This is a genomic window from Paraburkholderia sp. GAS41 (genome assembly GCF_050436545.1).
GTDB lineage: Bacteria > Pseudomonadota > Gammaproteobacteria > Burkholderiales > Burkholderiaceae > Paraburkholderia.
Window position 1 is genome coordinate 632,341 of record NZ_JBNDMK010000001.1, and the last position, 108,293, is coordinate 740,633.

The 108,293-nt window shown below is 62.3% G+C and carries 83 protein-coding genes and 2 pseudogenes (1 of these 85 running past the window's edge); 37 read left to right on the forward strand and 48 right to left on the reverse strand.

Features of this window, described 5'->3' with window-relative positions; genetic code table 11:
• From P3T43_RS02790 to tssA, 14 genes are all read right to left on the reverse strand, one after another.
• A protein-coding gene (locus tag P3T43_RS02790) for a DotU family type VI secretion system protein (protein ID WP_429279490.1) crosses the window boundary here: on the reverse strand, positions 1-607 show its start. It extends 683 nt beyond the left edge of the window; the window shows 607 of its 1,290 coding nt (coding positions 1-607); the start codon lies at positions 605-607; its stop codon lies beyond the left edge, outside the window.
• Positions 608-639: 32 nt separating this feature from the next.
• Entirely contained in the window at positions 640-1,974 is a 1,335-nt protein-coding gene (gene tssK, locus P3T43_RS02795) for a type VI secretion system baseplate subunit TssK (protein ID WP_429279491.1), read from the reverse strand.
• A gap of 22 nt (positions 1,975-1,996) precedes the next feature.
• A complete protein-coding gene (tagH, locus tag P3T43_RS02800; RefSeq protein WP_429279492.1) occupies positions 1,997-3,940 on the reverse strand; it encodes a type VI secretion system-associated FHA domain protein TagH in 1,944 nt (647 codons plus the stop codon).
• Between the two features lie 27 nt (positions 3,941-3,967).
• Positions 3,968-5,959: a type VI secretion system Vgr family protein gene (locus tag P3T43_RS02805; protein WP_429279493.1), complete on the reverse strand. Its 1,992-nt coding sequence runs from the start codon at positions 5,957-5,959 to the stop codon at positions 3,968-3,970.
• Between the two features lies 1 nt (position 5,960).
• Positions 5,961-6,350 (reverse strand): DUF4280 domain-containing protein, encoded by a 390-nt coding sequence (locus P3T43_RS02810; RefSeq protein WP_429279494.1) that lies wholly within the window; start codon positions 6,348-6,350, stop codon positions 5,961-5,963.
• A gap of 67 nt (positions 6,351-6,417) precedes the next feature.
• On the reverse strand, positions 6,418-9,138 hold the full coding sequence (gene tssH / locus P3T43_RS02815; RefSeq protein WP_429279495.1) for a type VI secretion system ATPase TssH: 2,721 nt from the start codon (positions 9,136-9,138) through the stop codon (positions 6,418-6,420).
• A gap of 4 nt (positions 9,139-9,142) precedes the next feature.
• Positions 9,143-10,222 carry a type VI secretion system baseplate subunit TssG gene (gene tssG / locus P3T43_RS02820; RefSeq protein WP_429279496.1) on the reverse strand — a complete coding sequence of 360 codons (1,080 nt, stop codon included), beginning with the start codon at positions 10,220-10,222 and terminating at the stop codon, positions 9,143-9,145.
• The gene (gene tssF, locus P3T43_RS02825; protein WP_429279497.1) at positions 10,207-12,084 is read right to left on the reverse strand and encodes a type VI secretion system baseplate subunit TssF; all 1,878 of its coding nucleotides are present in this window, start codon (positions 12,082-12,084) and stop codon (positions 10,207-10,209) included. The genes tssG and tssF overlap by 16 nt, the downstream gene beginning before the upstream one ends.
• A 4-nt stretch (positions 12,085-12,088) precedes the next feature.
• A complete protein-coding gene (gene tssE, locus P3T43_RS02830) occupies positions 12,089-12,601 on the reverse strand; it encodes a type VI secretion system baseplate subunit TssE (RefSeq protein ID WP_429279498.1) in 513 nt (170 codons plus the stop codon).
• Positions 12,594-13,433 (reverse strand): type VI secretion system accessory protein TagJ, encoded by an 840-nt coding sequence (locus tag P3T43_RS02835; RefSeq protein ID WP_429279499.1) that lies wholly within the window; start codon positions 13,431-13,433, stop codon positions 12,594-12,596. Before P3T43_RS02835 ends, tssE begins: the two co-directional genes overlap by 8 nt.
• Positions 13,434-13,543: 110 nt before the next feature.
• Positions 13,544-14,038: an Hcp family type VI secretion system effector gene (locus tag P3T43_RS02840; RefSeq protein ID WP_429279500.1), complete on the reverse strand. Its 495-nt coding sequence runs from the start codon at positions 14,036-14,038 to the stop codon at positions 13,544-13,546.
• A gap of 45 nt (positions 14,039-14,083) precedes the next feature.
• On the reverse strand, positions 14,084-15,580 hold the full coding sequence (gene tssC / locus P3T43_RS02845) for a type VI secretion system contractile sheath large subunit (protein WP_429279501.1): 1,497 nt from the start codon (positions 15,578-15,580) through the stop codon (positions 14,084-14,086).
• A 24-nt stretch (positions 15,581-15,604) separates the two neighbouring features.
• On the reverse strand, positions 15,605-16,105 hold the full coding sequence (gene tssB, locus P3T43_RS02850; RefSeq protein ID WP_429279502.1) for a type VI secretion system contractile sheath small subunit: 501 nt from the start codon (positions 16,103-16,105) through the stop codon (positions 15,605-15,607).
• 81 nt (positions 16,106-16,186) lie between these two features.
• On the reverse strand, positions 16,187-17,233 hold the full coding sequence (tssA, locus tag P3T43_RS02855; protein ID WP_429279503.1) for a type VI secretion system protein TssA: 1,047 nt from the start codon (positions 17,231-17,233) through the stop codon (positions 16,187-16,189).
• Between the two features lie 737 nt (positions 17,234-17,970).
• Between tssA and P3T43_RS02860 the strand changes: the two genes are divergently transcribed.
• The 5 genes from P3T43_RS02860 (at position 17,971) to P3T43_RS02880 (ending at position 24,406) form a co-directional block, all read left to right on the forward strand.
• Entirely contained in the window at positions 17,971-18,768 is a 798-nt protein-coding gene (locus P3T43_RS02860) for a hypothetical protein (RefSeq protein WP_429279504.1), read from the forward strand.
• The gene (locus P3T43_RS02865) at positions 18,744-19,556 is read left to right on the forward strand and encodes a PP2C family protein-serine/threonine phosphatase (RefSeq protein WP_429279505.1); all 813 of its coding nucleotides are present in this window, start codon (positions 18,744-18,746) and stop codon (positions 19,554-19,556) included. Before P3T43_RS02860 ends, P3T43_RS02865 begins: the two co-directional genes overlap by 25 nt.
• Entirely contained in the window at positions 19,556-21,688 is a 2,133-nt protein-coding gene (locus tag P3T43_RS02870; protein WP_429279506.1) for a protein kinase domain-containing protein, read from the forward strand. The genes P3T43_RS02865 and P3T43_RS02870 overlap by 1 nt, the downstream gene beginning before the upstream one ends.
• 40 nt (positions 21,689-21,728) lie before the next feature.
• Positions 21,729-23,564, forward strand: coding sequence for a murein transglycosylase A (gene mltA, locus P3T43_RS02875; RefSeq protein ID WP_429279507.1), 1,836 nt, complete (start codon positions 21,729-21,731; stop codon positions 23,562-23,564).
• Positions 23,565-23,626: 62 nt separating this feature from the next.
• Entirely contained in the window at positions 23,627-24,406 is a 780-nt protein-coding gene (locus P3T43_RS02880) for a glycosyltransferase family 2 protein (protein ID WP_429279595.1), read from the forward strand.
• Here the strand turns inward: P3T43_RS02880 and P3T43_RS02885 are convergent.
• The 3 genes from P3T43_RS02885 to P3T43_RS02895 form a co-directional block, all read right to left on the reverse strand.
• Positions 24,403-28,797: a beta strand repeat-containing protein gene (locus P3T43_RS02885; protein ID WP_429279508.1), complete on the reverse strand. Its 4,395-nt coding sequence runs from the start codon at positions 28,795-28,797 to the stop codon at positions 24,403-24,405. The genes P3T43_RS02880 and P3T43_RS02885 overlap by 4 nt on opposite strands.
• A 189-nt stretch (positions 28,798-28,986) precedes the next feature.
• Positions 28,987-30,690: a ShlB/FhaC/HecB family hemolysin secretion/activation protein gene (locus P3T43_RS02890; RefSeq protein WP_429279509.1), complete on the reverse strand. Its 1,704-nt coding sequence runs from the start codon at positions 30,688-30,690 to the stop codon at positions 28,987-28,989.
• A gap of 16 nt (positions 30,691-30,706) precedes the next feature.
• Positions 30,707-32,926, reverse strand: coding sequence for a CHAT domain-containing protein (locus P3T43_RS02895; protein WP_429279510.1), 2,220 nt, complete (start codon positions 32,924-32,926; stop codon positions 30,707-30,709).
• A gap of 389 nt (positions 32,927-33,315) precedes the next feature.
• Between P3T43_RS02895 and P3T43_RS02900 the strand changes: the two genes are divergently transcribed.
• Entirely contained in the window at positions 33,316-33,777 is a 462-nt protein-coding gene (locus tag P3T43_RS02900; RefSeq protein ID WP_429279511.1) for a CHRD domain-containing protein, read from the forward strand.
• Positions 33,778-33,808: 31 nt separating this feature from the next.
• On the opposite strand, the gene P3T43_RS02905 is transcribed toward P3T43_RS02900, so the two are convergent.
• The 13 genes from P3T43_RS02905 to P3T43_RS02965 all read right to left on the reverse strand — a co-directional run bounded on the left by P3T43_RS02905 (position 33,809) and on the right by P3T43_RS02965 (position 47,582).
• Positions 33,809-34,501, reverse strand: coding sequence for a cytochrome b/b6 domain-containing protein (locus P3T43_RS02905; protein WP_429279512.1), 693 nt, complete (start codon positions 34,499-34,501; stop codon positions 33,809-33,811).
• A 48-nt stretch (positions 34,502-34,549) separates the two neighbouring features.
• Positions 34,550-35,872 (reverse strand): TIGR00366 family protein, encoded by a 1,323-nt coding sequence (locus P3T43_RS02910; RefSeq protein WP_429279513.1) that lies wholly within the window; start codon positions 35,870-35,872, stop codon positions 34,550-34,552.
• A gap of 308 nt (positions 35,873-36,180) precedes the next feature.
• The gene (locus P3T43_RS02915; protein WP_429279514.1) at positions 36,181-37,368 is read right to left on the reverse strand and encodes a porin; all 1,188 of its coding nucleotides are present in this window, start codon (positions 37,366-37,368) and stop codon (positions 36,181-36,183) included.
• 349 nt (positions 37,369-37,717) lie between these two features.
• Positions 37,718-38,743 (reverse strand): substrate-binding domain-containing protein, encoded by a 1,026-nt coding sequence (locus P3T43_RS02920; RefSeq protein ID WP_429279515.1) that lies wholly within the window; start codon positions 38,741-38,743, stop codon positions 37,718-37,720.
• A gap of 208 nt (positions 38,744-38,951) precedes the next feature.
• Positions 38,952-39,896, reverse strand: coding sequence for a ribose ABC transporter substrate-binding protein RbsB (gene rbsB / locus P3T43_RS02925; protein WP_429279516.1), 945 nt, complete (start codon positions 39,894-39,896; stop codon positions 38,952-38,954).
• A gap of 85 nt (positions 39,897-39,981) precedes the next feature.
• Positions 39,982-40,920: an ABC transporter permease gene (locus P3T43_RS02930; protein WP_429279517.1), complete on the reverse strand. Its 939-nt coding sequence runs from the start codon at positions 40,918-40,920 to the stop codon at positions 39,982-39,984.
• 71 nt (positions 40,921-40,991) lie between these two features.
• The gene (locus P3T43_RS02935) at positions 40,992-42,482 is read right to left on the reverse strand and encodes a sugar ABC transporter ATP-binding protein (RefSeq protein WP_429279518.1); all 1,491 of its coding nucleotides are present in this window, start codon (positions 42,480-42,482) and stop codon (positions 40,992-40,994) included.
• Positions 42,483-42,573: 91 nt separating this feature from the next.
• Positions 42,574-42,972 (reverse strand): D-ribose pyranase, encoded by a 399-nt coding sequence (rbsD, locus tag P3T43_RS02940; protein WP_429279519.1) that lies wholly within the window; start codon positions 42,970-42,972, stop codon positions 42,574-42,576.
• Positions 42,969-43,859, reverse strand: coding sequence for a ribokinase (gene rbsK, locus P3T43_RS02945; RefSeq protein WP_429279520.1), 891 nt, complete (start codon positions 43,857-43,859; stop codon positions 42,969-42,971). The genes rbsD and rbsK overlap by 4 nt, the downstream gene beginning before the upstream one ends.
• 249 nt (positions 43,860-44,108) lie before the next feature.
• Positions 44,109-44,894, reverse strand: coding sequence for a glycosyltransferase family 2 protein (locus P3T43_RS02950; RefSeq protein ID WP_429279521.1), 786 nt, complete (start codon positions 44,892-44,894; stop codon positions 44,109-44,111).
• Positions 44,895-44,969: 75 nt separating this feature from the next.
• Complete coding sequence (locus P3T43_RS02955; RefSeq protein ID WP_429279596.1) at positions 44,970-46,313, reverse strand: NAD(P)/FAD-dependent oxidoreductase; 1,344 nt, start codon at positions 46,311-46,313, stop codon at positions 44,970-44,972.
• 174 nt (positions 46,314-46,487) lie between these two features.
• Positions 46,488-47,204, reverse strand: a complete 717-nt coding sequence (fabG, locus tag P3T43_RS02960; protein ID WP_429279522.1) for a 3-oxoacyl-ACP reductase FabG — start codon at positions 47,202-47,204, stop codon at positions 46,488-46,490.
• Between the two features lie 117 nt (positions 47,205-47,321).
• Positions 47,322-47,582 (reverse strand): phosphopantetheine-binding protein, encoded by a 261-nt coding sequence (locus tag P3T43_RS02965; RefSeq protein WP_429279523.1) that lies wholly within the window; start codon positions 47,580-47,582, stop codon positions 47,322-47,324.
• Positions 47,583-48,255: 673 nt separating this feature from the next.
• Here P3T43_RS02965 and P3T43_RS02970 point away from each other — a divergent pair.
• From P3T43_RS02970 to P3T43_RS03015, 10 genes are all read left to right on the forward strand, one after another.
• Positions 48,256-48,912 (forward strand): hypothetical protein, encoded by a 657-nt coding sequence (locus tag P3T43_RS02970; protein ID WP_429279524.1) that lies wholly within the window; start codon positions 48,256-48,258, stop codon positions 48,910-48,912.
• 66 nt (positions 48,913-48,978) lie between these two features.
• Positions 48,979-50,808, forward strand: a complete 1,830-nt coding sequence (locus P3T43_RS02975) for an AMP-binding protein (RefSeq protein WP_429279525.1) — start codon at positions 48,979-48,981, stop codon at positions 50,806-50,808.
• Complete coding sequence (locus P3T43_RS02980; RefSeq protein WP_429279526.1) at positions 50,805-51,803, forward strand: acyl-CoA synthetase; 999 nt, start codon at positions 50,805-50,807, stop codon at positions 51,801-51,803. Before P3T43_RS02975 ends, P3T43_RS02980 begins: the two co-directional genes overlap by 4 nt.
• A gap of 3 nt (positions 51,804-51,806) precedes the next feature.
• Positions 51,807-52,454: an outer membrane lipoprotein carrier protein LolA gene (locus tag P3T43_RS02985; RefSeq protein WP_429279527.1), complete on the forward strand. Its 648-nt coding sequence runs from the start codon at positions 51,807-51,809 to the stop codon at positions 52,452-52,454.
• Complete coding sequence (locus P3T43_RS02990; protein WP_429279528.1) at positions 52,454-55,000, forward strand: MMPL family transporter; 2,547 nt, start codon at positions 52,454-52,456, stop codon at positions 54,998-55,000. The genes P3T43_RS02985 and P3T43_RS02990 overlap by 1 nt, the downstream gene beginning before the upstream one ends.
• On the forward strand, positions 54,997-55,899 hold the full coding sequence (locus tag P3T43_RS02995) for a polysaccharide deacetylase family protein (RefSeq protein ID WP_429279529.1): 903 nt from the start codon (positions 54,997-54,999) through the stop codon (positions 55,897-55,899). Before P3T43_RS02990 ends, P3T43_RS02995 begins: the two co-directional genes overlap by 4 nt.
• 76 nt (positions 55,900-55,975) lie before the next feature.
• On the forward strand, positions 55,976-57,211 hold the full coding sequence (locus P3T43_RS03000; protein ID WP_429279530.1) for a beta-ketoacyl-[acyl-carrier-protein] synthase family protein: 1,236 nt from the start codon (positions 55,976-55,978) through the stop codon (positions 57,209-57,211).
• Entirely contained in the window at positions 57,208-58,089 is an 882-nt protein-coding gene (locus tag P3T43_RS03005; RefSeq protein WP_429279531.1) for a beta-ketoacyl synthase chain length factor, read from the forward strand. Before P3T43_RS03000 ends, P3T43_RS03005 begins: the two co-directional genes overlap by 4 nt.
• Complete coding sequence (locus P3T43_RS03010; RefSeq protein ID WP_429279532.1) at positions 58,086-58,583, forward strand: hotdog family protein; 498 nt, start codon at positions 58,086-58,088, stop codon at positions 58,581-58,583. Before P3T43_RS03005 ends, P3T43_RS03010 begins: the two co-directional genes overlap by 4 nt.
• Before the next feature lie 15 nt (positions 58,584-58,598).
• The gene (locus tag P3T43_RS03015; protein ID WP_429279533.1) at positions 58,599-58,886 is read left to right on the forward strand and encodes a hypothetical protein; all 288 of its coding nucleotides are present in this window, start codon (positions 58,599-58,601) and stop codon (positions 58,884-58,886) included.
• Between the two features lie 13 nt (positions 58,887-58,899).
• Here P3T43_RS03015 and P3T43_RS03020 read toward each other — a convergent pair whose 3' ends face one another.
• The 7 genes and pseudogenes from P3T43_RS03020 to P3T43_RS03050 form a co-directional block, all read right to left on the reverse strand.
• Positions 58,900-60,015 (reverse strand): YncE family protein, encoded by a 1,116-nt coding sequence (locus P3T43_RS03020; RefSeq protein WP_429279597.1) that lies wholly within the window; start codon positions 60,013-60,015, stop codon positions 58,900-58,902.
• 116 nt (positions 60,016-60,131) lie between these two features.
• Entirely contained in the window at positions 60,132-60,959 is an 828-nt protein-coding gene (locus P3T43_RS03025; protein WP_429279534.1) for a creatininase family protein, read from the reverse strand.
• Between the two features lie 484 nt (positions 60,960-61,443).
• A pseudogene (locus tag P3T43_RS03030) lies at positions 61,444-61,722 on the reverse strand (aldo/keto reductase); the annotation flags it as partial.
• Positions 61,723-61,813: 91 nt separating this feature from the next.
• Positions 61,814-63,297: pseudogene (locus tag P3T43_RS03035) on the reverse strand (phage integrase family protein).
• A gap of 394 nt (positions 63,298-63,691) precedes the next feature.
• Entirely contained in the window at positions 63,692-64,810 is a 1,119-nt protein-coding gene (locus tag P3T43_RS03040; protein WP_429279535.1) for a porin, read from the reverse strand.
• A 111-nt stretch (positions 64,811-64,921) separates the two neighbouring features.
• Complete coding sequence (locus P3T43_RS03045) at positions 64,922-66,211, reverse strand: MFS transporter (RefSeq protein WP_429279536.1); 1,290 nt, start codon at positions 66,209-66,211, stop codon at positions 64,922-64,924.
• A gap of 66 nt (positions 66,212-66,277) precedes the next feature.
• Positions 66,278-68,212, reverse strand: coding sequence for an alkyl/aryl-sulfatase (locus P3T43_RS03050; RefSeq protein ID WP_429279537.1), 1,935 nt, complete (start codon positions 68,210-68,212; stop codon positions 66,278-66,280).
• Between the two features lie 145 nt (positions 68,213-68,357).
• Between P3T43_RS03050 and P3T43_RS03055 the strand changes: the two genes are divergently transcribed.
• The gene (locus P3T43_RS03055; protein WP_429279538.1) at positions 68,358-69,269 is read left to right on the forward strand and encodes a LysR family transcriptional regulator; all 912 of its coding nucleotides are present in this window, start codon (positions 68,358-68,360) and stop codon (positions 69,267-69,269) included.
• A gap of 435 nt (positions 69,270-69,704) precedes the next feature.
• On the opposite strand, the gene P3T43_RS03060 is transcribed toward P3T43_RS03055, so the two are convergent.
• Positions 69,705-70,109: a helix-turn-helix domain-containing protein gene (locus P3T43_RS03060; RefSeq protein WP_429279539.1), complete on the reverse strand. Its 405-nt coding sequence runs from the start codon at positions 70,107-70,109 to the stop codon at positions 69,705-69,707.
• Positions 70,110-70,839: 730 nt separating this feature from the next.
• On the opposite strand from P3T43_RS03060, the gene P3T43_RS03065 reads away from it, so the two are divergent.
• From P3T43_RS03065 to P3T43_RS03075, 3 genes are all read left to right on the forward strand, one after another.
• On the forward strand, positions 70,840-71,598 hold the full coding sequence (locus tag P3T43_RS03065; protein ID WP_429279540.1) for a hypothetical protein: 759 nt from the start codon (positions 70,840-70,842) through the stop codon (positions 71,596-71,598).
• Between the two features lie 345 nt (positions 71,599-71,943).
• The gene (locus P3T43_RS03070) at positions 71,944-72,849 is read left to right on the forward strand and encodes a SphA family protein (protein WP_429279541.1); all 906 of its coding nucleotides are present in this window, start codon (positions 71,944-71,946) and stop codon (positions 72,847-72,849) included.
• A gap of 14 nt (positions 72,850-72,863) precedes the next feature.
• On the forward strand, positions 72,864-73,715 hold the full coding sequence (locus tag P3T43_RS03075) for a DUF2092 domain-containing protein (protein ID WP_429279542.1): 852 nt from the start codon (positions 72,864-72,866) through the stop codon (positions 73,713-73,715).
• Here the strand turns inward: P3T43_RS03075 and P3T43_RS03080 are convergent.
• Entirely contained in the window at positions 73,694-73,921 is a 228-nt protein-coding gene (locus tag P3T43_RS03080; RefSeq protein ID WP_429279543.1) for a hypothetical protein, read from the reverse strand. The two genes, P3T43_RS03075 and P3T43_RS03080, sit on opposite strands and share 22 nt — an antisense overlap.
• Here P3T43_RS03080 and P3T43_RS03085 point away from each other — a divergent pair.
• The 10 genes from P3T43_RS03085 to P3T43_RS03130 all read left to right on the forward strand — a co-directional run bounded on the left by P3T43_RS03085 (position 73,920) and on the right by P3T43_RS03130 (position 87,399).
• Complete coding sequence (locus P3T43_RS03085) at positions 73,920-74,216, forward strand: hypothetical protein (RefSeq protein ID WP_429279544.1); 297 nt, start codon at positions 73,920-73,922, stop codon at positions 74,214-74,216. The two genes, P3T43_RS03080 and P3T43_RS03085, sit on opposite strands and share 2 nt — an antisense overlap.
• Positions 74,217-74,236: 20 nt before the next feature.
• Positions 74,237-74,401 (forward strand): hypothetical protein, encoded by a 165-nt coding sequence (locus tag P3T43_RS03090; RefSeq protein ID WP_429279545.1) that lies wholly within the window; start codon positions 74,237-74,239, stop codon positions 74,399-74,401.
• Between the two features lie 184 nt (positions 74,402-74,585).
• The gene (locus P3T43_RS03095) at positions 74,586-76,640 is read left to right on the forward strand and encodes an alkyl/aryl-sulfatase (protein ID WP_429279546.1); all 2,055 of its coding nucleotides are present in this window, start codon (positions 74,586-74,588) and stop codon (positions 76,638-76,640) included.
• 33 nt (positions 76,641-76,673) lie between these two features.
• Entirely contained in the window at positions 76,674-77,246 is a 573-nt protein-coding gene (locus P3T43_RS03100; RefSeq protein ID WP_429279547.1) for a hypothetical protein, read from the forward strand.
• Between the two features lie 776 nt (positions 77,247-78,022).
• Entirely contained in the window at positions 78,023-79,738 is a 1,716-nt protein-coding gene (locus P3T43_RS03105) for a hypothetical protein (protein WP_429279548.1), read from the forward strand.
• 843 nt (positions 79,739-80,581) lie between these two features.
• Positions 80,582-81,910, forward strand: coding sequence for a metallophosphoesterase family protein (locus P3T43_RS03110; RefSeq protein ID WP_429279549.1), 1,329 nt, complete (start codon positions 80,582-80,584; stop codon positions 81,908-81,910).
• Positions 81,911-81,922: 12 nt separating this feature from the next.
• Positions 81,923-82,936 carry a GTPase-associated system all-helical protein GASH gene (locus tag P3T43_RS03115; protein WP_429279550.1) on the forward strand — a complete coding sequence of 338 codons (1,014 nt, stop codon included), beginning with the start codon at positions 81,923-81,925 and terminating at the stop codon, positions 82,934-82,936.
• A gap of 184 nt (positions 82,937-83,120) precedes the next feature.
• Complete coding sequence (locus tag P3T43_RS03120; protein ID WP_429279598.1) at positions 83,121-83,921, forward strand: TRAFAC clade GTPase domain-containing protein; 801 nt, start codon at positions 83,121-83,123, stop codon at positions 83,919-83,921.
• A 2-nt stretch (positions 83,922-83,923) separates the two neighbouring features.
• Complete coding sequence (locus P3T43_RS03125; protein WP_429279551.1) at positions 83,924-84,775, forward strand: hypothetical protein; 852 nt, start codon at positions 83,924-83,926, stop codon at positions 84,773-84,775.
• A complete protein-coding gene (locus P3T43_RS03130) occupies positions 84,772-87,399 on the forward strand; it encodes a hypothetical protein (RefSeq protein WP_429279552.1) in 2,628 nt (875 codons plus the stop codon). Before P3T43_RS03125 ends, P3T43_RS03130 begins: the two co-directional genes overlap by 4 nt.
• A gap of 188 nt (positions 87,400-87,587) precedes the next feature.
• On the opposite strand, the gene P3T43_RS03135 is transcribed toward P3T43_RS03130, so the two are convergent.
• Both P3T43_RS03135 and P3T43_RS03140 read right to left on the reverse strand, forming a co-directional pair.
• Positions 87,588-88,214, reverse strand: coding sequence for a tyrosine-type recombinase/integrase (locus tag P3T43_RS03135; protein WP_429279553.1), 627 nt, complete (start codon positions 88,212-88,214; stop codon positions 87,588-87,590).
• Positions 88,215-88,366: 152 nt separating this feature from the next.
• Complete coding sequence (locus P3T43_RS03140; protein WP_429279554.1) at positions 88,367-89,062, reverse strand: hypothetical protein; 696 nt, start codon at positions 89,060-89,062, stop codon at positions 88,367-88,369.
• A gap of 343 nt (positions 89,063-89,405) precedes the next feature.
• Here P3T43_RS03140 and P3T43_RS03145 point away from each other — a divergent pair, with 343 nt between their 5' ends.
• A complete protein-coding gene (locus P3T43_RS03145; RefSeq protein ID WP_429279555.1) occupies positions 89,406-89,972 on the forward strand; it encodes a hypothetical protein in 567 nt (188 codons plus the stop codon).
• Positions 89,973-90,072: 100 nt separating this feature from the next.
• On the opposite strand, the gene P3T43_RS03150 is transcribed toward P3T43_RS03145, so the two are convergent.
• Complete coding sequence (locus P3T43_RS03150) at positions 90,073-91,449, reverse strand: RES family NAD+ phosphorylase (protein WP_429279556.1); 1,377 nt, start codon at positions 91,447-91,449, stop codon at positions 90,073-90,075.
• A 123-nt stretch (positions 91,450-91,572) separates the two neighbouring features.
• A complete protein-coding gene (locus P3T43_RS03155; RefSeq protein ID WP_429279557.1) occupies positions 91,573-92,424 on the reverse strand; it encodes a hypothetical protein in 852 nt (283 codons plus the stop codon).
• Positions 92,425-93,614: 1,190 nt separating this feature from the next.
• Between P3T43_RS03155 and P3T43_RS03160 the strand changes: the two genes are divergently transcribed.
• The 3 genes from P3T43_RS03160 (at position 93,615) to P3T43_RS03170 (ending at position 99,452) form a co-directional block, all read left to right on the forward strand.
• Positions 93,615-96,527: a CHAT domain-containing protein gene (locus P3T43_RS03160; RefSeq protein ID WP_429279558.1), complete on the forward strand. Its 2,913-nt coding sequence runs from the start codon at positions 93,615-93,617 to the stop codon at positions 96,525-96,527.
• A gap of 752 nt (positions 96,528-97,279) precedes the next feature.
• Positions 97,280-98,752: an MDR family MFS transporter gene (locus tag P3T43_RS03165; protein ID WP_429279599.1), complete on the forward strand. Its 1,473-nt coding sequence runs from the start codon at positions 97,280-97,282 to the stop codon at positions 98,750-98,752.
• A gap of 157 nt (positions 98,753-98,909) precedes the next feature.
• Entirely contained in the window at positions 98,910-99,452 is a 543-nt protein-coding gene (locus P3T43_RS03170) for a carboxymuconolactone decarboxylase family protein (protein ID WP_429279559.1), read from the forward strand.
• Between the two features lie 682 nt (positions 99,453-100,134).
• On the opposite strand, the gene P3T43_RS03175 is transcribed toward P3T43_RS03170, so the two are convergent.
• Together P3T43_RS03175 and P3T43_RS03180 are read right to left on the reverse strand one after the other, a co-directional pair.
• Entirely contained in the window at positions 100,135-101,403 is a 1,269-nt protein-coding gene (locus tag P3T43_RS03175; protein ID WP_429279560.1) for an RNA polymerase sigma factor, read from the reverse strand.
• A complete protein-coding gene (locus tag P3T43_RS03180) occupies positions 101,400-101,771 on the reverse strand; it encodes a YciI family protein (RefSeq protein ID WP_429279561.1) in 372 nt (123 codons plus the stop codon). Before P3T43_RS03180 ends, P3T43_RS03175 begins: the two co-directional genes overlap by 4 nt.
• Before the next feature lie 452 nt (positions 101,772-102,223).
• Between P3T43_RS03180 and P3T43_RS03185 the strand changes: the two genes are divergently transcribed.
• From P3T43_RS03185 to P3T43_RS03195, 3 genes are all read left to right on the forward strand, one after another.
• Positions 102,224-102,352 carry a hypothetical protein gene (locus P3T43_RS03185; RefSeq protein ID WP_429279562.1) on the forward strand — a complete coding sequence of 43 codons (129 nt, stop codon included), beginning with the start codon at positions 102,224-102,226 and terminating at the stop codon, positions 102,350-102,352.
• Between the two features lie 207 nt (positions 102,353-102,559).
• On the forward strand, positions 102,560-105,484 hold the full coding sequence (locus P3T43_RS03190; protein WP_429279563.1) for an autotransporter outer membrane beta-barrel domain-containing protein: 2,925 nt from the start codon (positions 102,560-102,562) through the stop codon (positions 105,482-105,484).
• Positions 105,485-105,561: 77 nt separating this feature from the next.
• On the forward strand, positions 105,562-105,789 hold the full coding sequence (locus P3T43_RS03195) for a hypothetical protein (RefSeq protein WP_429279564.1): 228 nt from the start codon (positions 105,562-105,564) through the stop codon (positions 105,787-105,789).
• A gap of 226 nt (positions 105,790-106,015) precedes the next feature.
• Here P3T43_RS03195 and P3T43_RS03200 read toward each other — a convergent pair whose 3' ends face one another.
• The 3 genes from P3T43_RS03200 to P3T43_RS03210 all read right to left on the reverse strand — a co-directional run bounded on the left by P3T43_RS03200 (position 106,016) and on the right by P3T43_RS03210 (position 108,175).
• Positions 106,016-106,522 (reverse strand): N-acetyltransferase family protein, encoded by a 507-nt coding sequence (locus P3T43_RS03200; protein WP_429279565.1) that lies wholly within the window; start codon positions 106,520-106,522, stop codon positions 106,016-106,018.
• Positions 106,523-106,644: 122 nt separating this feature from the next.
• Positions 106,645-107,178 carry a GNAT family N-acetyltransferase gene (locus tag P3T43_RS03205; protein ID WP_429279566.1) on the reverse strand — a complete coding sequence of 178 codons (534 nt, stop codon included), beginning with the start codon at positions 107,176-107,178 and terminating at the stop codon, positions 106,645-106,647.
• 121 nt (positions 107,179-107,299) lie between these two features.
• Positions 107,300-108,175 carry a LysR family transcriptional regulator gene (locus P3T43_RS03210; RefSeq protein WP_429279567.1) on the reverse strand — a complete coding sequence of 292 codons (876 nt, stop codon included), beginning with the start codon at positions 108,173-108,175 and terminating at the stop codon, positions 107,300-107,302.
• Positions 108,176-108,293 lie beyond the last annotated feature (118 nt).

The following is a 108,293-nucleotide window of genomic DNA, read 5'->3' on the forward strand; positions in this document are numbered from 1 at the left end:
CGCGCTGCGTGCGGATCATCTGTTCGAGGCGTTCGCGGACCGTATCGAGCTGGCTACGCCCGCCATCGACGAGCCGGTAGCGTCCCTCGAAGCCCAGCCCCAGGATCACGTAGATCAGTTCGAGAATGTCGACGTTCGCGGTCGGGTTCTGCGCGAGACGTTGCAGGATCAGGAAGAAGCGCTCGCCCCCGGACGCCTCGTTGTGGAACGTCACCAGCAGGCTTTGACGCCCCCACAGGCCCGCTCCCCATGGCGTGCTGGAGATGGCTTCGTCGAGGAACGTACACAGGCAGTAACGCGACGCGCCGAGTTTCTCGTTGTCGATGCCGTTGGCGCGGCCCTGCGTTTCGAAGGCGCGCATCATTTGCATGAGTTGCGTGCGCAGTTCCTCGATGTTGGGGTGCGTCGGCAATTGACGCAGCGGCTGCGCCAGTTCGAGCAACGGGTTCGCCGCCCGCAGCAGCGGATTCAGTCCGCCCGCCGTCGACGGTATCGGCGCGGCGGTCGTCGCCGCCGCGACGAAGGCCGCACGCGCCCCGCCCGGGTTTGGAATCAGGATGGTGGCGCCGGGATCATCGGCGGGGCCACGTGGTAGGTCTGGAGTCACGATGAGTGTCCTCAGTGTGCTCAATCAATCCATCAACGGCGGATGGCCCAGAATTCCATCGTCAGCCCCGGGAATTCGCCCGCGACGTGCAGCGCCATACCGGCCGACGTCGCGAACTGCTTCCATAGTTCGTTGCCACGATCGAGTTCGAAGTAGGTAAATCCAGCATGAAAAGGCAGTTGCCGCGGCGCCACCGGCAACGCGCGCAGGCCGATCCCCGGCAACTGCAGATTGACCAGATCGCGGATGCGCTCGACCGGGCCGATCTTCACCTGCGGCGCAAAGCCGGTCAGGATCTGCTCGGCCGGCATCTGGGCGCGCACCGCCAGCACGAACATGGCCCCGGCAAAGAGATTCTTGTCCGGCACGAGCGCCACCCGCAGGCCGAACTTGCGCTCTTCGAGCGGGATCGGCACGGCATGCGGATCCATCACCATGCTGAGCGACGCGCGCAGATCCGCGATCACCGGCGCAAAAGTTTCGCGCAGCCCCTCGTGCCGGTACACCGGATACGCAGGCGGGCGCTTTGCTGCCTGGCTGAAGGTTGCCAGCTCCCCGGCCAGTTGCACGGCCACGCGGTACAGGTCTTCGGGATGCAATCCTGTCATCGTCGCCAGATGCGAGGCCAGCGGTTCGTGGCGATTGATCAGCTGTAACAGCAGGAAGTCCGACACTTCCGCGACGCCGGTCACGCCCGGCTGCGCGAGGCGCGCGGCCAGCGCCTCGCCGCGCTGATGCAGCAAGCCAACCAGATCGGCGACGAACGCGGCCAGCCGGCGCGCCACGGCAATGTCGAGACACGGCGGGTGGTAGTCGCCTTCGAGCACCACCCGGTTGTCCGGCAGGCGCTCGACCACCCGCGCCACGCCCAGCACGGTGTAGGCGTTCGCGACGTCGGACTCGAGCGCGAGGCGCACGCGGAGTTTGCCGACCTGCATCAGCGCCGTGCCCGCGTTCGGGTCGTTGCTGTCGTTCACTTCGAGTTCGTCGATTCGATGCCGCGCAAAATTCTCACCGGTTTCGGCATTGCCCGTCTCGGCCACTCCCGGACGCCGCACCGGCAGCGCGAGCGTCACCAGCGCATTGCGCGTGCCCTCGGGAATATCGAGCGGCTCGGGCAGATCGTCGTCAGCCGGCAGGTTGAACGGGGTGCCGTCCGGCAACACACCCGAGCACGCCAGAAGCGCGAGCTTGCCCAGCTTGAGCAGCGGCTCGTCGATTTCGAGCGTCGTGAAACCCCAGCTATACGGACGCAGCCCCGCGGCTCGCGTCTCCAGTTGCCTCTGCAGATAGCGGTCGTGCTGCTGCAAATGCTGGGGTTGCAGGAACATCCCCTCCGACCAGATTACTTTGCTGTTCCAGGACATTTGTTCTCGTTGTTGAAGTAAGTCAGCCTCGATCCGGCGGCTTCCCCGCGCCGGTCCTGCGCAGCTCGCCCAAAGCTTCGATCTGCGCTTCGTATGCGTCGTTGAATGCCTTGCCGAAGAGCCGCTGGAAGTCGTCTTCCGCTTCGCGTGCCACCGCGCCCTGCAATTCGACGAAGCGGTCCCACAGCTTGGCCTTGCGATTCGACAGTACCTTCTCCAACACCCCCTGCTCGCTCAACTGAGCCTCGATGGTGGCCGGGTCGAAACGGCCGAGCACATGCGCGAGTGCCGCGCGCATGCCCGCCATCACCGCCAGCTCATGCGATTCGATGTCGTTGAAGGCGCGTTCCAGCGCTGCGGCGGGCGGCAGGTAACCCGCGCCTCGACCCGTCAGCATCTGCGACAGTGCGCTGTCGACATCCGGAAAGAATTTGAGCGGGTTGTTGTCGCGCGCGATGATCACGGTCACTTCGAGGCGGTTTTCCCGCTTGGTCAGCGAGCGAGCCCGCAACACGGCCATCGTGCCGCGCAGCGATTCGCGCAGCATCGCGCCAGCCAGCCGCGCCAGTTCCAGTTCCGGGAGATTCGGCGCGCGCGACGGATCGAGACCGAGGCCGTCCAGCAGCGCTGCAAGTGTGGGGCTCAGGTTTGCGGCCGTTGCTGGGGCAGAGGCACGCGTGGCGGGTTGTGGCGCGGTGGCGACTGCAGCAACCTGGGCGACCGGAGCGGCTGAGTCGCCTTGGGCGACCGGAGTGAACGGAGCGGCTGGGGCGGCGGCCGGCGTGTAAGGCGTGGCTGCGTAGCCAGACTCATCCATGGCGGCAGGCTCCGGCCGGCTCGCGGGCGCGGGCATGGACGGCGTCGCCGCGAGCGGCGCGAAGGCCGCCGCAGCGGGCGACGCCGGCGCAGCCACAGGCGCTGCCGGAATCGGAATCGGAGTCGAAGCCGGAATTGGCGCGAGGAAATCAAGCGGCCCCGGCTCGGCATGCGCCGGGGGCGACGGGCTGCCCGAGGAGAACAGATCGTCGAACGGAGTCGTTTCTCCGCCAGACAACGGTCCGTCGAGCAGGCTCGCAGGCAAGCCGGTGGGGCCGGCCTGTACCGAAGGAAGCGGGGTCCCCAGCGGCGGCGCTGCGAGCGGCGCCAGCCGCTCCGGCGGCGCGTAGTGCGACGGCGACGGCGACGCCAACGGCGGCGCTCCGGACGGATGGGCCGGCGGTGTTTCCCACTGCGCGAGCGCGTCCGCCAGTGGGTCGTAATCGGCCGGGATACCTCCGTGAGCGGAGGACGAAAGCGGGGACGAAACCGCAGGCGAAGGAGCAAATGAGGCCGCAGGCGACGACGACGCAGGCGCAAATGAACCCACAGGCGCCTCTCCCCTCTCCCGCGACACCGGCACCGCCACCGGCGCCGAAAACGCCTCCATCTCGGGCGAGATGTGGTCGCTTTCCGAACCCGCATAGCCCGGCCGCGACGAAATCCGGGACGCTTCACCAAAGCCCGGCTGCCCGAGCGGATCGAGCATCCCCAGACCAAATGCATCGCCTGTCAGATCGCCGAGCGGCGGCCCGCTCAGCACCTGCGCGGCGGCGAGCGGATCCACGCCGCCCGTCAATCCCCGCGTACCGCCGCTGCGCTCGGCAAGCGTCACTTCGAGCAGGTACGGGCCGATCAGCAGACGGTCGCCGTCCGCCAGCCGCGCCTCCCGCGTGCCACCTAGGGCGCGCTGGTTCAGCACACTGGGATTGCTGCCGAGATCGCACAGCAGATACTCGCCGTCGCGATACTCGACCCGGGCGTGCACCCGCGAGATCGCACGTTGCTGATCGGGCAGCACCAGGGTGCAGTCGCTTGCGCGCCCGATCGTGCCGCCGGCCGGTCCGAACTCGGTCGTGATCGGTTCGGCCACCGGCTCGTCGTTGAACTTCGCCACCCGCAGCGCAAGAATCGGATTGTTCAGTTGCATCCCAAGCCCCGTCAGATAAACGTCCCGTCACGAGCTGATCTTTTTGGTGCCGTCGTCGGCGTCCTTCGGCGCGCTCGGCGCCGTCGGCGACGAACCGTCACCCGAACCGGCCGAGCCACCCGAGTTCAGCAGGATCGGCGTGCCCGATACCGCGACACTCGCCGGCCCCACCACCAGAAATGCACCGCCAGCCTTGAGTGTAATGCTCACGCCAGCCTCGATCACGACGTTCATACCCGCCTTGATGTGAATGTTCATGCCCGCGTCGATGGCATAATCCATGCCGACTTTTTCCTGCAGTTTCTGCCCGACCTTGAGCGACGCATTGCCGTCGACGGCCGCGTTCTGGTCGCCGGTCACCGCGTCGTGGCGGGTGCCGGTCACCGCGACGAATTCGTTGCCCGTGACCTTCAGATGGCGATCATTGCCGACGTTCGTCAGCGTATCGTTCTTGATCCAGGTCTCGTGATCCTTCTCCGCGTGAAAGAACAATTGTTCGGAGCCCTTGGTATCGTAGAAGCGCATTTCGTTGAAACCGCCGCCGCCCTTCGTCGAATTGCTCTTCAGGGTCGAGAACGCGGCATTGGCCGGCAGCTCGTAAGGCGGCATCGTGTTGGCGTTGTACACACAGCCGGTCACGAGCGGACGGTCCGGATCGCCTTCGACGAAATCGACCACCACCTCCTGGCCGATGCGCGGCAGGAAGAACGCGCCCCAGCGCTTGCCGGCCCAGCTCTGCGAGACGCGCACCCAGCAGCGTTTCATGCGCGCGCTGGCGTCCGCCGGCGGGGCGAACTGCTCCCAGTGAAACTGCACCTTGATCCGGCCGTATTTGTCCGTGAGTATTTCGTCGCCGTCGGGCCCGACCACCATCGCCGTTTGCGGACCCGCCACCACCGGCCGCGGCGTGACTCGTTCCGAACGGAAGTGATTCTCCTTGCGCACGGCAGTGAAGCTGCAGTCGAACAGCGGCAGCGCACTGTCGCCTTTCAAGCTCGACACATACGTATCCGAATTGATTTCATATGCGGCGCTGACCACCAGGTAGTCGTGATTCTGCTTGTCGGACGCATGACCCTGCAGCTTGAAGAGGCCGCCGGGCCAGATGCCGCGGACGCTGGCCCGCCCCGAAATGCTGTCGTTACGGGTCTCGCGAATCTCCATGCCGACCTTCGCATAGCGGTCACCGTCGGCTGCCGCGACGTGCCCGCTCAGATGCTCCTGCATCGTGTACACCGGCGGGTCATACACCTTCGGCCGCGTCGCGCGCGACAGCAAGCCTTGCTGGTTGCTCGACGACGGCTTCTCGAAATCGTAATCGTTGACTTCGTATTTGCCGGTCTGCAACTCCGCGCCCGACGACCACTGATAGATGCACTCCTTTTCGTGCGTCAGTTCATGCCAGGCATCGTATGAGATGGTCGGATAGTGATCGATCGCGGTATGCACGTCGCCGGAATCGGTCAGGATGAGGGTGTGCTTGCCGTTCTGGTGTTCGACGTAGTAGTAGATGCCCTCGTGCTCCATCAGCCGGCTGATGAAGTCGAAATCCGTCTCGCGGTATTGCGCGCAATGTTCGAGCGAGGGGTAGGTCGCCACGCATTTGTTGCTGACGTCGACGTCATAGTCCTGCAGCACGCTGGTGATGATGGACAGCACCGTCATCTGATAAAAAAAGCGGCTGTGCGAGGCCCGCGTAAGCAGCCACAGCCGCGGGCGCACGAGCGCCTCGTAGCGCGCCATCCGCTGGCGGACGCGGTCGCCGGGCGCGATGATGCGAAACGCGGTGACGATCCCGTTGATCTGCCGCTCGCCCCCAGCGGGCAGCGCCAGCGCAACCGACATGTCCTGGCCGAGCAGGTCGCCGGCTTGCAGGTCGTTGCTCGGGCTCAGCAGGTCAACGTGAAATTCGTACAGTCGCCCCAGTTCCTCGGTGCCGCGCAGGCGCAGAAACCGCAGATCCGACCCGCCAGGGGCGCAGCTCACGGTGACGTTGCGGTTCGGGTCTTGAGAGGTCATATCACGGGATCATGGTCTTGACGGTCGCCGGATCGACGATGCTGACCAGGCCGCCCCAGTTGCACATGCATTTGGACACGTTGTCGAGCGAAGGCTGGTTACCTAGCAGCACGGTTGGCGCACCCAGGGTCCATGGCGTCAGGGTCGCCGGCACGCAGGGCATCGGCGTGAGCACGCCTAGCGCGGCGGCTGTTGCGGCCGCGACGGTCGGATTGGCCGGCGAACTGCACACGCCGAACGGCATGATGTTGACGAGCGGGATGTGGTCCATGATATTGGCCGCCGGCGGCCCCTCGCCCATCACCAGGTTGACCGGCAATACGACGAGCGTGGACGGCGCGGCCCCGAACGAGCATTGCAGTGATGCGCCCATGCTGACCTGTTGCGGCATTCAAGGCTCCCCTGACCCGGACTGCCGGGGCGTCGTACGGACGCGCACCGGCATGCCATTGCGGCCATCAGTCAAACGTATAGACGAACTCGCCGTCCCGTGCGCCGAGCTGTACTTTCGTGACGGCGCTGCCGTTCATCATGCGCGTGAGAAATTCGGTGCTCACGCGCGGCAGCAACGTATTGGTCAGGATGGCATCGATCATCCGGCCGCCGCTTTCGAGTTCGGTGCAGCGGCTCGCGATCAGCTTCACGACATCGTCGTCGTAGGTGAACGGAATCTTGTGCGAGACGCGCATGCGCTTCTCGATGCGCCCCAGTTGCAGGCGAATGATCGCGCCGAGCATTGCATCGGACAGCGGGTAATACGGAATCACCACCACCCGGCCGAGCAGCGCGGGCGGAAACACCTTCAGCAGCGGTTCACGCAGCGCCTTCGCGATGCCTTCCGGCTCCGGCATCAGTTCGGGGTCCTTGCAAAGTCCGGTGATCAGGTCGGTCCCCGCGTTGGTGGTGAGCAGGATCAGCGTGTTCTTGAAGTCGATCACGCGGCCTTCGCCGTCTTCCATCCAGCCCTTGTCGAATACCTGGAAGAAAATCTCGTGCACATCCGGGTGGGCCTTCTCGACCTCATCGAGCAGCACCACACTGTACGGCCGCCGCCGCACCGCTTCGGTCAGCACCCCGCCTTCGCCGTAGCCCACATAGCCCGGCGGCGCACCCTTCAGCGAAGACACCGTATGCGCTTCCTGGTACTCGCTCATGTTGATCGTGATGACGTTCTGCTCGCCGCCATAGAGGACTTCGGCCAGCGCCAGCGCGGTCTCGGTCTTGCCGACGCCCGACGTGCCCGCCAGCATGAACACGCCGATCGGCTTGTTCGGATTGTCGAGTCCGGCGCGCGAGGTCTGGATGCGCCGCGCGATCATTTCCGTCGCGTGGGCTTGGCCGATAATGCGCCGGTTCAGGTTTTCCGCGAGCTTGAGGACATTTTCGATTTCATTCCTGACCATCCGGCCAACCGGAATACCTGTCCAGTCCTGCACCACCGAGGCCACCGCCTGCTGGTCGACGGTCGGCAGGATCAGCGGATCCTCGCCCTGGCGGGTCGCGAGACGCGCCTGCAGCTCGCGCAACTCCGCAAGCTGGGCCTCACGCGCGGCAGCGCCGCTGCCGCCGCCCACGTCTTCCGCGCGTGACCGTGTCTCGGCCGAGGCGTCGGCGGCCCCTTCGACCTTGCCGGTCTCGGCACGCAACAGCGCACGCAGTTCGAGAATCCGCGTCACCAGTTCCTTCTCCGACTGCCAGCGCGCTTCGAGCGCGTCAAGACGCGTCTGCTCGGCGGCGAGTTTCTCCTCGGCCGCCGCCTGTCGCTCCTGCGTATCAATCCCGACAGCGGCTTCCCGGCCGATGATCTCCAGTTCGGTCGTGAGCGCGGCAATCCGCTTTCTCGAATCGTCGACGGACGGCGGTGTCGCATGCTGGCTGACGGCGACCCGCGCACAGGCCGTGTCGAGCAGGCTGACGGACTTGTCCGGCAACTGGCGCGCCGGAATATAACGGTGCGACAACCGCACCGCCGCCTCCAGCGCCTCGTCGAGCACCTGGACCTTGTGATGCTTCTCCATCGTGGAGGTGATGCCGCGCATCATCAGGATGGCCCGGGCTTCATCCGGCTCGGGCACCTGCACCACCTGGAAACGCCGCGTCAAGGCCGGGTCCTTCTCGATGTGCTTCTTGTATTCGGCCCAGGTGGTCGCCGCCACCGTGCGCAGCGTGCCGCGCGCGAGCGCCGGCTTGAGCAGGTTGGCCGCATCGCCCGTGCCGGCGGCACCGCCCGCCCCCACCAGCGTATGCGCTTCGTCGATGAACAGGATGATCGGCTTCTCGGAGGCCTGTACTTCCTCGATGACCTGGCGCAGGCGGTTCTCGAACTCACCCTTCATGCTCGCGCCGGCCTGCAGCAGACCGACGTCGAGCGTGCGCAACTGGACGTCGCGTAACGTCGGCGGCACGTCGCCCGCGACGATGCGCTGCGCGAAACCCTCGACCACCGCCGTCTTGCCGACCCCGGCCTCGCCGGTCAGGATCGGATTGTTCTGGCGGCGGCGCATGAGGATGTCGACCACCTGGCGAATCTCTTCGTCACGCCCCACGATCGGATCGAGTTTGCCTTCGCGGGCCTGCTCGGTCAGATCCACCGTGAAGCGCCTGAGCGCTTCCTGCTTGCCCATTGCCGCGGCGGGCATCGCGCCGCTGTCGTCGGGCGCCGCGGAGCCCGCCTGGAAGCCGTCGCTCGCGGTCATCGCAGCTTCAGGCGAGTCACGCAGCAGGCGGTCGAATTCCTCCACCAGCGGATCGAGCTTGACGCGTTCGAACTGCCGCGAAATGCCGTAAAGCGCGTTGCGCAGCGACGACGTCTTCAGCATGCCCACCACCAGATGGCCGGTGCGCACCTGCGACTCGCCGAATAGCAGCGAACCGAACACCCAGCCGCGTTCGACCGCCTCTTCGACCTGCGACGAAATGTCGGTCACCGAAGTCGAGCCGCGTGGCAGGCGGTCGAGCGCTTCGGTCAGGTCGCACGCGAGCGCCGACGGTTCGACGCCAAAGTGCTTGATGATGCGGTGCAGGTCTGAGTCCTGCAGCTGCAGGATCTGGTGAAACCAGTGCACCAGTTCGATATAGGGATTGCCGCGCAACTTGCAAAACACGTTGGCGCTTTCGATTGCGCGGAATCCGAGCTTGTTCAGCTTTCCGAATAGCGCCGCCCGCTTGATCTCGGCCATGTTTCTAGTCCTTTGGGGAAGGTTGAAGTTGCGCCGCCGGATCCGCCGCGTGTTTCTGGACCGAGGTCCGCGGATGCCCCGAGGCGTCTACAGGGTTCAGCAGCAACTGACGCTGGTCGCCGGCAGCCGGGCCGCCGAGCATCCAGGTGGTATAGCCGAGCCGCACGTGGCGGCCGAGCTTCAGAGGCGGCACGTCCTGCTGCTTCAACTGGACGTTGACGTCCCAGTCGAGGCCGTCGCGGGCGTAGTTGCGCACCCAGTCGACCAGACGGCGCAGGCTGTCGCCTCCCGGCAGGAAGCGTTCATAATCGGCCATCTTCAACGGCCCGATGACGACCCGGAACTTGTGCTGGCAATCCCATACGCGCGAGCCGAGCAGCGTCGAGACGCCCAGCGCCGCCGAACCGTCCCGCGCGCCAAGCCGCGTCACACTGGCTGGCGGCAGCGCCATCCAGTGGCCGACCCATTGCTCGATCTCGACCGGCAGGCCGAAAAAGCGCGCCAGCACGAGCTTGAGACCGGCAGCCGGCCGGGTCGGCGCCGCCAGCAGGCCGGCAAAATGCAGCTTGGCGAAATCGGGCACCGCATCGCGGTCGCGCAAGGTCGTCTCGCCGAGACCGAACAGGCTGCCGACATAAAACGAAAAGCGGTCGCGGCCGGGCCGGTCGAGACTCACGGCCGGCTGGGCGTTGGCCCATGCGCGATAAAAGAGCGACACCATCCGGTGCTGGAATACGTCCAGAAAACGCACCAGCGTGGGGTCGTTCGCGTTGCGCTCGCGATCGCGCGCATATTCGGTGATATGGGTCGGCAGCGGACCGTTGGGGCCGAGCAGCCCGAAGAAATTGACCACGAGGCGCGCCGGGCGCCCGCTCACCGGCGGCGCATAGGCGCCCAGCGAGGTCGGAAAGAAAATCAGTTCGGGTTCCTGCGTAAAGCGCACGGCATCGTCACGCGGCTGCAGCGATTCGCCGATGCGCGGTTTCTCCGGATGCGCGTTTTCGACGAGGCGCACGGCCTGAAAGAAATCGAAGCGGCGCGCGTCGCCCTCGAGCCCAGCCAGCATGGTCAGAGCGTTCTGCATTGTCCGACCCTTGCTGGCCAGCGCATGATTTCGCCTCGCGTCAGCGTGCTCACGACTGTCTCGGTGAACGAATTGATCGACACGTATTGCGCGAAGTAATGGGCCAGCACTGCGCCGAGCAGAAACGCGCCGGAGCCTTCGAAGGCGGTTTCATCGAGCGTCAGCGTGACCTCCAATCCGCGTCCGAAGACGATCGGACCGGCGCACGGCAGCCGGCGCGTCACGGAACGCGAATCGATGGAACGCACGCCTTCGATCATGCGCTGGCTGGCGGCATCGTCGACGGGACAATAAAGGCCCAGCAGATCGCGCATGGCGCGCGCCCCCTCCTTGGCATCCGTATCGAGCAGCGAGGCGTAGTTCAGCGACAGATGGCTCAATAGCCGCCAGGCCACCGGGCCGTGTGCAAACGAAGGCAACGGCCGGCTGGGTCCGCTCACGCAGCGCACGCTTTCGACAGGCGCTTCGACGTCGAGCGTGAAATCCGCCGGACCGACGCCGACCGGCATGGTCAGCGGCAAGTCCCGGTTGGTGCACAGCACGCGCAGCCCGAGTTGACGCAGGTCGCCGCGAAACGGCGCGTTCCCCGCGTCGACGAGCGAGACGAACGTTTCGCTGCCGTTGTAACTCGTACGCGGTCCACGCTCCTGCTGGCGCGAAGACTGCAGCCGTTTCTCGCGCCGTACCTGGTAGTACGCGCCGGCTTGCGAGGCAGCGCCGAGATCGTGCGCATGATAGAACGGCTCGAAACGCTGCTCAGCGGCCGCTCCCGCGCTGTAGCCCGTCGCTTCTTCGATCTGATAGATCTCGAAATCCATCGGCCGGGTGCGGTCGGCGACCACGTGATATTCGAACTGCTCGTCCGACAAGGCAATGCGGTCCGTGCGCCGCGAGAACAGATTGATCGCCGGTGTGCAATGCAGCGCGAAATTGGACGCGTCGAGCGACTGCTCCAGCACCGGATCGCCGCGCCGCAGCAGCACGATGACTTCGATCTCGTTGTCCGCGCAACGGCGCAGCGCCGGCTGCAAACCGTCGATCGCGACGAACATGAAGCGCTGCGGAAATGCGAAGTACTCCTGCAATAGCCGATAGCCCTGAAAGGACTGCCGGCTGACCGGCAACAGCGCCTCGTCTTCGGCAAAGCCAACCGGTTTGAGCGCCGTGGCGGGCAGCGACGTGTGCCACGTCGCAGGCCGTTTTGCCGGCATCACGACGACCCCGGCGGTCGAGGCGAGCAGCCGCTCATGCGCGCGCGTGGGCAGCGAATCCGTGCCTTTCAGGTATAGCGACAGCCGGTCCAGCTTGAGCTGGTTGATTTTCAGGCCGCCGGTGGCGCGCAGCCGCAGGCGCAGGCCGGCCTTGACGCCTGGCGGCACTGCAATGTCGGTGCCGGCGAGCGAGCCGGACCACGTGAAGAACTTCGCTTCGGCGATCTCGAGCGGCCAGAGCGTCAGATCATGCGCGCTACGATATTCGCAACGCGTCGAGCCATTCCTGTCGAGCACGCTGCGCAAGGCGCTGTCGCGCGGGACCTTCACGCCATCGGCGAGTCCCGAGTTCGTCAGATCCGGCTGGATATGCACGATCGCCATCGACGGTACCGGCGCCAGATAGTGCGGATAAACCAGTTCCGCGAGATGCTGCGTGAAGCGCGGAAACTCGGCGTCGATTTTCAGTTGCACGCGTGCGGCGAGAAAGCTGAACCCTTCCAGCAAGCGCTCCACGTAAGGGTCCGCGCATTCGAGGTTTTCGAGGCCGAGACGCCCCGCCACCTTGGGAAATTCTTTCGCGAACTCGCCGCCCATCTCGCGCAGATGCTGCAGCTCCTGGCTGTAGTATTTGATGAGGTCTGGATTCATGGGTCTAGCGCGCGCCGCTCTGTTCGATCACCTTGACGTCGCCGGCCTCCAGATCGAGCTCGGTCCTGAAGTAAAGCCGTTCCGGATACGGCTGCGCCCACAGATCTCCTTCTATCAGGAACGACACCGTGTTGTGCCGCCCGGTGGTCTCTTCGACCTGAATCGCACTCACCTGCACCGAGTCGCGCAGGATACGCGGCTCGAAGGTCCGGATCACATCGCGGATCAGACGTTCGAGCTGCGCGGGATCGACGCCCGAGGCAGTCTTGCCGGTGATATCTGGAATGCCGTAATTGAGCACGGACGTCGCCACGTACGGATAGCCCGAGAGCGCCTGTACCGACGCGAGTCCGTTCGCATTCAGCAGCCACGCGAGATCGCGCTGCACGCTCTGGCGCAGCGCCCGCATCGACAACACGCGACGCTCGCGCGATTCCTGCTGCGCCTCCGGCTCGAAATCGGTCAGCCGGTCGAGTAGCGAAGGTTGCAGGCGGTCACGGGAGGTCAGCTCAGCCATGGTCCGGCGCGGCAGGATCGCCGCCCTGATCCGTTGGCGGCGCCTCGACGTTCAGCTCGATCACGCGGATGTCGAAGAGCGCGTAATCGTTCGCATCGGAGGCAAACATGCGCTGCCCCACCGGACGCGCGCTCTCCTCATCACCGCCGACCCACTCGGTCAGGTTCGCGAGCCACAACGCGCTATTTTTTTCCGCCAACGTGCCGACGTAGCGCGCCGGGATCAGCCCGACCGCCTGGCCGTCGTTGGCCCACGTGAAAATGGCCGGCATCCAGACCCGGTCGCGCAGATCGGAGGGCGGTTCGATCTCGATGCGTTTGATGCGAAAGAACGGAATCCAGTAATAGCGGCCGTTCAGCACGACCTCGATCGTGGGCCCGAGCCGGCTGTCGGCATCCGCCAACCATTCGCAGGGCTCGCCGTTCACGGTGCCGGAGGTGGCGGGTGCATCGTTCAGGGCCTTTTCGCGGGCCGCCGCCGCGGCGGCAGCGTCGCCCGCGGCGTCGAGCCGCAACGCTTCGATCAGCAAGGCGAGCCAGCCCGTCGGTTCGCCAAAAATCAGGGGCGCGCGTTTTCCGCCGAATACCTCGACCCGCAACGCCTCGCACTGCAGGGCCTCACGATAGGTCTGGACCATCGCCAGGGCGGCAGGGTCGAGTTCGCCCGCCACGTTGAGCTGGGTCAGCGCGCGGTCCCATACCCCCATTACCGAGAGAAGCTGGAACAGAAACACGCGGTGCGAAGCCTTCGACGGATCGTTGCGAACCTGGTTTTGCAACTGCTGCAGGCTTGCTTCAAGATTCCCGTCGCGCAAACTCTCCTCTGCCGTCATGCTGGTTCGCTCCGTCAGGCCAGGTCAATACCGTACCGCGTGCTGACGCGCAGCACGCGGGCCTCATTGCACGGAACCGCAGCGTGACACGGCCCCGTGGTCCCCGACGTCTAGCCGTTGGTGGCGTCGTTCTTGACGATGTTCCATTTCATTTCAACCACCCCGCCCTCCTTCGCACCCTTGGCGTTCTGCGGCTGATATTCGACATGGAACTGCTCGAAGTTCAGCGTCACGTTTTCCGTGAAGCGGTCCTCGCCGCCCGAACCGCCCGTGGAATACGAGCTGATCAGGCAAGCGGTGAGCGTGACCTTGTAATACTCGAGGGGAGTGTCACCGCCCGCCTTGCGGACGGTGAGGACCACCGTATCGATATGGCTCCCCTTGGCGCAGGACAGCATGATCGTCGGCGTCGACTTGTCGATATATTTGGTGAACGATATATCCTGCACGTTCACTTTGCCGGCGCCGCCCCCCGTGCCCAGGTGCATCGTGCCGCTCTGGCTCATGCCCCAGCTCCACGCCAGTACATCGATTTCATCCTTATGGGACTTGTCCTGGGACTCACCCTTGATGTCACCAAGCTTAATGAACAAATCGACGGCCATGTTCTTCTCCACTCAAGACGGTACGTAACTGAACAGGGACTTCCGTCAAGCCGCCTTGGCGGACGGAAGCTTCGAAACCAACCGCAACGACACGGTCAGGCCTTCCAGCTGATAGTGCGGACGCAGGAAGAACTTCGACGTGTAGTAGCCCGGATTACCTTCAACTTCCTCGACAACGACTTCAGCTGCCGCCAGCGGACGGCGCGCCTTGGACTCTTCCGTCGAATGCGCGGGATCGCCGTCGACGTACTGGAGAATCCAGTTCTGCAGCCAGCGCTGCATATCGTCCTTTTCCTTGAAGCTGCCGATCTTGTCGCGCACGATGCACTTCAGGTAGTGCGCAAAGCGGCTGCAGGCGAACAGATACGGCAGACGAGCGGCAAGATTGGCATTGGCAGTGGCATCCGCGTCTTCGTATTCGGCCGGCTTGTGCAGCGATTGCGCACCGATGAACGCGGCGAAATCAGAGTTCTTCTTGTGCACGAGCGGCATGAAGCCGTTCTTCGCCAGTTCCGCTTCGCGGCGATCGCTGATGGCGATTTCGGTTGGACATTTCATGTCCACGCCGCCGTCGTCGGTGGGGAACGAATGCACCGGCAGACCTTCGACCGCGCCGCCCGACTCGATGCCGCGAATCCGCGAACACCAGCCGTACATCTTGAACGAGCGGTTGATGTTGGTGGCCATGGCGTAGGCCGCATTCGCCCACGCATATTTGCTGCTGTCCGCGCCCGACGTATCTTCCTCGAAGTCGAACTCATCGACCGGATTGGTCTTCGCGCCATAAGGCGCGCGGGCGAGAAAGCGCGGCATGGCGAGGCCGATATAGCGCGAATCTTCCGACTCGCGCAGCGAGCGCCATGCGGCATGCTCCGGGGTCTGGAAAATCTTCGTCAGATCGCGCGGATTCGCCAGTTCCTGCCACGAATCCATCAGCATCACCGCCGGGTCGGCCGCGGCAATGAACGGTGCGTGCGAGGCCGCGGAAATCTTGGCCATCTGCGTCAGCAGATCGACGTCGGGCCCGCTGTTGTCGAAGTAATAGTCCGCTACCAGCGCGCCGTACGGCTCTCCGCCGAACTGGCCGTATTCCTCTTCATAGAGCTTCTTGAAGAACGGGCTCTGGTCCCAGGCGGTGCCTTTGTATTTCTTCAGCGTCTTGTAGAGATCGCCCTTCGACACGTTCATCACGCGGATCTTCAGCGTCTCGTCGGTTTCGGTGTTGTTCACCAGATAGTGCAGGCCGCGCCAGGCGCTTTCCACCTTCTGGAACTCCTCCGAGTGAATGATCAGATTGATCTGGTCGCTGAGTTTCTGGTCGATCTGCGCGATCAGCGATTCGATGGTCGCGAGGACGTCGCCGGAAATGACGTTGGTGTCACGCAGCGCCTGTTCGGCGAGCGTGCGCACCGCCGTCTCGACGGCTTCCTTCGCCTTGTCGCTTTTCGGCTTGAATTCCTTTTGCAGCAGGTTGGCGAAGTCGCTGACTTCGAGCGCACCTTCGCCTGGCTGCGCTTGCCCTTCAATGCTAGGTTCGGCCATGGTCAATTCCCCTGTAGGTCAGGCTCATTCCTGCGGCTTCGGCGCGGACGCCAGCGACTGCAGCAGGGCTGGATCGTTCAGCAGTTTCGCGATCAATTCCTCCGCGCCGGTCTTGCCGTCCATATAGGTCAGGAGGTTCTGCAACTGCCCGCGCGCATCGAGCAGTTTCGACAATGCGTCCACCTTGCGGGCGACCGCGGCGGGCGAAAAGTCATCCATGCTCTCGAAGGTCATGTCCACGGCGAGATTGCCATCGCCCGTCAACATGTTCGGTACCTGAACGGCGACACGCGGCTTCATCGACTTGAGACGCTCATCGAAATTGTCGACGTCGATCTCGAGAAACTTGCGATCCGCTACCGGCGCAAGCGGATCGGCAGGCTGACCGGAAAGGTCGGCCAACACGCCCATGACGAATGGTAGGTTGACCTTCTTTTCCGAACCGTAGACTTCGACGTCATACTCGATCTGCACACGAGGCGCGCGGTTGCGCGCGATAAACTTCTGGCTGCTTTCCTTGGCCACGACAGTTCCCCTGGTTGACGCCGACGCGCCGCAAACGGGGCGGCGTGTGACCGGCGTTGGTAAGTTCACTCCGTCGACGCACTACTCGTTGTCGATACCACCAACCTGCCGGGCCTGACCCAGACCTTCGGGTGCGAGATCCTGCAGAATTTCCATAAAGCTCATGTCCACCAGACGGCGTGCACGCAGCAGCAGCAGCGGCACGGGGCTGGACGGTTCATGCCGCTCGTAATACGTACAGATGCGGTCAATCGCTTTTACAACGTCCTGCCGGCTCGTCACTTCACCGGTAATCGCTACCACCGCCGGCGCGGCACCCGGCCCGCCGCCCGTTGCGGCGCCATTCATGGACGCTTCGTTGGCTGCCTCGTCGCCCGCCTCCGGCTCGTCACTGCCAACGTGCTCGCCGATGAAGCTGGCAGCTCGCCGCAACAGCTTCGCCAGCGCAGACAGGTCGATCGCCTGCGCCGCGCCCACGTGTTCAGTCAGAACTGTTTCGATACGCCCCGTGCTACGCAGCGCTTCGAGCAACGCCGCGCGCGTGGCCGCCGCGTCGTCGCGCACGTCGACGACGATGGCTTCGAGCGACGACAGCGTGCGCGGCTCGGTACCCGCGGGCACGGGAAGCTCGCCGTTCGCGTATTCGACCTCGCGCAACGTCACCGCCTCGTGCGCGCGCGAAACCGCCAGCGGCGTATCGCGCACGTCGGCGAGCATGGCGGTGGATTCGGTAAAGACAGCTAGCGCATTGACGCGCGCAGTCGGATCGTTGTCGTCGTCCGGATCGAGTTGCGGATACACGTGATCCCAGCGTTGTTCCAGCATGCCTTCGATCAACTGGAGACTCTCGGCAAAGCCGCCAAAACCTCGCCGGTGCAGCAGCGCGCGCGCAAGGTGCCCGGCTACCCGCAGATCGTGACTTCTCGACAGCAGGCTGCGCGCCAGCGCTTCGGCCGCCTTCCAGTCGGGCGGCGTCGCGGCCACGACCGTCTCGCCATATTGCACATCGGGTTTACCGTTGACCACGAGTTCCAGTTCGAGGAATTCCGGGTCGTATTCGACGTCGCTTCCACAAGGATTGTCAGGGGAAATTTCGGCGAGCATTACGCCCGCGTCGAGAGTCGCCATTTTTATTGATTCAGTCCCGGATGAGTGATCTTGCGTATCGGGAGAATGATACGCATCGTTGTAACTGTATAAATCCAGCGCCGCCGATGTGCGATCAGCGCTGATTCAAACCCTTGAACACCCACCGCAACCAATACCGCCCCTCGATATCCCGGATAGGAGCATAGCACGCAATTTTCAAAAGAAAAGCTTCGTATGGAAGTACTTCGTCAATCGAAACAACCGCTTTAAAAGATGAGCGTAAACCCGATATTAAATAAATGTCTTGTTTACTTATAAAAAAGATTTTCGTGCAGTTTGCACAGCCACAGGGATGGCGAGAAAACATCTGTTTTATACATGTCTCCGGCCATGTCTGCTCAAACCTGACCTCGCAAAATGCGAATGTCGTTTCGGCGAAAATCATGCCAATATTAGCGAGTCTGACACGTATGTAAACGATGATTGTGGATGTGCACTTTATCCTTGTCTGTTCACAATCTCCCTAATAAACTTATGCTGCCCTTTGGCGATATTTCCTCTTAAATGTACTAGCTGACTGTGCAGTTATTCTGTCGATTACTATCGCCAGCATTTAATTGCACCCGTACACCGCTTCTGGCTTTTTTTCGCCAATACAGCATTTCGGCTTTACAAAACCAGCAAAAGTCGGCAGTAAAACCAGTTCAGCCTTGCCACAACAGAACCAGGCGGGGCCCACCAGGCCGGGGTGACAGGTGGCACATATCGAAACTGCAATGGGAGTCGAAGGTGTGGGGGACGTTGCGCTGCCGGAGTTGTGGCAACGCCGCGCGCGCCTGAGCCATGACGAGATGGCCTCGATGTATGCGATCGTGCGACGCGCGCTGACGACCTATCATCCGCTCGAACTGCAGGCGCTGACCGACGACAAGGAAGAGCTGATCTCGCAGTTCATCTACCTCAAGGTCTTTCGGCTGGAGGCAACCCCTACCCGTACCGCGACGTTTCCGCTGCACAGCGCGCCGTCGACGAGTCACGCGGTCTGCGCGTATTTCCGCCACTATCTGATCGACTGTCTGCGCAGTTCGCGTCATCAACTCAACGTGTCGCTCGACGACAGCGACACCCTGCCCGAAGTCGAGCAGCAGGCCACGCTGCATCCGGACCCGGTCGCTTCCGTGCTGATGCAGCACGGGCTCGACGAAACCGGCGTGCGTCAATCGGCCTGCCGGTTCATCGCCGGACTCGACGAGCCCGACCGCCTGCTGCTGGACGGCAGTCTCGGCTCGCTGTCGAACGAAAAAGGCGGCCTTGCGCGCATTGCGGCGCGCTATGGCATTGCCTCGTACCACTATCGCGCGCGCAAGCTCGGCGTGACGCTGCGCAAGGGCGCGATCCCCAGCGACTTCGCCTGTACCGGCATCGGGCAATGGATCGAACAGACGCTCGGCATCGACATCGCGCCGGCCAACCGCGTGGCGATCCTCGTGGTTCTGGGTATCCTGTCCGCGCAATCGCAAGGGCAGAACCAAGGCAACGTGGGGGCACGGTGCGACTCGTCATTGCAAGCCTGACCGACCAGGGTGGCCGGGAACGTAACGAGGACTCGCTTGGCGACTGGTCGAGCGAGCGCCTCTACTACTGCGTGGTGGCCGACGGCGCGGGCGGACATGGCGGCGGCGACACGGCGTCGCGCATCGTGGTCGATACCGCGCTCGCGGATCTGCGCTACCTCACGGTCGCCGAGCTTCCGCCCACGGGCGAGCGTCTCGCGAGCGCGCTCGGACACGCCAACGAAAACATCCTCGAAGAGCAGACGCACGGCAGCGGCGCCGTCAAGGACATGCGCTCGACCGCTGTGCTGCTCGCGATCGATCGCGAGCGTTGCACCGCCGCGTGGGCACACTGCGGCGACACGCGACTGTACTGCTTTCGCGCCGGCAAAATCGAAGCGCAGACCCGCGATCACAGCATGGTCCAGGAGATGGTCGACGCGCGTCTGCTCGCGCCGGAAGACATGCGTCGCCATCCGCGCCGCAACGTGCTGTATTCCGCGCTTGGCACTCGCGATTCGCTGAACATCGCAGGGCTCGACGGCACCTTCGCCCTGCTCGATCGCGATGCGTTCCTGATCTGCAGCGACGGCCTCTGGGAATATGTGGACGAGCCCTTCATGCTGGCGACGCTGGCGCATGCCGCCACGCCCACAGCGTGGCTCGACGCCATGGTGGAGCGGGTTCGCACGACTGCGAAAGCGAATCATGACAACTTCAGCGCGCACGCGGTGTGGATCAGCGCAAGCGACGATCCTGAAGCAACGGTGTTGCGCCTGCCTGACACGCCTGCGCGGAGCGCGATCTGATGAGCAGCCCCGACGACAAGACGGTGATCGGCACGCGATCCTCCACCCGCTTGCCCGACCAGCCGGGCGCGGCGGAAGGGATGGACCCGGAGCGCACGATCGTCGTACAGAAGCCGGCGCCTGACGAAAACCGCCACCACGCGTTGCCCGCTGGCACACGGATCGCGGAGTTCGAGATCGTGGGCCTGATCGGCGAAGGCGGCTTCGGCATCGTCTATCTGGCGTGGGATACCCAGTTGCGCCGCAACGTGGCGCTCAAGGAATACATGCCCACCGCGCTGGCTTCGCGCGTCGGCATCGCGGAAGTGGCGGTCAAGTCGCAGCGGCACGAGGAAACCTTCCGGGCCGGCATGAAGAGCTTTATCAACGAGGCGCAACTGCTCGCGCAGTTCGATCACCATTCGCTCGTCAAGGTCTACCGGTTCTGGGAAGCGAACGGCACCGCCTACATGGTGATGCCCTACTACGACGGCATCACGCTGCGTGAAGAATTGCGCAAGCGCGATGCCCCGCCTGACGAAGCCTGGTTGCGCGCGCTGCTCAAGCCGCTGCTCGAAGCGCTCGCCGTGCTGCATCGCGCGCAGTGCTTTCACCGCGACATCGCGCCGGACAACATCATGCTGCTGAAACAGGGTGGCCGTCCGCTGCTGCTCGACTTCGGCGCGGCGCGACGCGTGATCGGCGATATGACCCAGGCGTTGACGGTCATCCTGAAACCCGGCTACGCACCGGTCGAGCAATACGCCGAAGTGCCGTCCATGAAACAGGGACCATGGACCGATCTCTATGCGCTCGCCGCCGTGGTCTACTTCGCGATCGTCGGCAAGACCCCGCCGCCATCGGTCGGCCGTCTGATGGGCGATGCCTGCGTGCCGCTCGCCACGGCCGCGGCCGGGCGTTACCCGGATACATTTCTGCAGGCGATCGACCATGCGCTCGCCGTGCGGCCTGAAGACCGGCCGCAGAACGTCAGCGCGTTGGCCGCGGAACTCGGTATTCCGATCCAGATCGACGACGCGGAGCAGGACGACGACGCGACGGTGGTGCCTGACAACGGCGATGCGGGTCGCAGCAGGACAGCGGCGCTGAATCCGTCGTCGCAGGCGGCGTCGGGTGGCGCGGCGAGCCGGGGTGGTAGTGGTGACGCGCGGGCTCCGATGGGCACGGCGGCCACAGCGGGCACGGTGGGCGTACAGGGTGCACCGGGTACACAGGGCGGCGCGGCGCGCAGCGGTGGTGCGACGGGCACCGTGGGCGGCTCATCGAGCGTCGGGCCGATGGACGGCCAAGGCTCTGGCAAACGCCCCACGTTCATCGTGGCCGCCGTGGTGTGCGTCGTCGCGCTCGGTGCGCTGGGTGGGTGGTTTGCGCTGCGCCCGTCCGCGCCGTCGACGGCGCCGGGCGGCTCGCACGCGGTGTCGAGCCCACCGGCCGCAGCGCTTGCCGCATCCGGCGCGACACCGCCGGCCGCTGCCCCGAGCGCTGCCGCAAGCGCGCCGCCGGAGCAAACGGCAACCCCTGCAAGCGCGCCGCTCGCTTCGACCGGCGCACCGGCGAGTGCTGACACAGGCGAGCCCGGCGCCCCGCCGGCGGCTGTCATCCCGCCCTGGTCCGCGGCCAGCGAATTCGACCGGATCGCCACGCTCGCCGATCCGTCGATCCATGTGTTCGCAGCGCTGCGCAGCCGCACCGCGCGTATCGACAAGGACTATCTGCAGTTCCGCATCACCAGCAGTCTTGCCGGTTACGCGTATGTGTTCATGGTCGATTCCGGCGGGCAATACCTGCAGTTGTTTCCGAACGACTACGACAAAAACAACGCGGTGTCCGCCGGACAAACGCTCTCGCTGCCACGCGCAAAATGGCAAATGGTGGCCGCCGCGCCGACCGGCCCGAATCACTTCCTCGTGATCGTTTCGCCCGTTCCGCGCGACTTTTCCGCGGGCGGGATTCAGAGTGGCCAGGTTTTCGCGACCTTCCCCGCCGATGCGCAACGCGAGGCGGCGGCACGGCGCACACCGACCTACTCGCCGTTCGCTGGCAAGCCGAATTGCGCGGCAGGGGCCAGCACGTGCCCCGACAAGTTCGGCGCGGCGACCTTCACGATCGATATCGTCAAGTCGTCCGGATAGCCCCGGCGCAGGCCATCGGGATGCCGGGCAAGGAGGGCCTATGCAACGAGTTCCGCTATTGCTCGCGCTGGCGACGGCGCTCGCCGGCTGCTCGAGCGCTCCACCGGCCGTGACGCCGCAGGCAACGACACCGTCGGCGGCAGCCGGGGCGACAGCGGCAGCGAGCCGCGCCGGCACGGCGACGTCGGACGCGGGCGCTACGTCCGTCCCTGCAACACCGGCCGCAGGAACATCGGCGGCAGCGACATCGAGCGCGGGTACGGCGACGACGGCCACCGCGACATCGAGCACCGCCATGTCAACGCCCGGTACCGCCGCCCCGCAAGCCACAAGCACCGTGAACAGTGGCTTCGCCACACGCCACGCGTATTACGAACCGGCGCGGTTCACCGACCTCCCCGGCTGGAATTCCGACGATCTCGGCGCCTCGTGGGATGCTTTCCTGCGCAGTTGCACGGTGCTGGGCAAGCGGAGCGGCTGGTCCGAGCCCTGCGCGGCGTCGCGCAGTGTGGATGCACGCAATGCAGCGGCAATCCGCCAGTTCTTCGAAACCTGGTTCTACGCCTGGCAGATCCGCAACACTGACAAATCCACCGACGGCACGATCACCGGCTACTACGAGCCCCTGCTCAACGGCAGCCGCCAGCCGGGCGGTGCGTTTATCTATCCCGTCTACGGCACGCCCAGCGACATGCTCTACCTCGATTCACGCCTCGTGCCGGATCGCTCGACCGGTGTGGCGCTGGCGGCGCGCGTCGAGGGACGCACCGTGACTCCGCTTGCCGATGTCGCCGCGACCGGCCTCAAGGGTGTCTATGCGCTGGATCTGCGCGACAGCGTCCCCGATATTCGCGACAAGAAGATCCGGCTGCGGCTCGACCATGACCGCATCGTGCCTTACTACACGCGCGCCGACATCGAACGCGGCGCGCTCAGGGCACCGGTTCTCGCCTGGGTCGACGACCCCGTCATGCTGTACTCGATGCAGGTGCAAGGCTCGGGCAAGGTGCGCCTGCGCGACGGCACGATCCTGCGCTTCGCCTATGCGGAACAGAACGGGCGGCCGTTCCTGCCGCCCATCGCGCATAACACGCAGGCTGGCGGTCACAAGATCGTCGTCCGCGGCATGGACATGGACGTCGAGGTCAGCGAAGACGCGGCGCCTGTCGGCTCAGCGGGTTCGGCCGATCCTGGCCCACCGGACAGCACCGTGCATGCCAGCGGCGATAGCACCGAAGGTGCCGATGACGAACCGGTGTCGCCGTTGCTGCGCGGCTTCAAGCTGGCGTCGGAGACACCGTCTTCACCCTCAACACCCGCGACAGCAAAACCGGCGGCAACGAAACCAGCCCCGGCTAGCCTCGCCAACGCGAGCAGCAGCAGCGACACATCACCCGCAACCGGCGCGGCCACCACCCGCCATGCCTTCGCCATCTCCGACCCGAGCTATGTGTTTTTCCGGCTCATCCCCGATTCACCGAACGGTCCCGTGGGCGCGCTCGGCGTACCGCTGTCGGCGGGCCGCTCGGTTGCGGTCGATCCGCGCACCACGCCGCTCGGCGCGCCCGTATTCGTGGCCACGCCCGACGACACGTCGGGGGCGGTCGCCATCAACCGTTTGATGTTCGCGCAGGATTCGGGCGGCGCCATTCAGGGCGCCGTGCGCGCCGACTATTTCTTCGGCTTCGGACAGAACGCCCAGTCGCAGGCCAGCCACACCAAGCAACGTCTGCGCATGTGGGTGCTGCTGCCGAAGGGACTGCACATCTCCGCGCAGGACCCGACGCTCAAGACGCGCGGCGTCGGTGGTCCGGCGACGTCGAATGCCGATTGTCTCGTGAGCGATCCGGATCTGTGCGTGGAGGATTCGCAGTGAACCGTCGTGCCGTCGCCTTCGAACCGCGCTGGTCGACCGACTGCACCTGAACAGGTTTTCCTATCGTGCCGATCTCGATCATCATTCCCTGCTACCAGATGGAGGCGACGCTCGCACGCACGCTAGAGAGCTGCCTGATCCAGCCCGACGCGGCCCAGATCATCGTCGTCGACGACGGTTCGACCGATCGCTCAGCCGACATTACCCGCCACTACCGGCAACGCGACGCGCGCGTGCAGCTCTTGCAGATGACCGAGAACGGCGGCATCGCCCGCGCGCGCAACTGGGCGGCCATCCATGCCTCGGAGGATCTGCTCGCCTTCATCGACGCCGACGACGAGTACCGTCCTGGCGCGTTGGCCGCGGCATGTCAGTATCTGCAGCGCTACCCGCACGAAGCGTCGGTGCGGCTCGATGTCGAATTTGCGGGTTTTCCGCGCGATATCGTCGAGCACCCCGAGTTCGCCCGATGTTCAGCGATCCTGAGCAATACCATTCCCAGCAGCCTCGTCATACGACGCGCCGTGTATCGTGCGCTCGGTGGTTTTCCGATGGGAGACTTCTTCCGCCGTGCCGGCTGCGAAGACGGCGCGTTCTCATGGGCGCTGAGCAAGCTGTTCGGCAACCGCCGCCTGATCGACGCGCGGCGCGTGATCATGCACTACCACCCAGGCATCCACGCGGAACGCTACTTTAGGGTTCACATGGGCATGCTGGCTCCCGTCCATCAGGAGGTCGAACAGGCCTTGCACCTGTCCCGGCAATTCGTGGCCGACGCCGAAATGGCGATCGCCCAGCTACGCGGACTGAGCGGGCCGCCCGGGCCGCCCGGCCCGGTTTAAAAATCGCTGCAACCGTGCTGGCCGTTGGTCAGCAGACAGCTGTTCAGATTCGGTTGTGAACGCACCCGCTTCCATTCGACGGCAAGCAGATCCTGATTGTCACCGGGCGCCGCGTTCGTGAAGAGCGGCTGGTTCGATCCAATGCATATATTGGTGCCCTGCAGGTTGTTTTCGTAGACGAAGGTCTGCTCTTCGCTGCCGAAGAACGATTGCAAGCCACTCTGCGCGATCGGCTGGAAAAGCGGCGTGACGGTCAGAACGCCTGGCACGTCGACCACGATATAGCCCACACCGGAGAAGAAGCTGGCGTTGATCGCATACTGTCCGGGCGGCGAGTTCTGATTGGCCGCCGTCGACAGGGAACCGTTCAGCGCGCCCGCCGCGGTATCGCCGTTGATCAGGCCGCTAGCGGTAAAGGTGAAATTCGGGTTCGGTGCGCCGGCAAAGCGGACCGTGCCGTTAGCCGTGACCGTCACCGTCGGCCTCGCGGTATAGATGTAATGGTTGCCCGTGGTCGGTACCGTGCCACCCCAACTGCAACCCGCACCGAACACGCAGCCGTAGAAATTGGGCTGCGCGGTATCGGGCTGCACGTTGCCGCGCGTTTCGCCGTTCCAGGTGCTCGCCCAGATTCGCCATGCATTGCCCGCATTGAGCGTGCCCGTTCCTCCATTGACGAAGACCCCGTTCTCCATCACCAGATCGATCGATCCGCCCGCGCTCAGGTTCGTATTGGCGCCGTTGCCACCGAGCCCGATATTGCCGGTCGTGGCCGTCGCGACGAGGTTGCCGGTGAGCGTCGAGTTGGTCGCGTCGATCGTGCTCAACTGGCCCGTGTTGAAGTCGTAGGTCTGGCTCGTCAGCGGACCGATGACGAAGCCGTGCGAATCGCTGAAGGTCACATTGCCCGCGCCGGCCAGCGCCAGCACGTTGACGTCGTTTTGCGGATCGGTGAGCGTGAAGTTGCCCGGGCCGGACAGCAGCAGCCCTGCCGCCTGAATGCCGCCGGGGTCGGTGACGGGGCCCGCCGAAATCAGTGTCAGCGTCTCGCCGGGCATCGAGATGCCATAGGGCAGCGAGATCCCCTGACTGCCCGCGCCGGCATTGGACAGCGTGAGATTGTTGGTGAAACTCGGGCGCGACAGCACGCAACTGCCGCCGCTCGACGCACACTGCCCGTTGACCGTGATGAGACCGGTTTGCGTGCTGGAACCGAGTACAAGGTTCGGAATCGAGGCGAAGGTCGAGAAGCTTCCCGCGTCGATGTTCAGGCCGCCGCCCGTGCCGAACAGCGTAATCGGCGTGGCGTTCTGCGCGGTGATGGCGAAGTTCGACGGATTGACCGAGGCCGGCGCGATGGTCAGCACGCCGCCAGGCGACGTCAGCGTCGCTTGCGTGATGACGAGGCTGCTCGCCGTGCCGTCATTCGAGGCAAGCAGCGCGATCGAGCCGGCGTTGCCTGTCGAGATCGTCACGTTGACGGGATCGGCAAGCGGGGCGAAAGAGATCGGGCCTTCCTCCTCGCCGGAATTCACAACGACGCCGATCGCCAGGCCGGCATCGGACGTGTTGGTCGATCCGGCAATGCCGATCGTGCCGCTCGCCCCCAGCGTCGTAATGGCGCCACTGGGAATCGCCACGCCATAGTCGTTCACCAGGTTCGGCGTGCTTCCGGCAGGACCGGTCATCACCCCGCGAATGTCGATTGCGCCGCCGTTGGTCGAGGTGATCTGCGTGCCGTCCGTGATCAGCACGCCGTCGGTAAACGTGCCGGTGCCGCTGCCGTAGATATGCACTGCCCCGCTACCCGTGGTGATGGAGGTCGGCCCCAGCGACGAGCATTCGCAGGAACTGTTTTCGAGTTCCAGCCCGGTCACCGATGCCTCCGTCGAAACCGCCCCGCTACTCTGCCCGCTCAGCGTGATCGTGCCGCTCGTCGACTGCACCGTTGAACCGTACAGGTCGAGGCCGACGCTGCCATCCAGGACCGACGGCACGGTTCCCGCCAGCGTGATGTTGCCGCCCGTGGTCGTGAACGACGATCCGGTGGAATAAATGCCGTCCACGAACGACCCCTCCGTGCCGGTGACCGTGCCCGTCACGCCGATTGCGCCCGTGGTGTTCGAGATCGCGGTGCTGGAAAACAGCACGGCCTCGAATGCGTCGCCTGCCACGCTGCCGTTGATCGAGATCGCTCCGCCCGCACTGCTCACCCCCGGCTGCGCGTTGGCAGCACCCATCGGGACGAAGCCACCATTGATGTTCACGCCGATTCCCGTATCGCCCTGGGCGGCGCCGCTGATGCTGATGGGACCGCTGCCGCTTTGCACCGAGCTGCCTGTCAGCGCGACGCCCGTGCCCGCGTCTTCGGTCGAATTGCCCGTACCGTTGAGCGAGATTGCACCGGCACCGCTGTGAATCAGGCTGTTGCCGCCGATCGCAATGCCGGTGTCGCCGATTACACCCGTGGAGGCGGTGCCGGTGATGGCGAGTTGCCCGCTCGTGGTCGAGATATCGCTTCCCGAGATGTTCACGCCGGTCACGTTCTGCCCAAGCGCCGTGCCGTTCAGACCGAGCGAGCCGGCCCCTGCCGCGATGGTCGTGCCGGTGATATCGATACCCGACACCGTAGCCTGATAGCCGATCGTGACGCCGCCTGCCGGCAAGGCGCCGGTAATCGACAGGTTGCCGTTCGACGTGTTGATCGTGGAATTCTGGATCACGACGGGAGCCGATCCGTTGCTGCCTATCGTCAGGTTGCCGCCGTTGGTTTGCAGCGTCACGGTGTTGAGCGATACGCCATGGGTCGCGCTCGCCCCGCCGCCGACATTCGCATCCATCACGATGTTGAGCGGCCCGGCGGCGGGTGCCGCCGTGATCCCGAAGCCCGCGTCGTTGATCGAACCGGCCGCGCTCAGCGTCAGGGTGGGAGTCGGCAAGCCCGCTGTGGCGACGGTCTTGGCAATCGCCGCGTCGATATTGATGTCGCCCGCTTCACCGCTCGCCGGCGAACCGACCGTCGTGATGCTCACGGAGACGCCGCTATTCAGCAGCCCTTCGATCACCGTATTGACCAGTGTGCTGTCCGCACCGGACGGGGTGAAAACCGTTGGAGAACCTGGCGTCTGCGTGGCCGGTGTGCCCGAACTGGTCGAGACGATATCCAGGTCTTCTGGATCGAGGATCCACTTGCCGCCCTGACCTTTCGGCGCGGTCGCGAGAATCGTCGCCCCAGTGGTGTCGAGATAGTGCCCGGAGGTCTCGATCACGCCGCCGTTGCCGCCCTGCGCGCCGCCCGTCGCCGACAACGTGCCGTAGATGCGGCTCGCCGTGTCGCTGAACGCGACCACATGGCCGCCGTTGCCGTTGACGAGCGCGTCGGCGTGGAGGCTCGCGGTCGGCGACATCCAGACGGCGTTTGCGTTGCGCAGCGTCGGGTCGGCACCAGCCGGGCCGCCGCCGAAATAGACCGTGCCGCCACCCGCCGCGCCGCTGGCATTGACATAGGCGCCGTCCAGCAGCGCCACGTCATAGCCCGTCACATCGATCCGGCCGCCCGTGAGACCCGCGCCGCCGCTCGCATCGAGCGTGCCGCTCACCAGCGTCACGCCATTCGTGCCGCCGTCGAGCACGATGTGCCCGTCGCGTTCAGCCAGACTCTGCGCCCGCACGATGCCTTGCTGGTTGATCACCGTGGCGGCCAGCGCGTCCGCCGTCTGGGCGCTCATGATCACGTTGCCGCCGTCGGCGGCCAGCGTACCGGTATTGCCGATCAGCGCATTGGCCGCGCCCTGGTTGATCTTCAGGGTCGTGAGGCCGTCGCCGGCAAAGTCGACGGTGATGTCGTTGCCGGCGCCGAGCGCGACTGTGCCGAGACGTGCGCTCACCGTGCCGCTATTGCTGACCGTGCCGCCCAGCAAAGCAATCGTGCCGCCGTCCTGGGCGCTCAGCGAGCCGGCATTGCTGACCTGAGCCGCGGACGTGCCGACGAAGCGATAGTTGCCGGCGAGAAAATCCGCGTTCGCGATGTTGAGCGTCGTGGCGATCAGCGACCCGACATTCACCGACGAACCCGGCGCGAAGATCACGCCGGCGGGATTGACGAGAAACACCTTGCCGTTTGCCGTCAGCCGCCCCGCAATGACGCTCGGATCATTGCCCATGACGCGGTTGAGCAGCGCCGCCGAGGCAGACGGCTGGACCACCGTGACGGACTCGCTCGCGCCAATCGAAAAGGTGTTCCAGTTGACGATCGCGTTCGACGAACCCTGCTTGATGTTCAGCTGCCCCGCGCCCGGCGAATTGATGCTCACCGTGCCGGACACCACCTGGCCGCCCGTCGGATTCGCGAGGCACGCCGGCACCCAGTACATGGCGAATAGCGTCGCCACCGCGCCCGCGATGGTTCCGCCCCGCCCGGGTCGCATCCTGCACGGTTGCACACTGCATCGCTTGTTCATCGCACACCTCGGCGCCGGACCCATGCCGGCTCTTGCCACCATTCAACATCCGTCTCCAGCGCGCCTCGCAGTACGGCCCCGACCGCGCACGAACGCGTCGCGCCGGTTGTCCGGCTTGCGCTAGAACGTCTTCGTCAGTTGCACATACACGCGCGGTACCCTGTCGTCGCCCGTCGTGTCGGAGCTGGTCGTGCGCCACGCGAGCGTGCCCTGCAACGAAAAGCCGCCCGGCCCGGTCCAGTACGCGCCCACGCCGACACCGCTGCGCGTGATCGTGTTCGTCCCCTCGTTCGGTCGCGAATTGGCGTTGTACCAGCCCATCCCCAGGTCGAAAAAGCTGAACACCGTCGCCTTCGAATTGATCGCGAAGCGGCCTTCCACCGTGGCCACGAAGCCCTCGTCGACGAGCGCCTCGGACGGCGAATAGGCCCGCACCGCATGGGGGCCGCCCAGCAGGAATTGCGACGAGCTGTCGAGGGTCGTGCCGGCCCACTGCCCGGATACCCCGGCGAACAGGCTCAGCTGGTCGGTCACGGAATTCAGGCGGTTGGCGAAGAACGTGGCCCGCATTTCGGTGCCTTGCGTGTTGCGCCCGAACGGCGAGGTATCGAGTTGCTCGGCCTGCGCATTCCTGAAATGGAGCGAGCCGACCAGCAGTTCCACATCCGCGCTGTTGTAGCCGCCGCCGAGCAGGCCATCGCGGCTTTCGTAGCTGACCCCGGCGCTGCCCTCGACGAGCGAACGCGGATTGTGCTCATCCGCCTCGCCGATGTTGTCGATGAGGTCGCGGTATTCCAGGTTGACACGGCCGAGCAGGCTCTGATTGCGGGTGCGCAGGAGCGGATGCGTGACCGTCAGGTCGACCACGGTCGCCTCGCCGGTCGCGTCGAGCGAGGAAAACTGCTGGCCGAGCGTGTAGTTGAGCCGCGACAGCGCCACGCCGACGCGCGTCCCATACGCGTCGACCGGCGCTTCGTAGCCGATCCGGCCGTACACGGTGTCGCCGCGTTCGGCGCCGAGCAGCCGCACATCGAGGTTGTCGCCGATCATGAACGGCGAGTTGAAGCGCGCGAGCATACCGAGCCGCCACATGCCGCTCGGGTCCGCGCCGTAGTTGTCGAGGTCCACGGCGAAGGTCCAGCGTTTGGCAGGCGTCACGTTGATGCTCAGATCGACCGTGCCCGGCTCGTCACCCGCCTCGATCGCCGACGACACCGCGATGCCCGGCAAGTCCGACAGCAGCAGCATGGTGCGTTCCAGTTCATGCTGCTGCAGCGGCTTGCCGAGCGGAATCTGCGCGATCCGCGCGCGCAGCAGGTCTTCGCGAATCGGCGTGCCCGCCGCGATGTCGAGCCGCACGTGGCCCACCCGTCCTTCCAGCACGCTCAGTTCGACGATGCCCGAACTGGCGTCCTGTGGCGGAATCACCACCTGCGCGAGCATATAGCCGCGGTCGCGATAGACCTTTGTGATGCTCGCGGCAATCGTCTCCAGATCCGCGAAGCCGATCTGCGTGCCGATCCGGTCGTGAACCGGCGCCAGCAGCACGTCGGTCGGAATCGTGTCGTTGCCCTTGAGCGTGATGCCTTTGAGCACGAAGGTCGGCCCTGGCGCCGTCACGGGAGGCTGCGCCGACGGCACCGCCGGCAAGGCCTGGGTTCCACCCGGCAGGACCGGACGCGTGTCGCGCGGCGCCGTCTGATTGAGGATGCTGCCCGCGTTCGGCACCTGACCCACACCGCCACCCGCAACGGGCGGCGTCTGTGCCCACGCGATCGCGCTCGTACAGGACACCGTCGCGGCAATCAACCGGAGTCTGTTCATGGGTGTCGGCATGGGTTCATGGTTGTCCCTGGGGCGCGATAGTCAGGCGCCAGCCGCCCATCAGGTCGAACGGCGCCCAGAAAAACGGATGCGCGAAGCGCGGATTGTGCAGAACCGCCAGTTGCGCCGTGCGCATCGCGTCGATGGCCTCGTCGCCATTCGCGAGTTGCGAGTAGAACGTGCGCATGGTGAGCGCACTCGATTCGTCGGCCACCGGCCACATGGAGACGATCAGACTGCTGGCGCCCGCGTAGAAAAACGCCCGCGTGAAGCCGAGGATCTCATCGCCGCGCGCGATCCGCCCAAGCCCGGTCTCGCAAGCCGACAGCGTGACGAGCGACACATTGTTCAGCTTGAGGTTGTAGATGTCCTTCGCGAGCAGCGAGTCGGGACCGTCGGCCGGCTGGGTCGCGGGCGCGAGCAGGATGCGCGAGTGCAGCGGATCGATCGTGTCGGCCTGGGCGTGCGTCGCCACATGCAGGATGCGGCCGGTAGGCGCGTTGTCGCGAAAGCTCATGCGTGTCGCGTCGCCTTGCAGGAACACTTCCTTGCTCGCGAAGAGCGGCGCGATGCCGCGCACCTCGGCCTCGGCGCCCGGCAGCGCGTAGGCCGGGGCAATGGTCGGATTGCCGAACGCCACGAGCTTGCTTGCCACGTTGCGCTCACGCTGGACGAGCTGAACCGCGATGCTGGCCGAAGGCTCCAGGGCGACCGGATGACGCTCGATCAGAAAGCCGTCCGGATTGTGCAGCGCCTGAAACGGCAGATAGTGCAGCGCGCCGTGCGGCACGATGATGAGCCGTTCGTTGTCGCGCAGGCCGAGCGGAGCGATCAGGAGTGCGTACAGCTTGTCGCCGTAAGTGAGCGCGCTCTGGCGCCGGCGCACGATGGCGTTACGAAAATCGGTGACGGCGCTGTCCATGTCGGCGCGCGCGATCGGCAGCGTATGTCCGGTCAGGCCTTCGCGGCGAATCACCCAGACCACCATCGACTTTTCGAGGCTGTGATATTCGACGATGGCTTCGTTTGGCTTCAGGGCGTTGCGCACCACGTCGAGGCCCGGCACGTCGCCGTTCAGTTGCCGGTCATCCACGCCCGCGTCGACCCGGTTGCGCACGACATCGAGCAGCGCGCGCGCCCGGCTGCGCTCGGACAGGTTCCACGCCGATGCGTAATCGCCGACCTCGACCGTCAGGGCGATCGCCATCTCGAAAACCGACTGCGTGTCGCCGAACAGGCCCGTCTTGAACTCGTCGCTGCGAAAGCGCGCGCGGATCTTTTCCGAATCGTCGACGGCCTGCAGGAACGCCTCGCGTGCGTGTTGCCGTTCGCCCAGCGCGAGGTCGGCGCGGCCGATGCCTTCGTGCGCCCACAGGCGGTCGTAGTTCGCGTCGCCCGAAGCGCTTTCGGAGAGCAGCGCGGTGAATGCGCGCCTCGCATCCTCGGGCTTGCCCTCGGCCAGCAGCAGATTGCCTTCGATGCGTCGCCAGGCCGGCTCGAGATCCGCCGTTGGGGGCGGACTCGCGGCATCGAAGGTCTTGCGCGCGCCCGCGGTATCGCCCGCGGCGATCTGCGCATTCGTCACGGAAATCAGCACCAATGGCCGGTAGCGTGGCGACGCCGTTTCGAGCGCATGGTTATAGTCGGTAATGGCTTCCTGCGGCTGATTGCGACGCAGCGCAACATCGCCGAGCACCTTGTAGGCGGGCGCGAACACCTGCTCGGGGGCTTTGGGGGTCGACGCCAGCGCCTCTTTGGCATAGCGTTCGGCGTCTTCGAGATCGCCCGCGTAGCTGTAGGCGATCGCCAGATCGCGCTTGGAGAGCGCGGCCAGGTCGGCGTTGTCGGTGCGTTGCGCCATCACCAGCGCGCGCGATGCGGCCTCGACACTGTCGCGGAAGTCACCCCGCTCGGCGGCCGAGACGGACATGCTGCAGTAGTCGTACGCTGGCAGCGTGACGTGATCGCGCGAAAGCAGGAGACGCCCTTCCGCCGTCAGCGTCTGCAGGGTTTCGGCGTCGCGCTCGCGCTCGGCGGCCTGACGAAAGCCGTTCGATTCGGGGGCGAGACCGGGTGCCGCGCCGGATGCCGTGTCACTCGCCGGTGCCGGCGCCCCCGCGCCGAACGCATTGCCGCCGGCAGCGCACGCGAGGCATGCGGCGAGGACGATCCGAGACCACCACGCGCCCCGCGGCCGGGCCTCGCTTGCGCGCGCAGGCACAGTGCGACACCGCATGGCAAGCCATCCGATGCGCGCTCGACCGACCAAAGCTCTTCGTTTGAGTTGGTTCACATCGCGTTCCCACTGGGCGGTACAGGGGGCGCAACTGGAAGTCCGGTGTGACGGCAGCCACCAGGCTTCAGGTGCGGGCGAGCGCCACGCAAATATGGCAATGCCAATCTGGTAAACGAATGAGCACCCGCTTTTTTGAAACGAAGTCGGGCCGGCGCACGTTGGGCGGCGGCCACCGGGAACAGGACCGTGGACACCACGCACCGGACAGCGCGGCGTTTTCCGGCCTGGAGTTAGCGTCGGCTTGGGCCTATCCTTGATGCACTGCCGGGCATTCACAGCGCGTATTCACGGCCGGGCAGCACGCTGTAACCCAGAACGGAGAAAATTCAATGACAGTTTCGATCTCGCGGCGCGCTTTCATGCTGTTCGCCGGCCTCGCCCTCGCGGGCGGCGTCACGCTCAGCCAGGCAGCACCCGTCTCCTTTACCGTGCCGCTCTCGGGCGACCAGCAGGTGCCTCCGGTCCAGACCCCGGGCAGCGGCACTGCTAACCTCACCTACGATTCCGGCACGCACGTCGTCACGTGGAACATCACCTACAGCGGCTTGACGGGGCCCGCCACCATGGCGCATTTCCACGGTCCTGCACCCGCCGGTAAAAATGCCGGCGTGAAAGTCTGGATCTCGCAAAAAGGAAACATGGAGGTGACGAGTCCGATCAGCGGTCAAGCCACGTTGTCCCCGGACGACGCCAAGATGTTCGAAGCGGGCGAGATGTACATCAACGTCCACACCAAGGCCAATCCGGGTGGCGAGATTCGCGGCCAGGTGATGCCGCCGAAGGGTAACTGACGCAAGCGCTCTTCCAGGGCGCTCGCCAGCCTCAGAGATAAACCGCAAGCAGGATCACGATCGCTGCGCTGATCAATAGCAGAAGCGCCGCCAGCAGCACCGGCTTTTGCCGCGGCGCAGCGATCGTGGCAGGCAACGGCTTGTAGCCGCTCAGCATCGGCCGCAGCAGATTGTGTCCCTTCACCAGCGCGTAAAGCGCGATCACCAGCACGTGCAGCGTGAGCGCGGCCAACAGCACGTCCCACACCACCGCATGTAGCGTGGAAATGGCATTGGCGAACCAGGCCGGCACGCTTTCGCTCAACGGGCCTTCGTCGGCGATTTCGTTGTAGACGTACAGCCCGCTCGAGGTCTCCAGCAGCAGCAAGCCGAGCAGCAATAACACCATCCAGCCGCCCGCCGCGTTGTGACCCACCTGCAGATCCGGCTCGCGGCGCAACAGACGACGCAGATGCCGCAACGCGCAAGCAGGCGTTGCGATGAAGCTGCGAAACCGTGCGGTCTCGCTGCCGAAGCAGCCCCATAGCAGGCGGAATAGAACGAGCGCCAGCAGCGCTTCGCCGATCCGCACATGCCAGTCGATCCAGTTCAGCTTCAAGGTCGCATACGCCCCGGCGACCAGCAGCACTGTCAGCCAGTGAAACAGCCGCACCGGTGCATCCCACACGAGTACGGGGCGACGAACCGGCGGCACCGGTGGCGTAACAGGTTCGTCAGCGTTCATGCGTCGCGCCTCCCGAGGCAAGCGTCCACAGCGATCCAGCACAGCCGGTTAGAACAGATACAAACCCGCAACGAACACGATGCCCGAGAACAGCAGCGCAGTCACGCAATAGCCCATGATGTCACGCACGCCAAGGCCGGCGATCGCCAGCGCGGGCAGTGCCCAGAACGGCTGAGCCATGTTGGTCCAGGCCTCGCCGTAGGCGATCGCCATGGCCGATTTACCAAGGTCCGCATGCAATGCCTGCGCCGCCGGCATCACGAAAGGCCCCTGTACCACCCAGTGGCCGCCGCCGCTCGGCACGGCAAAATTGATGACCGCCGAACTCAGGAACGCCAGCAGCGGGAAGGTGTGCACATTGGCGATATCCACGAACCAGCGGGTAATCACCCCGGCCAGTCCCGAATGATCCATCAGCGCCTGAATCCCGGCGTAGAACGGAAACTGGATCATGATGCCCGCCGTGCCCTTCGCGGCTGCACCGACGGCCCGAGCATAGGCCATGGGTGTCTTGTGCAACACCATGCCGGCGGCCAGAAATACCAGGTTGACCGTATCGATGTCGAGCGTAAAGCCTTTCTGCACAGTACGCACGACCAGATAGACCGCACACAGCAGCGCGACCAGCAACGCCAGCACGCGGCTCTCTTCGAGTCGCTCGGCGAGTGTCGCATTGGCAGGCAGCGTGCGTTCCACCGAAGGCGGGTCTTCGAGGAGTGCCGGGTCTACCGCCACCACGTCTTCGGGCTTCGGCATCATCTGCCGCGCGAGGAGAGGCAGCAGCACGATCAGTCCAATCGTGATGAAGGCGTTGTAGCCGGTGAAGATCGTATGCGAGACCGGAATCAGGCCGACGGTCTTTTCCAGCGGATTGCCCTTGGTGGCCGCCACCAGCGGCACGGAGCCGGAGAGTCCGCCGTGCCACGTCAGGAAGCCCATGTAGGCGCTTGCCACCAGCAGGCGGTAGTCGGTACCCGGCACGCGCCGTGCGACTTCGCGCGCCAGCATCGCGCCCAGCACGAGCCCGAAGCCCCAGTTGACGGCGCACGCCACCGCGCCGCAAAACGCCACCAGCATGACGCCCTGAGCGGGGCTGCGCGCCGAGCTGGCCAGCGCTACCAGCAGCCGCTTGACCGGTCCCGAACTGGCGAGCGCATGGCCGGTCACCAGAATCATGGCCATCTGCATCGAGAAGGCCAGCAGGTTCCAGAAGCCGCCACCCCACATGGTCACCAGTTCGGCGGGCGTCTTGGGTGTCAGGCCGAAGGCCAGCACGAACGTCGCGATGGTCAGAAAAATCGCGAAAATCAAGGGATCAGGCAGGACCCGATGGACCACCTGGGTAAAAAAACGCGAGATACGCTGGATCAACTGTCTGCTCCTCATCACCGATGATATTTGTAGTGGGCGGGGTCACGCTTGCGTCGCATGGCGTGTCATTGTTTCGTTTGCCCACGTCCTCGGCCGCGATTCTTGCATGAAACGCTGGCATTTGCCGTGACGCGGGCAAGCGGTCGGGCGGTCAGGCGCCGCCGGTGTATTGCTGCTGGGGGCGCGCTTGAGGGGCACGCAGGCCATCGCGCTGTCGCACGAAAAAAACCGGCCATCGGCTCGCGCTGATGACCGGCTTTTTCCCGTCACGCCCTGCTTTCGCTACGGGCGCGGCACTGGCAACGCAATCAGAACTTATGGCGCAGACCGACGCTCACCAGTTCCTGCGTGTTGGTGCCGCCATAACCATACGAGCCCACTGAAGCCTGCGCGGACACCACGGCGGTGCCGTCGGCGCTCAGCGTTTCGCCGCTGGCGTGTTGATAGGCGCCTACCAGATAGACGTCAGTACGCTTGGACAAGCTGTAGTCCGCGCCCACGGAGACCTGGTGGTAAGTCGCGCCCGTGTCGCCGGTCGACTTCGTATAGCTGTAGCCCACGCCCACCAGCATGGCCGGCGTAGCCTGGTAATCGAGGAAGCCCTGGCCCGTGTTGAACTTCTCGGTCGAAGCGAACGCGGATTGTCCATCCGACTTGTACTGCGCGTTGCTGTAGCCTGCGCCGAACGTGAACGGACCCGCCACATACTGCGCCGCGAAGCGCGCAATGTTGATGGACTTGGCGCTCTGCAGGCCGAGGTTGATCAGCGAGCCGTCGAAGGTGCCGTCGGAGGTGCCGCCCCAGCCGCTGCCGGAGGTCGTCGAAGCCCGTGCGAGTCCGTTGACCGAGGGGTTGTCCGCCACGAAGTAACCGGCCGCCAGCGAGATCGGGCCGTTGTTATACGCCGCAGCCGCCGACCAGGTCTGGCCCGAACCGGTCTGCCCCGCGACGCCGCCGAACGCATACATGCCTTCGACCTGCAGCCCGGAGAATACCGGCGAGACGTACTTGATCGCGTTGTTGGTGCGCGAGCTGTTGTCGTAGTTGTCGACGTCGCCTGCGGTGGCAAACGTGCTGCCGAAATAGTTGTCGGCCGTGATGCCCTGCACGAGATCGACGAGCGGATCATATTGGCGTCCGAGTGTGAACGTGCCGTATTGCTCGGCCGACAACCCCACGAATGCCTGGCGGCCAAACTCGCGGCCGCCCTGCGCCAGTCCGCCCGTGCTCGGGTTGAAACCGTTTTCCAACTGGAAGATGGCCTTCAGACCGCCGCCGAGGTCTTCCTGACCTTTCAGGCCCCAACGACTGCCGGACAGATCGCCGTTACTCGCGTTGCCGACCGACCACTGGTTCTGGCCTGCCGCATTGGCGTTATGAACAAAGGTAATGGCGGTATCGATGGTGCCGTAAAGCGTGACGCTGCTTTGTGCATGCGCAGCGCTAGCCGCGCCCAGCAATGTCAGCGAGAGAGTGGACAGCGCTATTCTTTTCATCATTTCTCCGTGCCAATGAATGATTCAGTTATTGCGGATTCGACAATAACGCGGCGCACTCTTACGGGACACTGAAAAATATTGCCTGTCGTGAAAAGTCAACAGAGAAAATGCCTTATTAAACAATGACATGAGCGACTATTGCGAACCAAGAAATACTCATTTGTCGCAACGGCCAGTATTTCCACGCCATTTTAAAAAGCAGGAAAATCCGACCCAATTTCGGCTATTTATTATGATTTTCGCAAGAAAGCTGATTGAAATACAGATGCCGCAGCCAATTCAATGGACGAATGAGCACTTAAGCAATATCCATACGCGGCATAAGCGCGTTTCTGTATAAACGCGCTTATGCCGGTGCGCTGGCCGCGCCGCGGTAATGGATATGGGCAGGCACCTGTAATGAACCCGGATGCGCATCGCCCTCTAGCATCGCAAACACACAGCGCAAGCTGTGTTCCGCCAGTTGCCGGCTGTCCTGGACGATGGCGTCGATGGAAAGCGGCAGACAGTCGAGCAGTTGATGATCGTCGAACGACATCAGGCGGCCCGGCGCCTGGGTGAGCTTGTGGGCCTCGCTCATGAACGACAGCGCGCCTTCCAGCAAGGTGATCGAGCCCGCGAACAGCGCCTCGGGATAACGTCCGTGGGCCGCGAACCAGGCTTGCATCAGCGCGTGGCCGGACTCGCGCTGGAAGTCGCGTTCGTGGACCCAGTCGGCCGCCTCGCTCAAGCCGTGCGAAGCGAGTGCCTGACGATACCCCGCCAGACGGTCTCGGCTCGCCGAGAGTTCAGCCTGACCGCCGAAGTACACCACCTCGCGGATGCCCTGACGGAGCGCATCGCCCACCAGCGTCGCGACGATTCCGGTCGCATCCGTCACCACGTATGGAATCTCGCTATGCTCGACGCGACGGTCGGCGAACACCAGCGGCAGGCGCTTGACCCACTTCTGGTAGCGCTCGGCATCCGCCGTGCAAGGTACCACCACGAGGCCGTCCACCTGATGCGAGACGAGGTGGGCAATCCCCTCGGTTTCGCGCACCGGATCTTCGTCGCTGGTGACCACGACCAGCTGACAGTTGTACTGTCCGCGGCATTGCCATTCCATTGCCTGCGCCAGCGCGGAGTGGACCGAGTTCGTGAGATCGGGGATGACGAGGCCAATCGTATTGCTGCGCCGCGAGCGCAGTGCGCGCGCCGAGCGCGACGGCGTGAAATGGTGATCTTTCGCGACCTGCAGCACACGCTCGACGGTGGCCGCCGAGATGCGATAGCGCTCGGCATAGCCATTCAGCACCATGCTGGCCGTGGTGCGGGACACGTTCGCCAGACGGGCGATGTCGTCAATGGTCAGACGCTCGAACTGGGTCACGCAGATTTCCTCGCGGCAGGTGGTCGACGCCCTCGCTCACGAGGCCCTGGCATCGGCCGCTGCGGCGCGATGGCAAAAGCCGACGCGTCAGGCGCCAATCAGGGAGTGGGGAAACGCCGCCATGCCGGTTGACACCGGCCGGCGGCGAGCACTGCATCGAGGTTGATTTCAGTGCCAGATGGTACTACGCGGACGTGCGGCTGAAAACTTACTGCTTGTACAGGTTCAGCGGGACCGGGATGAACTTGTCCACGGCCTGGCCGTCGATCAGCTTCTTCGCGGTCTGCACGCCGTACTGGCCGATCAGTTCCGGCTGTTGCTGCACGGTCGCAGCCATCGTGCCGGCCTTGACGGCGGCAATCGCGTCGTCGGTGGCGTCGAAGCCCACCACGGCCACGTTCTTCAGTCCGGCGGCCTGCAGGGCCTTGACCGCGCCGAGTGCCATCTCGTCGTTCTGCGCGAACACGCCCTGAATGTCCTTGTTGCTCTGGATGATGTTTTCCATCACCGACAGGCCCTTGGCGCGATCGAAATCAGCTGGCTGCTTCGTGACCACCTTCACGCCGCCCTTCGCAGCCACTTCCGTATCGAAACCGGCGCCGCGCTCGTTGGCCGCGGACGAACCCGGAATGCCCTGCAGTTCGACCACGTTGCCCTTGCCGCCCAGCTTGTCGACGAGGAAGTCGGCTGCCATCTTGCCGCCGGCCTTGTTGTCGGAGGCGATGTGCGAGCTGACTTCGGCGCCGTTCACGCTGCGGTCGAGCGAGATCACCTTGATGCCCTTGTCGGTGGCTTCCTTGACGACCGTGGCAACCGCCGACGAATCGGTCGGGTTGATCAGGATCACGCTGACCTTCTTCTGGATCAGGTCTTCGACGCTCGCCTGCTGCTTGGCGGGGTCGTTCTGCGCATCCACGGTGATGAGGGTCACGCCGTCTTTCTTCGCTTCGTCTTCAGCGCCCTTGCGCAGCGAGACGAAGAACGGGTTGTTCAGCGTCGAGATCGACAGGCCCACCGTGACGGCGCCATTGGCGACCGGCGCGGAGGCGTCGCTCGCGGCCGCGGCCGCGCCCGTATCCGGGCCCTGCTTCGAACAGGCGGCGATGCCGACCACCAACAGTGCTGCGCAAAGCGGGGAGATCATTTTCTTCATTGTCGTCCTCCTGAGTCCTATGAGTAGAGTGTGACGTGGATTGTTTAGGGGTACTGCGTGGCTCGCGCCGCTACTGCGTTTGCGGTTATTTCTTGTTGCCCCGGTCGATCAGCACGGCGAGCAGGATCACGGCACCCTTGATGACCTGCTGGTAAAACGACGAGACGTCCATGAGGTTCAGGCCGTTGTTCAGCACGCCGATCAAAAGCGCGCCCACCAGCGTGCCGAAAATCCAGCCGCGTCCGCCCGTCAGGCTGGTGCCGCCCAGCACCACGGCGGCAATGGCGTCGAGTTCATAACCGGTGCCGGCGGTCGGCTGCGCCGAATTCAGACGCGAGGTCAGGACGACGCCAGCAATCGCCGCCATCACGCCGGAGATGGTGTAGACCCACAACTGGATGCGATCCACCTTCACGCCCGACAGCTTGGCCGATTCGGCATTGCCGCCGGTTGCGTAGACATGACGCCCGAACACGGTCTTTTTCAGCACGAACCAGAAGACCGCGAACATGATCAGCATCAGCACGACCGGAATCGGCACCAGCCGCGCCACATAGCCACCGCCCAGCATCGAGAAGAAATCGCTGTTGAAGCCGCTGATCGGGCTGCCGTTGGACACCACCAGCGCGAGGCCGCGCAGCACGGTCACCGAGCCGAGCGTCGCGATGAACGGCGCCACCTTGCCTTTGCTGATGACGAGGCCGTTGCAAAAACCCATCGCGCCGCCGGCTGCAATGCCGGCCAGCGTTGCCAGCACGGCCGGCACACCGCTTTGCATGAGGGTCGCAATGATGACGGACGACAGCGCCAGCACCGAACCCGCGGACAGGTCGATACCGCCCAGCAGGATCACGAGCGTCATGCCGAAGGCGATGAGCGCGTTGATCGACGCCTGGCGCATCACGTTGAGCAGATTGTCGAGCGTCAGGAAGTTCGGGCTGGCGATGGACAGCACCACCGCAATGATCAGCAGTGCGATGAATGGCCCGAGCTTTTGCAGCGTGGCCTTGGTACTGGGTGTCATGGTCAATTGCGCCATTTCGTTTCTCGCTCGGGTCTCGATCTCAGCGGTACGCACCGCTGTCAATGAATGGGTTAAACAGTGACGTTGCCGCCGGTGGCGGCCGTCATGAGCTGTTCCTGGGTCGCGCCGGCCGCCACGAAGATGCCGTTTTGCCGGCCCTGGTGCATCACCAGAATGCGATCGCTCATGGCCAGCACTTCCGGCAATTCCGACGACACCATCACGATCGCCACGCCTTGCGCGGCAAGCTGATTGATGATGGTGTAGATCTCGGCCTTGCCGCCCACATCCACGCCGCGGGTCGGTTCATCGAGCAGCAGCACTTTCGGCGGCTCGGCGAGCCACTTGGCGAACACCACCTTCTGCTGGTTGCCGCCGGAGAGCGCCTTGACGTCCAGTTCGGCGTCGCGGGTGCGGATGCGCAACTGTTTGATCAGGTCTTCGACGGCCGCCCGTTCGGCGCGGTCGTTCACCACGCCATAGCGCGCGTAGCGGCCCAGATGGACCAGCGTCGCGTTCTCGCGCACGGACATGCCGAGCACCAGACCCTGGCTCTTGCGGTCTTCGGTGACGAAGCCGATGCCCGCGTCGATCGCACCCGAGGCATCGCGCACGTCGAGCGTGCGGCCATCGAGCGTCACCGAACCCGCCGTCTTGCGGTTCAGGCCGAACAACGTGCGCAGGATTTCGCTGCGGCCCGCGCCCATCAGACCGGCCACGCCCAGCACCTCGCCCGCGCGTACGTCGAATGAAATGCCGGAGATGTTGCCGTCGTCGGCGAGGTCCGCGACCTTGAAGCGCACTTCGCCCGGCGCGTGGCTGCGCTTCGGAAAGCGCTCGCCGAGTTCGCGCCCCACCATCAGCCGCACCACTTCGTCGAAACCCGTGTCCTGCACCGCGCGCTCGCCGACGAAGCGGCCGTCGCGCAACACGCTGACCTTGTCGCAGATGCGGAAGATTTCTTCCATGCGATGCGAGACGTACACCAGCGCCACGCCGCGCGCTTTCAGCGCGAGCATGATCTCGAACAGCGTCTCGATCTCGCGCTGGGTCAGTGCGGCGGTCGGTTCGTCCATTACCAGCACGCGCGCATCGAGCGACAGTGCCTTGGCGATTTCCACCAGCTGCTGCTGACCGATGGACAGATGCCCCGCTTCGGCTTGCGGGTCGATGCGCTCGGCGCCGACCATGTCGAGCCACTTGCGCGCTGCGCGGCGCATGGCGGCCGAATCGACCACCCCGAAGCGGCTCGGCTCGCGGCCGAGAAACATGTTCTCCATCACCGACAACTGCGGAATCAGGTTCAGTTCCTGATGGATGATGGCAATGCCGGCGCGCTCGGCTTCGACGGTGTTGCGGATCTGCGTGGCCTTTCCGTCGATCAGGATCTCGCCTGCATCGGCCTGGTAGACGCCGCTCAGAATCTTCATGAGCGTCGATTTGCCCGCGCCGTTTTCACCCATCAGCGCATGAATTTCGCCGGCGCCGATCTTGAACTCGACACCCTCGAGCACGCGTACCGGACCAAACGCCTTGCCGATGCCCCGCATGGTCACTTGCATGACACGCCTCTTTCAGAATTGCGCGCTGCCGCGTCTTGCCTGCCTGCCTCGATACGAGGCGAGCGGCACTGGGCGGCAGGTTGGCGGGCGCTCAAAATATCACGCCCGAATGCAGGATCACGTTGGCATACGGACTGCATTCACCCGTGCGGATCACCGCCTTCGCCTGCTGGCAGAGACGCTTGAAGGTCTCGTGCGGCACCTCGTCCACACTGACCTGCGCCGCGCGCAGTTGCGCCATGCGCTGCACCACCGCGGCGTTGTGCGTCAGGCTTTCGCTCGCGAATACGGCGCGCTCCGCCTTGAAGTCGGCCAGCACGCTGTCCAGCACGTCGAAGAAGGCGGGGACGCCGAGTGTCAGTGAGACGTCGATGCATTCGACGCCGTCGGGAACCGGCAGGCCGCAGTCGGCTATCACGACGCTGTCGGTATGGCCCATACCGGCCAGCACGCGCGCGATGTCGCGATTCAGGTGTCCGAGTTTTTTCACGCTTGTGCCTTCAGAAACTGTTCGAGTTCGGCGAGCGTGGGCATGCCGCCCTGCGCGCCCGCACGGGTGACCGACAAGGCCCCGGCTGCATTGGCGCGGCGCACGGCCTCGTCGGCACCGAGATGCCAGAACGCGGCCAGCGCGCCGTTGAAGGTATCGCCGGCGCCGGTGGTATCCACCGCCGTGACGCTGAAACCGGCCTGGTGCACCAGTTCGCCATCCGCGCGGGTGTAATACGCCCCCTCCGCGCCGTGCGTCATGGCGATGCGGCCGGGCATGCGCTGCAACACCTCGGCCCAGTCGGCGCCCGCGGTCTGCAAGGCGGCGGCGAGTTCGTGCTCGTTGGGCGTCAGCAGGCTGGCGAGCGCGATCAGGTCAGCGGACAGCGCGACGGCAGGAGCCGGATTGAGGAAGAACGGCTTGCCGAGCCGGTGCGCGAGTTGCGCGGCGTGCAGGACCGTGGACAGCGGCACCTCCAGTTGCGCCAGCACGATGTCGGCATCGGCAAACGCCCTGTGGGCCCGGTCCAGATCGCCCGGCGAGAGTTCGTGATTGGCGCCCGGCACGACGAGGATGGCGTTGTCGCCGCCGGTCAGCGTGATCGAGGCAATGCCGGTGGCTTCGCGGCCGGTGAAGACCCAGCGGGTGTCGATGCCCTCACGGTGGAGGGTGGCTTTCATGGCATCGCCGAACGCATCCGCGCCGACACAGCCGATCATCGTGACTTCGGCGCCGAGACGCGCCGCGGCGACTGCCTGGTTCGCGCCCTTGCCGCCGGGATAGGTCGCAAAGCGCTGACCAAACAACGTTTCGCCCAACCGCGGAAACACCTCGGTTGCCACCACCATGTCCATGTTGATGCTGCCTACTACCACCACCCGTGCCATACCGCTCCTTCCGACTGCCCAACCCGCGTCGAAACGCGGGTGTTAATTTTCGCCGAGCTAAAACGTAATCAGCTTTGGGGCGGATTTATACCATTGCCGTCCGCCGGACGGAAGATGACCCAGGGTTTTACCGGATATGGAGCGGATGAACAGGACTGCGCGAGGCGGGCGGCCGCGTGGCCGTGGCGTTGGAGTGAAAGGCCGGGCGGCGTGTCAGATGGTTGCTTTTGCCGCGTCGGGCGCGGCGTGCTAGCTGCGCCGCTGTTCGAGACGTCGGCCCAGGCGTTGCGGAATCAGCATCGGTAAGCGCAGCAGAAAGCCGCAGAAGAGCCGCAGATGCATCCACGACAGCAGCAGGTTGTCGCGCAGATAGTTGAAGTGCGACACGCCGCCCTCGTCGGCGCGGAAATATCGCACCGGGGCTTCGATCTGGATGGGCCGCACGCCTGCCCAGCACAGCCGCACTGCCGCTTCCGGATCGAAGTCGAAGCGCCGCATCCACACATGACGGCTCATCACGTCACGCAGCGGCACGACCGGATACACCCGAAATCCGTAGAGCGAATCGCCGATGCCCGCCCACAGCGTTTCGAGGTTGGCGCAGAGGTTGGACAGGCGCCGCCCATAGACACGCGCCTTCGGCGCCTGGGCGTCGAACTTCGGCAGACCCAGCACCATCGCATCGGGCCGGGCCTGCGAGGCGGTCATGAACCGCGCGATCAGATTGGCCGGATGCTGGCCATCGGAATCCATCGTCAGGACATGCGTGAAGCCGCGTTGCGCGGCCTCTTCGAGTCCGATCAGCACGGCTGCGCCCTTGCCCTGATTGTGCGGCAGCACGATCACATGCAAGCCCGCATCCTGCTCGGCCATGGCCAGCAAACGTTCAGTACTGCCATCCGTACTGCCGTCGACGATCACCCAGACCGGGTTCCAGTTCTCGCGCGCACTGCGCACGGTGTCATAGACCTTTTCGCCGGGGTTGTAGCTCGGGATCAGAACCAGATGAGTCGAAGAAGGGCTGGTTGTACGCATGGGAACAGCAAATTGAGTAGTAGTCTTGATGGCTGCCGCCGTTCAGTGACCGGCGGCAGGGGGCGCGTGGCGCGGCTAGCGGGACGCCATCCGCGTTTCCGTTGCCTCGCCGCTCGCCTCGCGCAGATTGCGGCGGCGTGCGCGCCACGCGCGCCACGTGCTCGGTGCATTCAGCAGCGCCGACACGTAGTAGGCACCCTTGAAGAGCCCCAGCGAGCGCCAGATTGGCGTGTCTTCGAAGATGTCGCCCGCCAGCAGCGACACCAACGCTTCTTTCATGCGCAGCACGTTGCGCGGCGCCATGAAGAGTTCGCGCATGGCGGGTGACGTCATCCGGTAGATGAACCAAGAGAACGCTTTTGGCCCGTGCCGCAGACGTTTGTCGAAGCGTGCCAGCGCGGCGTCGGCGCGTGCCGGATCGCGCAGACAGACATCGATCGCTTCGACGCCCGCGAAGGCGCTCTGCATGGCCAGCATCACGCCGGACGAAAACACTGGATCGACAAAGGCGAAGGCATCGCCAAGCAGCAGGAAATTGCGCCCGTGCGTGAGTTCGCCGCTGTACGAATAGTTGCCCGTGGCGTGCACTTCGTTGACACGCTCGGCGTGCTGCAGACGCTCGGCGAGCGGCGCGCACAGCGCAATCGTATCGGCGAAGAAGTCCTCGACCGAACGGCCCTTCGGACGGCTCTTCAGGTAATACGGCCACACCACCGCGCCGACGCTGGTCGTGCCGTCAGCAAGCGGAATGAACCAGAACCAGCCGTGCTCGAACCAGTACACGGTGATGTTGCCTTCGTGCTCGCCGGGATTGCGCTGCGCGCCGCGAAAATGGCCATACAGCGCGGAGCTGTTGTGTTTGTCGTTGCGACGCTTGCTCTTGAACTGGTTCGCCAGCAGCGTATCGCGGCCCGAAGCGTCCACCACGAAACGCGCCCGGCACTGCTCTTCGCGGCCGTCGTCGTGTTGCGCGCGGATCACCGCACCGGAGCCGTCCGGCAGAAAGGCGACGTCGCGCGCATGGCAGCCCTCCACCACCTGCACGCCGTGTTCGGCGGCATTGCGCAGCAGCAGATGATCGAGTTCCGAGCGGCGCACCTGGTAGGCGCCGGGCATCGTCTTGTCCCACGCTTCGGCGAACAGAAAGCGTTCCATCCGGTTGTCGTGCTGCGGTGAAACGAATTCGGCGCCGAGCTTGACCATGCCGATCGCCCTCACCTGCTCGCCCACGCCCAGGCGATCGAAGAGCCGCAGGTTGGCCGGCAGTAACGATTCGCCGATATGGAAACGCGGATGCCGGGCCTTCTCCAGCAGACGCACGCGGTAGCCGCGCTGCGCGAGCAAGGTGCCGGCGCTCGAACCGGCCGGGCCGCCGCCGATCACGACCACATCCCAAAGCGGAGTGGCAGCGTGTTCCATGTATTCAGGGTGGTCAGATTGAATCGCTTCGGCCATTGTTTTCCTCTGCATGCTGACGTTGCCGCAGGGCCGCCATGAAGCGGCCTTGCGGTCCTGAGATGAAGGGCGCGAGGCCCTCGCTGCGTCACGCTAGACGCACAATGCGTGCCTGAGGGGCGCGTGCCCTCGCGCGTGTTAGCCGAGCCCGCCGTTGATCGACAGAACCTGACCGGTGACATAGGCCGCGGCATCGGACACGAGGTAGGCGACCATCGACGCCACCTCTTGCGGCTGGCCGGCCCGTTGGGCGGGCACCAGTTGCCGGATCCGCTCAGGCGGGAAGGCCGCGCCGGCCATCGGCGATTCGATGATGCCGGGCGCCACCGCATTCACGGTGACGCCGCGCGACGCCAGTTCGAGCGAAAGCGACTTCGTCGCACCGATCAGGCCGGCCTTGGCCGCCGCATAGTTCACCTGGCCGCGATTGCCCAGCACGCCCGCCACCGACGCCATGTTGACAATCCGTCCCCAGCGGGTGCGAATCATCGGCATCAGAAGCGGCTGCGTGACGTTGAAAAAGCCGTTCAGCGAAACATCGATGACGCTGCGCCACTGCTGCTGCGTCATGCCGGGCATCGGCGCGTCGTCGTGAATCCCGGCGTTGTTGATGAGGATCTGCACCGGCGCAGTTTCCAGCAGCCCTTCCAGCGCACGCTGGGTGGCCTCGGCATCGGTCACGTCGAACGCAATGGCGTGCGCGTTGCCCCCTGCTGCGACGATCCGCTGGGCGGTGGCCTCGGCCTGCGCGAGGCCGCGGTTGGCCTGTACCCACACCTCATGACCCGCGCTCGCCAGCGCTTCGCTGATGGCTTGCCCCAACGCGCCGCTGCCGCCTGTCACAAGCGCTCGCATCGATTCTCCATGACTGAATGCTTTCGATTTCCAACGCGGACGCGTCGAGCATGGCGCCCGATCAGGCGAATACAGCCAACGCAGCCGACCCCGCCCGCGAGCCCGCCGTGCCGCCCGCTAGCGGACGCGATGCGCCTCCACATAGGCTGCGAGCGCGCCGAGCGTGGCAAAAATTTTCTGGTTGTCCGGATTGTCCGAACGCAGTTCAAAACCGTATTTCTTCGAAATCAGCAGCGCGATTTCCAGAATATCGATCGAGTCGAGGCCCAGCCCATCGCCATACAGTTGCGTATCGGCCGACAGCGTGTCGAGTTGCACGTCTTCGAGATTCAGTTCGCCGATGATCAGCGCGGCAAGCTCTCTTTCCAGTTTATTCATTGTCTTGTATGCAGGGATCAATGCCAATGGAGGAGGTGCCACCAGGCCAGTACCCGGACCCCTGCGCGAGCCGTAGCCGCGCAGCCTTCACCCCCGTCGGACCGGCAATCCGCCCGCTTTTCGAGATTGTAAGTCTGGGGCGATTCTAGCCGAGGCGCTCCCGGGTCGTATACCTGGAAAGGGTTACATGAAGTTTTGCGCGTCCGCGCGCGCCGCTTGGGCATACGGAGGGCCAAGCCCGCCATGCGCCGCGTGGCGAACGGTACGCTAGAATTGCGCCCGCCGCGGCGGTGACGCCCGGCCACACAAACAGTTACAAAAGCGGTTGCGAACCCAGTGCGCTGCGGCGGGTCTGTTAAACAGCGTGCCCTCGGGAACGAAAAATGCGTAGCGCTGGTATCGTCGGAAACGGACGGCGCGCGATTCATGTGACGAAAGAACCGGCTCGCCCGCAAACCGGCCTGAAAATTTCCCCCTATATGCAGCGTATCGAACTGATCCCTCGTGTCCTCTGCCGGGCAGCGTCCCGCGGAAGGTCACCCAGAAAAACCATGCTTCCGGCCGCGCGTGGCGTCGCGTTAAGCCACGCTTGCGATGCCAGCGACCATGGCGCGCAGGCGTCGTCGCCGGCGTGCGGCGATACTGCGCGGTCAAGCTTCGCGGGGAGCACGACATGACGCAGCTCAAGCGTATCGCGCGTGGCGCCGGCACGGTGGGTGTCATCGCAGCCTGCGAGCTCGGCACGCATTACGCGGCCAGCACGCCGGGCGCGGAGGGCTTCGGCTTCGCCGTGGTCGTCGCGCCGCTCGTGCTGATCGCGCTTGCCGCTGCGGCTCGCACATCACAACGTGTCTGGCTGTTGCCGCTGTGGGCCTGCGCTTGCGCGGCCCTGTGGCTGACACGGGCTCCGCTCGCCCGTCACTTCGAATGGGGTGCGTATTTCGAGCATCTGAGCATCAACCTCGGCATGGCGTTTGTCTTTGGCCGCACGCTCGCTGCGGGTCGCGAGCCGCTGTGCAGCCAGTTCGCCGCGGTGGTCCACGGCACGCTTACGCCCGCCGTGGCGCATTACACCCGCCAGATTACGTTCGCCTGGACCGCGTTTTTCCTCGCCGTTGCCGGCGTTTCGACCCTGCTGTTCGTGGCCGCGCCACTGGTTGTGTGGTCAACCTTCGCCAATTACATGACGCTGCCGCTGGTCGCGGTGATGTTCGTGGGCGAACATGCCTGGCGGCGCGTCGCCCTGCCCAATGTGCAGCGCTCCAGCATGTTCGCCGCTGCACGGGCCTACCGCCATACGATGCACGGCCGCGCCGAACGCGCACAATGATCTCGAACGCCGCGCTGCATCGAACCATGGCAGTGCGGACCCCTAGCCACTGCTTTGACTGACGTTATGCCGAGCCTTCCTCTGCTATTCCATTCGTCGCCCGCCCAGACGATTGCCTGGCGCGACGGTTCGCCGGTCTCCGTATGCGAGTTTCTCGCCGACGTGACGCGCCTCGCGAAAGCGCTGCCCGAGGGTCAGCATGTCTTCAACATGTGCACGGATCGCTATCGTTTCGCAGTGGGCCTGTGTGCGACGCTGGTGGCCGGCAAGATCAGCCTGCTGCCCTCGGCACATACGCCTGAAGCGGTGCGGCAACTGGCCTCGTTTGCGCCGGATACGTTCTGCCTGCACGATAGCGCTCACTGTAGCGTCGCGCTGCCACGCTTCCGTTTTCCTTCGGAGTCCGCTGCAACTGATGTGCAGTCGTGCGCCGATGCCGATCTCGCCGTGCCGCAGATCGACGCGACGCAGATCATGGCTTATCTGTTCACGTCCGGATCGACCGGCGTCCCCGTGCCGCACGGCAAGCAGTGGGGCGACCTGGTCAAGTGCCTGCGCACCTCGGCCGCGCTTCTTGGTCTGAGCGCGCTGGGCGCCTGCACGCTGGTCGGCACCGTGCCGCCGCAGCATATGTACGGCTTCGAAAATACGGTGCTACTGGCGCTGATTGGCGGTTTCGCGTTCAGTAACGGACAACCGTTTTATCCGGGCGATGTCGCCGCGGAACTCGCGGCTGTCCCGCAACCGCGCGTGCTCGTGACCTCGCCCGTCCACCTGCGGGCGCTGATGATGTCGCACCAGACCTTGCCGCCAGTTGCACTGATGGTCTCCGCGACTGCGCCGCTGGCGCAGGATCTGGCACGCACCGCCGAGGCGCGCCTCGACGCGCCGTTGCTCGAAATTTACGGCAGCACCGAAAGCGGCCAGATCGCCACCCGCCGAACCGCGCAGGACGCCGCCTGGGAGCTTTATCCGGAGGTCCGTCTCGAAGTGCGGCGTGAGTCGGATACCCCGCACGCCGCAGACGGCACCAGGGAGGCAACCATCTGGGCATCGGGCGGCCATATCGGAGCGCCGGTGCCGATGGGCGACACGCTAGAACTGCTCGACGCCCGTCATTTTCTGCTGCATGGACGCAAGAGCGAACTCATCAATATCGCCGGCAAACGGACCGCGCTCGGCTATCTGAATCATCAGTTAAACGAAATACCCGGCGTACTCGACGGGGTGTTCTTCATGCCGGACGAGCAACCTGCAGCCACTCAGGCTTCGGCGGCCCGGCGGGAGCACGTCACGCGTCTGCTGGCGCTCGTCGTGGCTCCGAACCTCACGCCTGCCGATCTGCGGCGCGCGCTGCGCGAACGCATCGACGCGGCCTTCATGCCGCGCCCCTTGTTCTTCGTCGACTGGCTGCCTCGCAACGCCACCGGCAAGTTGCCGCGTGACGTACTCACGGCGATGGTCGCGCAACATACGCGGGCTGCTGCGAACGTTTCGGCGCAGTCTTCCGTGCAGTTATCCGCACCCTCATCCGCGCAGTCTTCCACGCCCGCGTCCGCGCAGCCGTCGGCAAGCGCCCTCAGCTTCACCATCGCCCCGAACCACGCCGCCCTTGCCGGACATTTTCCCGGTCAACCGATTGTCCCTGGCGTGGTCCTGCTCGACTACGCGATCAGCGCCATCGGCACGGCGCTGAATCAATCGCTGGACGCCTGCCGGCTGAGTTCGGCCAAGTTCCCGAGCCCGGCGGAGCCGGGCACGCCGCTCGAACTCGTCTACGAGACCACGCCGAGCGGCGCGATCCGCTTTACCGTCAGTGCAGGACCCCGTACGGTTGCAAGCGGCGTGCTGGCCGCGCCGACACCGGCGTCAGTCGGCGAGGCGGTCTGCTCATGAAGCGCCCTGCCTGGACCCAACGCGCGGAGCGCAGCAACATCCCGGTGATGCGCTTCATGACCTGGCTGTCGTTACGCCTCGGCCGGCGCCTGAGTCGCGTCGTGATCGCCCCCGCCAGCATCTATTTCATGCTGTTTTCGCCCGCTGCGTGCAAGGCTTCGCGCGCCTACCTCACGCGTGCGCTGGGCCGGCCGGCGAGTTGGCTCGATATCTGGCGGCATCTGATCGCCTTCGGCGCGACCATCCACGACCGCATCTATCTGCTCAACGACCGCTTCGACCTGTTCGATCTGCGTTTGCATGGTGAAAAAATGGTCGGTGCCACCCTGGCCGAGGGACACGGTGCGTTTCTGATCGGCGCGCATCTGGGCAGCTTCGAAGTCGTGCGCGCGATTGGCCGCACGCAGCCGGATCTGCGCGTGGCCGTCACGATGTACGAGGACAACGCCCGCCGGATCAACGCGATTTTGGCCTCCATCAATCCCGCCGCGAAACAGGACGTGATCGCGCTCGGCCAGGTCGATTCCATGCTGAAGGTGCGCGAGTATCTCGACAACGGCAGCATGATCGGCATCCTCGCCGACCGCACCTTGCTAGGGGAGGTCCGCGACTCGGTGCGTCGGATCGATTTTCTCGGCCAGCCCGCGGCGTTTCCGCTCGGCCCGCTGCACATGGCGGCGATGTTGAAGCGTCCGGTCATCTTCATGACCGGGCTGTATCGCGGCGGCAACCGCTACGATATCCACTTCGAAAAACTGGTGGATTTTTCGCAGATCGAACGAAGCGAACGCGGCGCCGCCGTGGAGGCCGCTCTCGAACGCTACGTCGCCCTGCTGGAGCAACACTGCCGCAGCGCGCCGCATAACTGGTTCAACTATTTCGACTTCTGGCAAAGCGATGCCGCCGACGAAAACGCGGCCGCGACCGCTGCGCGCGGCACCGTCAAGGCGGTGCCCGCCAGCGCCGATCTGACCACCACGAGCAGGAACACCTGACGCATGATTGCTGCCCGCCTACTGCCCCGTATTCCGCTGCATTGCAAGGCTCGCGCGCGCATCGCGCTGCTGGCCGTCGCCGCAGTGGCCTTCGATCCGCACGCGGCGCCTGCCGCGCAAGCGGGCAGTGCCGACGCCTCGACGTGGACGCTCGACCGGCTGATGTCCACCCTCGGCCAGAAGAAATCCGGCCATGCGAGCTTCGAGGAAACCAAGTATCTGGCGATCGCCAACGCGCCCGTGACCTCGTCCGGCGAACTGGTGTTCACCGCGCCTGACCACCTGGAAAAACGCACGGACAACCCGAAGCCGGAAGACCTCGTGGTCGACGGCGACAAGCTGACCATCGCCCGTAACGGCCATCAGTACACCCTGGCACTGACGCAGTATCCGGAGTTGTCCGCCTTCATCGAGAGCATTCGCGCCACCCTCGCAGGCAACCGTTTTGCGCTCGAGCAGGTGTACAAGGTGGCCGTCACGGGCAGCGGCGACGACTGGACGCTCACGCTCACACCGCGCGATTCCCGTATGCTGAAGACGATCAGCACCATCACGCTGACCGGAACGCGCGACCTGTTGCATACGGTCGCGATCCAGCAGGCCGACGGCGATCATTCGCTGATGCGCCTGCAGAACGACGCCGCCAACTGATGTGCGAACCGCTTTCCGCCGGCACCTCACAGCGCGGCCTTGGCCCCCTGCTCAGGCAGCGCGCCGTGCTGGCGTGGCTGGTGTTCCTGCTGGCGTGTGCCGTGGTCATCAGCCGGACCAGCTTCAGCGCCGACCTCTCCGCCTTTCTGCCCCGCTCGCCGAGTGCCGGGCAGCGCGTGCTGGTCGAACAGTTGCGCGACGGACTGGTGTCGCGGCTGATTCTGGTCGGTATCGAAGGCGGCGATCCGGCGGCACGTGCCACGCTTTCGCGCAACGTGGCGGCCAGCTTGCGCGGCGATGCGCAGTTCGCCTCGGTCAGCAACGGCGAGCCCGTCAGTGAGGCGCGCGACCAGCAGTTCATCTTCGCGCATCGCTATCTACTGAGTCCGGCGGTGACGCCGCAGCGTTTTTCCGCCGACGGGCTGCATCAGGCGCTCGGCGACAGCCTCGATCTGCTCGGTTCGTCGGCCGGTATGTTCAGCAAGGATCTGCTGCCGCACGATCCGACCGGCGAAGTCGCCACGCTCGTCAACCGGCTCGATAGCGGCGCCCAGCCGTCGTCGCAGGACGGCGTGTGGGCCTCACGCGACGGCAAGCGTGCGGTGCTGGTGGTGCAGACCACGGGCGCAGGCTCCGACACCGACGCCCAGGCGCGTGCCATGGCCGCTGTACAACATGCCTTCGATGCCGCCACGCGCAGCCTGCCCAACCCGGCGTCCTATCGCCTGCTGATGACCGGGCCGGGCGTGTTTTCCGTCGAGACGCGCGACAACATCAAGCATGACGTTGCGCGACTGTCCGCCGTCAGCCTCGTGTTGATCGTCGCGCTCCTTCTGGTGGTCTACCGTTCGCCGTTGACGCTCCTGCTCGGCTTGCTGCCGGTGCTGTCGGGCGTTGCAGCGGGACTGGCCGCGGTGAGTCTGGCGTTCGGCACGGTGCATGGCATCACCCTCGGTTTCGGCACGACGCTGATCGGCGAAGCGGTGGATTATTCGATCTATCTGTTCGTGCAGTCCTCGCGCACGTACGCGTCAGGCCGCGTATCTGAAACTGCTTCGGCATCCGTACGAAACGATGTGGCGCTGCGCGAATGGATCGCCACCTACTGGCCGACGATCCGGCTCGGTGTCCTGACTTCGATCTGCGGTTTCGCCTCCATGCTGTTCTCCGGCTTTCCCGGCCTCGTGCAACTCGGGCTGTATTCGATCGCCGGCCTGACGACGGCCGCGCTCGTCACGCGCTTCGTATTGCCGCATCTGCGCGGCGCCCGTTTCGCGATCCGCGATGTCGCGCCGCTCGGCGCCCGGCTCGCCCGTATCACGGCCGCTGCGCCGCGTTTGCGCTGGCCGCTGGTCGTGTTGCTGGTGGCGTCGGTCGCGACGCTCGGGTTGCATCGTCAACAGATCTGGAGTCACGAACTGTCGGCGCTCAGTCCGGTGTCGCGGTCAAGCCTCGCACTCGACGAAAGCCTGCGCGCCGATGTCGGCGCCCCCGATGTGCGCTATCTGGTAGTGATCTCTGGCGCAAGTCAGGAAGCCGTGCTGGAAGGCGCCGAGAAAGTCGCCGCGCAGTTGCAGCCGCGGGTGGATCAAGGCGTGCTGGCCGGTTACGAAAGCCCCGCGCTCTATCTGCCGAGCGTGGCCGCGCAGCGCGCCCGCCTCGCGAGCCTGCCGTCCGGCGACGTGCTCAGCGCGCGGCTGCGCGAGGCCGTCGCCAATCAGACGATTAGCGTCAAGCCGGAAGCGTTCGCGCCGTTCATCGCGGATGTGGAAGCCGCGCGCCAGCAACCGCTGCTGCAACGTGCGGATCTGCGCGGCACCTCGATGGCGCTCGCGGTGGATGCCTTGCTGACCGAGCGCGCCGGCCGCTGGAGCGCGATGCTGTCGCTGCGCGCGCCGGATCACACGCGCAACGCAACGCATAACGCAACCCAAGCCGTCACAGCGGACCAACCCAGTCTCGATGCCGCCACCCTCCGCGCCACCGTGGCGAGCGCGCAGGTACCGGACGCACTCTTCGTCGACATGAAGGCCGAAGCCGACCGGCTCTACATCGACTATGTGCGTGAGGACATTCACCTGTCGCTCGCCGGCCTCGGCGCAATCGTCGTGCTGCTGCTGATCGCGCTGCGCTCGCCGCAAGCGGTGGCGCGCACGCTCGCTCCGCTCCTCGCGGCGGTGCTGGTGGTGTGTGCGGGTCTCGCGCTGGCGGGCGAACAACTCACGATCCTGCATCTGATCGGCATGCTGCTGATCGTCGCCGTGGGCTCGAATTACGCGCTGTTTTTCAACAAGCCGAACCACGCGGCGGCGGGTCTCGCCGGCATCGCGCCGCAGACGCTGGTCTCGCTGCTGATCGCCAACCTCGCGACCGTGGCCGGCTTCGGCCTGCTGGCGCTGGCCCGCGTGCCGCTGCTTCAGGCATTCGGTCTGACGGTGGGTCCCGGCGCCATCCTCGCCCTGCTGTTTTCGGCGATTCTCGCGCCCGCCATCACGCGCGTGAAAGCGCCCGTGGCGGCTGAATCTCGCAGTGGAGAGCGCGTATGAGTTCGCTGCCGCCGCGCCCGCTATCCGTCGCAGCCGTCACGCCCGCCGCGCCCGGCGCCGCACGGCGCTGGAAACCGTCGCCGTTCATCACGGGCACGGCCGCGCTGCACGTCGGCGCCGCCGCCGCGGTCCTGCTGCAGCCGGCGCTATGGCCATGGGCGGTGGGCGGCGTCGTTGCCTCGCATCTGAGCCTGACCGCGGCCGGACTGTGGCCGCGCAGCAGCTTGCTCGGTCTGAACTGGACGGCGTTGCCGGCCAGCGCGGGCAGGCAGATCGCGCTCACCATCGACGACGGCCCGAACCCCGAGGTCACGCCGCGCGTGCTCGACCTGCTCGACCGCTACGACGCGCGCGCGACTTTCTTCTGCATCGGCGAAGTCGCGCGCCGTCATCCGCATTGTGTCGAGGCCATCGTCGCTCGCGGACATGCGGTGGAAAACCATAGTCAGCGGCACCGGCATCATTTTTCTTTGCTGGGGCCGGCTGCATTGGAGCGCGAAATCGCCGCGGCGCAACAGACGCTCACCGAGATCAGCGGCGTACGGCCGCTGTTTTTCCGCGCCCCTGCGGGCTTGCGCAATCCGTTTCTGGAACCGGTGTTGTGCCGGCTCGGGTTGCATCTGGCGAGCTGGACCCGGCGCGGCTTCGACACGCGTACGCGCGACGCCGCGGTCGTCACGCAGCGGCTCCTGCGTGGGCTGGCGCCTCGCGACATCCTGCTCGTCCATGACGGCCATCCGGCCCGCGATGCGCACCATCAGCCGGTGGTGCTCGACGTGCTGCCGGCCGTGCTGGAGGCGGCGGCCGCGGCCCAGTTGCGCTGCACCACGTTGCGCGCGGCGATTGCGCCCGGCGTGGGCGGCGGCCTGAGCACGCCTTTTGCTACTATGGATAAATAGACTTTGGCGCCATCGCAGCGGGCGATTCAGCCCGCGCCACGATGGTCCACCGAACCCGTAACAGGACCGACTTGTTTTGAAACCTCTCCTGCTCACGCACTTTACCGCCACGAGTTGTGCCGGCCTCGGACTGGATGCCACCCGCGCAGCGTTGCGCGGGCAACGTGGCGGACTCGCGCCGTGCCGCTTCGAGCGGGCGACGCTCGACACGTGGATCGGCGAAGTGGACGGCGTCGACGCGCAGCCCGTGCGCGCCGATCTGAGCGACTTCGACTGCCGTAACAACCGGCTCGCGCAACTGGGCCTCACGCAGGACGGTTTTGCTCAAGCGGTCGCCGCCGCAGCGCAGCGTCATGGCGCGCAGCGGGTCGGCGTGTTCATCGGCACCAGTACCGCAGGCATTCTGGAAACCGAAAACGCCTACCGCCGGCGCGATGCGCAAAGCGGCGCCCTGCCCGCCGGTTTCCACTATGCCGAAACCCACAATCCGTATTCCTCGGCGGCGTTCGTGCGCGCCTATTTCGGGCTGCAAGGGCCGGCGTTCGTCATTTCGTCAGCCTGTTCGTCGGGCGCCAAGGTGTTCGGCTCGGCGCGCCGCATGCTGGCCGCCGGGCTGATCGATGCCGCCGTGGTGGGCGGTGTCGATTCGCTATGCCTCACCACGCTGTACGGTTTCAACTCGCTCGAACTGCTGTCGGATGCGCCGTGCAAACCGTTCGACATCGACCGCAGCGGGATCTCCATCGGCGAGGCGGCGGCCTTCGCGCTGCTCGAACGCGCGCCGGAGCCAGACGGGGCAGCCGCAGCCATGGCGAATGACGCGATCCTGCTGGTCGGCATCGGCGAATCGAGCGACGCCTACCATATGTCGTCGCCGCATCCGGAAGGGCTCGGCGCGCGCCTTGCCATGGAACAGGCGCTGGCGAGCAGCGGGATCGACGCCGACGCCATCGACTACATCAATCTGCACGGCACGGCCACGCCGAGCAACGACGCCGCCGAAAGCCGCGCGGTCAAGGCGCTGTTCGACGCCACGCCGTGCAGTTCGACCAAGGGCGCGACCGGCCACACGCTCGGCGCGGCGGGCGCGCTCGAAGCCGTCATCGCCGCGCTGACGCTGCGCGAGCAGTGGCTGCCGGCAGGCATCAATACGACCGAGGCCGATCCGGCGCTGGGCCTCGATTACCGCTTGACCGGCGGTCCGGCCAGACTGCAGGCCGTCCTGAGCAATTCGTTCGGCTTTGGCGGCACCAATTGCAGCCTCCTGTTCGCGCGCGCCGACCGCGCGCTCAACCGAGGCGCCGCGTCATGATTGCCTTGAGCGCCTTCATCGAAAGCGTTGGGTTGCTTGGGCCGGGCCTGGACAACTGGAGCGATGCGCAGGATCGGCTCGCCGGACGCGCGGCATATCTCGCGGCGCGCACGGTCGTTCCGGCACCGGCCAGCCTGCCGGCGGCCGAGCGGCGCCGCACCGGCGCGGGCGTCAAGCTGGCGCTCGCGGTAGGTCAGGAAGCCGTGGCGAGCAGCGGCCGCGATGCCGCGACGCTTGCCACGGTGTTTGCCGCGTCGGGCGGCGACGGGCAGAACTGCCACGTGATCTGCGAAACGCTCGCGGGCGACGACCGCGCGCTGTCGCCGACCCGTTTTCACAACTCGGTCCACAACGCGCCGGCCGGCTACTGGAGCATCGCCACCCGGGCAATGGCGTCGTCGAACGTGTTGAGCGCGTATGACGGCAGCTTCGCCGCCGGTCTCTTGGAAAGTCTCTGCCAGGTGGCGGTGGACGGTGTGCCGACCTTGTTGATCGCCTTCGATACCGACTATCCGGAGCCGATGCGCGAGGTCCGGCCGATCCCCGATGCCTTCGGCGTGGCGCTCGTGCTCGCGCCGACGCAGAATACGAATACGCTGGCGCGCATCGACGCGCGCCTGACCGATGCCCCCGCGACCGTCCTTGCCACGCCGGAGTTCGAACAGATGCGGCGCGCCAATCCGGCGGCGCGCGCGCTGCCGCTGCTCGATGCGCTGGCGGCGCGACGCACCGCCAGCGTGGTGCTCGACTACCTGCAGGACGTTCAGCTACAACTCGACATCTCGATGCCGGATGCGAGCCTAAACCCGATGCCGGACGCAATAGCAGACCCGGTGCCGGACGCGAGCCTGGACAATTCCGGCGAGTACCCACAATGACGTCCAGCTTTCCGCTCTCGCCGCCGCTCGACCATGCGTGGATCGCCGCGCATATTCCGCATAGCGGCTCGATGTGCCTGCTCGACCAGGTGGTTGAGTGGGACGCCGAACACATTCGTTGTACCGCGACGAGTCATCGCGATCCGGCCAATCCGTTGCGCGCGCACGGACGCCTCGCGGCGGTGTGCGGCATCGAGTACGCCGCGCAGGCGATGGCCGTGCATGGCGCGTTGCTCGGAGCCTCGCAGGATCGGCCGCGCGCCGGTTTTCTCACCAGCGTGCGGGACATCGACGCGCAAACCGGCCGCCTCGACACGCTCGACGGCCCCTTGAACGTCACGGCCGAGCGCCTGAGCGGCAACGGCAACACCATTCTCTACCGCTTCGTATTGCAGTGTGACGAGCGCTCGATCCTAAGCGGACGCGCTACCGTCATGCTCGATGCAAGCGGCGCAACCCTAACGGCCGCACGTGCCTTGAGCGCCGGCCTTTAATCAGGACCCCGTGTGATGAAGAAGTTTTGCAGACTGTTGCTCGCCAGCCTCACGCTGGCTACGCTCGCGCCGCTGGCCCATGCGGATTTCGCCGAAGGCGCGCATCAGTTCAAGACCGACGTGAAAACCGCCGGCAAGGAAACCGGGCACGCCATCGGCAACGCTGGCCGTGCGGTTGGGCATGGCGTGAATTCGGCCGGTCATGCGGTCGCGCACGGCGCCAAAACTGCGGGCCATGCGGTGGCGAATACCACCCGCCATGGCTATTACGCCACCAAGCACTGGGTGAAAGAAAAGACCTAAAGCCCAGCGGGCCTCAGCGCATGTTCCCCGTGTGTCCCAGCGAATAGCGCCCCGGCTGCGGCCACACGGTCAGACCGTGCGGCTCCATGCCTACCGAGATCGAATGCACTTCGCCTGAGGTGGTGTCGATGGCGTACACGACATCGTCGAAGCGGCCCGACAGCCACAGCATCTTGCCGTCCGCGCTGACATTGCCCATGTCGGGACTGCCGCCGCCCGGAATCGGCCAGGTGACCAGCACCTTGCGCGTCGCGAAGTCGAGCACCGAGATGCTGCCCTTGCCATGCTTGCCACCGTGCACGCGATTCGAGCCGCGGTTCGAGATATACAGCTTCGTGCCGTCGCGGCTCGGGTAGAGCCCGTGGGTGCCGACGCCCGTCGGGATGAAGCCGATCTTCGTGAAGCTGTCGCCGTCCACCACGAACACGCCATTGGCCATCATGTCGGCCACGTAGAAGACCTTGCCATCCGGCGAAATGCGGATGTCCTGCGGCATGCCCTTCGCTTCGAGCTGGAGATAGCCCACCACCTTGCGGTTCAGCAGATCGATCTTCGCCAGCTTGCCGCCGAATTCGCAGGTAAACAGCGCGTACTTGCCGTCGATCGAAAAGTCCGCATGGTTGATGCCTTTGCATTCCGGCACCTCCAGGTTCGACTTGAGCGCCATGGTATGCGCGTCGCGAAAGTCGAGCCGCGCGCGGGCCTCGGCGACCACGATGGCTTCCTTGCCGTCGGGCGTGAAGTACATGTTGTACGGATCGTCGACCATCACCGCCTTGCCCGGTTTGCCGGTCTTCGGATCGATCGGCGTCAGGCTGCCGTCGGGCCGGCCCTCGGCGTTATTGGCCACCCACAGCGTCTGCAGATCCCACGACGGCACGACGTGCTGCGGACTGAGTCCGACCGCGAACCGGTCGACTACCTTGAGGGTGGCCGGATCGATCACGTAGACATCGTTCGAGCGCAGGTTCGGCACGTAGACCCGTTGCAAGGCGCCCGCCACCGCCGGACTCAAACGGTTGACGCCCGCTTCGCTGTACAGGTTGCCCGCATTGACCACCGGCGGCATGCCCACGACGGTCGTCACGGACGCTGCAGCCGCGGCGGGTTGCGTCATCCATAAACCCATCAGAACCACGCCAACAGACGATGCAAGCCGCAGCCAGCGACCGGAACGGTGAGCCATAGCGAAGACCTCCATGAATGGGTGACGCAAGCCGGATGACGAAACGTGGCGCTCAGCGCTCAGCGCCCTGCCGTGTCCTTACGGATCGCTTCGACGGTTCTGGAAACAATCAGATCGATGCCTGGCTGGCCGAGTTCAGCGGTCGCTCGACGCGGATCGCCGCCGTACACGCCGTCGGCCGGGCCGGGCTTGGGGTCGCTGCGCAGACGCTCGAGCCGGACCATTTGCGGCGCCACCGCGAGCAGCAGCGAGGTGTCCGCGAGTCCGGCGTGGGTGCCGATTTCGTCGTCGTGATAGCCATGCTGACGCAGGATTTCGTTGTAACCGTCCGAACTCGCGCCGTAGTACTCCGGCGGCACGAAAGCCCGCGCCGAAGTCCCCGCCCACGACTTGTTCAACTGTGCGACGACACGCTTGACGTCGTTCTGATAGCCGCCATGGTCGCCGAGAAACACGATGTTCCTGAAGCCGTGCACCGCGAAACTGTTGGCGGCGGATTCCAGCAACTTTTCGAACACGTCGTCGGGGATCGTGATGGTGCCGGGAAACCGCATGTGGGACGTGGGTGGCGCGTAGCCGCCTTCGGGCACATAGGCGATGATCGGCGCGACGAGCGCGTTGCCGAGACCTTGGGCGATGCGTTGCGACAGCACCGCCACGCGCGCATTGTGCTTGCCGAGCGCCACATCGGGACCGCTTTGCTCGGTGCCGCCAATGGGAATGATGATGGTGGTCTTGCCCGCCGCCACCGCGTCGCGCACTTCCGTCCAGGTCAGGTTTTCGAGGAAGACGGTCTTCGGCGTTTGCGCGAAAGCGCCTCGCGCCGCGACCAGCAAAAACAACCACGCGACGATCGACGCAAGCAGCCGCCGTGATGAAAAACGCATGACAGGCCCCATCCCGGAAGATTGACGACGCCTGTGAGTATATCTGCCGCTTCCGCTCGTGGAAGCGCATTTGCGGGCCGCTGTTGAGCGGCGACAAGGCTGCGTAGGCGCGCGAATACGGCGGGAATACAGCGGGAATGAAGCGAGAGTAAAGCGGGTTGTAAGCAGCGCTTGAGCGAAATCCTGGCACATCGCCACGGGTTTTCCCCAGGCAAAATTCGCACGGAAAACCTTTCTATTTGCTTTCTTTATGCTTTCGATTGCTGTCAAATGAGGTCTTCAATCAACCCTTGGAGATTTTCATATGTCGGCTTTCATGCAAGGTGCGGTGACCTTGGGTGGTTGCATCGGCGTGTTCACGCTGATTGTCGCAGCGATCGAAATGTTGAACTGATCGCAGCAAATGGCAACGCTTGCCGCTCGCCTTCAGCGCGACGTACTACGGCTCGCGCTGAAGGCGTTTTTCAAGGCTTGACGCGCCGCCCTACACCGGCGACGGATTGCGCTCCGCAAAGCCTTCCTGATGCCAGTACGGATACGCCGGCCGCACGGCGCTCGCGGCATCGAGCTTCGCCATCTGTTCGGGCGTCAGGTTCCAGCCCACCGCGCCGAGATTCTGCCGCAGTTGCTCTTCGTTACGCGCGCCGAACAGCACCGTCGAATCCGTGGGACGCTGCAGCAGCCAGTTCAGCGCAATCTGCGGCACCGTCTTGCCGGTTTCCTCCGCGATCTCGTCGATCGCATCGAGGACGCGGAACAGATAGGGCGATGAACAAGGTACGCGTGAATGCCTATCATAAGCGTCCAGGTTATATAAACCGGAAAGATCATGCCGTTTCGCGGTTCAGCTGGCCCTATCTTTCCACGAAGGCGTTCCTGATCTGCTGGGCGCGCTTGACTTCGTCGCTGTGCAGGTAAATCAACGTCGTCGCGATCGAGGCATGCCGCAGGTTATCCCGTACCGTGGTCAGTTCGACGCCGCGAGCCAGGGCGTGGGTTGCATGCGTGTGCCGGGTCCAGTGCGGACTCGCGCGACTCAGCTTTTTCGCGAGCACCGGGTTGTCCGCTGCGATGACTTCGGCCGCTTTCGCAAAAAACCGGCGTGTGACCTCCCATAGCCGGACACCGCTGATGCCTGCCGCGCTGTCCTGCTCGAGGCTGCCGATGAGCGGCGTATCGGGACGCCAGCGGGTCGGCGTGAGCGGCAGCCTTCGCTCCACCAGGTAGCGGTCCAGCGCAGTACGAGCCAGTGGTGGCAGCGCGACCTTGCCCGCCTTGCGCCCTTTCCCGATGATGTTCAGCCAATGATCGCCCCGGGCGTCGGTTTCGACGTTGCCGAGACAGGCGCCGACCAGTTCGCTGACCCGCAAGCCGGTCGCATACGCGAAGTCCAGCACGAAGCGCAGGCGTTGCCCAGCCGGCGCTTCCCAGCCATATGACCACTCAAGTCCGTCAGCAATGGTGCGCACGAGCATCCACTCGCCCTCGGTAAAGGCGTCGGCCGACGCAGAAAACTTTTGTACGAGATCGCATCCTCTGTCGTGAGCGACGACAGGGCTCGGTCACGGTCGACGATCGCCCACAGGATCAAGCGTTCGGCTTCCTTCCGGTAGGCCCGCTGCGTTGCGGGGGATTCGTGCAGCGACAGCCATGCCTGCACGGCTGCGTAATCGTTGTTGGCGTCGAGCGTGCAAGTGTGCCGCGGCGCGCGAAAGGCGCCCGACGAGCCATCGACCTCGTGCGGAAGCCGGAGCGACTCCCACGGAACGACTGCGCGAGGACCGCGGACTGCGACCAGGGCGCGCGCCCGCTCCGTCAGTTCAGGATGCGCGGCAAAGAACGCTTCGATCCGCCTCGCGCTCGCCGGGCCGAGCCCGGAGACCGCTTTCCACCACTGACGTCGGCGCGGAATCCGCACGGTGAGGTCCGCCAGCGTCGCAATGTCGTGTGCACGCAGCACAGAAACGGCGCGAGCCGGCAGCCACAGAGCGATGTTGTCACTGATCTGCGGTGTCGGCGGGTCTGCATGGCGCAGAACTTCGATCGCGTCCGCGACCGCCTTTGCTTCCCGTAAACGCTCACTTTCCACTTGCTCGAAAACGGCGGCGAGATCCGGCCGGCAAGCATGCCGCGCTAACTTCGCCAGCCGTCGTCGAAGCTTGCCTGGCAGGCCGCGCGCCGATTGCCCTGCGCCGATCCGATCAGGTAAATAGCGCTCGACGGCTTTGCGAACCGGCATACCGGCGTATCAAACGCGAAGCATCGCGAGTTCGTCGGCATCGGGAAAATCCACGCGGCGAGGTTCAGGCGAAGGTATCGAGGTGAGACGCGTTTTCATGACCTAGAGTTTGGTCCAGAAACGTTGCTACAGAGATAAGAAAAGTTATCTTGATAGCACGGCCAGCAAGCACATTTGCGACCGAGGCCTCACATCCTATAAGCCCATCGCCGGGTTCGTGAACGGCCGCTGTGGGGATGGCGCGACCGCCTCTTGTCGACCCACAACCGCCCTTCGAGCCAATGCAAGGGCTATGACCGGTCGCAAGTGCGGAACGGCCATTCGCGCGGTCTGCACGCTGGCAAGCTGTCCGCCGATCATCAACCCACCTCCAAAGATTGCGATCGATGACCCCAACCGGCGAGCAGGAGATGAGAATTGTTCCGGCGCTGAGATCGGAAAGCCGCCCGGATTCGCTGCGAAACAAGAAACGGCTCAAGCAACCCGCAGAAGCCTAAAAACGATGCGTCATGCCGATTGCCGTCATGAACTGGTTCGTGGCTGCTTCGGTAACAGCAACGCCAGGCCAACTCACGGTAGCCGTCCCGTTGTTCTTGAAATAGCCGACGCGCGCGTAGACGCTGGTCCGTTTGGAGATGAAGTGGTCGATACCCGCCTGGAAACCCGGCGTGTTGTCGTGTGCGCCGCGCACATTGCGATAAAGTGCCGCCAGTTCGATGGCGTCCGCAGTGCTGGCCTGAATTGTCGCGCCAAGCTCTGCCAGGCTGACCGAATGCCCGGTCCCGAGCAACGCGGCCAGCGAGTGTGGTGCGGCATCGACTGAGCGCTGGTAAGAGTAGTTGAATTGCAGATTCACGATTCCGATCCGGTACGCGAGAGCACCGACGAAATGCTCGGTGCCGAGCAGCGATAGAGGCGCCGGTAGCGACGAGATCGTCTCGGTGCCTGGGCGTTGGTTCACGTACGCGAGCCCTGCGTACAAACCAGGACCGGTGTAGTTAATCCCAAGGCTAAGCGCATTGCCTGTCGAGGCAGGCACCGGTTGGGTCACGGTTGCCGCGAACGCATACATCGCATAAGCTTGGGCACCCGCCATCTTCGGTGTCTGGTAGAGCACGGAATTACTCATGCGCGCCGGATCGTACTGTGTCGATAGCGTATTCCGATCCGGCGTGAGAACCATCGCCGAGAACGGAGACAACACTTCGTTCACAAAGAACGGATCGGTCGGGTAAACAACGCGGAAAGCCACATCGTACTGACGCCCGAAGCTGAGCGAGCCGAGCCGCTCGTCCTTTAGCCCCACCCACGCCTGGCGATAAAAGAGACTGGTTGTATCGGCGAACTGCGTGCCGTTGTTCAGGTTGAAGCCACTCTCGACGACGAATTGTGCGGCCAGCCCGCTGCCCAGATCTTCATTGCCCTTCAAACCAAATAGCGAGCCGGTCGAGCCACCGCTCTTCATTGCGACCGAATGTTGGCCCCCGTTGTCGAGATATTGCAAATAAGTGTCGACCACCCCGTAAAGCGTGACGCCGGATTCGCTCGCGGACGCTGCACCGCCAAGCAGCAACGGTACTAATCCACATATAGCCTGCATTCTTGCTCGCATAGAGGTCTCTTTAGTTATCGATCGACGTTGATGATTGGCTGCGTAGCCGTGGCTGCCAAGTAAAGCGGAATGGTTCGGAATCGCGGTGAATCGGAAGGTCCGGCGTGGCCGCTACGTACTTTGCGTTTGCGGCGCGCCCGCTGCCCCGCCGGACCCGCGCAATTGGCGACCCAAGGATCTCTGTGGATCGACCATCGCCGCGCCGCCAAGGCCACCGGCAATCAGCAGCACGCCGCAGACATCGAAAGCCAGTTCGTATCCACGCGAGCCGGCATGTGCCTGAACCAGATGGCCAGTGATCAGCGGCGCAAAAATGCCCGCCAAAGACGCCACCGAATTGCCTATTGCGAGCACTGCGCTGCGTTGAGCGCTGGGCGTGACTTCCCCAAGGATCGCCGGGCACATCGCGTAGCTTCCCGATCCGAGCGCCATCCCGGCAATCAGAAACATTGCACGCACGGCAAGTGGAAGTAGCGGCGCGGCCGCGCAGCAGAACATCGCGCCCGCGATCATCTGACAGGCGCCTGTACACCAGCCGCGCGCAATCCTTGGCGGAACGCCACGGACCAGCAGCCACTGAATGCCGTATGACGCCGTGATTGCAAGCGGCATCGCCGCGGCCACGATCAATGCGTACAGGCGTCCCGATGCAGTCGCCTCGAGCCCCAGCCCTTTTTGCAGATAAGCAGGCAGCCAAGTAAAGGAAAACGCGACGCCCCAGTAGGACGCAAACTGCATCGCCATGGTCGCGACGAGCGTACGGTCGGCCAGCAGATGACGATAGGCGACGCGCGGTCGGAGCAGCGTCCGGGTGGCCATTGCGTCGACGTTTCCTTCGCGTCCGAACGCGAGCCAGCACAGGGACCATGCGATCGTCAGCGTGCAGAGCAGGAGGAAATTGGCGCGCCATCCCCAACGGGCCGTCACAAGCGGCACCGTCACCCCGGCGATCAGCAGCCCGAGCCCCGCGCCCGCGTTGAACACCGCTATAGGCACAATGCGCTTATGCGGAGGAAACCATTTGAAGGCGGCATGGATAGCGACGGGATAGGCCGGGCCTTCGGTCAATCCCAATGCCACGCGCGCGGCGATGAAAACCGCGAACGAAGTCGGCACGAACAGAGGAACCTGGCACAACGACCACGCCAGCGCCATGGCTAGCAGGACCCACCGCGTCGCGATGCGGTTGCAGAGAAATCCACCAGCAATGCCACCCACGGCGAACAACCAGAAAAAGCTGCTGCCGACCATGCCGAACTGAACCGGCGTGAGCTTGAGTTCAGTCATCAGAGGCACGGCGAGCAGGCCGACGACAATCTTGTCGAAGAAGTTCACCAGCATGAACGCCAGCAGCAGCAATGCAATGCGCCACGCGCCCCATGCGTCGTAGGGTCTGTTCACTTTCGTCTCCTCCATGCGTGAGCATGAAGTGGCTCCCGCCGACTCGACGGAAACGCACCTGATTTTTTATGGTTCTACGACGTTGAAGTTGCCGTCGAACGTGTCGAGCGTGCCGAGCATCGCGATGAAAGCGTTCGAGTCGCCTTCGAGCCTGATATCGCCGGTGCGGACAGCGTCCGCAAATCCGACCTCACCGGCGAGGATGCGATTCAACAAGGCGCGCGTCATCCGCAAGCCAACGTGCGCAAACGCTGCGTGCACGGTCGTGGAACACGTCAACGCGCCATGCTTCAGGGTCAAAGCATAGGCCCGCTGCGTGTCGGTGAATTGCCATGCAATGCGAAGATCGAGCGCCTGCGCCTTGATTCCGTCGATGCGAATCGCGAGGTAGTCGAAGAACATCTCGTCGGTCATCGCGCTCACCATGTCGGCACTGCGTTTGCCATAACCCGACGTCGACCCGGCGCCGTCTCGCAACTCGCGCGCACCCAGAAGAAACGCGTTCCGCCAAGTGGCCGATTCCGCCTGGAACCCCATCTGCTCCAACGCGGCAGCGCCAAGTTCGCGCGCCTCATGCAGGTCGGGCTGGGCGAAAACGAGGTGGTTCATGACCTGTGCGACCCACCGGTAGTCGCCGTTCGCGAAATCGCGGCGCGCGCGCTCGAGCATCGCATCCGCGCCGCCCATGTATTCAACGTAACGAGGCGCCGACATCTCGGACGGCAATGCGTTCAGGTGGCTCGGGTTGCCGTCATACCAGCTCAGGTAATGCTGATAGATGGCCTTGACGTTGTGTGACACCGTGCCGTAATACCCGTGGGTATGCCACTGCGCAGCAAGGCTTGCAGGCAACGTCATGCGCTCGGCAATCTCCGGGCCAGTCAAGCCGTGATTCATCAGGCGCACGGTCTGGTCATGCAGATACTTGTAGAGATCGCGCTGTTGTTCGAGAAACGTTGCGACGCGCGCCGTTCCCCACGTGGGCCAATGATGCTGCGCAAACGCTACATCGGCATGCGGCGCATATCGTTCCAGCGCGCGTCCGAGATAGCGCGACCACAGTTGCGCATTGCGCACCTTGGCACCGCGAAGGGGGCAGAGGTTATGCAGCGTCTTAGTCCCGTTTTCCGCGAGATTGAGCGCGCGCAATTGCGGGAAGAAAAAGTGCATCTCGGCGGGTGCTTCGCTGTCCGGCGTCAGCTGGAAAACGATCTCCACGCCGTCGATCACATGCGTCTCGCTTTCTTCGCGGATCAACAGGGTGGGCTCGATCAGCGTCAATGTGCCGCGCGGCAGATTCTTTCCCAGCCCCGAATCGATCTGGCAACACGGATTGCGTGCGAGCGTATGACCGAACTGGAACTGACTTCGTCGCGCCATCGCCGTGCCGGCCAGAATGTTTTCGGAAACGGCCTCCTCCATGAAGCCGTTCGGCGCGATGATCGCGACACGGCCCGACCGCACGTCGGCTTCGCTGACGACGCCCTTGACGCCGCCGAAGTGATCCGTGTGACTGTGGCTATAGATCACGGCGACAACGGGCTTGCTCGGCCTGTGACGCAGATAGAGATCGAGGGCTGCGCGGGCGGTTTCGCTCGTGGTCAACGGATCGATGACGATCAGGCCCGTGTCGCCTTCAATAATCGTCATGTTCGCGATGTCGAAACCGCGCACCTGGTAGATACGATCGGTGACTTCGAATAGACCGTGAATGGCATTCAGGCGAGCTTGACGCCATAGCGACGGGTGCGCCGTCGCGGGTGCCTGCGCCCGGTCGAGAAACGCATAGTCGGCGAGGCTCCAGACCAGCCGGCCATGAGCATCGCGGACTTCCGCGTCGGGAACTGTCCCGACAAACCCGCGCGACGCATCCGCCAAGTCCTCGTCGTTTTCAGGCGGAAGTGCGCGCAGCGCAGTGCGGTGTGCTGCGTATGTAGCGTCCGTCGGGACGCCGGCTGCCGGGAGGGGGCAAGAGGTGTCCGATTGGGAGAGATTTTGCATGAAGGACTTCCTGATTCGTGGCGTGTCTGGCTCGTATCGCAGCGGATGGCTTAACGTAAAAGCCTTTCGCGGACCTATTTGAGCCGAGTCATAGCTATAATACAAGTGCAAGTTATTCACTTCCGTGATGCACTTTCCGCATATCATGAATATTAAACAACTCGAGCATTTCCTCGCGGTCGCAGAAGAAGGATCGATCGCAGCAGCCGCGCCGCGCGCGCATCTGACGCAGCCCGCGTTGACACGCAGCATTCAGGCTCTGGAAACTCAGGTCGGATTCACGCTGTTCGACCGGCACACGCGCGGAGTCGTGTTGACCGCGATGGGACATCTGGTACTCGACAGAGCAAAGCGCATTCTGTTCGAGGCCAATTGCCTCGAGCGGGATCTGCTGCTCGTCCAGAAACACGAAATGGGGCGCGTGAGATTCGGGCTAGGGCCGCACGCCGCGCCCATCTTCCTTGCCGATGCGCTGATTGCGCTGCACAGGGAATGGCCAAAGCTCGAAGTGACGGCAGAAGTCAACGACGGCGGATTGCTGATGAACGGGTTGCGTGAAGAGCGCTTCGATTTTGTGGTGGTCGACCACAGGTTCGTTCCGACCTCGACGGATCTGGCGGTCCGGCGGCTCGCGAACGAACACACGGGTTGTTTCGTTCGGGCGGGTCATCCTCTGATCGGACAGGAAATGTCCCTCGCGCAATTGCGGCATTCGCCGTTCGCGTCGGTTCCTCTTCCGGAATCGGTTCGTGCAAACCTCCGGAAGGCGTTCGGCTGCCGGCCCGGCGAAGACCTGCAGTTTCAGGTCGAAAGCAACGATTTTCGTGTGCTTGTGCTACTGGCGAGCTGTGCCGATGTGATTCTGCTCGCTCCATTGCGCGCGGTGGCGGCCGAAGTCGCGGGCGGCACGCTAGTGCAACTTCCACTACCTCAAAGTTTCAAACTCGCTGCCCGATTCGAGATCGTGCATCTTGCGGGCCGCACGCTGTCGCCAGCGGCAGAGCGGGCTGTTTCTGCCGTGGAATCGGTGGATCGGATGGGCACCACGACGTTTTAGCCGTAATAGTCGTGAGTTGCCTGCCCTGCGGAAGTCAGCCTCCACGGCGCGGCGGGCGCGTGCAGCCCGTCAGCGGTAAGGAATCGACATTAACTTGTCATCTCTGGCCCCGACGTCACCCTGCGAGTGGTCACGGAGAAGTGCTGCGGCACATTCATTGAACTTTAAGCGATCTGCGCCATGATCGCCGCGAGATACACTATGCGCGGGTTGGGACGTCCAACGACCAGCGAAATCGATTGCATCCGGCTTGAGGTCATCATTAGAGTCGCCGCCAACAGGAATGCGTTCGCCAAGCGCCCTTTTTTAGCGCACTTGCCAGACGAAGTTCGGTACGCTCCCGTGACCCAGCAAAAACGCGCGAAGCACAACTTTTTCTGCCTATCCCGCTATACCCCGCTCCATCAAATCCAATGACCAGGCATCCGTGACTGTTCACCTGCCTGATTTCGAAAGCCGATGGCCCAGTCCGAGGTTTGTCGCGATCTGCCATACGTAGACGCGGGAGTAATGAACCCCAAATTGCCTGCCGATAAGCTCACGCAACCTTGCATTTGTCCAGGCATCGCTAGAAAAACCATGCTCTTGCGCGGAACCGGAGAGCGCGCTTGAAATCCATACGAGCGCCTCCTCGTCCAGAACAGACGAACGGCCACCGACACTCATCTTGCTTAGTGCGTCCAAGCCGCCATCATCCACAATGGCCTTGTATCGCTTCACGGTATCGGTGGAAAGGTGCATCGTTTCTGCAACATCGCTAACCGACGCACCGTCGACCAGCATTTGGCCCGCAGCCATTCTTCGTGCGACGCTCGGTAGTTCTTCGGTTCGGGATGCCATTTGATTGACCTTCCATGAAAATCCGGAGGAACACAAAAGTGACTGCCAGGCTGCTACCGCTAAACTCTTCCTAGCGCGATAAATGCATCGAGCGCCATGCGTAATAGCTGTTCTGTCCAAAAACCGACGGCGGTGGTTCGGAATGCTTATAGCGGTTAAAAAGCATCGCGTAAACTCCAGAATTACACATCAGGTTATAAAATATTTCTTATGAAATGAGTCACGCGTCGGAGAAAATAATTACCTTCGTCACTGCCATTCATTCTGCCTATCGCGATACTGTTCTCACCCTGCAAGCGCGCTATTCTGCGGATATGCGCGATAACTATGACCCGCGAATTCCGAACAAACGGTGCTTGTCATTCTTCAGGACGTTTGCTAGCATTTCGTAACAGATCGCAACAAACTGATATTGCTTAGAAGTCCTCGATCGCACTGACTTCACCGTGCGCCAGCTTCGTCTCATCAAGGAACGTTGTATGGCTCGTCACATCGTCTCGCGAACTTAGTGCTCAAATTGCACGGTAATTCTGACCATTCCGCGCTAGCGTTTTGCGTAATTCTCCACCTCCGGTGGCGAGCGGGCCACCGTCTGCCTGAGGAGACGATTCTCTTGTTAGGTTATCCGCATATTTATTATGTGTGATCACGGATTATCTAAAAATTTTTCGAGGTTGGAGAAATGAGGAATCTCTGCGTCCAAACGATCAGGTCCGGACTTTTCCTCGTTATGGTGTATCTGTCCTTTTCTTCTAATGCGTCAGCCCAGACTGAAGCGGACGATACAAACAAAAGCAACAATCCGCTCAATCTTGCGCCCTCGTTCAACATCCAGAACTATTACACGCCAAACCTCTTCGGCGCCTCAGGTCATACGAACAGTTTGCTGCTGCGGCCTACGATTCCTGTCGGGCCAATTGGGCCCATTGGCGTTCCCCAGATATTTCGTGCCACTGTCCCGGTCAGCACCGGTCCGGATCCGACCGGGGGTTACAACACGGGGCTTGGCGACATCAATCTTTTCGACATCTTTCTTCTGTCCCAGTCCGATGTTCAGCTCGGCGTAGGTCCCTTAATCACCGCGCCAACGGCGACCGATCCGAGTCTCGGAAGCGGTAAATGGCAGGCCGGTCTGGCCGCCGTTGCGGTTAGTGCGACCAGAGCCCGCCTGCTGGGCGCGCTCGTTCAGTGGCAACACTCGTTTGCCGGTCAGAGCGACCGTCCCACCACGCAGTCGCTTACCGTCGAGCCGTTCGGCATCTTCAATCTGCCCGGCGGCTGGTATATCCGCTCAACCGGTATCTGGAGCTTCGACCTGCAGCATGGCGACTACTACATTCCGGTAGGTCTCGGTGCGGGCAAGGCGTGGAAGATCGGCTCAACCATCTACAACGCGTTCATCGAGCCGCAGTATTCGGTGGCGCACTCAGGTGCGGGTGTGCCGCAATTCACAATTTTTGCGGGGCTGAACCTGACGTTCGGTAGATGAAGGGACAGCCTGAAGGTCATCCCTGAATCCACGTTCTTCGAACGTGAATGGAAGTTTCGGCCGGCTCAAGAACAATCGGCCAAATGGACGAAACGGAGCCGCGAATGAACGAGAAAGCTGTGACGTGGGCGTGGCCGTCGGCGCGAGATTCGCTGCCATGCTCCAGATGTTTTTTCACATAACCTTGTCGACAGCATCCAGGTGGCGTGTGCTGCGAGAATGAAATCCAACCAGCGTCGGCAACCGCATGCTCTCGAAACCTGAATTGAGGCGCAAATGACTGTCCCAAAGCAGAAACTCGAGACCAGGTCTTTTGGCAGCGGACTGTTGGTCGGTCCTCTCCTCATGATAGCCGCCGTCGGCGCATCGCAAGACGCTTATGCCACGGAAGGTGGCATCGGGCGTCCAATCACCGGGATGCAAATCGCACCTTATGCCGGCATCGTTCCGCCAACGGACGACTGGATTGTCTCGATCACTTCGATTTATTACGAAGGCTCGCTCGGGGCTAGCAAGACGATTCCTATCGCCGGCACTGTCACGGCCGGCCTCGACTACAACGTGTCGTATAACCTGATCAATGCGGTCAAAACATGGGGCATCACCGCTGGGGGATGGAATTTCGCGTCGTCGTTTGGCGTGCCGGTGCAATACACGAATGTGTCTTCATTTCATGGCCGCTTGCCGGCCGACCACGCGACGCAGTTCGCCGATCTGTTCTTCACGCCAGTGGTCGCCGGCTACCACCTGACGAAGACCGATCACATTGCACTGAGCGTGCAGTTATACGCACCGACAGGTGCGTATAACACCGGCAATCTCGCCAACGCCGGGCAGAACACGTGGACCTTCACGCCCACCGTCGCATACACAAAACTGCTTCCCGCGCAGGACATCGAATTGTCCGCAAACTATGGCGTTGAGTTCTACACCCCGAACGGCGAAACGCAGTATCACAACGCTCCGGTGAGCGTGCTCGACCTGCTTGCACTCAAACGTCTTCCTGGTGGCTGGGGGCTGGGCGTCGTTGGTGGCTGGATTCAGCAACTCGGCAACGATACGGGTGGGCTGGCTAACGCCACAGGCGGCAATCGGGGCCACGCTGTCGGGATTGGCCCGATGGTGACATGGGCGGGCAAAGTCAGTAAGACACCTGTCTCTGCAACGCTGCGGTGGGTAAACGAGTTCGACGTTAGCAACCGCCCAAAGGGCAACGCGGTTGAACTGTCCGTCAGTGCAACGTTTCAGTGATACTGGAGAGCACAGTGAAACCGTTCATATCGCATCACGACAATAGCAACGCCTTTCCGGTCAGGCGCGCGCTCCTGGTCTGCTCTGCGCTAGCAGCGATCTATGGCACAAATGTCGCTCTCGCGCAGGCGCCATCGTCCGGGAGTGACGAGCCATCGAAGGCGCAACCCGAGATGCAACCCCAGGCCGTCGATGCGCTGAACAAGCTTGGTAACTATGTGCGCGGCATGAAGAGTTTCCGCATCGATGCGGATAGCGTGACTGACGGAGTGCTGAGCACTGGTCAGAACATCGGGTTTCTGCACCACACCGAAATGTCCGTTCAGCGGCCGGACAAGGTTCGCATCGTCATCTCTGGAAGCCGCGCGCCAAAGGGGATGGTCTATGACGGCCGCAGCGTGGTGCTGTTCGACAATACCCACCACTACTACAGCAAGGTGCCAGCGCCTCCGACAATCCATCAGCTTGTCGCCGATATCGACGAAAAGTATGGCGTACAGGTCCCGCTAGTCGATCTTTTTTACTGGGGGCAGCAGTCCGACGATGAGAAGGCGCTAACGAGCGCGATCTTTGTCGGCCTCGATAAGGTGGACGGTAAATGGTGCAACCACTACGCCTATCAGCAGCCGGGGCTCGACTGGGAACTGTGGATTCAGAGCGGTTCACGTCCGCTGCCTTGCCGCTTTGTTGTGACCGACACAACCCAGCCGTCGCGGCCCCAGCATGCGGTCAACTACCGGTGGACACTGAATCCCTCGTTTAGCCCTGCGACGTTCGCATTCCATCCTGGCGCGGGCGCGCGAATGATACCTCTGCGCGCCCCAGGCGCCGCCTCAGGCGAGGATCAACAGGGAGACGCAAAATGAAAAAAACAGTGATGCGTCTCGGTGCCGTTGCGCTTGCTATCGCGTTTTACCCCAATTCCGGTACCGCTTTTGCCTTCGGCATGCGCGGCGCTGCGCGCACGAGCATCCATGGGGGTGGCGGTTTCCATGGAGCCGGTGGATTCCAGGGCGGCGTTGGGAGTTTCCACGGAGGCGGTGGATTTCAGGGCGGTGCTGGAGGGTTCCATGGCGGCGCACCTGGAGGCGCGCCTCACGGCGGGGGGGCACAAGCGTATCTCGGTGGAGGTCAGCCACCGAGCGGCGGCGGTGGCGGTGGGGGCCAACATTCACACAGTGGCGGCGGCTCACCGCCGGGCGGTGGCGGTGGCGGTGGCGGTGGCGGCCAGTCTCACGGAGACGGCGGACAACCGCACAACGGCGGAGACGAGCACCACGACGATGGGCATCACGACGACCATCATGACGATGACCATCACCACGACGACCATTACCACGACGATGGCTGGTATGTGGACCCGGTAGCCGTAGGCGTAGCAGTCGGTGTGACCACCGCCGTAGCGGTAGGTACGGCCGTAGCCACGTTGCCGCCGACCTGCTCGAACGTCGTGATCAACAACGTTGCCTACCAGCAGTGCGGCCCGACCTGGTATCAGCCGCAGTACGTCGGTGCGCAGGTGCAGTACGTGGTCGTAAATCCGCCCAGATAATTGCGTGCGAGCGTGCCAGATGGCGTCGCTTGCAACCGTGGCGAGCGCCTTTGAGAGCTACAAGGCCATCACGTACATGCCCATCCTCAAAAGCGCTGCATGCTGCAATGACACTACAAATCGCATCGATATTGCCACATGGCAGAAAATTCCCTGATCAGGCTTACAACCAAGGAGAGCGAACATGTCTGAGAAAAACGACGAAACATCATCGTTCAAGCGCCGGGACTTTCTTCGCGGTGTAGCAACTGCCGGCATCGTGACCGGCGTCGGCGCAGTGGTCGGGGACGCGCTTGCGCAAACGCCCCCTGGCGTGGCGGCGACGGGGATCGGTGCGAAGCCCCCCACTTCTGCAACCCGCGCGTTCAACGCGCAATACGCGAACCAGTTGCCCTTTAACGATACCCAGGACTTCCAGGACGCAGCACGTGGGCTGATTGCGACATTGCCGGAGCCGGGCATCATCCCCAGCTCAAAGGGCGGCGCCGCATGGGATCTGGGGCAGTTTTCATTCATCAAGGGCGGCCCGGAAAACAATGCACCGGACACTGTCAATCCGAGTCTTTGGCGCAACGCCAAGCTGAACATGAACCACGGCCTGTTCGAGGTCGTCGACGGCATCTGGCAGGTGCGCGGCTACGATATTTCGGTCATGAGCATCATCCGCGGAGACACGGGATGGATCGTCGTCGATCCTTTGATGACGTCCGACGCTTCGTCTGTCGTATGGAAGCAATTGGTCGTGCCGCACCTCGGCGACCGGCCGATTACACACGTCATCTATACCCACAGCCACGCCGATCACTACGGCGGTATCCGCGGCATTGTCGACGAAGCCGACCTGAAAGCCGGCAAGGTCAAGATCATTGCACCGCAGGGGTTTACCGAAGCCGCCGTCGGAGAAAACGTCATCGCCGGGAACGCAATGAGCCGGCGGGCCGCGTACATGTACGGCAATCTTCTACCTCGCAGCCCTGTGGGTGTGGTCGATGCAGGCCTCGGGAAGACGACTTCGATCGGTGCCATCACGCTACTCACCCCCACTGACTTCGCGACTACCACGGGCCAGAAGCTAATGCTGGATGGCGTCGAGTTCACTGTCATCATGGCACCGGAATCAGAGGCGCCGTCTGAATTCATGTTTTTCATTCCGAAGTACAAGGCTTTCTGCTCGGCCGAAGACGTCACCCACACCTTACACAACCTGTACACGTTGCGCGGGGCGAAAGTGCGCGACGCATTGCTGTGGTCGAAGTACCTGCAAACCGCCATCGACATGTTCGGCAACGACATGAACGTGCTGTTCGCATCGCATTACTGGCCGACCTGGGGCAACGACCGGGTCATCGCATTTCTCAAGGCGCAGCGCGACATGTACCGCTTCCTGCACGACCAGACGATGCGTCTTGCCAACACGGGCTACACGCCGCTCGAAATTGCCGAAATGATCCGTCTGCCGGACAGCCTCGCGAAGCTCTGGTACAGCCGCGGCTACTATGGGACGGTTTATCACGACGTTGTTGCACAGTACAACCTGCGCCTGGGATTCTTCGATGGCGTACCGGCAAACCTTCATCGGCTGCCGCCTGTGGAAAACGGCAAACGCTACGTCGAGTTCATGGGGGGTGCCGCATCCGTTCTTCATAAAGCTCAGGCGTACTACGACAAGGGTGAGTATCGGTGGGTCGCAGAGGTGGTCAACCATGTCGTGTTTGCCGACCCGCAAAACGTGCCGGCAAAGCACCTCCTGGCCGATGCATATGAGCAACTAGGCTACCAGTCGGAATCGGCAAGCTGGCGGAATTTCTATCTGACCGGCGCGATGGAATTGCGCAACGGCGTGCATCGCGTCCCGTTCGGCAGTTCGCAGAGCCCCGATACGATCAAGGCAATGCCGCTGGAAATGTTTCTTGATTACCAGGGGGTGCGACTCAATGCGGACAAGGCCGCCGGAAAGACCATTTCCTTCAACCTTACCCTGACCGATCTCGACGAGACCTTTGTGGTCGGCGTTGAGAACTCGGCACTGCACTACTCGAAGGGCAAACCTTCCGATTCCGCGGATGCCTCCGTGTCGATCTCACGCTCCGATCTTAACGAAGTCATGATGGGCCAGACCACGATGGAAAAGCAGGTGGTATCAGGTAAAGCGAAAATCACAGGCAACACACAAAAGCTGGGGGAATTCGTTACCTGGCTCGACAACTTCGACTTCTGGTTCAATATTGTTACGCCGTGATGGCGTGCGATTCCCTTCAAAGGAGGCGAGATCATGTGTGCCATCTGCGAATTCAAGGTCGAGTTCAACGTAAGCCATCCGCACGCGTTGACCGTGGCAGTCAACACCCGCGCAGCGATCGACGCGGCGAAGCTGTCCGAGCGCACATTCGACGGTGCGCTCGGACAGGCAAAAGCGCGGGCGGCGGCCATCGATGTATTAAACGAACTGCAAACGCGCATCGAGCAGAGATTGACGAAGGAGGACTTCTCCGCACTACCCGACTTCTACGTTCTATTGATAGAAAGCGGTACATGGGGCTTCTTCCATGCAACGGCGGACGGCTTCGACCCGGAGATCGTGCCGGATGTGCCCGAGGTCAACTCAGACGATCCAGCACAACGTGACATCGCGGTGATCGCATCGGAGGCGGTGATCTGTGCGTTGCTGGACGGGAGCATGACATCCGAGCAGGCATCTACGGCAGGATTGATTGTCGTGGATGCTCTCCCAGCGGAAAAGGCAGGCCTGCTTGCCGCGATAGCGGAGGTGACTGGGGCCAGCAGTCCAATCGTCCCGCCGATATACAGCTCGATCGAACGGCTCGCCACCGGGATTTCTATTTGACCGTGTAGAAAATGAGGTTGTTGGCTGACCGCGTTTTGACGAGTATTGGGAACGATGTTTCCGGCAAGAGTGATGCCGGATCCCGACTATTCCGGCAGCCCCGCATGTCTCGGCTGTTCTGGTTCGGTTGCTTCCTTTTGTTCCAGCAAGACGCCCGCCTAACCGGAAGGCTTTACGCGCTCATATCGGATGTCCGTTTCAGCGATCGAAATGGACATCCGGCCGGCAGGCACCGGCTACCGACGAACGCCCGCTCATGGCCGAGTGGGTGAGGTCGCTAACGGCCGCTTACTGGTACTCCAGTACGCAAAATCTGAATTTGGCTGACTGACCGGTTCGGAGAAAGTAGTCTGACCTTAGTGGGTTGATGACGGTCCGCAGCGTCGGGCACAGGCCGGCCATAAAGCGTCGTTCGCATGCGTCGTCGGTCGGACGTTCAGGCGTCGGCTCCGCCCGTAACCGGCCACCCGATTGTCAAAGACCAACGCTCCTTCATCGGTCAGAGCCGTCGTTGGCATGCGCTGGGTTCAACGTCAGCGATGTGGCGGACTGCTGACGAAGGCGGCGGCGAACAAGTCGACCGCAACTCGCTGCGTCGGCGAACTCACCCTCCCGACCCGTTGCTGCCGGCGGCTGTCTCGCGAACAGTGCGGCATGTGTCGGGTACAGCGGTCACTCGTGGGGTGAAATCGCAGGCGCGTTCCCCGCCAGTGCCTCGAGCACAGTCCGATGCGCCTGTTAGCATATCGGCAAAAAGGTACAGGAGGATAGAGTCAATGCCCAGCCTTTGCTACTGGTCGGTGTGTTTTGTTCACCTGCAAAAGGATGATCCGAAGTTCTTCGGCTTCGCCGAATATCTCGCTGCAGTCGCACTCATGGCCTTGGCGTGGACTATTGCTGACGAACGATACAAATTCCGCGTGGCCACTGCTCCCATACCCCTTGAGACGGTCACGTTCTCTGTGGTCGGCGGCGTCGGACTATTAACGCTGCTTACCGACTGGTGGCGCGCTGAACAATGGGTCGTTCCGATAGGAAGAGTAATCAGCCCGGCCGGATGGCAGGCGCTACTGGGGTTTCTCTTTCTCGCGAATTTTGTAGTCTGGGTGTACTTTGCCTTCATCAAACCTCCAGTCTACGGCCGTTTGAATGCTTTCCGATTCACTCGCGAACTATACCGCGCCGTTCTGCGCGGCTCGCCCGAGCAGCCTCCCGTAATTGCCGACGAACTGGCGCGCTCTGCGCATGCGCTAGTTCGGCATTCATGGCAAAGGGAGGAGGACGCGCTCGCAAAAGAGATGTCGCCCGAGGAAGGTAAGAAGGCAAGTCGGCGCTTTCTCGCCCGCCAGTGTGCATACGAAGCGCTCTTATTAATCGCGGATAAGAAATTTTGCCGTCAAGCCGTCATATCGGCTCCGATCATCGCCCTTGCGTTGTTCTCAGAACTCCGCGACCAAAAGCGCTATCGTGTGCCTCTCGGCACGTTTGCGAGAAATTTCACAGCCGCTGCTATCGAGAACAAAGACTCGTTTGCATATCACGAGGTTGAAGGGTATGACAGTGGCATCATAGGCTATGTGAAGCCCATCACGACCGCGCTGTATGGGGACTACGTCGCCGTTCAGTCCTTGGGCGAGGTATTCGACATTCACTACGAGGAACAGCGGCAATGGGACGCATCGCAATGGAAAGCGTATTGCCGTCTACTGCTTGTCACAGCGAGAGATTTCTTTAAAAGCGGTAACGCGTGGCAATACCCGCCGGTCTTTGGTCGCGCATTTGATGACATCGAGCATTCAGTGATGAATCTCGGGAAGCTCAATGGAGCGTCAACGGAGGCTTGGCAGCACGACGATGTGAAAAAACTCAATGTTGCGGTTGATTTTGTGGTCGAGTTCATCAAGCTTATGGATGGGCACGTTGACGGGCGGCACGTGACGCTGAGACGCGGTGAAGACGACTATGGAAAGGATGTGTGTGACTTAGTAGCGGACCTGATGTTCGAGTTGATAGTTAGCGCCTCGCGCATCCAAAAGCCGCGCGAGCTTTGCTGGTTTGTGCAGCACAACGACGTGTGGAGCAAATTTTTTGAAGCTCGATATCCGAAAGGTACCGCCGCGGACATCGTCAGCTTCAAACTGAAACGTCAACTCCTTCAAGAAGTCGCGCGGATGGGCAAATTCCCGAACTACAAAAGCGCCCGTGTGCTGGGAATGCTGCTTAACGTTATGGGATTGAAGAGAAACCGCATGGATCACAACAAAGGAACACAAGCTTTGCACCGCGCCGTCCTTAGTTGGACGGTCAGGAACTACGACCGCCTTGTGGAGGATTCACCCACCGTCATGGAAACAGTTTTATTCGATGGACTGACCTTCGACCCGCAAGGGCCAAGCCTCGTCTACACCCGGGAACCCTTGTTGGATCGCAAAGTGGTACCGGTCGTGCTTGAACTCAATCGAAACGTAAAATATGCGGAAGCGGCAAAGTAACGCTTGATGCTCGCATGAAGCCTCTGTTTGTAGGTGCCACCATCGCACCCGTCGCACTGCAGCAGGATTTTGCCGTAACCACTCGGCGAGTACTTGGTCTACTGTGATGACCAAACGGAGCTAGGTCGACGAGAGGCTATCGGCTTTGGCCAACAAGGAACACTTCTACAGTTTGAATCGAATGGCCGGCTCCCGAATAAATCCGACGCCTGAATGTCTGAGCGTCGGTGTGAGCGAATGTCACTTCTGGCCCGATTGTTGTCGGATGAGCACGCAGGCGCGGCCGCGGCATACTCGGCCGATCGCCAAAAGGAGGAAATTTTGTTGCTACAGATCTGCTACAACAGGGGTAGCCATCCATATCTGACAGGCCTTGCGCCTGTCATTCCACCCTCTGAACTATCGCCGCCCGGGAAGGCTCGGCAAAGTTACTTTGAACGGCCCAGTGCGACCCATAGCCGACTTTCGACCCGTCGAGTTGGGTGCCGGAAAGCCGCCATTCGACGAGCGGGCACATGCCCAACGCGGACTCGATCCTCGCGTGCTCGGTCAACGTTGCAATCACGCTCAGGTAGCTGAACAGCCGCCCCAGGGTGCAGCCTCTCTCCCCCGCGGCAGAGAGAGCCATAGGAGCACATCGCTGCTATGCGACGGAGGCGATGCGCAACATGAGACGCAAGAGCCGACCGTCATCAGTTTCGCCTCTTCCTCAACGCCATTGGCCTCGCTCAACACTTGTCAGGTTATGCTATTGCGTTTGCGCTCCAATTTCAAAGCCCGCAAGCTTCGACCGGGAGCGGTCGTTGAGCCGAGACAGCTTGGCACGGCGCAGGAGTTACAGCTTTGTCACACGGTGCGAGATCCAACTTAAAATTCTTTATGGCGCTAGCTTTCGTTCACATTTCGGATATCCATTTCGGGCAAGAAAAAGGCGGCCAGACCGTTGTCGACGACGATGTCAAGGACAGCATTGTTGAGGACTGTAGGAACGCTTTTGCGTTACTGCCCGCCGATACGATAAGAGGAGTTATCGCGACCGGGGATATTGCCTACTCTGGTAAGGAAGCTGAGTACACGCAAGCGGGAATCTGGTTTGATAAATTGACGGCTGCCATCGGATGTTTACGTTCGAATGTCTTCATCGTTCCTGGAAATCACGATATTGACCGGGCAAAAATAAGCGAGAACTGCGAGGAAATGCTCAAGAGCATCGCCAGCGAGGGCGACGCCAAACTGGACAAATATCTCGAGACCGAAGCTGATCGCGAGCAGTTATTTCACCGATTCGACGACTATCGCCTGTTTGCGCAGGCTTACGACTGCCCCATTGACGACGACGGCGGTTTGGCAGGCGATCATCCGCTCACGATTTCAGAAGGACGAGTGCTTCGATTCGTCGGTCTCAACTCCGCCTTAATTTGTGGCGCAAGCGACAAAAAGGGAAATTTGCTGCTTGGGATGCGGCAACGGGTTGTACAGAGAAACATTGATGGCGAAGAGCTTGTGGTGCTGATGCACCATCCCCTTGACTGGCTTCTTGACTCAGAAGACGTGTCCAACTATCTACGTAGCCGCGCTCGAGTAGTCGTTTCTGGCCATGAACACATGGCTTCTTCCAAGCTTGTGACTGCACACGACGAGCGTAAAGTTCTGATGATTTCGGCTGGCGCGACGGTTCCTCCGGCGAGAGAAGGCAAGCGATACTGTTTCAATATAATCAAATTCGACTGGAATGAATGCGAAGAAAACCTGACAGTTCGCATCGAGCCTCGTGAGTGGGACGCCAAGTCGACCCGGTTCTCAGCGGGTACTGCGGAGGTTGGCGGCGTCGCTCAAAGTTATGTGCTTGACTGCCCAAATTATGGGAGTATCGCGAAGTCGACACCAGCGCCGATTGTCCCCTCAGCCAGTCAAAACTTGGAGGAGCCCGCGATGGAAAAGCCGAGCATCACCAGCGACGATGAGGAGTACGCGCTCGTCGTGCTTTCATTCTTCCGGGACATCGAAGAATCCGGGAGAATAAAGATACTTTCCGACCTCAATATTATCCCGAAGTCCTTTAAAGGTACGCTAACTCATTCGATCGAGCGGAGTTTCCTAGACAAGGCGAAGCAGGCTGGGAAGGTCAGTGAAATCGGGGACGCACTTAAAGCGCTCATTCAAAAATCATAGAAACGATAAAAAATGAATACTGCCGAGTTAGTAAGAATATACGAGCAAAATCCGACCGACGAATTCGTAGTCAAGCGCGACGCCGCCATTTCAGCGGTTGCAACGAAGATGGTAGCTACTTCAAGCGTGGATGAATTGTTCAGCTATGCCGAATCATTAAGCGCCGGTCTGCGTGACGCAAAATTATCGGGAGCGCTGAGAAACATTTGCATCGCAGAATTGCAGGACGCGAGCCCCTCATTTGTTGCCGAGGGACAGGAGATTCAAATCTTCGTCTGCGCGCTCGGTGCCTGGTTACATCTCTTGGCTGAAGTCGCCCCCTCCGAAAGCGGGCGCACAGCAAAGGAAATCCTTGCAGCGGCTATCCATGCCGGGCTTAGCCTCGCGCCAGCTTCTTCGAATGCGAAGATAGGCCAGGCAGTCACGGAGATTGTGCGCCTCTCCGCCAATGCATTTCGGCTCACAGGCGAAACTTCAAGGGTGCGGCAGAATGTACCGGAACTGGCCGTGACCCTTGACGGTACGGAGACAGCGGCACAGGCCACTGAGAAGGTTGTTGAATCCGCCAAGCGATCAATTTTCGCGCTCCGAAATAATGCTGCCCTTGACCGAGAAGAACTTGAACTGCTGTGGTTCTGTTTGGGCGACCACAGCGCAGTGCTTAACGTTAAGCTCTCATCTCTGAAAGCGCCGGTGGGCCTCGTGGCTTCCGCTCTTGAAACCACAAAGCTTCTGCGGAGACTTCCAGCCACTTCGCACGTCAACATGGCCCTGCGCAATGTTGCCACCGGCAAGGCCAAAACTCTCGCGGCGCTGGTGTCGGAAACGGAGGCGTATCGGAAGCAATTCGTCAGCTATCTTGCTAACAATATCGCGTCGACCTATCCGAACATCCTGCCGGTGACAAGCGCGATACTGGGCTACTCCGCTCCCAAAGACGTTGAAGTGCGTGAGATGTCTGAATGGGGCCGCCGCTTGGTCCTAGAACTTGGGCTCACAAAGTTCAAAAATTTGGGCGTGATCTGATATGGCCTCGACTTGTTCGCAGCCCGAATGCACGGTCGGGCAAACTGGCATATGTTTGCTCAACAATCAACCGAGCACCTGTCCGCACCTTCAAGCCCAACCGGAGACGCAAATCGTCGCCCGGGGCCTTGCACCCGTTCTAGCTTCGCCTGAGGAGGGCGTCCGTCTCGAACCAAGCCTCACGATGGGAGCGGAGACCGTACGAGCCCATCTAGCGAGGCGATTATGCACTCAGGTCGGGGTATTGGGATTTCCAGATGCGGGCAAGACCGCTGCTTTGGTAAGCCTGTACCTTCTGGTGTCGAGCAACAAGCTAGAAGGATTCGAATTCCGGGATTGCAGAACGCTCATGGCATTCGAGCAAATCAGTCGGGGGGCACGGGCGTGGGACAAGGACTCGTTGCCAGAACAGATAACTAACCATACGGAGTCGGTTGACGGTCGGACGGCGGGCTTCCTCCATTTCAAGCTTGCTGATCTAGAGCTTCAACGGGATTTGGAGTTTTTTGTTCCGGACCTTCCTGGCGAGTGGACAACGACTCTTGCCGACAGCAATAGAATCGACCGCTTGGAGTTTCTTCGTGCGGTAGACGTCATATGGCTGTTTGTTAACGGACAGCATCTGGCGAACGCAGAGGCGCGTGGTCATGCTGTCCATCGGGCGGAGATTGTCGTAAAGCGGACGGCCGCCCTGCTCGGGTACAGTATCAGGCCGTCGCTTGCGCTTGTTATTACGCGTCGGGACGAGGGGCAAACTCATCAAGCATCTGTAGACTCGATTCTTCAGTGCGCTACTAGCCATGGGTTCGCTGCCAGCGTCATAGAAGTTGCCTCATTTTCGAATCATCCTGACGTAACTCCGGCTGGAACCGGCTTGGTAGAGTTGGTCAAGACGCTTCGACCTCAGGTCCGCATCGCGCCCGAAGTGCTTTTGGATGAGCGGCGCTCTGACTCGAGGTTTTCAATGAATTTCAGGAGGTCATGAACATGGCCACGAACATTGTCTTGGTGGGCGGCCCAAACTCCGGCAAATCTAACTACATCGCGAGACTATGGGTTTCGCTTTCTAAGAATGAAGGGAGGCTTTTCGCTCCGACGACCCCCGACAAAATTGAGTATGTCGAGAAGCTTGTCGAGCACTTGTTCTCAGGGAAGTTCGCGCCGAGGTCGGACTCCTCGCTACACGAAGAAGGCAATGACCTAGTGGTCGACGTCGCGATTCGTGACGCGAACCCGGCGGTTTCGGCCGCCCTTGTCGTACCAGATGTGCTTGGAGAAGTGTGGAAGAACGCTGTAGCGAACTCCCACCTTGCCCAGCGGTGGCATGACCTGGTATCTACAACTACATCGGCCCTGCTTTTCGTCCACGCCAATTCGCCGGACAACTTCGATGCTCTTAACTGGGTGACGGCGGGGGAGTTGCTCGCTTTAGGCATGGGCGACTCGGAGGCGGCCGGTGAAATTCCGACCCAGGTCGCAATGTGCGAATTGCTTCGCATGCTCGAGGATTTACTTTCGAAATCTGAGCGTAAGCCAAGAGTGGCAGTCATCGTCGCCGCATGGGACAAGCTGGACCCACGTGAGCGAAAATCGGCGCCCATCCAATACCTCGACAAGGAGTTCCCGCTGTTTGCTGGGCGATTGAGGGACGCGCTCGCAATTGATGTTCGCGTCTTCGGGCTCAGCGTTGTCGGGGGGGATTTGTCTGAAGAATCTTTCCGTCAGCAATTACTTGAGACAGGTGTGTTAGGTAACGGCTACGTAGTGTTCGAGCACGCGGGTGTGGTCGAGGAAAGCAAAGACGTTACCCTTCCCCTTCAGTGGTTGCTCGGCCAGTGAACGCAGCACTTGAATTTAGAGTTCAGCAGCAAGTCCATTCGTACCGAAATGGCCATGCACTTGCTGGCAGCAGCATCAAGCTGGAGCGCGGTGACCAGGATTTAGTAGACCGTCTATCTGACTTGGCTGGTCCCATCGGCCCCGGTCAGACCTTCGCGCCCTATCTCACCTTCTACCCCTTGGGCGCTGCACCCTACTATGTCGTCGCCCGAACCTGGCAAGACCTCTCCGCGCCTCGAGCGGGTTGCGTCATCACGAGAAGCTTTTTGGTGCCGATAGGCGTCTGGCGAAACGGAAAGGTGCTCTCGTCGCTGCTTGCTGCACTCGAGGTAGAGGGGCGCGACTTGTCTCGCTTTGTTGAACTCGCGATCACGCCGTGTGCACATGAGGAATCGCACGCATTCGAGTCCAGCAGCACGACGGAATTTGTCGAGGCCTTTTTTCTGGAGAAAAGGCAACCAATCGTCGTCTTCGAAGCGCAGTCACCGGAAGCGTTTGCAAGCCGCCTTATCGAGGGCCTCTGGCCAGCCTTTCGGTCGTCACTCGCCATTTGCACGCACGCGTACTCGCCGCGGAGCATTCAAGGTCGACCTTTTGACTTGCTCTTCGCGCCAGCGTCTGCGCGCTCAAACTTTTCCGCATGGGCGGGTAGAAGGATTGATGGTCAAACTGGCAACCGCCAACCGCGCCACAAATGGACGACGAGCATCACTCAAAGATTGTTTGGGGGCACTCGTGTCCTGCCGCTTGCAGTCTCATTTGGGGAACTGGATGTCGCTCTGGATGAGGCTGACGAATCACAGTTTCGGCTTGCGATGCTCTGGGAAGAACTACGCCAGCGTTCACAAGAGTCGCCCCTTGCGATTCTCGGAATGTTGGACATCGTTGCTTCCCTTGGACAGAGTGAACATTCGGTATCACGCCTGCTGGGCCCTACACTCAGAAGCTCTATACGGCTCGCGGAGAGACTGGGTACTGAAGGCCTGTTCCAGTACTTGGTCACGCTGCTTGGCAAGTTTCCAAGTCGCCTGCCTCCCATCGCAGCACTGAGTGACATTCGCCGTGCCGCTAGGAACGCTACTGTTCAGCAGCCAGATGAAGCGTTGGCGTTCCTTCGCGAACGAGCCGAGCAGGGCTCCGCCCCCCCCACCGTTGTCATCGCTGGCCTGGCCGATGGCTTGGTGAAAGGGCAGTTTATTCGCGAATCTGTGGACACACTGTTGTCGCTGGATGATGAGTCATTGTTGTCTCTGGTGGGTTATGGACGAAAGTTCGCAAGCGTGCTCATTGACGCACTCAAATGGAAGCACAGTTACGAGGGCCTCGAAAGGCTCGAACGTCTTGTTGCCACTGCCGATGTCAAGCTTCGCTCCCGCGCTCGAAGAAACATCATCCCGTTCCTTAGTTACGGCGGAGAGGGCCACTTGTTGGCGGAATTGCTTCGTGGCGTTGATGGACGGACACTTTCTACGAGCGTGCGGTGGCTCAGCGCATCCGGTGCTATCGTGATACCGGAGCTAGGTGACGCGTTGGTCATCACCGCAGATAGCCCCGAAAAGCAGCGATTGCTCCGCTCACTGTTGACTCAACTTCCACAAAATAATGGCGTCGACGCAATTCTGGCGAAAGCCATGACAGTGGCGGAAGACGACTTGGAATGGTTTAGAACCGAGCAATTCGAATCTACCCGCGCGAGTGTCATCTTGCGAGATGTGCTGGCTAGAAGTTCAGATGCTGAACTGCGGCGCATTCCGTCGCGCCTAGCGGACGGCGCTTTGCAGGCGGCTCATTTGGAAGTCGCTGACTTCCCCATCGACGCGCTCATCAGAATACTGAGCCTGGTACCCAGCTCTTGTGACGTGCTAATGCAGATTGCGCTCACGAAGGCCGACTATCTCGCCGGGAACCTTGGTTTCAGATTCGTCCAACTCCTGCTGGTTCGCGTTTTGAGCGAAACGGCCTCGCACCCGCTAGCAGTGCAGGTTCTCAATCAGTTCGGACCGAGTATTCCGGCCCGAGAACTGGCGCTGATGGCAGCCTCTCCAACATTGCCGACCGTGCAGGTGTCAAACAACCTCATGCTTTTCGGCGACGCTTCGGAAAGCGTTCGTTCGCACCTTGCTTCTCGCGCTGACGTCTTGACGGAGCAGATTGTCAACCGGCGAAGTACCGTGCCAAGCGTGGAGGCCATAGGTGCTTGGGCTAGTTTGATTTCCGAGGCAATCTTGGCGGCTGGCGAGGCAACTTCGCTACGAGCCGCGTCCGTTGCACTAGAGTTTGCTCTAAGTTCGACCAATGTGCAGGTCAGCCCTCTTCTTAGAGTTGCGTTTCCCCGCGTCTACGAGCACCTGCGCAATAGTGAGACCGCATCATCGATGTTCAGTTTCTTTTCCTTTTATGACTGGGACAAGTGCAAAATTGCCAGAAAAGACCTTGTCAGCGCATTTATCAGCTCGGTATGGCCCCCGGCCGACCTCTTGAGAATTGCAGACGAGGTGATGGAGGTTGAATCCATTCATCGGATTCTCGGGAAGGCTCCGAACGGGAAAGAGTTCTTGGCTCAAGCACTTGCTGACCCCTCGCTACCGCTCCATGTTCGAAATGCGTTTTTCGGCGTAGCGTAAGCCGTCCAGAAACAGCTGATACGACGGCGATCCGATTACTTCGGACCCGAACCGTCATCATCATGCAGGAGTTTGTGACGGCCATGCGCGACGCCTGCCGCGTTTGCGCTCTGGTGCCTGAAAACGGCCTTTCGTCGCTGACCGGTTCTGGCCGGACAGCGACCAATTGCCGTCCGGCGAATTACCGCTCAAACCTCTGTCTGTTCGGCCATTTCCAGCGCGTCGTCGACTTCGATGCCGAGGTATCTGACTGTGCTTTCAAGTTTGGTGTGGCCCAGCAGCAACTGTACAGCCCGGAGATTTTTAGTACGGCGATAGATCAATGATGCTTTTGTTCGACGCATTGTGTGCGTGCCGTAGGCGGTGTCGTCGAGGCCGATCGATTTAATCCAACGATGGACGATCCTCGCATACTGGCGGGTCGAAAGGTGGGCCGACGCGTGAATACGCCCCGGGAACAGAAAGTCCGTAGGAGACAGTGCCGCTGCCTTAATCCAGTTTTCGACGCTATCCCGCGTTTGCTCGGTGATCTCGAATTGCACCGGTCGCTGCGTTTTCTGTTGCATCACCGTTGCCCGAGGCGCTACGCGGTTTCCGAGGCAGACATCGCGCACCCGCAGTTTTGTCAGATCGCACGCTCGCAGCTTGCTGTCGATCGCCAAATTGAACATCGCAAGATCACGAGTTTTCGCCCCCAATTGCAGGCGGATTCGAATGGCCCAGATTTCCTTAAGCTTCAGGGGCGACTTCTGTCCAGTTAGCTTGTCTTTGTTCCATGGCACGCGCGACACATCGTTGCTGATAGTTGCTTCCATGACGATTCTCCTTTCAGATGAAGGGAGATTCAGTCTGCGCCAACTGCCGATGGGCGATACCCGACCCGAAGCGGAAATTCGCAACTCGGGAAAACGGACGTTCAACCGTTGAAGTAACCGGTGCGCGTTAGCTTGCCCGGGGGACTGAGATGTTAGGTGCCGCCGCCTGCGACTATGTAAGGCTTGGGAGTAAGCTTGCCGTCAGCGACATCCTGCGCGAACTGCTCCGCAATCTGTATCGTTTTTGACTCTAGCTGGCGACCTATGTTCGCTATGTACTGTACATGTCCTTCAAGCTTCTTCTGCTCTTCGAGAAGTTTAGAAATTGGCATGAGCCCATACTGAACGTTCGCATCATCATCCTCCTCAATCATCACCGCTCCCTGAGGCAATTTTTGCATGCCAAAGCTAGCCGTAAAGAAGATAAAGGAGTTATGACTAGGAATTCTGCGACCTGCCCAGTGTGCGAACATGTGACGTATGTGACGATGCTGCTCGAAGATCTCAGCCGCTTTGCGGATCCCCTCAGCGAGATCAATATTCCAAACACAGCTATCAGCGCAAGCAATAAGATGAGCTAGCGCGTCCTTGTCGTTGAGTTTCAGTGCAAATGTTGTTGCCGTTCCAAGCCTGATATGAGTAAGACAATTGATCATGTGCCGCGCCTCGAGATCGGCGATGCAATAGGTCTGAACAAACTTTCCGATCAGTTCGTAGTCGTGTCCTGAAAGTGGATGCGTGTCGTTCATAGGGTGACCAAGGGACATTCGTGCCTTCAGTAGCTCGTCCATTTCATGGCCAGCCGGAATCTCCGGTGCAGCATCACGGGGCGATCTGTATCTTGTCATGACACCTCCAAGCGCCTAACGGTTATTCAGAAGAAAAACTATCTTGTTTGCAATCATACGGACAACGTCAACGTCCCCTTTGGGAACAGGTCACGCAGATAGCGGTTATTGGCCGCATCCAGACTGGTGCCAAATGTATCCCGACCTGCTGTCGCCGATTTCTTGGTGTGCGGCCTGTTCGTTAGTCGTTGCTCGCCTTAGATCTTGAATTTTCCCGTCGTCGTCTCGCGCGCGCCACCCTACAAAAAGCCCGCGAGCCCATCGAGCTCTCATCGTCCGATGGATTCCGGTTATTCTTGGGCAACAATAACGACTTTCATGCGCATCGGGCTCTCTTCATATCATGAACTTTCTAGACCCTGCATTTACCCAGTTGGCCTTCGCAGCCAAGCTACTCGAATACGTTGAACAGGGAAAACTGAACCTTGACGAGCTTGACCAGCCTCTAACAATCGAAGGGCCGGGCATTTGGGTTCTTCCCGACCGAATTTTCAACTCGGTCGGTGAATTGCATCGGGCTTGCGAAAACCAGCTGTCCGTTGCGTTTGGTGCCGCCGCGATCACACTTAACCGGTGCAGAGAAGAATATGAGGAAAGGACGGGAGTGCCATTGCTGGCCAGAAATGGCGCCCCACCAGAATCTGAGGACGAACACTTCGCGGAACTGGCGTACCAAATCCGCAATGCGTTTGCGCACGACATTTCGGAGCCACGCTGGGAAATACGCAATCCAGCTCGGCGGCGTCAATATCTAGTCGACCGTATAACGGACCATGCTGGCAACGTCATCAGAGCGAGTATCACCGTTGATCTGACCAACCTGAACGGACAGCGGTTTGACTATGCGCACATCGGTGGCATTGAGACACTTCACCACTTGCGCGAATTCGGTCGACGCTACTGGGGATGACGACTCTGGATCGTCAATTTCCTGCCAGTTGCTGGCAGCGGCCCGATTACGTAACGCTTTCTTTCCTAAGCATCAAACTCGGCAGCCAGCATCTTTCTTGTCACTCCTGAGCGCCATGCCGCGACGGCTTGCTTGGATGAGCAAACTTGTGCTCCACCATTTCGACATCGGTTTTCACTTCCACCCACGAAACACGGTGGATTTCGATGCTGTCCCGTTGTAGTTCGAGCGATTCCTCTCGCTCAGTGCCCGGCCAGGTTCCATGAAAGGCAGGATTGTCGTCGATCTCTTTCGGCAAGGTCGTGATACTGGGACCTTCCCATTCATCTTCACCCACTTGCCGTGCCAAGCTCGCGGAGGTCTTTGCGACATCTGGGATCTTCACTGCCGCTGCCTTGTGAAATAGGATGACGTTGTGTCCGCCAGATTCATTAATTGTGCCGTGATATTGCACCGACTTAAAAAAGATGCCATCTAGGTTGAGCTCGCGGTGGGTAGCCAGATAGTCGGCGATTGCTTGTGTAATGAGGTACCCGCCATCCGTGAATGATGGCAGTACTGGTTTGGTCAGTTCCGCTTCGAGCGAGTTGATGAAGTCGCACCGTTGCGCAATCGCCCGCGTCGCTGGATCGAATAGGCTCAGCGATGGGTCGAGACGCGCCGCAGTCAACGCAGAGAGATTAAGAAGACGTAGTGGTCGGATGAGCGTGAACGCAGCGATCGCGATGGCGGCTCCTACGGGCGGTCGAACCTCATGCAGTGCTGTACGCCTCTCAAGCGCACCATAGAATACTGATATGCCCTTTGAATTCATTCTTCCGGCGCTCGCTACCGCTGCTGCTGGCGGTCCCAGTTCGTGTTCAGGATTCTCCAGCGCCCTTTGAAGCGCGTCACGGTGCTCGAAGACCCGAGCACGGTAAAGGGTCTGTATTTGCTGACCAGGGCCGACCTCAAAGATCAGCCCTGTGCCATCCTCCATGCGGTACGAGTCGAGGCCGCCGAAAACTTTCTCGAAGGTCTCGATGACCGTGGGATTGACTAGGCGCGCTTCCTCGCGAAGGGACCGCTCCATATCCTCCCAATCGCGAGAAAGTTCCCACGCTGATCCCTGCCTGACGAACCATGGATCCTCGCCATAGCGACCATCGTCCTCATATGTCCAACGGTACTCCAATACTTCGGCAACGTCGTAAGCGGCTGTCTGGTCATCTGGTGTCAGCCACATGTCGAGAATTTCAATCAGGCTCTGTCCCTTGGGAGTGCGCCCGTGATACACGACGGCAGCGCTATCGCTCGTCAGGGTGAAGTACGCTTCGATGATTTCATCGCAGGCAATTGCGACCTCTGAAATGCTCAGAGTCGGAGCAATCCGCTCGCAATAGTCACACGTCACTTCGTCTTCTTCGCTTCTGCTAATCTCCGCGCTGAGGTAGGGGTCTTGCACGCAATCGGCACAAATCCGTTTTCCTTCGGTCATCGTGATCCGACTCCGCTTGCGCGCTCCCGCGCAGTGAACTCTTCCGCAGGCGTTGCACGGCAATCAGCCGCAAATGGCAGTCTTGCCCCCGCGGCCGTAACACCGCGCTGGCTTGTCGGTAGCTTACTCATCTGTAGAAAACCCTGCGCGAGTCTGCTGCTCTTTGCGCAAAACGACATGAATGGTCGCTAGATAAAAATAGAACATCCAGCTCAGCCATAGACTTGCGTCGTATCCCGTCTTCTGTTGGTCGTTGTGGTGCCGAATTCCGAAATTGTTTGCGATATTGAACAGGTCCTTCTCGTCGGCTGAAGTCAGCAGAGACTTGATTTTTGGACGGGTGTACTCCAGCACATCGGCAAGATCTCGAACGGCTTGTCTGCGATCATCGAGTGTCGCGCCGTGGCGCCGGTAGCGCAGGATCGCGGCGTTAATCCGATTCGTCACATTGGAATCGCTAGACGGGATGTCGGCATCGAAAATCCTCTCAAATCCGTGCTGCGGCTTTTCAAGTATCTCGCCGCTCTCGGAGAGTTCAAACCGCTTCGCATAGTGGCCTAGAACAGCATTCACTTTGTCGCGATATTCGCTTTGCCCTTGTTGCTTGTTGAACGTCTCCCAATGCATGCCACATTCTGCGTAGTTGTGAAAGGAACCATCGATAGGCTTCGAAACATGCTGAAACAGAAACTCGATGACGTCAAAAAGGTCGTCTTCCGAGTAGCGCTCCCCATGGAAATGCGGAGGCCAGAGGTCTTTCTTACGGACGGCGAGGAGCACCTCTAGCTCGATGTCACGAACGTTACCTGCAACATGCCCTGCGTCCACACATTCAAACCCAAAGGCTTCGGCAAAATACCCGTCTGCGGACAGTTGCTCGTATACCCGGATGTAAAGATCAACGATGTCGTCTAGGGGGAGCCCCGATTGATTCGGATTTGTACCTTTACGCTGCGAGTAGTAAGAGTGCGCCATGGCGAGAAAGGGAGGCGTAAAACCTGAATTTTAACCGCGAGAACACTGCGCTGGCAGACGGCCGTCGAATCTGCATAATTTTTAGTCCACGACGCCCCGGTCGTTCATGAGGCGTTTGGCTTCGGTCGACTTGGTTTTCCATGACAGCAGCGCATCGTTCGTGATGACGACACACCGGCCCATGCGCAGTCCGCTCGGTCCTTCGTCGCAGATCAGTTGAGGGTTTTGGTGGAGTAAGGCGTTTTGCATGCATCAGCGACGGCGAATCGAAAGTTCATAGTGAGCCTGCGAGTTGGTGGTCAAGGTTGCTGGCGCACCATTGTTGACGATTCAGTACGCGATGTCGAAAGGCTGCTTTGGCCGAATCCGGGCCGACGGTGAACGCACCAAACCGACCCGTTGCAGACCTTGAGCGCATAACAACCGCATCGGCGACCTTCAGGTGCAGCGGTCACCCGATATAAGTGCAACGTCGCGCACTCAACATGTTCGCCCCCCCCCCGCATTCAAAGTCGGGTGGCCCGCGCGGTCGAACACGCATATTCGCCGATCGTGCTGCTTGCTCGGGTCAACGAACGCCCAGCCCAGTCAATGACGAAGGAGCCCGGCTCGATGGCCGTAACCTTGATGGTCTCGTCAACCCAAATTTTCGGCGCGACCAGGCCAGCGCGAGCGCTGTAATCAGCGTCGCTTCGCTGTTCAGCATCTGCACGCCGTCAGCCTTCGAGATGCCAGAACTCACCGAAGCGCCATCCCGGAAATCCAGCTTCCCTTACCTGTTGGACCAAGGCCCTGGCCGCTCCACTGATCCGGCTGTCCGAATTCGTGCGGCCAACTCTAGCGTGTGAATTGCGGGTGGATCAGACGCGAGCGCCTCCGTGACTGCCTCGGCCGGGTGTCGGGTTGTTCTTCGCCACCCCGACTGGTCGCGCTTCGCGAAAAAAGTTATCGTTTCATCAACATGAAATCAAGCACGACTTCTGTGGCGAAACGCCTCCGCCGACTATATTGACTACTATTGCTGGGTGCTCTCGGACAGCGGAATGGCCTTGAAGTACGAAGCGCGCGCGGACATCGCTGCATGGCGATTACGCTCGCACTGTACAGGCCGACAGCACTGTGAAAACGTGTCAAGCGTGTGCCATAGACTAGCGAGGCCCGCAACGACGTGAACCGGAGGCACGATGGTCATGCGATCCGAAAATGCATCCCAGGTCGTATGGTCGTGTCTGAGACCCATGCTGGATATCCTGGCGGCAGCGATCGTCGGATCGTTCTGCGGGTTACTCGGGACGTCGCTGGCAGATGAGCTTCGAGGCGTGAATGCGTCGGCTGCAAAAATCGACAAGACGGTGGGACAACCCTCCGTCGCCGATGAAGAGAAGACCATTCGCAAGCTGCTCAATGAGAATTCAGACGGCGATATACGACTTAAGCTGCTGATTGTGCTCGTCCAGGATTACTTCGACGCGAATGACCCAGCCGACGCGAGGCGGGTGATGGAAAACATCGTTGATGACGAGCAGATCCCGCCAGGCCAACGCTCGCTGACCGCCTCGGGACTCGCCCTTGCGTATGCGTTGGAAAACGACTTCGTGCGAAGCCAGAGGCTGGTGAATCAGGCGAAGAAACTGGCCGACCAGACGCCCGCTGCCGAGCTTGAAACCCTGCCGGAAGAACCGGCCTACGAGTATCTCTCTGCCGAGGCGGAGCTTGCGCGCCGCGCGTTTAACCAACATGACACGGCGTTGCGCAAGGTGCGCGAGGCGGCCGATCTGGCGCGAAAGAACCTCGACAACCCCTCGCTCAGTGAACATCGTCACGAGGAAGCCGCCAATCAATTGCTCGACGAAAGTGAGCATCTCGTGGGTTTGCTAACGCAGAACAATCGGCGCACCGAGGCGCTGAACTACGTGAACGGGATGCTTTGGGACATCGACCACGATCCGCGACTCAAACCTGGCCCCTTGCAGCGAGCCCACGTCGAGGTTGCAGTCTCGATCGCGCTCATGTCCAACGACGACTACGATGGCGCACTTTTCTGGATCGACAAAGCCATCAAGGGGTATCAGGATGCCGGTGTGCTCCCCTATACGTTCCTCTATGCGGAAGCGCTGCGCATGCGGTTGATGATCGCGCTTGCGACGAATCGCCTTGCCGACTACAAGGCCGATGCTGAGGCTCTCCAATACGCGGCTTCGATCAATCCTGTCGTGGCTAGAACACCGAGCCCGGACGAGCGGCTATCTGTGATACTCGCGACGCAGGGGAACTGGCCGGGAGCCGAGTCGAGCATCTCACACGTGCTGTCGTACAACCTGTTGCACCAGGGGGCGCAGAGTCCGTTCGTCAAGTATCAGTCTGCGATGTTGATGCTCTATCGCCTTGAGGATCCCGAAGGAAAGGTCAGCGAAAGGGAGATCTCCCGATACGTGACGCCCATGCTTGACCAGAACGACGATTGGGACGCTTCCAGTAGCGCGGGGGCTTTTGTCGAGGACGGTGCGCTTGCAATGTGTCTGAGCCGCCTCATGGACGACGGCGCAGAAGGTCAGGCACTCGCCTTCCGTATCGCCGAGTTGTTTCACATGAATGCGACCCAGGGCGCGATGAGCGATGGTGCCGCGCGATTGGCGACGGTCACACCGGAACTGCGCAGCCTGGTCGAGCAGGAGCAGATGGCGCGTCATGCCCGGGATTCCGAGCGGCTGGGATTCTCGGGGCTGACTACCCCCTTTGCCAAAGACGACACGGAAAATACCGGAGACAAAGAGAGTGCGATCGCCAGTGTCACAGATGCCGAGAAAACCATGAACGCCTCGGCCGGGGACCTGGCCACACTGCACGACCACATCGGCAAGCAGTTTCCCGAGTACCGGCGGCTGGTATTACCCGCCGTTCCCACGCCGGAGCAGGTAGGCGCGGCGCTGCATTTCGATGAGGTGTATGCAGACTTCTACGTCGGGCGCGATGCGACGTACGCATTCGTCGTCAACGCCAAAGGCGCGCTGCATGCGATACGGGTCAACGTCACACGTGCAGACCTTAAAAAACAGATCTTGCAGTTGCGTAGCGCATTCGATGCGGGCGTTCCGCCGCATAAGGTGGGTGATCTGTCCGGGTTCGACATGGCAGCGGCAACGGATCTCTACCGCTTGCTGATCTCGCCGATAGCGGCCGATCTCGAAGGGGCGACAACCGTATACATCGGCACAAGCGGCATTCTCTCGAGCCTGCCGTTCGACGTGCTCGTGACGGCGCCCGCAACGGATCTTGCGAGTGCGCACTGGTGGATCGCCACGACCATGCCGGTGCGTATTCCGAATGCCTCGGCGCTTGTGCTCGCCCGCAGTCATCCGGCAACGCACGCTAGCGAGCCGCTGATCGCGTTCGCCGATCCGAGCTTCGACGGCCGTGACCCAGCCACGACCGCTGCCTCCCCCGTGAACAGAACTCCCGCGCGAGCGTTTCCGGTTGATGCGGGTACGGGTTCGTTCGACTACCAACGCGTCGCACCGCTACCCGAGACGCTCGACGAGGCGACCTCGATTGCCAGGACACTCAATGCCCCCGATCGAAGCGTGCTGTGGGGAAAGAGCGCCTCGCGAAGCGTTGTGATGAAACGGGATCTGTCGAACGATCGGGTTGTCCTGTTCGCTACACACGGCATCGTGGCGGGCGAAGTGCCAGGCTGGCGCAAGGCGGGACTCGCGTTAGCCTATGAGGGAAGCGGGCTGCCAGACTCGGTTCTCACCGCGGACGACATCGTGACCTTGCGGTTGAATGCCGACTGGGTGGTACTGTCCGCCTGCAACACGGGACTCGTCACCGGTAACGCGGGAGATGCCATGTCGGAACTGTCCCGCGCATTTTTTGCGGCGGGGGCACGCTCGATACTCCTCACCCAGTGGGCAGTCGAATCTCGATCGGCAACGGAGGTGACGACCGGTGTATTCCGGACTTATTCCAACGATCCCTCGCTATCGAAGGCCCAGGCACTGGCGCGCACCGAGCGCGACATGGCCAGCGGCAAGGATGGGGAACTCTACCGTCACCCGTATTTTTGGGGAGCATACGCTCTCGCCGGTGATGCGGCCCGCTGATCTTCGGCCATGCGTATTACGCTCCATCTCGACACGTTCTGGCGGTTTGGTGACGGCGAAGGCGGACCATGCGTTTCAGGACACTGGGATGTGCAGTGCCTCGACAAGGACCCTGTGCTTGCCGAGCACACTTGTTCGCGGAGTCCGGGATCTGAAGCGAAACCGTATGCCGTCAGGCGGTATCGGAACCGCGATAGCCTGCGATAGGCGGGAAACTGAACGAAGCCGACGCCCGAGCGTCAACTCCGCGATACCGATGAACGACTCTTCATGGCCGTACCTTGTCTTATGCAAGCCGCATGGACTACGCGAATCTCGCACAGCCACCATCGACTGCACGCCACGGCACATCGGCCATTCGCGGAGCGAATTTCCTGACGAGAGAGCACAGACCTCTCAACCACTCACCGCCCGCTCGTTGCGCGCGGACTTCGAATGGCACGTACATGTGTCGGTCAACGGACGAACTCGATCGGGGGCAGCCATTCACCGCACGCAATATCAAGACGACAACGCACTAAACGCTTTTCTCATCCGGGAGATATCCGTTTGAGCCGCCTGAGCATATTTTCGACTCTTCCGGGCAGTGAAAAACGGGTAGCGCGGCCCTACAGTTGAGCCTGTGCCATCCGGAGATTCCCGCTTATTTGGAATAGACGGTTTGCCGAGTCTATCGACATGGTCGACGCGAAAACCATGTCCTGAACCGTCACCATTTAAGCAGGAACATCATGAGCGCAATGTTAGACAACCTGTCTTCCAGATCAAAGACATCCAGGCCCCTTGTCATCGCAGCCGTGATGGCTTCACTGGCGATGGTCGCCATCGAAGCGACGATCGTCTCGACCGCCATGCCGCAGATCGTGACGAAACTCGGCGGACTGCATTTATACAGCTGGGTTTTCTCGTCGTTTTTGCTGACGCAGACCGCCATGACGGTGGTCTTTGGCAAGCTTGCCGATATCTTTGGTCGCAAGCGAATCATGCTGACCGGCATTGCCATTTTTCTGGTCGGCTCGGTGCTGGCCGGCTTCGCCTGGTCGATGCCTGCGATGATCGTCTTCAGACTCATTCAGGGCATCGGCGCCGGTTCAATACAACCGGTCACGCTGACCATCGTCGGCGATCTCTATCCGGCGAAAGAGCGTGGCAAGGTCCAGGGCTATCTGGCCAGCGTGTGGGCGACGGCGGCGGTCCTCGGACCGATGATCGGCGGCTTTATTGTCCGCGACTTTTCATGGGCGTGGATTTTCTGGATCAACATCCCGATCGGATTGATTTCGGCCGCAGGCTTTGTCCTGTTCCTGCACGAAGAAGAAAGAAGCGCGCGGCCGTCGATCGATATTAAAGGTGCAGTTCTCTTCACCACCGCCATCGCCGCGCTCATGATCGGCTTGACGAGCCTGAGCACAGCGGACTATACGCACGCCATGCTCAGCGCCAGCGTGTTCACTGCAAGTGCGGCGCTGTTTGTCTGGCAGGAACGGCGAAGCCCGGACCCGATGATCTCGTTTAGCCTCTGGGGACACAGGCCCATTGCGATGACCAACCTTGCGACGGTTTTCTCCGGGATGGCCTTGATGGGGCTGACAACTTTCCTGCCGATGTATGTTCAGGGTGTGCTGCATCGTACGCCGGTGGTCGCAGGCTTTACGCTAACCATGGTCATGGTGGGCTGGCCGCTTGGCGCCACGCTTTCCGCCCGCTCCTTCCACCGGTTCGATCTGCGCAAGCTGCTGATCGGTGGAAGCGCGGTGATCCCGGTTGGCGCGATGGTCTTCGTCTCGTTGACCCCTCATAGCGCACCGCTTCTCGCCGGTATCGGATCACTGGTCATGGGCTTCGGAATGGGTGCGCTCAGCGTGACTTCACTCGTCCTCATCCAGGAGCAGATCGACAAGTCGCAGCGCGGCAGCGCTACCGCGTCAAACCTGTTCTCGCGCAATCTTGGAAGCACACTTGGCGCGACCGTCTTCGGCGCCGTGCTCAACTACGGACTGGCTCATTCGAAGACGCTTGGCGTGGTCACTTCCGATCAACTGCGCAAGGTGATCGAGTCAGCACCCGGCAGTATGGACAGCTTAGCCGCCATTCGTCTGGCGTTGCACCAGTCGGTTCATCTGACGTTCGTTGGACTCTTTATCGCCGCGCTGGCAATCGTCGTTTTCGCGGTTCTCGTGCCTACCGTTGCTGCGACCAGAAACCGTGAAGCGCCTTCGCGTTGAGAAACGGCTTGTTGTTCCACTCACACACGAAGCGCCCGGAGCCGGTTGAGCATCCAATGCAACGGTTCCGGCATGCACGATCTTCACGTTCTTCGTGTAGTCGCCCAGGCGCTACGCAGTTTATACGCTGTTAATCCAGAACATCAAAGGAGTTGGCATGACCCGTCTTACTACCGCCACGCTTGAAACCGCAACTGGCGCAACCGCGGACGTGTTCGCGAAAGTCAAAAAAATCGTGGGTAAAGTCCCCAATGCATTTGCGACGATCGGCACCCACAGTCCTGATGGACTTCAGGCCATATTCGCTATCGACGCGGCGGTCACCCGAAGCGAACTGTCAGACGCAGATATCGAAACGCTCAAGCTAATCGTCAGCGAGGTGTCGGGCTGCGATTACTGTGTAGCGGCTCACACGCTGAAAGGTAAATTCTCGGGCCTGTCTCAGGACGTAATGATCCTGGTCCGCGCAGGAAAGCTTACAGGTGACGCCAGGCGAGATGCGCTGGTACGTTTTGTTCGGGTTCTTGTCGAAACCCAGGGAACGCTTCCCACTGCAGAGCTGGATGCGTTTCGCGCGGCGGGCTACAGCGAACATCAGGTGATCGGCGTGTCTCTGGCGATCGCTTCCATCACCTTTGGAAACCTGGTGAACCGGATCAACGATACCGTGATCGATTTCCCGCTGCCGACTCAACTGTAGGCCGGAAGCAACGAAAGCACCCGTGGGTGACAGATCTACCGAGTTCGCGCAGTTCAGGCAGAAGGGGAAGGCATTTGTGGCATGTAATCAGCGCCCAGCGTTTGCCACGCCGTCGGCATTTGAAGTGGGTCTCGGCGTTCGCGCGGTAAGCACACCCCGCTCGTTCGTGCGAGCCGTCTCTGATCTCGCCGGCGCAGCGAAACGGATTCGTTCTGTCCCGTCAACGTCGAAGTTACGAAACGGCCGGTTGCGGTTTGCTAGCCGGCGAGCACACGCTTACAGGCCTCGTTGTACGGTGTCCTGCGCGAGCCACTATTTCATTCGCCGGGGACTCCGCAACAACGTGACCGCTTTCCAGGCGGTCCAGCCGTTCGAACGACCCGATAATATCGCGCGCGAGTGACTTCTCGTGGCCGGAATACGCGCTAACAAAATCCACCTGAAGGCCGCCATCGAAAATTTCGAACTTCGCGTTATTGAGCGCACATCGATCTGGCGTTGTCGACCATGCCCCGTCAGCCGCCCTGACCATGCCAGGACATTCAGACGTCGCCTTTGCCCCGAAGGGGCCATGCAATCCGCGATATCAACTCGATGGAAACGGAGCAGGCCCCGCAGCCCGGCGTCTGCGCCTCATTACCACCAGGCCTGGAACCTCGCATAACAAACACAACCTGCCAATCTAACTTCTCCCCGACGACAGCTCGATACGCTTGCGCTGCAGAAATCGCCGAACGGCCGGATCCCGCTCGAGTCCGATCGCGAGATCGTACGCGCCAAGCGCTTCTTTGGTCGCGCCAGCACGCGCGAGCAGATCGGCACGCGCGGCCCAGTACGGCTGGTAGTCGGCCAGGCGCGGATCGTCCGCGTATGGTTCGAGCGCGTCGAGCGCCGTCTGCGGACCGTCCCGTTCCGCCTGCGCCAGCGCGCGGTTCACCGCGACCACTGGCGACGCTGCAATCGCGAGCAGCGCATCGTAGAGTTGCACGATCTCGTCCCAGTTCGGGCGATGTGTCTGGCAGCGGTGGACGTGCGCCGACTGCAGCGCGGCCTCAAGCTGAAAGCGTCCGATTGCCTTGAATGCGCTGGCGCGCCGCAGCAACGCGTTGGCTGCGTCGATCATTGGCGCGTTCCATGTCGCCGGATCCTGAGCCGACAGCGGCACGTAGTCGCCAGCCGCATCGCGTCGCGCATCGCACCGCGCCTGCGCATACAGCATCAGCGCGAGCAGACCGAGCGTCTCTGGCTCCTCGGGCAGTAATTCGACGAGTAGTTGCGCAAGAAACAGCGCCTCGCCGGTGAGATCGCGCCGCTCAGTATCGCCGCCGAGCGGATCGGTCCACCCTTCCGAATACGCCGCATAGACCGCTTCGAGCACCGCTGCGAGCCGGCCGGGCAACTCCTTGCGCTCTGGTACGCTGAACGGAATGCCCGCTTCACGGATTTTGTTCTTCGCCCGCACAAGACGCTTGCTCGTCGCGGCGGGCGACATCAGGAAAGCGGACGCAATCGTCTTCGCTTCGAGCCCCAGCACCACCTGCAGCATCAACGGCGTGCGAATCGCGGCCTCGAGTGCCGGGTGCGTGCATGCGAACAGCAGCGCAAGCCGTCGGTCGGGTAGCATGCCTGCGTCATGCTGATCAATCTCGTCGGCGAGGATCGCAAGCTGGTTCGCCACTTCGTCGCCTACACAGCGATGACGCACGCCATCGAGCGCCCGGCGGCGCGCAACTGTCAGCAGCCATGCTTCAGGATTGGCGGGGCAGCCTCGCTTCGGCCAGTCTGCGAGCGCGGCCGCAAACGCGTCGGACAGCGCGTCCTCAGCCGCGGCGACGTCGCGCGTGCGCATCGCCAGCAGGGCGACGAGCTTGCCGTAGCTGCGCCGGGCGACCGCCTCGGCAACCGAACGTGCGGTGCCGTCCGCGTCACGGCCGCCGCCGGACAGATTCATGCAATGGATGGCGCGTCGTAGGGCGCGGTCCAGACTGGACGCACTTCCATGAGACCGTGCGCCGCGCCGGGACAACGCGACGCCCACGCGATCGCCGCGTCCAGGTTGGGGACGTCGATCAAATAGTAACCGGCGAGCTGCTCCTTCGAATCGGAAAACGGTCCGTCAAGCACCTGCGGCTTGCCGTCGACGAGCTGCACCGTAGTGGCCGTGCTTGTGTGCTGCAGCCGGTTGGCGCCCATCAGCACGTCCGCTTTTTTCAACGCTTCGGTGTACGCCTGATATGCGGCAACCCCTTGCTGCCGCTCGCTGTCGGTCATCTGGTTCCAGCCGTTTTCTTCCGAGTAGATCATCAATAGGTATTGCATATGAGCCTCCGTCGTGGGGTTAAGGCGGGCGAATTACATCGGGCCGCCATCACAATGACGCTCGGGCCGCACGTTGACGGACAGGTAGCGTCGAAAAAATCGCGAACAGCACACCAGCCTTGATCGTTCACCTCTGTCGAGGACCTTGCGCGTGGACACTTCGGGGGAGCCCGCCATCCCCTCCGCGCGGCTATCAATTTCTCCGCACCATTGCACACCGCATTGAAGTTCGGTTCCCGCAGGTATCGCGACAACCTCAGCGAGGATATCGCTTTCGACGAATGCGTACTCCCGTTTATTCGACCCTGAGCAGATTGTCGATTTGAGGAGACATCAACGGCTCCTCCCAAAGCGGAGTGGACGTTCGCGGGTTGAAATCCACAGATGGATCACCGTCACGGCCGGCCTGATCGGACCCGTGTCGATGGGCAAACGGTTCAGAGCGGCCGGCGATGCTCACGGCACCGAAATCGGCTGCGCGGATCACTAGCGCGCAGCCGTGGGCAGGCGACGCAGGCGACTTCGCCCTGCTCGATCCACAACGCTCGCATCGCCGTCTCGAAGCGATGCGTAAGGTGTGACCATCAGCACTGGCGGCGCGCACCGCCGGCAAGCGCCGCACTGCGTTTCCTCACGTGGTGCGGCTCAATATTGCGTCACGGCAACCCGTTGACTATTCTGTTGCGTAACATCTGCTGCATCTGCGCAACTTCAGCGCCCACGAGGCGACTCCACAGGAACGCGTTCCCAACGGGGAATCGACCAGGTCTGTCGTGCATGGAGGAAGTATGTGCAACGCATACCCGCCGTTTGTGCAGAGCCGCATACTCGAAGTCATCTCGTCCGCACTCGTACTGCTGATGATGTTGTCGTTTGACCCAGCCGTGGCCGCCTGCAACCACACCGCGCCGACGACAGGACAAACCGTCACCTGCGACGGCAGTACGCCCAATCCATCGACAACACCCGTGGTCGCCCTCTCCGGCAGCACGCACGTCACGGTCGACGTGTTGCCTGGCGCTGAACTGGACGTGACCGCAAGCCCCGGTATCCTCGTGCGCGACGCCAGTACGGTGATCAATCAGGGCACGCTGAGTGTGAATGGTGCGTCGCAGGCGGTTATCTGGGGACAGGGCGCGTCGATCGGGCAAAACATGTTAATTAACCTTGGCGTGATCGCCGCGAGCGGCAACAGTACAGCCGGTATGTTCAACAGCGGCGCCGCGGTCACGATGCTCAATGACACAGGCGCTGTCATCACCACGAATGGGACGAACGGACACGCGATGTACGACTTCGGCGGCACGGGTGGCGGCACGCTGACCAACAACGGCCAACTCTCGACGAGCGGCGACAGCGCGGTCGGCATGGTTTCGTTGACGAATAACGACACGCTCGTCAACAACGGCACGATCACGACCACCGGTAACACGGCGGACGGCATGTTTGCACACGGCAGCGTGGGCGGAAACGTGCTGACAAACAACGGCACCATCAATGTATCGGGTACGGACTCCCATGGCATCCTGTCGTCGGATCCGTCCCCAGGCATGATAACGAACACCGGTTCGATCACCGCAAGCGGCCCGGGGGGCGTCGGCGCTCTCATCGCGGGCAAGGTGACGTTCAACAACGAAGCGGGCGCGAGCATCGTGTCCAGGCAGAGCAATGGCGTCGATGGGAACGGCGGCGGCACGTACAACAATGCCGGCACCGTTTCGGCCCAGGCCGTCACGCTCTCCTTCGCAGGCGCCCCCGTGACCATCAATAACAGTGGCACGCTGCTGAGCAATACCACCGAGACCATTGCGATGAACGGCACGTTTGACGTCGTGATCAACAATACCGGCAATATCGCCGGAGGCGGCGGCCGGGCCATCTTCCTCGATGCCGGTAATGACACGTTCAACTGGAGCGGCGGCACGATCACCGGCTTCGTCAATCTCTACTCCGGCAACGACACGGCGACGCTCACCGGACTCACCGACGTCAATCTCGCGGGTGTGCCTTCGTTCGACGGCGGACTCGGCACCGATACGCTTACCTTCAACAACACGCAGGCGAGCGGCCTCTCCCGCTTCGTCGAATGGGAAATCATCAACGTCACGAACGGCAGCCGGCTCACGCTGGACAGCAACGGTCTGACGCTCGGCGATAGCGGCACGCTGACAGGCACGCTCAATATCGATTCGACCAGCACGCTGTTTGCAGGCGGCTTGGGAGACCCGTCGGTCACGCCCGCGGTCGCGGGCCAGTTCGTCACCGTCAACAACGCGGGCACCATCGATCTGACCAACGGCGGCACCAGCACGAGCGATGCGCTGGTGGTCAACGGCAACTATGTCGGATTCAACGGTCGGCTGCTGTTGCAAAGCGTGCTCGGCGCAGACGGCTCGCCCAGCGACAAGCTGGTGATCTCGCAAGGCACTGGCTCGGGAAATACGACAATCGGCGTGACGAACGTCGGCGGCAATGGCGGCGCAACAGTCACGGACGGCATCCTGGTCGTGCAGGCGACCAACGGCGCGACAACGACCGCAAGCGCGTTCACGCTGCCAGCACCGCTGAAGGCAGGCGCGTTCGTGTACTACCTGTTCAAGGGCGGCGTGAGCGCCGGAACGGTCGATAACTGGTATCTGCGTTCGAGCGTGGCGCCAGCACCGACATCGACACCCACTGCCCCCGCGCCAGCTCCGGTAGCGGCCGTCGGCACACCACCGCTCCCCGCACCTCCGCCTGCGGGCGCGACACCGACGCCGCTGTACCGCATGGAAGTGCCGGTTTATGCCGAAGTCCCCGAACTCGCGCGCGAACTCGGCATCGACCAGATCGGCACCTTCCACGACCGCCAGGGCTCGCAAGCCATGTTGACCGAAACCGGCGCGCTGCCAGCCTCGTGGACGCGCGTGTGGGGCGAACATGCCACGCTTGCCAACGGTGGCGCGGTCAACCCAGAGTTCAGCGGCACGATCGGCGGCATCCAGCTCGGCCAGGACGTCTACGCCACTGCGACGCCAGGCGGCCAGCGCGATCACTACGGCTTCACTCTCGGCTTTGCCCGCGCCGACGGCGACGTCAGCGGCTTTGCGCTCGGTTTCCCGAATCTGGCGGCGGGACACCTGTCGATCGACGCATACAGTGCCGGAGGCTACTGGACCCACGTCGGACCCGGCGGCTGGTACACCGACGCCGTGCTGATGGGCAGTTCGCTGACCATCAGCCCGATGTCCAACGAGAGTATCGGCGCCTCCACGCATGGCCATGCCGAGGCCGCGTCGTTTGAGGCAGGACTGCCGATTCCGCTGCCGGCCCATGTGAGCGTCGAACCGCAAGCACAGCTGATCTGGCAGCATACGTCCATCGACGATCTCAACGACGGCGTCTCGAGCGTGTCGTTTCACGCCGCGAACGGGCTTGCAGGTCGGCTTGGGGTCAGGCTCGCTGGTCGTTTCGACGCTGCGGGCACAGCGTGGCAACCGTATCTCCGTGTGAATCTGTGGCACTACTTCGGTGGCACGGACAACGCGACGTTTACCGGCACCACGGTGATTCCCACCAGCGTCTCTGCAACCACCGCGCAATTCCAGCTCGGCATCGTCGCAAAGGTGAGTGCGCGCGGCAGTGCGTTCGCGAATGCTGGCTATATGACGAACGTCAACGGCGAACGTCGCAGCATCGTCGCGGGCGACGTGGGCGTGCGCTGGCGCTGGTAACCCGTGACCCTGCTGTCGCTGACCTGTTGGCAGCGGGAGCGGAAGCACTTATTGCTCATGCCTTCCTGGAGGGCGCGATGACAGAAAACGTCGAGTCGAAGGTGATGCGTCGGGAATTAGCCGGGCTGTTCGACGCCGCGTGCAACCGCGTCCGCGAGGTGAGGCAGGCGCGGTGCGTGGCCGACGAAGAGGCAGGGTCGAGGTATTCGGTCGTTGGGCCATTTGAGGCTCAGATTGTGTTGCCGAACATCTTGCAGCAGATGGCGGATACCTTGCGCGGACAACTGGCGAAAAACCTTCAGTAAAGGGCTGGTCTACCCGGCAGGACAGATTGCCAGGGCCGAATAGTCGGTAAGACCGGCCGATCAGTAACCCGAAACGATCCAGGCGTACGACCATGCCGACGGAGCAACGTTCAACGTCGCGAATTGAATGGCCGCTTCCTGATGTAGAGTCGACGCCCGAATGTCGGAGCGAAGGTGCGTGCGAATGGCGGTTCCTGGCCGGTTTTCGTCTCACGCGCTTGCCGTCTTATGGATCGCCAAGGCGGTCATTCGCAGAGCGAGTTGTCGCCGGTCCGACGGTCGGCGAGTATTGCATAGTCATTGTCTGAATGAGAGCGCCGTCCGTGCCCACCTTCTCGCCTGACGCAATCTGCACGAATCCGCATTGCCTGTAGCAGGCTATCGCTCGCATATTACCGGAGCGCACATTTAATCGGATCGAGACGTCACCTGCGGTCGCGTGTACGTTGGCGATCAAATCGCTAACTACAGTGCGTCCGATTCCTTCCCCAAGCAATTCAGAACGGCCGATGAAAATCCCAAGAAACACGACGCCGGGCATCCCGCCCTTGCGTTCAGCCCACGCCGTCCCGGCCTCGGTACCGTCGACGATGATGATTTTCCATAGCAGCACGTCGGACTGCTCTGGAAGATGGCGTGACATGTATTGACCCGCGTCGATTTCTTGAGCCCACATCTCGATACGCGGTATGTCGACTTCAGTTGCCGTTCGCAGTTGAATTTTTCGTGGCATTCACCAACCTCGGGCACGAAGAGATTTACCAGATTGGAAGCAATTCAGGCACTCACGTCGACTGCCCGCTCATGGCCGACTACCGAAGCACGTTCAGAAACCGGCTGAATGGCGCAACGCAGCTATTGCAGCTGCCCCTTCTTGGCGAACCTTTGTCCGTCTCGCAGGAAGCCGTGCTTTGCATAGAAGCGATGGGCAGTAGGCCGATGATCGCCGCTCGTCACCTCCAACTTCACACATCCGACAGTCTTAAACCAATTTTCTGCAGCGGCGATCAAAGCACTGCCGATACCGTCTCCCTGGTGGTGCTCGTTGACGACCATGCTCGTGATCCGCCCCAGATATCCGGCTGCATGGAACAACGGAAGCGCGTGCAGGCTGATGCTACCGACGATTTTGTCACGCACGGTGGCGACGAATATCTTATCGGTCAGGCTGGGAGTCAATAACTGTAGCTTCTCAAGGATCAACGCGGACGTAGCCGCGTAACCGAGCTGATGCATCAGCATCGCGATTGAGTGGTAGTCGGACGACTGCGATTCGCGTGTAACGACTTCCTCGTTTTGCCGCTGTGTGAGATTGAATATTTCTTGTGCCGCAGCTTCCGGAATGCTGGTTTTCGCCATCGCTTTTGCCCTTGTTGTTTTTTCGGCCACTGCCCTACCAGTCTGATTGTTGACGATCTTGGTACTGCTGTCGACCGCCTCTTGTTGGCCGAGTGCGGTCTGTCATGGTCCGTCAACTCGCGCGATGTCACTCAAGTCACACCATTGTTTGCTATCGCCCAGGCAAATCCTGCAGTATGTCCATGAACGCCCGGACCTTCGCGCTTAGCAAGCGACGCGAATTGTAAAGAGCCCAGATCTCGACGGGAGAACCAGCCATCCCCCAGCAGCTCAATCGTCCCGCCGACACATCATGCTCGACCAGCAACCTGGGCAAGAGCGCGGCGCCCACCCCCTGCAGCACGGCGTCGCGGACCATCAGCAGAGACGACAGTCGCAGCACCGGTACCGGCTTGAGCGTTCTCACGCTGCCGTCTCCCGTGAGCATGTCCCATTGCGCGCCCGATGGCGCCGTCGCCAACATGACGGCTGGCACCGCGAGCCCATCCACGTCGTGTGTCGGAGCCGAAGGCAACGAAATCGTAGGCGCCGCAACCACGACGCGCTGATCACCGAAGATGCGCCTCCCCATCAGCCGTTCGTCATGCGGCGGATCGATTCGAACGACGAGGTCGTAGCCTTCGTCGACCAGATCCACGACGCGGTCTTCCGCAATAACCTCGAGTTCAACCTGCGGATAGGCCAACGCAAAGCGCGCAGCGATCGGGCACAGCACGACATGCGCGAACACGACCGGCGCACTGATGCGTAACCGCCCGCGCGGAACCGGGGCGCGCGAGGCCACCGCTTCACCCGCCTCCTGAATCTCTGCCATAAGCGCTCGCGTGCGCTCATGGAGTGCAATCCCCTCTTCGGTCAGGCGTAACCGGCGGGAGCCTCGCTCGATCAACCGGACGCCGAGGCTCTCCTCCAGTTCGGCCACGCGCCGCGACAGCGTGGCCTTGGGTCGATCGAGCGCCCGACCGGCCGGCCCAAAACCACCGTGAAGCGCGACCGCATTGAAATCGGCGAGTGACGTCAAATCCATGATCGTTCCATTTAAGAGACGAGGTGTATGGATTTTGGCACTTTCGGCCTGTCAGTGGAACGACTAATCTTTGTCTCACGGGCTAACCCAGCCCATCCATCCAAGGAGATAGTCATGG

Coding starts and splice junctions, on each gene's coding strand:
- tssK (WP_429279491.1), bottom strand. CDS start 1,974: ATGTCCTGGAACAGCAAAGTAATCTGGTCGGAGGGGATGTTCCTGCAA.
- tagH (WP_429279492.1), bottom strand. CDS start 3,940: ATGCAACTGAACAATCCGATTCTTGCGCTGCGGGTGGCGAAGTTCAAC.
- P3T43_RS02805 (WP_429279493.1), bottom strand. CDS start 5,959: ATGACCTCTCAAGACCCGAACCGCAACGTCACCGTGAGCTGCGCCCCT.
- P3T43_RS02810 (WP_429279494.1), bottom strand. CDS start 6,350: ATGCCGCAACAGGTCAGCATGGGCGCATCACTGCAATGCTCGTTCGGG.
- tssH (WP_429279495.1), bottom strand. CDS start 9,138: ATGGCCGAGATCAAGCGGGCGGCGCTATTCGGAAAGCTGAACAAGCTC.
- tssG (WP_429279496.1), bottom strand. CDS start 10,222: ATGCAGAACGCTCTGACCATGCTGGCTGGGCTCGAGGGCGACGCGCGC.
- tssF (WP_429279497.1), bottom strand. CDS start 12,084: ATGAATCCAGACCTCATCAAATACTACAGCCAGGAGCTGCAGCATCTG.
- tssE (WP_429279498.1), bottom strand. CDS start 12,601: ATGGCTGAGCTGACCTCCCGTGACCGCCTGCAACCTTCGCTACTCGAC.
- P3T43_RS02835 (WP_429279499.1), bottom strand. CDS start 13,433: ATGACGGCAGAGGAGAGTTTGCGCGACGGGAATCTTGAAGCAAGCCTG.
- P3T43_RS02840 (WP_429279500.1), bottom strand. CDS start 14,038: ATGGCCGTCGATTTGTTCATTAAGCTTGGTGACATCAAGGGTGAGTCC.
- tssC (WP_429279501.1), bottom strand. CDS start 15,580: ATGGCCGAACCTAGCATTGAAGGGCAAGCGCAGCCAGGCGAAGGTGCG.
- tssA (WP_429279503.1), bottom strand. CDS start 17,233: ATGGCGACTCTCGACGCGGGCGTAATGCTCGCCGAAATTTCCCCTGAC.
- P3T43_RS02860 (WP_429279504.1), top strand. CDS start 17,971: ATGGGAGTCGAAGGTGTGGGGGACGTTGCGCTGCCGGAGTTGTGGCAA.
- P3T43_RS02870 (WP_429279506.1), top strand. CDS start 19,556: ATGAGCAGCCCCGACGACAAGACGGTGATCGGCACGCGATCCTCCACC.
- mltA (WP_429279507.1), top strand. CDS start 21,729: ATGCAACGAGTTCCGCTATTGCTCGCGCTGGCGACGGCGCTCGCCGGC.
- P3T43_RS02890 (WP_429279509.1), bottom strand. CDS start 30,690: ATGAACAGACTCCGGTTGATTGCCGCGACGGTGTCCTGTACGAGCGCG.
- P3T43_RS02895 (WP_429279510.1), bottom strand. CDS start 32,926: ATGCGGTGTCGCACTGTGCCTGCGCGCGCAAGCGAGGCCCGGCCGCGG.
- P3T43_RS02900 (WP_429279511.1), top strand. CDS start 33,316: ATGACAGTTTCGATCTCGCGGCGCGCTTTCATGCTGTTCGCCGGCCTC.
- P3T43_RS02905 (WP_429279512.1), bottom strand. CDS start 34,501: ATGAACGCTGACGAACCTGTTACGCCACCGGTGCCGCCGGTTCGTCGC.
- P3T43_RS02915 (WP_429279514.1), bottom strand. CDS start 37,368: ATGAAAAGAATAGCGCTGTCCACTCTCTCGCTGACATTGCTGGGCGCG.
- rbsB (WP_429279516.1), bottom strand. CDS start 39,896: ATGAAGAAAATGATCTCCCCGCTTTGCGCAGCACTGTTGGTGGTCGGC.
- P3T43_RS02930 (WP_429279517.1), bottom strand. CDS start 40,920: ATGACACCCAGTACCAAGGCCACGCTGCAAAAGCTCGGGCCATTCATC.
- P3T43_RS02935 (WP_429279518.1), bottom strand. CDS start 42,482: ATGCAAGTGACCATGCGGGGCATCGGCAAGGCGTTTGGTCCGGTACGC.
- rbsK (WP_429279520.1), bottom strand. CDS start 43,859: ATGGCACGGGTGGTGGTAGTAGGCAGCATCAACATGGACATGGTGGTG.
- P3T43_RS02950 (WP_429279521.1), bottom strand. CDS start 44,894: ATGCGTACAACCAGCCCTTCTTCGACTCATCTGGTTCTGATCCCGAGC.
- P3T43_RS02955 (WP_429279596.1), bottom strand. CDS start 46,313: ATGGAACACGCTGCCACTCCGCTTTGGGATGTGGTCGTGATCGGCGGC.
- fabG (WP_429279522.1), bottom strand. CDS start 47,204: ATGCGAGCGCTTGTGACAGGCGGCAGCGGCGCGTTGGGGCAAGCCATC.
- P3T43_RS02965 (WP_429279523.1), bottom strand. CDS start 47,582: ATGAATAAACTGGAAAGAGAGCTTGCCGCGCTGATCATCGGCGAACTG.
- P3T43_RS02970 (WP_429279524.1), top strand. CDS start 48,256: ATGACGCAGCTCAAGCGTATCGCGCGTGGCGCCGGCACGGTGGGTGTC.
- P3T43_RS02975 (WP_429279525.1), top strand. CDS start 48,979: ATGCCGAGCCTTCCTCTGCTATTCCATTCGTCGCCCGCCCAGACGATT.
- P3T43_RS02980 (WP_429279526.1), top strand. CDS start 50,805: ATGAAGCGCCCTGCCTGGACCCAACGCGCGGAGCGCAGCAACATCCCG.
- P3T43_RS02985 (WP_429279527.1), top strand. CDS start 51,807: ATGATTGCTGCCCGCCTACTGCCCCGTATTCCGCTGCATTGCAAGGCT.
- P3T43_RS02990 (WP_429279528.1), top strand. CDS start 52,454: ATGTGCGAACCGCTTTCCGCCGGCACCTCACAGCGCGGCCTTGGCCCC.
- P3T43_RS02995 (WP_429279529.1), top strand. CDS start 54,997: ATGAGTTCGCTGCCGCCGCGCCCGCTATCCGTCGCAGCCGTCACGCCC.
- P3T43_RS03005 (WP_429279531.1), top strand. CDS start 57,208: ATGATTGCCTTGAGCGCCTTCATCGAAAGCGTTGGGTTGCTTGGGCCG.
- P3T43_RS03010 (WP_429279532.1), top strand. CDS start 58,086: ATGACGTCCAGCTTTCCGCTCTCGCCGCCGCTCGACCATGCGTGGATC.
- P3T43_RS03015 (WP_429279533.1), top strand. CDS start 58,599: ATGAAGAAGTTTTGCAGACTGTTGCTCGCCAGCCTCACGCTGGCTACG.
- P3T43_RS03020 (WP_429279597.1), bottom strand. CDS start 60,015: ATGGGTTTATGGATGACGCAACCCGCCGCGGCTGCAGCGTCCGTGACG.
- P3T43_RS03025 (WP_429279534.1), bottom strand. CDS start 60,959: ATGCGTTTTTCATCACGGCGGCTGCTTGCGTCGATCGTCGCGTGGTTG.
- P3T43_RS03040 (WP_429279535.1), bottom strand. CDS start 64,810: ATGCGAGCAAGAATGCAGGCTATATGTGGATTAGTACCGTTGCTGCTT.
- P3T43_RS03050 (WP_429279537.1), bottom strand. CDS start 68,212: ATGCAAAATCTCTCCCAATCGGACACCTCTTGCCCCCTCCCGGCAGCC.
- P3T43_RS03055 (WP_429279538.1), top strand. CDS start 68,358: ATGAATATTAAACAACTCGAGCATTTCCTCGCGGTCGCAGAAGAAGGA.
- P3T43_RS03060 (WP_429279539.1), bottom strand. CDS start 70,109: ATGGCATCCCGAACCGAAGAACTACCGAGCGTCGCACGAAGAATGGCT.
- P3T43_RS03065 (WP_429279540.1), top strand. CDS start 70,840: ATGGTGTATCTGTCCTTTTCTTCTAATGCGTCAGCCCAGACTGAAGCG.
- P3T43_RS03070 (WP_429279541.1), top strand. CDS start 71,944: ATGATAGCCGCCGTCGGCGCATCGCAAGACGCTTATGCCACGGAAGGT.
- P3T43_RS03085 (WP_429279544.1), top strand. CDS start 73,920: ATGGCGGCGCACCTGGAGGCGCGCCTCACGGCGGGGGGGCACAAGCGT.
- P3T43_RS03080 (WP_429279543.1), bottom strand. CDS start 73,921: ATGGAACCCTCCAGCACCGCCCTGAAATCCACCGCCTCCGTGGAAACT.
- P3T43_RS03095 (WP_429279546.1), top strand. CDS start 74,586: ATGTCTGAGAAAAACGACGAAACATCATCGTTCAAGCGCCGGGACTTT.
- P3T43_RS03100 (WP_429279547.1), top strand. CDS start 76,674: ATGTGTGCCATCTGCGAATTCAAGGTCGAGTTCAACGTAAGCCATCCG.
- P3T43_RS03105 (WP_429279548.1), top strand. CDS start 78,023: ATGCCCAGCCTTTGCTACTGGTCGGTGTGTTTTGTTCACCTGCAAAAG.
- P3T43_RS03115 (WP_429279550.1), top strand. CDS start 81,923: ATGAATACTGCCGAGTTAGTAAGAATATACGAGCAAAATCCGACCGAC.
- P3T43_RS03120 (WP_429279598.1), top strand. CDS start 83,121: ATGGGAGCGGAGACCGTACGAGCCCATCTAGCGAGGCGATTATGCACT.
- P3T43_RS03125 (WP_429279551.1), top strand. CDS start 83,924: ATGGCCACGAACATTGTCTTGGTGGGCGGCCCAAACTCCGGCAAATCT.
- P3T43_RS03135 (WP_429279553.1), bottom strand. CDS start 88,214: ATGGAAGCAACTATCAGCAACGATGTGTCGCGCGTGCCATGGAACAAA.
- P3T43_RS03140 (WP_429279554.1), bottom strand. CDS start 89,062: ATGACAAGATACAGATCGCCCCGTGATGCTGCACCGGAGATTCCGGCT.
- P3T43_RS03145 (WP_429279555.1), top strand. CDS start 89,406: ATGAACTTTCTAGACCCTGCATTTACCCAGTTGGCCTTCGCAGCCAAG.
- P3T43_RS03150 (WP_429279556.1), bottom strand. CDS start 91,449: ATGACCGAAGGAAAACGGATTTGTGCCGATTGCGTGCAAGACCCCTAC.
- P3T43_RS03155 (WP_429279557.1), bottom strand. CDS start 92,424: ATGGCGCACTCTTACTACTCGCAGCGTAAAGGTACAAATCCGAATCAA.
- P3T43_RS03160 (WP_429279558.1), top strand. CDS start 93,615: ATGCGATCCGAAAATGCATCCCAGGTCGTATGGTCGTGTCTGAGACCC.
- P3T43_RS03170 (WP_429279559.1), top strand. CDS start 98,910: ATGACCCGTCTTACTACCGCCACGCTTGAAACCGCAACTGGCGCAACC.
- P3T43_RS03175 (WP_429279560.1), bottom strand. CDS start 101,403: ATGAATCTGTCCGGCGGCGGCCGTGACGCGGACGGCACCGCACGTTCG.
- P3T43_RS03180 (WP_429279561.1), bottom strand. CDS start 101,771: ATGCAATACCTATTGATGATCTACTCGGAAGAAAACGGCTGGAACCAG.
- P3T43_RS03185 (WP_429279562.1), top strand. CDS start 102,224: ATGCTCACGGCACCGAAATCGGCTGCGCGGATCACTAGCGCGCAGCCG.
- P3T43_RS03190 (WP_429279563.1), top strand. CDS start 102,560: ATGTGCAACGCATACCCGCCGTTTGTGCAGAGCCGCATACTCGAAGTC.
- P3T43_RS03195 (WP_429279564.1), top strand. CDS start 105,562: ATGACAGAAAACGTCGAGTCGAAGGTGATGCGTCGGGAATTAGCCGGG.
- P3T43_RS03200 (WP_429279565.1), bottom strand. CDS start 106,522: ATGCCACGAAAAATTCAACTGCGAACGGCAACTGAAGTCGACATACCG.
- P3T43_RS03210 (WP_429279567.1), bottom strand. CDS start 108,175: ATGGATTTGACGTCACTCGCCGATTTCAATGCGGTCGCGCTTCACGGT.